Source organism: Burkholderia theae (assembly GCF_048565265.1).
Lineage (GTDB): Bacteria > Pseudomonadota > Gammaproteobacteria > Burkholderiales > Burkholderiaceae > Burkholderia > Burkholderia theae.
Genome location: NZ_CP183463.1, coordinates 922743 through 1038085 on the forward strand (window position 1 = coordinate 922743; position 115343 = coordinate 1038085).

92 protein-coding genes, 3 tRNA genes, 9 pseudogenes and 1 other annotated feature are annotated in these 115343 nt (G+C 62.4%); of the genes and pseudogenes, 49 read left to right on the top strand and 55 right to left on the bottom strand.

Annotated features, from left to right (window positions below; translation table 11 throughout):
• Positions 1–286: 286 nt before the first annotated feature.
• Positions 287–1087 carry a PoNe immunity protein domain-containing protein gene (locus ACN22W_RS36765; protein WP_419690007.1) on the top strand — a complete coding sequence of 267 codons (801 nt, stop codon included), beginning with the start codon at positions 287–289 and terminating at the stop codon, positions 1085–1087.
• A gap of 680 nt (positions 1088–1767) precedes the next feature.
• Here the strand turns inward: ACN22W_RS36765 and ACN22W_RS36770 are convergent.
• Together ACN22W_RS36770 and ACN22W_RS36775 are read right to left on the bottom strand one after the other, a co-directional pair.
• Positions 1768–2765 (bottom strand): annotated as a pseudogene (locus tag ACN22W_RS36770) (MerR family transcriptional regulator).
• Between the two features lie 581 nt (positions 2766–3346).
• Complete coding sequence (locus ACN22W_RS36775) at positions 3347–4405, bottom strand: GTP cyclohydrolase I (protein WP_419690008.1); 1059 nt, start codon at positions 4403–4405, stop codon at positions 3347–3349.
• Between the two features lie 2063 nt (positions 4406–6468).
• On the opposite strand from ACN22W_RS36775, the gene ACN22W_RS36780 reads away from it, so the two are divergent.
• Together ACN22W_RS36780 and ACN22W_RS36785 are read left to right on the top strand one after the other, a co-directional pair.
• Positions 6469–6993, top strand: coding sequence for a sigma-70 family RNA polymerase sigma factor (locus ACN22W_RS36780; protein WP_419690737.1), 525 nt, complete (start codon positions 6469–6471; stop codon positions 6991–6993).
• Entirely contained in the window at positions 6990–7631 is a 642-nt protein-coding gene (locus ACN22W_RS36785; RefSeq protein WP_419690009.1) for a DUF1109 domain-containing protein, read from the top strand. The genes ACN22W_RS36780 and ACN22W_RS36785 overlap by 4 nt, the downstream gene beginning before the upstream one ends.
• A 20-nt stretch (positions 7632–7651) precedes the next feature.
• Here ACN22W_RS36785 and ACN22W_RS36790 read toward each other — a convergent pair whose 3' ends face one another.
• From ACN22W_RS36790 to ACN22W_RS36815, 6 genes are all read right to left on the bottom strand, one after another.
• Positions 7652–8293, bottom strand: coding sequence for a DUF1109 domain-containing protein (locus ACN22W_RS36790; protein WP_419690738.1), 642 nt, complete (start codon positions 8291–8293; stop codon positions 7652–7654).
• 97 nt (positions 8294–8390) lie between these two features.
• Positions 8391–8894 (bottom strand): DoxX family protein, encoded by a 504-nt coding sequence (locus ACN22W_RS36795; RefSeq protein ID WP_419690010.1) that lies wholly within the window; start codon positions 8892–8894, stop codon positions 8391–8393.
• Positions 8895–8899: 5 nt separating this feature from the next.
• Positions 8900–9679: a putative DNA-binding domain-containing protein gene (locus ACN22W_RS36800; RefSeq protein ID WP_419690011.1), complete on the bottom strand. Its 780-nt coding sequence runs from the start codon at positions 9677–9679 to the stop codon at positions 8900–8902.
• Positions 9669–10550 carry a DUF692 domain-containing protein gene (locus ACN22W_RS36805; RefSeq protein WP_419690012.1) on the bottom strand — a complete coding sequence of 294 codons (882 nt, stop codon included), beginning with the start codon at positions 10548–10550 and terminating at the stop codon, positions 9669–9671. The genes ACN22W_RS36800 and ACN22W_RS36805 overlap by 11 nt, the downstream gene beginning before the upstream one ends.
• Before the next feature lie 62 nt (positions 10551–10612).
• Positions 10613–10924 (bottom strand): DUF2282 domain-containing protein, encoded by a 312-nt coding sequence (locus ACN22W_RS36810; protein WP_419690013.1) that lies wholly within the window; start codon positions 10922–10924, stop codon positions 10613–10615.
• A 456-nt stretch (positions 10925–11380) separates the two neighbouring features.
• A complete protein-coding gene (locus tag ACN22W_RS36815) occupies positions 11381–11728 on the bottom strand; it encodes a hypothetical protein (protein WP_419690014.1) in 348 nt (115 codons plus the stop codon).
• A gap of 225 nt (positions 11729–11953) precedes the next feature.
• On the opposite strand from ACN22W_RS36815, the gene ACN22W_RS36820 reads away from it, so the two are divergent.
• Complete coding sequence (locus ACN22W_RS36820; protein ID WP_419690015.1) at positions 11954–12082, top strand: hypothetical protein; 129 nt, start codon at positions 11954–11956, stop codon at positions 12080–12082.
• Positions 12083–12613: 531 nt separating this feature from the next.
• Here ACN22W_RS36820 and ACN22W_RS36825 read toward each other — a convergent pair.
• The 4 genes from ACN22W_RS36825 to ACN22W_RS36840 all read right to left on the bottom strand — a co-directional run bounded on the left by ACN22W_RS36825 (position 12614) and on the right by ACN22W_RS36840 (position 14125).
• Positions 12614–13090, bottom strand: coding sequence for a hypothetical protein (locus ACN22W_RS36825; protein WP_419690016.1), 477 nt, complete (start codon positions 13088–13090; stop codon positions 12614–12616).
• A 448-nt stretch (positions 13091–13538) separates the two neighbouring features.
• Entirely contained in the window at positions 13539–13871 is a 333-nt protein-coding gene (locus ACN22W_RS36830) for a hypothetical protein (RefSeq protein ID WP_419690017.1), read from the bottom strand.
• A gap of 99 nt (positions 13872–13970) precedes the next feature.
• Positions 13971–14049, bottom strand: a tRNA-Ile gene (locus ACN22W_RS36835).
• A 2-nt stretch (positions 14050–14051) separates the two neighbouring features.
• Positions 14052–14125 (bottom strand) — tRNA-Gly (locus tag ACN22W_RS36840).
• A 190-nt stretch (positions 14126–14315) separates the two neighbouring features.
• Between ACN22W_RS36840 and ACN22W_RS36845 the strand changes: the two genes are divergently transcribed.
• The 5 genes from ACN22W_RS36845 to ACN22W_RS36865 all read left to right on the top strand — a co-directional run bounded on the left by ACN22W_RS36845 (position 14316) and on the right by ACN22W_RS36865 (position 18280).
• A complete protein-coding gene (locus ACN22W_RS36845; RefSeq protein ID WP_419690018.1) occupies positions 14316–15176 on the top strand; it encodes a hypothetical protein in 861 nt (286 codons plus the stop codon).
• A 253-nt stretch (positions 15177–15429) separates the two neighbouring features.
• Positions 15430–15600, top strand: coding sequence for a hypothetical protein (locus ACN22W_RS36850; RefSeq protein WP_419690019.1), 171 nt, complete (start codon positions 15430–15432; stop codon positions 15598–15600).
• A 405-nt stretch (positions 15601–16005) separates the two neighbouring features.
• Positions 16006–16542, top strand: coding sequence for a hypothetical protein (locus ACN22W_RS36855; protein ID WP_419690020.1), 537 nt, complete (start codon positions 16006–16008; stop codon positions 16540–16542).
• A gap of 271 nt (positions 16543–16813) precedes the next feature.
• Positions 16814–17155: a DHCW motif cupin fold protein gene (locus ACN22W_RS36860; protein WP_419690021.1), complete on the top strand. Its 342-nt coding sequence runs from the start codon at positions 16814–16816 to the stop codon at positions 17153–17155.
• 246 nt (positions 17156–17401) lie between these two features.
• A complete protein-coding gene (locus ACN22W_RS36865) occupies positions 17402–18280 on the top strand; it encodes a PhzF family phenazine biosynthesis protein (RefSeq protein ID WP_419690022.1) in 879 nt (292 codons plus the stop codon).
• A 339-nt stretch (positions 18281–18619) separates the two neighbouring features.
• Here ACN22W_RS36865 and ACN22W_RS36870 read toward each other — a convergent pair whose 3' ends face one another.
• Together ACN22W_RS36870 and ACN22W_RS36875 are read right to left on the bottom strand one after the other, a co-directional pair.
• Complete coding sequence (locus ACN22W_RS36870) at positions 18620–18763, bottom strand: HHHH-motif protein (protein ID WP_419690023.1); 144 nt, start codon at positions 18761–18763, stop codon at positions 18620–18622.
• A 22-nt stretch (positions 18764–18785) separates the two neighbouring features.
• Positions 18786–19070, bottom strand: coding sequence for a hypothetical protein (locus ACN22W_RS36875; protein WP_419690024.1), 285 nt, complete (start codon positions 19068–19070; stop codon positions 18786–18788).
• Between the two features lie 233 nt (positions 19071–19303).
• Here ACN22W_RS36875 and ACN22W_RS36880 point away from each other — a divergent pair.
• Positions 19304–20672: pseudogene (locus ACN22W_RS36880) on the top strand (IS3 family transposase).
• Positions 19585–19701: a sequence feature (AL1L pseudoknot), on the top strand. (Overlaps the previous pseudogene by 117 nt.)
• 704 nt (positions 20673–21376) lie before the next feature.
• On the opposite strand, the gene ACN22W_RS36885 reads toward ACN22W_RS36880, so the two are convergent.
• Together ACN22W_RS36885 and ACN22W_RS36890 are read right to left on the bottom strand one after the other, a co-directional pair.
• A tRNA-Ile gene (locus ACN22W_RS36885) sits at positions 21377–21455 on the bottom strand.
• A 362-nt stretch (positions 21456–21817) separates the two neighbouring features.
• Positions 21818–22155: pseudogene (locus tag ACN22W_RS36890) on the bottom strand (integrase core domain-containing protein); the annotation flags it as partial.
• A gap of 44 nt (positions 22156–22199) precedes the next feature.
• On the opposite strand from ACN22W_RS36890, the gene ACN22W_RS36895 reads away from it, so the two are divergent.
• The gene (locus ACN22W_RS36895; protein ID WP_419690025.1) at positions 22200–23597 is read left to right on the top strand and encodes an IS30 family transposase; all 1398 of its coding nucleotides are present in this window, start codon (positions 22200–22202) and stop codon (positions 23595–23597) included.
• A 7-nt stretch (positions 23598–23604) separates the two neighbouring features.
• On the opposite strand, the pseudogene ACN22W_RS36900 reads toward ACN22W_RS36895, so the two are convergent.
• The 3 genes and pseudogenes from ACN22W_RS36900 to ACN22W_RS36910 form a co-directional block, all read right to left on the bottom strand.
• Positions 23605–24463, bottom strand: a pseudogene (locus ACN22W_RS36900) (IS3 family transposase); the annotation flags it as partial.
• A 41-nt stretch (positions 24464–24504) separates the two neighbouring features.
• Positions 24505–26035, bottom strand: a pseudogene (locus ACN22W_RS36905) (cryptochrome/photolyase family protein).
• Between the two features lie 74 nt (positions 26036–26109).
• Positions 26110–26670 carry a DUF2878 domain-containing protein gene (locus tag ACN22W_RS36910; protein WP_419690026.1) on the bottom strand — a complete coding sequence of 187 codons (561 nt, stop codon included), beginning with the start codon at positions 26668–26670 and terminating at the stop codon, positions 26110–26112.
• 412 nt (positions 26671–27082) lie between these two features.
• Between ACN22W_RS36910 and ACN22W_RS36915 the strand changes: the two genes are divergently transcribed.
• Positions 27083–28042 (top strand): alpha/beta hydrolase, encoded by a 960-nt coding sequence (locus ACN22W_RS36915; protein WP_419690027.1) that lies wholly within the window; start codon positions 27083–27085, stop codon positions 28040–28042.
• A gap of 85 nt (positions 28043–28127) precedes the next feature.
• On the opposite strand, the gene ACN22W_RS36920 is transcribed toward ACN22W_RS36915, so the two are convergent.
• Entirely contained in the window at positions 28128–29099 is a 972-nt protein-coding gene (locus tag ACN22W_RS36920; RefSeq protein ID WP_419690028.1) for a MerR family transcriptional regulator, read from the bottom strand.
• 280 nt (positions 29100–29379) lie between these two features.
• On the opposite strand from ACN22W_RS36920, the gene ACN22W_RS36925 reads away from it, so the two are divergent.
• Positions 29380–30909, top strand: a complete 1530-nt coding sequence (locus ACN22W_RS36925; protein WP_419690739.1) for a cryptochrome/photolyase family protein — start codon at positions 29380–29382, stop codon at positions 30907–30909.
• Positions 30910–30935: 26 nt separating this feature from the next.
• On the opposite strand, the gene ACN22W_RS36930 is transcribed toward ACN22W_RS36925, so the two are convergent.
• Positions 30936–31949, bottom strand: coding sequence for an NAD(P)/FAD-dependent oxidoreductase (locus tag ACN22W_RS36930; RefSeq protein ID WP_419690029.1), 1014 nt, complete (start codon positions 31947–31949; stop codon positions 30936–30938).
• A gap of 296 nt (positions 31950–32245) precedes the next feature.
• Here ACN22W_RS36930 and ACN22W_RS36935 point away from each other — a divergent pair, with 296 nt between their 5' ends.
• The 3 genes from ACN22W_RS36935 to ACN22W_RS36945 are packed head-to-tail and all read left to right on the top strand — an operon-like array spanning position 32246 to position 33458.
• Positions 32246–32794, top strand: coding sequence for an SDR family NAD(P)-dependent oxidoreductase (locus tag ACN22W_RS36935; RefSeq protein ID WP_419690030.1), 549 nt, complete (start codon positions 32246–32248; stop codon positions 32792–32794).
• Positions 32734–33003, top strand: a complete 270-nt coding sequence (locus tag ACN22W_RS36940) for an SDR family oxidoreductase (protein WP_419690031.1) — start codon at positions 32734–32736, stop codon at positions 33001–33003. Before ACN22W_RS36935 ends, ACN22W_RS36940 begins: the two co-directional genes overlap by 61 nt.
• A gap of 2 nt (positions 33004–33005) precedes the next feature.
• Complete coding sequence (locus ACN22W_RS36945) at positions 33006–33458, top strand: DUF3429 domain-containing protein (protein ID WP_419690032.1); 453 nt, start codon at positions 33006–33008, stop codon at positions 33456–33458.
• Positions 33459–33678: 220 nt separating this feature from the next.
• Here ACN22W_RS36945 and ACN22W_RS36950 read toward each other — a convergent pair whose 3' ends face one another.
• From ACN22W_RS36950 to ACN22W_RS37010, 13 genes are all read right to left on the bottom strand, one after another.
• Positions 33679–34383, bottom strand: coding sequence for a sigma-70 family RNA polymerase sigma factor (locus tag ACN22W_RS36950; RefSeq protein WP_419690740.1), 705 nt, complete (start codon positions 34381–34383; stop codon positions 33679–33681).
• 116 nt (positions 34384–34499) lie between these two features.
• Positions 34500–35231, bottom strand: coding sequence for a GTP cyclohydrolase I (folE, locus tag ACN22W_RS36955; RefSeq protein ID WP_419690033.1), 732 nt, complete (start codon positions 35229–35231; stop codon positions 34500–34502).
• A gap of 99 nt (positions 35232–35330) precedes the next feature.
• Positions 35331–36308, bottom strand: a complete 978-nt coding sequence (locus ACN22W_RS36960; protein WP_419690034.1) for a hypothetical protein — start codon at positions 36306–36308, stop codon at positions 35331–35333.
• A 397-nt stretch (positions 36309–36705) separates the two neighbouring features.
• Complete coding sequence (locus ACN22W_RS36965; RefSeq protein ID WP_009687752.1) at positions 36706–36876, bottom strand: DUF2256 domain-containing protein; 171 nt, start codon at positions 36874–36876, stop codon at positions 36706–36708.
• Between the two features lie 95 nt (positions 36877–36971).
• Positions 36972–37511, bottom strand: coding sequence for a chalcone isomerase family protein (locus ACN22W_RS36970; protein ID WP_419690035.1), 540 nt, complete (start codon positions 37509–37511; stop codon positions 36972–36974).
• Between the two features lies 1 nt (position 37512).
• Positions 37513–38730 (bottom strand): class I SAM-dependent methyltransferase, encoded by a 1218-nt coding sequence (locus tag ACN22W_RS36975; protein WP_419690036.1) that lies wholly within the window; start codon positions 38728–38730, stop codon positions 37513–37515.
• Entirely contained in the window at positions 38727–39581 is an 855-nt protein-coding gene (locus ACN22W_RS36980; RefSeq protein ID WP_419690037.1) for a DUF1365 domain-containing protein, read from the bottom strand. Before ACN22W_RS36980 ends, ACN22W_RS36975 begins: the two co-directional genes overlap by 4 nt.
• Positions 39578–40882, bottom strand: coding sequence for an NAD(P)/FAD-dependent oxidoreductase (locus tag ACN22W_RS36985; RefSeq protein WP_419690038.1), 1305 nt, complete (start codon positions 40880–40882; stop codon positions 39578–39580). Before ACN22W_RS36985 ends, ACN22W_RS36980 begins: the two co-directional genes overlap by 4 nt.
• Positions 40883–40974: 92 nt before the next feature.
• Positions 40975–41595 carry a lipocalin family protein gene (locus ACN22W_RS36990; protein ID WP_419690039.1) on the bottom strand — a complete coding sequence of 207 codons (621 nt, stop codon included), beginning with the start codon at positions 41593–41595 and terminating at the stop codon, positions 40975–40977.
• Complete coding sequence (locus tag ACN22W_RS36995) at positions 41592–42692, bottom strand: SAM-dependent methyltransferase (protein WP_419690040.1); 1101 nt, start codon at positions 42690–42692, stop codon at positions 41592–41594. The genes ACN22W_RS36990 and ACN22W_RS36995 overlap by 4 nt, the downstream gene beginning before the upstream one ends.
• Positions 42689–43522: a DUF1295 domain-containing protein gene (locus ACN22W_RS37000; RefSeq protein WP_419690041.1), complete on the bottom strand. Its 834-nt coding sequence runs from the start codon at positions 43520–43522 to the stop codon at positions 42689–42691. Before ACN22W_RS37000 ends, ACN22W_RS36995 begins: the two co-directional genes overlap by 4 nt.
• A gap of 153 nt (positions 43523–43675) precedes the next feature.
• Positions 43676–44410 (bottom strand): anti-sigma factor, encoded by a 735-nt coding sequence (locus ACN22W_RS37005; protein ID WP_419690042.1) that lies wholly within the window; start codon positions 44408–44410, stop codon positions 43676–43678.
• The gene (locus tag ACN22W_RS37010; RefSeq protein WP_419690043.1) at positions 44407–45018 is read right to left on the bottom strand and encodes a sigma-70 family RNA polymerase sigma factor; all 612 of its coding nucleotides are present in this window, start codon (positions 45016–45018) and stop codon (positions 44407–44409) included. Before ACN22W_RS37010 ends, ACN22W_RS37005 begins: the two co-directional genes overlap by 4 nt.
• A gap of 250 nt (positions 45019–45268) precedes the next feature.
• Between ACN22W_RS37010 and ACN22W_RS37015 the strand changes: the two genes are divergently transcribed.
• Positions 45269–45838 (top strand): lipocalin family protein, encoded by a 570-nt coding sequence (locus ACN22W_RS37015; protein ID WP_419690741.1) that lies wholly within the window; start codon positions 45269–45271, stop codon positions 45836–45838.
• A gap of 284 nt (positions 45839–46122) precedes the next feature.
• Here ACN22W_RS37015 and ACN22W_RS37020 read toward each other — a convergent pair whose 3' ends face one another.
• A complete protein-coding gene (locus tag ACN22W_RS37020) occupies positions 46123–46782 on the bottom strand; it encodes a carbonic anhydrase (protein ID WP_419690044.1) in 660 nt (219 codons plus the stop codon).
• An 801-nt stretch (positions 46783–47583) separates the two neighbouring features.
• Between ACN22W_RS37020 and ACN22W_RS37025 the strand changes: the two genes are divergently transcribed.
• The 4 genes from ACN22W_RS37025 to ACN22W_RS37040 all read left to right on the top strand — a co-directional run bounded on the left by ACN22W_RS37025 (position 47584) and on the right by ACN22W_RS37040 (position 53691).
• On the top strand, positions 47584–49074 hold the full coding sequence (locus ACN22W_RS37025; RefSeq protein ID WP_419690045.1) for an ISNCY family transposase: 1491 nt from the start codon (positions 47584–47586) through the stop codon (positions 49072–49074).
• Between the two features lie 591 nt (positions 49075–49665).
• On the top strand, positions 49666–50079 hold the full coding sequence (locus tag ACN22W_RS37030; protein ID WP_419690046.1) for a hypothetical protein: 414 nt from the start codon (positions 49666–49668) through the stop codon (positions 50077–50079).
• 1462 nt (positions 50080–51541) lie between these two features.
• Positions 51542–52999: an aldehyde dehydrogenase family protein gene (locus tag ACN22W_RS37035; RefSeq protein WP_419690047.1), complete on the top strand. Its 1458-nt coding sequence runs from the start codon at positions 51542–51544 to the stop codon at positions 52997–52999.
• Positions 52996–53691, top strand: a complete 696-nt coding sequence (locus tag ACN22W_RS37040) for an amidohydrolase family protein (protein WP_419690048.1) — start codon at positions 52996–52998, stop codon at positions 53689–53691. Before ACN22W_RS37035 ends, ACN22W_RS37040 begins: the two co-directional genes overlap by 4 nt.
• Positions 53692–53693: 2 nt before the next feature.
• On the opposite strand, the gene ACN22W_RS37045 is transcribed toward ACN22W_RS37040, so the two are convergent.
• From ACN22W_RS37045 to ACN22W_RS37095, 11 genes and pseudogenes are all read right to left on the bottom strand, one after another.
• Positions 53694–54823 (bottom strand): IS3 family transposase gene (locus tag ACN22W_RS37045; RefSeq protein WP_419690049.1). Its coding sequence is split into 2 segments (ribosomal slippage): positions 53694–54574 and positions 54574–54823, totalling 1131 coding nucleotides; the frame shifts between segments, so codons are not numbered across the junction.
• Positions 54824–55027: 204 nt separating this feature from the next.
• Complete coding sequence (locus ACN22W_RS37050) at positions 55028–55300, bottom strand: PAAR domain-containing protein (protein ID WP_419690050.1); 273 nt, start codon at positions 55298–55300, stop codon at positions 55028–55030.
• Positions 55288–56904: a type VI lipase adapter Tla3 domain-containing protein gene (locus tag ACN22W_RS37055; RefSeq protein WP_419690051.1), complete on the bottom strand. Its 1617-nt coding sequence runs from the start codon at positions 56902–56904 to the stop codon at positions 55288–55290. The genes ACN22W_RS37050 and ACN22W_RS37055 overlap by 13 nt, the downstream gene beginning before the upstream one ends.
• 5 nt (positions 56905–56909) lie before the next feature.
• A complete protein-coding gene (locus ACN22W_RS37060; protein WP_419690052.1) occupies positions 56910–59303 on the bottom strand; it encodes an effector protein Tle3 domain-containing protein in 2394 nt (797 codons plus the stop codon).
• 6 nt (positions 59304–59309) lie between these two features.
• Positions 59310–62102 carry a type VI secretion system Vgr family protein gene (locus ACN22W_RS37065; RefSeq protein WP_419690053.1) on the bottom strand — a complete coding sequence of 931 codons (2793 nt, stop codon included), beginning with the start codon at positions 62100–62102 and terminating at the stop codon, positions 59310–59312.
• A gap of 61 nt (positions 62103–62163) precedes the next feature.
• A complete protein-coding gene (locus tag ACN22W_RS37070) occupies positions 62164–62835 on the bottom strand; it encodes a hypothetical protein (protein ID WP_419690054.1) in 672 nt (223 codons plus the stop codon).
• Positions 62836–63185: 350 nt separating this feature from the next.
• Positions 63186–64499 (bottom strand): annotated as a pseudogene (locus ACN22W_RS37075) (phage integrase family protein); the annotation flags it as partial.
• Positions 64499–65998, bottom strand: coding sequence for an amidase (locus ACN22W_RS37080; RefSeq protein ID WP_419690055.1), 1500 nt, complete (start codon positions 65996–65998; stop codon positions 64499–64501). The pseudogene ACN22W_RS37075 and the gene ACN22W_RS37080, both read right to left, overlap by 1 nt.
• Positions 65999–66034: 36 nt before the next feature.
• Positions 66035–67264, bottom strand: a complete 1230-nt coding sequence (locus ACN22W_RS37085) for an MFS transporter (protein WP_419690056.1) — start codon at positions 67262–67264, stop codon at positions 66035–66037.
• A gap of 22 nt (positions 67265–67286) precedes the next feature.
• Complete coding sequence (locus ACN22W_RS37090) at positions 67287–68225, bottom strand: SphA family protein (protein WP_419690057.1); 939 nt, start codon at positions 68223–68225, stop codon at positions 67287–67289.
• Positions 68226–68303: 78 nt separating this feature from the next.
• On the bottom strand, positions 68304–69314 hold the full coding sequence (locus ACN22W_RS37095) for a helix-turn-helix domain-containing protein (RefSeq protein ID WP_419690058.1): 1011 nt from the start codon (positions 69312–69314) through the stop codon (positions 68304–68306).
• Positions 69315–70229: 915 nt separating this feature from the next.
• On the opposite strand from ACN22W_RS37095, the gene ACN22W_RS37100 reads away from it, so the two are divergent.
• The 8 genes from ACN22W_RS37100 (at position 70230) to ACN22W_RS37135 (ending at position 81593) form a co-directional block, all read left to right on the top strand.
• Complete coding sequence (locus ACN22W_RS37100; protein ID WP_419690059.1) at positions 70230–71426, top strand: FAD-dependent oxidoreductase; 1197 nt, start codon at positions 70230–70232, stop codon at positions 71424–71426.
• Between the two features lie 33 nt (positions 71427–71459).
• Positions 71460–73451, top strand: a complete 1992-nt coding sequence (locus ACN22W_RS37105) for a hypothetical protein (protein WP_419690060.1) — start codon at positions 71460–71462, stop codon at positions 73449–73451.
• A 99-nt stretch (positions 73452–73550) separates the two neighbouring features.
• Positions 73551–75080 (top strand): ferritin-like domain-containing protein, encoded by a 1530-nt coding sequence (locus ACN22W_RS37110; protein WP_419690061.1) that lies wholly within the window; start codon positions 73551–73553, stop codon positions 75078–75080.
• Between the two features lie 9 nt (positions 75081–75089).
• Positions 75090–76526, top strand: a complete 1437-nt coding sequence (locus tag ACN22W_RS37115; protein ID WP_419690062.1) for a hypothetical protein — start codon at positions 75090–75092, stop codon at positions 76524–76526.
• Positions 76516–77379 carry a hypothetical protein gene (locus ACN22W_RS37120; RefSeq protein WP_419690063.1) on the top strand — a complete coding sequence of 288 codons (864 nt, stop codon included), beginning with the start codon at positions 76516–76518 and terminating at the stop codon, positions 77377–77379. Before ACN22W_RS37115 ends, ACN22W_RS37120 begins: the two co-directional genes overlap by 11 nt.
• Complete coding sequence (locus tag ACN22W_RS37125; RefSeq protein ID WP_419690064.1) at positions 77369–78781, top strand: radical SAM protein; 1413 nt, start codon at positions 77369–77371, stop codon at positions 78779–78781. The genes ACN22W_RS37120 and ACN22W_RS37125 overlap by 11 nt, the downstream gene beginning before the upstream one ends.
• Entirely contained in the window at positions 78778–80313 is a 1536-nt protein-coding gene (locus ACN22W_RS37130) for an NAD(P)/FAD-dependent oxidoreductase (RefSeq protein WP_419690065.1), read from the top strand. The genes ACN22W_RS37125 and ACN22W_RS37130 overlap by 4 nt, the downstream gene beginning before the upstream one ends.
• Positions 80314–80918: 605 nt before the next feature.
• The gene (locus ACN22W_RS37135; protein WP_129518388.1) at positions 80919–81593 is read left to right on the top strand and encodes a lytic polysaccharide monooxygenase auxiliary activity family 9 protein; all 675 of its coding nucleotides are present in this window, start codon (positions 80919–80921) and stop codon (positions 81591–81593) included.
• A gap of 189 nt (positions 81594–81782) precedes the next feature.
• Here ACN22W_RS37135 and ACN22W_RS37140 read toward each other — a convergent pair whose 3' ends face one another.
• Genes ACN22W_RS37140 through ACN22W_RS37155 form a run of 4 tightly spaced genes read right to left on the bottom strand, consistent with a single transcriptional unit; the run spans position 81783 to position 86489 of the window.
• On the bottom strand, positions 81783–83129 hold the full coding sequence (locus ACN22W_RS37140) for a hypothetical protein (protein ID WP_419690066.1): 1347 nt from the start codon (positions 83127–83129) through the stop codon (positions 81783–81785).
• A gap of 14 nt (positions 83130–83143) precedes the next feature.
• Positions 83144–84778 carry a peroxidase gene (locus ACN22W_RS37145; RefSeq protein ID WP_419690067.1) on the bottom strand — a complete coding sequence of 545 codons (1635 nt, stop codon included), beginning with the start codon at positions 84776–84778 and terminating at the stop codon, positions 83144–83146.
• The gene (locus ACN22W_RS37150; protein ID WP_419690068.1) at positions 84775–85818 is read right to left on the bottom strand and encodes a hypothetical protein; all 1044 of its coding nucleotides are present in this window, start codon (positions 85816–85818) and stop codon (positions 84775–84777) included. The genes ACN22W_RS37145 and ACN22W_RS37150 overlap by 4 nt, the downstream gene beginning before the upstream one ends.
• Positions 85815–86489, bottom strand: coding sequence for a hypothetical protein (locus ACN22W_RS37155; protein ID WP_412025935.1), 675 nt, complete (start codon positions 86487–86489; stop codon positions 85815–85817). The genes ACN22W_RS37150 and ACN22W_RS37155 overlap by 4 nt, the downstream gene beginning before the upstream one ends.
• Before the next feature lie 834 nt (positions 86490–87323).
• On the opposite strand from ACN22W_RS37155, the gene ACN22W_RS37160 reads away from it, so the two are divergent.
• Together ACN22W_RS37160 and ACN22W_RS37165 are read left to right on the top strand one after the other, a co-directional pair.
• Positions 87324–87713: a hypothetical protein gene (locus ACN22W_RS37160; protein ID WP_129517698.1), complete on the top strand. Its 390-nt coding sequence runs from the start codon at positions 87324–87326 to the stop codon at positions 87711–87713.
• Between the two features lie 184 nt (positions 87714–87897).
• Positions 87898–88035: pseudogene (locus ACN22W_RS37165) on the top strand (IS5/IS1182 family transposase); the annotation flags it as partial.
• Positions 88036–88204: 169 nt separating this feature from the next.
• On the opposite strand, the gene ACN22W_RS37170 reads toward ACN22W_RS37165, so the two are convergent.
• Positions 88205–88333, bottom strand: coding sequence for a hypothetical protein (locus ACN22W_RS37170; RefSeq protein ID WP_419690069.1), 129 nt, complete (start codon positions 88331–88333; stop codon positions 88205–88207).
• Between the two features lie 177 nt (positions 88334–88510).
• On the opposite strand from ACN22W_RS37170, the gene ACN22W_RS37175 reads away from it, so the two are divergent.
• Both ACN22W_RS37175 and ACN22W_RS37180 read left to right on the top strand, forming a co-directional pair.
• Positions 88511–89395, top strand: coding sequence for a hypothetical protein (locus ACN22W_RS37175; RefSeq protein WP_419690070.1), 885 nt, complete (start codon positions 88511–88513; stop codon positions 89393–89395).
• Positions 89396–89572: 177 nt separating this feature from the next.
• On the top strand, positions 89573–90682 hold the full coding sequence (locus tag ACN22W_RS37180) for a DNA alkylation repair protein (RefSeq protein WP_419690071.1): 1110 nt from the start codon (positions 89573–89575) through the stop codon (positions 90680–90682).
• An 18-nt stretch (positions 90683–90700) separates the two neighbouring features.
• On the opposite strand, the gene ACN22W_RS37185 is transcribed toward ACN22W_RS37180, so the two are convergent.
• Both ACN22W_RS37185 and ACN22W_RS37190 read right to left on the bottom strand, forming a co-directional pair.
• Entirely contained in the window at positions 90701–90937 is a 237-nt protein-coding gene (locus tag ACN22W_RS37185) for a hypothetical protein (protein ID WP_419690072.1), read from the bottom strand.
• Between the two features lie 306 nt (positions 90938–91243).
• Positions 91244–91418 (bottom strand): annotated as a pseudogene (locus tag ACN22W_RS37190) (universal stress protein); the annotation flags it as partial.
• Between the two features lie 627 nt (positions 91419–92045).
• Here ACN22W_RS37190 and ACN22W_RS37195 point away from each other — a divergent pair.
• The 15 genes and pseudogenes from ACN22W_RS37195 to ACN22W_RS37265 all read left to right on the top strand — a co-directional run bounded on the left by ACN22W_RS37195 (position 92046) and on the right by ACN22W_RS37265 (position 111024).
• The gene (locus ACN22W_RS37195) at positions 92046–93086 is read left to right on the top strand and encodes a zinc-dependent alcohol dehydrogenase family protein (protein WP_419690073.1); all 1041 of its coding nucleotides are present in this window, start codon (positions 92046–92048) and stop codon (positions 93084–93086) included.
• Between the two features lie 531 nt (positions 93087–93617).
• Entirely contained in the window at positions 93618–94757 is a 1140-nt protein-coding gene (locus tag ACN22W_RS37200; protein ID WP_419690074.1) for a radical SAM protein, read from the top strand.
• Positions 94754–95281, top strand: coding sequence for a phosphoribosyltransferase (locus tag ACN22W_RS37205; RefSeq protein ID WP_419690075.1), 528 nt, complete (start codon positions 94754–94756; stop codon positions 95279–95281). Before ACN22W_RS37200 ends, ACN22W_RS37205 begins: the two co-directional genes overlap by 4 nt.
• Positions 95281–96480 (top strand): glycosyltransferase, encoded by a 1200-nt coding sequence (locus ACN22W_RS37210; RefSeq protein WP_419690076.1) that lies wholly within the window; start codon positions 95281–95283, stop codon positions 96478–96480. Before ACN22W_RS37205 ends, ACN22W_RS37210 begins: the two co-directional genes overlap by 1 nt.
• 96 nt (positions 96481–96576) lie before the next feature.
• Positions 96577–97560: a UDP-glucuronic acid decarboxylase family protein gene (locus ACN22W_RS37215; protein WP_419690077.1), complete on the top strand. Its 984-nt coding sequence runs from the start codon at positions 96577–96579 to the stop codon at positions 97558–97560.
• A gap of 939 nt (positions 97561–98499) precedes the next feature.
• Positions 98500–100227, top strand: coding sequence for a S53 family peptidase (locus ACN22W_RS37220; RefSeq protein WP_419690078.1), 1728 nt, complete (start codon positions 98500–98502; stop codon positions 100225–100227).
• A gap of 564 nt (positions 100228–100791) precedes the next feature.
• Entirely contained in the window at positions 100792–101715 is a 924-nt protein-coding gene (locus ACN22W_RS37225; protein ID WP_419690079.1) for a glycosyl hydrolase, read from the top strand.
• Positions 101716–101793: 78 nt separating this feature from the next.
• A complete protein-coding gene (locus ACN22W_RS37230) occupies positions 101794–102078 on the top strand; it encodes a hypothetical protein (protein ID WP_419690080.1) in 285 nt (94 codons plus the stop codon).
• A 226-nt stretch (positions 102079–102304) separates the two neighbouring features.
• The gene (locus tag ACN22W_RS37235; protein ID WP_343495240.1) at positions 102305–103345 is read left to right on the top strand and encodes an LLM class flavin-dependent oxidoreductase; all 1041 of its coding nucleotides are present in this window, start codon (positions 102305–102307) and stop codon (positions 103343–103345) included.
• Between the two features lie 269 nt (positions 103346–103614).
• A complete protein-coding gene (locus ACN22W_RS37240; RefSeq protein WP_419690081.1) occupies positions 103615–104922 on the top strand; it encodes an NtaA/DmoA family FMN-dependent monooxygenase in 1308 nt (435 codons plus the stop codon).
• Positions 104923–104938: 16 nt separating this feature from the next.
• Positions 104939–106449 (top strand): annotated as a pseudogene (locus ACN22W_RS37245) (sugar ABC transporter ATP-binding protein).
• A 13-nt stretch (positions 106450–106462) separates the two neighbouring features.
• Complete coding sequence (locus tag ACN22W_RS37250; RefSeq protein ID WP_419690082.1) at positions 106463–107521, top strand: ABC transporter permease; 1059 nt, start codon at positions 106463–106465, stop codon at positions 107519–107521.
• Positions 107522–107755: 234 nt separating this feature from the next.
• Positions 107756–108832, top strand: a complete 1077-nt coding sequence (locus ACN22W_RS37255; RefSeq protein ID WP_419690083.1) for a substrate-binding domain-containing protein — start codon at positions 107756–107758, stop codon at positions 108830–108832.
• A 76-nt stretch (positions 108833–108908) separates the two neighbouring features.
• Positions 108909–109439 carry an OsmC family protein gene (locus ACN22W_RS37260; protein ID WP_419690084.1) on the top strand — a complete coding sequence of 177 codons (531 nt, stop codon included), beginning with the start codon at positions 108909–108911 and terminating at the stop codon, positions 109437–109439.
• 157 nt (positions 109440–109596) lie between these two features.
• Positions 109597–111024: an MFS transporter gene (locus ACN22W_RS37265; protein ID WP_419690085.1), complete on the top strand. Its 1428-nt coding sequence runs from the start codon at positions 109597–109599 to the stop codon at positions 111022–111024.
• A 126-nt stretch (positions 111025–111150) separates the two neighbouring features.
• Here the strand turns inward: ACN22W_RS37265 and ACN22W_RS37270 are convergent, their stop codons facing one another.
• On the bottom strand, positions 111151–112551 hold the full coding sequence (locus tag ACN22W_RS37270) for an LLM class flavin-dependent oxidoreductase (RefSeq protein ID WP_419690086.1): 1401 nt from the start codon (positions 112549–112551) through the stop codon (positions 111151–111153).
• A complete protein-coding gene (locus ACN22W_RS37275) occupies positions 112548–113807 on the bottom strand; it encodes an acyl-CoA dehydrogenase family protein (protein WP_419690087.1) in 1260 nt (419 codons plus the stop codon). The genes ACN22W_RS37270 and ACN22W_RS37275 overlap by 4 nt, the downstream gene beginning before the upstream one ends.
• A 292-nt stretch (positions 113808–114099) precedes the next feature.
• Between ACN22W_RS37275 and ACN22W_RS37280 the strand changes: the two genes are divergently transcribed.
• The gene (locus ACN22W_RS37280) at positions 114100–115338 is read left to right on the top strand and encodes an SfnB family sulfur acquisition oxidoreductase (RefSeq protein ID WP_419690088.1); all 1239 of its coding nucleotides are present in this window, start codon (positions 114100–114102) and stop codon (positions 115336–115338) included.
• Positions 115339–115343 lie beyond the last annotated feature (5 nt).

The window sequence follows — 115343 nt, forward strand, 5'->3', positions numbered from 1 at the left end:
TAAGCGGGGGGTTTACGTGCTTAAAGGATTGGGGCGGATTGAGTCAGATAATAATATCGATATCCGCGAGTTGACGTTCGCGTGTGGTGAGGCGTCGATTTCGCGCAACTCAATTTCGCCATAATTTAAGCTTTGAAATATTCGTGGTATTGTGAATTTCAGGTGATTAAATTCGAATATATCGAGTCAATTAAATTTATTTCGAGGTGTCAGGATGGAATGGGTGTTTCAATAAATATGGTCGATTGATTGTTTGATTGATATTGCAAAAATTGAGTGGTTTCACATGGATATTTCGATAAAAAAGAGGCAGAAATATATTACTAATAAGTATTATGTTGAATTGGAGGATGTATATAGGGGGGAATTTTCAAGGATCCTTGTAGAGTTAGGGCGCATGGAATCTGGGCGCTGCAATGCGTCTTCGCATTTTCGTTGGAGTTTGGCATCCGGAGGCTTGGAGCTTCTCATTCTTAACTATACAGCGGGGCAACCGATTGCTGAACTAAGGGAGCAGTTTTTTTCTGTAATTAAGAATTATGATGACCTAAGTCAATATCGTATTTCAATGGGAAATGTGATCCATTTGAAAAAAGATGTTGGTTCGCTCGATATTTTTAATATCGATGCATATGTGTGTGTCTTCTGGTTGCTCGCATTGTGCAAGTTGTTTGGCCATGATGAGTACCTCCACAAGGTGGTGGAATGGGTAAATTGCACACTCGAGCAAAATGATAGGCGGGACGGCTTGCTTGACGCCGTTGTGCGGCAATTAACCACCAGCAACATTCAATCGCCGCGACTATTGCTGCACCCGGCCCCTTATTGGCCGCTTGCAAGCGCCACAATATGCGCTCCTGAAAAACGGCCTGGGCTCGTCAAGGCGTTTGTCGACAGTTGGTACAATGGCATGAAAGACGCCTATTGGTACGGCACTCATGTGGACGGTCGATATTTCGGTTACTGGTGTTTTGAAGCTGCATTGGTGACGGTACTGTGGGACATCGACGATAGCAGCTTTCGGGACAACCCCGTATATCCTAGGGATTTGGTGGCTTTCGCACGTCAGCTGCCGACCGCTAGTTAGCCCTGCGTGATTCAAAATTCAGCAGATATTGATCGCGTTGTGGCTGTCCGGGGAAGCACATCGCCGGGAAGATGGAACATTGACCGCAGTACACCTGCGTGCGCCACACTAAGCGAAACGACCCGCTCGATAACACATGCAATCAGAGCCTTTGCTTGGCCTCACCTCGCATCTTAGGAAAACTGGCGCATGATCTGTTCTCGGCAGGCGGTATCCACATCGGAAAGCAAAGTATGGTCGGCACACCGCGTTTGTAGTGGTGCGCATTTGAGCTTAAGGTGCAGCGGTGCCGCAGGATCCAGCTCGAGACTGGAAGCACTGGATCCGCTACGTGTTGCAAAACACTGGCTATGTCGTTGTGGTCATGCGTTACGGGAACGTAAGTCATGCGACGACCGTCGATATATCGGACGTGCCGTTGAGAGGGGTCTCGGTGCTAGACGCGCCCACCGCGTTCGTGGATCGCGTGGCGCCGGCGTCCAAGGCTGACGCCGCGAGCGGGCAGTCGCCGGCGAATGCCGCAATGGCTCGTCCGCCGGTTTTGATTTGGTGGTCGCAGAAAGCACAGCGTTGGGGCTGGAAGCAGGGTGCTCTGGGATCAGCCGCTTGGCGGCCCGTCAGGCTTGCCAGTGGCGGCGGACGACCCTCGAAGTACTCGGAGCGTCTGCCGCGCCGCGACGTCACATTTCGCCGTGAGTAAGCGAAACGGTTGGCGGCACTTGCTGCGCTATAACGCCGCCCAATCCCTCTTCGCGCAGGATGGTGGCGAGCGCCGATTCGAGCAGCTCGGCTGCTCTGTTTGCGGCGTCGCCGAGGTGGCGGTGCAGCAGAGCATCGGCCGGCGAGCGCGACACGCATTCATCACTATATCGCTCGAACGCACTGAGCTGCATGATCAATTCGGAGAGGTGACGCGGGCACTCGCATTTGACGGTAGTGGACAGGTCGCTGAGCGACGCGAGCGTCGTTTCGTCGAAGCGTCGCCGTGTGCGCAGCCAAAGCCCTCGATCGACCTCATGTGACTGGCGTGCATTGATAACGGCCTGCGCCAGTTTCGAAATGATGAATGCGGGATTTGTCTGACCTTCCGTCGACCGGAACAGCTCTAAACCCGACAGCCGCGCCAGCTCGATCGCCTCCGCGGTGCCGAACGCATACACGACGGCCACGGCGCGCGCATTGAACTTTTGAGCCACGACTGCTAGCTGCGAAACGAAATCTTCATGGAGCGACGTGGTCGTCGCAATGAGGGCGTCCACAGTCGTATTCGCGTGATCGCTGGCGTCGTCGATCGAGTCGATTCGTGCGGCGATCTGGATTCCCATCCGCTCAACGGCGGATTCCGAAATGGGCAATGAGCCGATGACCGCGAGGCTCGCCACGTTTTCGCCAAATGCTGGGCTCTGGCTGTTTGCCAGCGACAACGCCTCAAGTTCCTCACGGCTTAGGCTGGCAATCGAGCCGATCGCATGGCCTTGATTAACGAGCCCTTTCAGTAAACGAATACGCTGTACGTCGTCGTCTGAGTACATGCGCTGGCCGGACGGCGTTTTGGGGGGGCAACCACGCCATAGCGCCTCTCCCAGATCCTCAACGTGGCTGCAGGCATGCGCGCGAGGCGTGCAGCTTCACCGCTCCGATAGCGGTGAAGAGACTCGCGATCCTTGCGAGATGCCATAGTTGCTCCCCAGAAGTCGACTTACTGTTGAATTAGAATTGTACGCTGCATGATTGAAATATGAAGCAAGAAGATGACTCAATATGCGGACCTTTGTCTAGAAGGGTAGTTTGCGAAGCGGGGAGCGGCTGGAATGCGTCGAGATCGGCAGCGTCTCGCGTTGCGACGACCGTGATTTCGCCCACGGGCTGGGCGTTGGAAGGCTCCAATGTGTTGTATTGGATGTGCGGCGCTGTTGTGCTTTCACTGAGCACTCTGACAGTTTGTGCCGGGTGTCGCGTTTGCGCATGGCCTGCCGCGAGCTCGGAGCGGAGCTATCATTCTCGCGCGGGGCGTCGCCAACTTGGAGAGGCGGCGCGTAACTTCTCGCATGGGGCGCCTTGGCGTTGTTGCTTGCCTAAAGCGAACCTCGTCGGTTGATTTTGTCTTGAGGGTGGTCCGAATGAATTGTGCTAACAAGTCGTCGGGCGCCCCGCATGGCTTTGAGCTTCCCGCTGTTGCTTACCAAGTCATGTGCGAACGCGTATCGTGCCCAATTGCTGTTCCGGTTCATTATTGGTAAACCACCGGCGAGCGCTTTATTAATTCGTTCCGGACAAGAAAGTGAGAAACCGTCGGCGAAGTGGGTCGTCCGTAAGGAATTTTCCCCTTATCACGCTGGTGATCATTTTTGCCTCTTCGTTCTTTGTGCCACGCCGGTATATGCAAAAGTGCCCGGTTTCGAGCACGACGGCGAGCCCATCGGGAGACATCCGCGATTCGAGAAGGCCGGCGATATGTTTGACCGCTTCCTCTTGAGTTTGGGGGCGCGTTACGACCGAGCTTACCAGCCTTCCATACTCCGACAAGTCGATCAGGATCGACGTAGCGCTTGGCAGCACTCCGATCCAGATCTGGCCAATGATCGAGCAAAGATTATTCGAGCAGGCGCTGCGCACGCGCAGCGGCCCGACGATCAGCAATTCGTCTAGCCGCTCGACCTTCAGAAATTCAGTGGCGGTCGGTGCCGCATCGTAACGGGCTCCGAGCACTTCACGGATGAGCCGTTTCGCAACGCGCTTCGCGGCTTCGCGGCTGTTGCAGTCGTTGTCGACATCGACGGCAAGCGAGTGCAGCACAGTCTCCATTCCCGGCGCGGCTTCGTTTCGCAGCGCGACCAGGTCACCGTCGAGCAGAATGCGATGTATAACGCCTGAGGCAATGCGATGTCTGACTCGTGTTCCGTGGGAAAAAACCGCACGGACGCCGCAGGCATTTCGATGACGCACCCATCGGCTGAAATTCACGTGCGCGTGCGGGCATGCATGTCGACGCGGCAGGGTTACCGAAGATCCGCCTCTAATCGCGCACGACGCGTTGATCGTCTCTTCTGGGGGGAGGCTGTTGGCCTCCCGGTGGGCTTGCAATATCGTTTCGTCGTTCGCCTGGTTCGCCGCTAGAGTGACGGCGACGGATTGTTGCAACTTGGCCAGAACAAACGCTTGGTTGATGCGCCCCCCCACTGAGGGAAACAGGTGGAACCCCGCACGGCGGATCACCGAGAGGGCTTGTTCGCTGCCGTATTCATAGACGATTGCGGCGGCGCGAACACGGCGCGCACATGCCAGCGACATGAACTGATTCGCCAGATGGGTATGCAAGGATGTGACCTCGGAGATCAGGGCGTCGACTGAACGGCGGGGCTGCCGAAGTGCCCGTGATACCGACTCAGCGCGCTCGCCGACGCGCATACCGATTTGCTCGACCGTTGCGTCTGATGCAGTCAGGGCACCCGTGATGAGCAGCGTGGGACGGACGAGAGCGGTGACATCGTTGGATCTCGGTCCCGAGAAGACGCCTGTCGGACCATCACTTGCGCACCTGTTGGTCACCTTTGACAAGCTGCACAGGCGGGGTCGCTGGCGCCGCGGTGCGGCGACCCGCAAGTATGATTCAAACGGTCGCCCCCGTGCCACATGGGAGCGGCGCGATGAGCTGCGTACCGTGGTAATGGTCATACGCGCCATCACCGAAGTCGGACAGGCCAGGAGCCGGCGCGGCTTGATGCTGTGATTGCGTGTTGGCACGGATCCTCCCTCGGGTAATTCGTGTGTCATAGGAATTGTATGTGGGCTTTTCGCGAATTTGAAGCAGAAAAATGATTCACAAAGATATTTTTACTGAAATTGTCTGCGTTAAGCGTTTCATTTCTGTCGAAGGGTGTAGTGGTAAGCGACTGCATGCGTGGACCAAGAACGAGACTTTCACACCGGTAACGCGTTGAAACGCCTTTGGTAGTCGGCCAATGGTCACAGCACTAGCTTCTGGGGAGGGAATGTGAATCGTCAAGCAGGCGGAGCTGTAGGGGCATTGCTCTTGTCGCGGGTTTTCGTTTCGGTGCGACTGGTTCTGATACCATGCCGTACGCGCGAGCAAACTTGACTGGGAATTCTCCTGAGGGTTGTGCAAGATGACACGGCGCACCAAATCATGTGGCGCGCTTTCCGTCCCGGTACAGACGAATCGCTACCCGAGCGTTAGCACAGCTCGTGATCGATTCGTCTGCGCAAATTTAGCCACGTGAAGCGATTGTGTTAAGGGGCGGTTAGGATTGGTGAAATTTTCGCGAGAATGTATCGAAACCGTCGACTCAAGAAAGAAGTTGATGCCGGCAGCAAAAGGTGCTCCCCGCTGCTGGAGATCCAAAAGTACTGACCGAGCTGGTTAATGTGCTAGCGGCGACACCGCAGAGTTCGCGCAAAACTTCGATGTCGATCGGCTGGTCTCGAGTTTGCGCGACATCCATTGCGCGTTGAGGAGGGTCACCATATCTGCGACGAAGAGATTGCACATGTTCAGGTGCGTTGCTCGCGCCGGACGTCTTCTGTGGCGATACCTTCAACGCAGAACATCAGCCATTGGGCGAAATTTTTGGACTGTCCGCTGTTGCTGGTCGCCGTGTGAATCGTGCGGCGCAACTCTAATGCATTTAGCCTTCATAGGAACAACTTGCGCCCCCTCGGAGTTTGGAGTCGAGATCGTTTCGTGCTCTCCGGACCGAATCATCGCGGGCGCTATGATGGCGCCGTGTTGCCTGCCTTGCCAGGTACTGCGCCGCGCATCCCATTGTAGAAACTCCCGCTTGTGATGCACGTCCTACGCGACACCACGGACCGGACCTGAGTCATGGCGATTGACCCAGAAGCAATGGATCTTGGCGGACTCGTGGAATTTACGGGCGCGGGCCGTGGTCGTACGCTTTCTTCTCGGTAGCGCGCAACCCTCCCCACATTGCAATGAGCGTTGCATTGCGATATTTTGGGTCGCTTGATCTAAAATTGCTTCCTGAGACATGGCGGCATACAGGTAGGGCACGTGCTCCCAGCGCCCAAAGTTGCAGTTGGCCGTTACCCGGCGTGAGAATATCCAGAGTGTTGCGCTGCGCGGTTTCGTCATGTCCGGGGTATACCCTAATTCGGCCGATGCATCGGCCCGGAAGTAAAGTCGAATCGAACAAGGAACTGCCGCATGCAAATTGGGTACGGGCGAGTAGTGATCATGGACGGACCGAACGGAGTCGATCGGGGACTCGCGGCTAGGCCGGACGCACTCGTTTCGGCGTTGCCGTGCGTGGGCTTGGGAATTCGGAATGTGCCGCAGCTACGGCAACACAGCCGGGTGCGCTAGATCCGGAGACCCGATCTTGCATCCCGTGGAATCCCGCCTGAAAGCGCTATTCGTTAGTGGCCTCGCCGGCAATGCGGCGGACTACCGTTCATTCCTGTCGGACCTGACCCGTCATTTGCGCGGTTTTCTTCGCAAGCGGATCCCGCAGTTTGACGCAGACATCGAGGATCTCGTGCAGGAGATTCTGCTTGCCGTCCATAATGCACGTCATACGTATCGCGCGGACGAGCCGCTGACTGCGTGGGTGCATGCGATCGCGCGCTACAAGCTGATGGATTTCTTCCGGATGCGTGCCCGCCGCGAAGCGCTGCACGATCCACTTGACGATCATGCGGACATTTTTTCCGGGCCCGATGACAATGCGTCCGACGCGCATCGCGACATCGGCCGGCTGCTCTATCATCTGCCGGACAAGCAGCGGTTGTCGATCCTGCATGTAAAGCTGCAGGGGATGTCGGTTGCCGAGGCGGCGCAACTGATCGGTGCGTCAGAATCCGTCGTGAAGGTAAGCATTCACAGGGGATTGAAGGCGCTCGCGGCGCGCGTGCGAGGAGCGATATGAAAACGGACGATTTCATCGACATGCTGGCGGCGGGCATCACGCCTGTCGAGCGCAGCATCCCGGCCAGGCGCCTGGGCGGCGCGCTTGCCGTCGCTGCGGTGGGCGCCGTACTGCTGATGTCGATCGCGTTTGGTGTGCGCCCCGATCTGTCGGCCGTGATGCGCACGCCGGTCTTTTGGGAGAAGCTAGCATTTCCAGTTTGCGTAGCGGCGGGCGCGATCATGGCGGTCGCGCGACTCGCACGTCCCGGGGCTACCGTCGGCGCGAGCCGGCTGGTGATCGGTGTCGGCATCTCAACGGTCTGGATCTCGGGTCTATACGCGGTCGCGATGGCCGGATCGGGCGACCGGCTCGCGGTCGTACTCGGTCAAACGTGGCGCGTGTGTCCGATTAACATCGTTTTTCTGTCGGTCCCCGGTTTCGTCGCGATGTTTGTCGCGATTCGTGGATTGGCGCCGACTCGGCTGCGTTCTGCGGGCGCCGCGGCGGGACTCGCCACGAGCGCGATAGCGACGATCGCCTACTCCTTTCATTGCCCAGAAATGAGCCCGGCATTCTGGAGCGTCTGGTATCTGCTCGGGATGGCGTTGCCGGCCGCGTTCGGCGCACTCGTCGCACCAGTGTTGCTGCGTTGGTAGGCGCAGCGAGCCCGGTCCCCTCACCAGCGCAGCAACACAGGTGCAAGCGCTGCACCGAGAGCCACTGTCAGCATGAGCGAAAGCACGTACCAGACACCCCAGAATGGTATCGCCATCTCGGAGCAGTAGAGTGAATAGACGATGAGTGCCTGCGCGCCGGCAACGAGGCCGGCGCCCGCGCCGGCGAGCACGAGACGCGTCGGCGCGAGTTGCTTCATCGCATGCAATGTGGCGGCAAGCGGTGGCAGTGCTAGCAGCACGACGTCCGCGACCGTGGTCCGCCATGTCGTTCCGAGCATCAACTGCAGCCGGTAGCCGGACGGCGTCACGATCAGCACGCCGCCTGTGGCGAGCAGCATTACTACAAAAGGCAGCGCGGTCAAGAGCCCGGTGGGGCGCAGTTGCGCGCCGGGGCGACCAAAGCGCTCGGCGAGTCTCGTCGCTGAGAACACGACGGCGAGCGGGAACGCGAGCCGCGCCCAGAACATCGTCGTTTGGATTAGTTGCGGCATGTCGCTGCGGATGCCATACAACACGACGAGGAGCGCGGTGCTACCGGTAAAGCCGACGACCAGCGCACGGTAGAGCCGCTGCGAAATCGCACCGGGTTCAACCGGCGCCAAATCAGTTGCCAGCCGGATAACCAGGTCTCGGGTTCTCATCATGAAAATGTGTAGGACCGCCAGCGTTCCGGGGCAGCGCGGTGCGCTGCCCCGCCGCGGGAATCCGGTCGCTTCCGCTGCATCGGAAGCCACAGGCTTAGGTGCGCGGCGAGCGATCGCCGAGCAGATAGTCGATCGAGAGGCGGCCCGGGCCCCAGGCCGCGATACCGAGAGCCATTGCGGCCCACGTCAGGTGGATCGGCCAGCCGTCCGGCACCGTCAGTTCGACGACACAGGTCATCACGAACAGGCCGGCCGCTGCGAATCGGGTGCCGAGGCCGAGCACAAGAAGCACCGGGAACATCACTTCCCCGCAGCCGGACAGAAAGGCGAATATGGCCGGTGCGGGGAACGGGTATGGGCCGCCGGGCAGATGTAGCTGAAATTCGCTTGTGAACAGATCGATCGCGGTGTCGTTGAGGTGCAGGAAACCATTCCACTTGAGGATGCCCGATTTCCAGAACGGTACCGCGAGCGCCAGCCGCAGTGCGAGTTGCGCGATCCACGGGCGAGCGAGCCACTGGACGACGAGTCGAGTGCGGCCGACGAGCGATGCGAATGCATGCAGCGGCCCGTGTTGGGCAGTGAGTAAATCGGACATGATGGTCAGGCTCCGGAATGGACAGCGGTGAATACGCCGGCTTCGATCATGCCGCGCAATGCGGCCGGTAGATCGAAGGCGGGATTGTCTTCAAGGGCGAGAGCAACAGCGTCGCCGAGCGACGCGCCGTCAGTCAGGCTGATAAGGAACGCAGCGCCGCCCGGCGGGAGCAGGGAGACGATCACGTCGTACGCCGGGCGCGTCACGAGTGCGTCCTCGGGTTCGCCGGAGCGCAGCGGTGTGACAGGGCCGTCGGCCCGGTTCATCGCGAAGATCGAGGCGGCTGGATACGGCGAGCGTACGATGCGGGTGGCCGGATGCCGGACGAGATGCACCGCGGCCAGCGCATCCGGCGCGATTGCCGCGAACGCATCGGCGGTGAGCGTGGGCAGATCAGCCGCGTGATACGCGTCGAGCCATGCGCGCTCGATTCGGGCGGTGTCCGCAAGCCACGGCATCATGCGCGCGTATTCGTAGCTGGCGATGAAGTTCGGAAAGTCGCGCCCGTATTCGAACAGCAGCGGGGAGACGGGAAGAGTTTCGCGCACATGAAAGCGCGCCATCGCGCGGAAGAACTCGACGCCGACAATGCGTTGCACGGACGGATAAATCGATGCGAGCGCGTCGATCAGGCTTACCGTCACGTTGTTGCGGTAGACGTCGTAGCGGCGGTCGACGCGCTTGTGCTCGTACGCGATCACGCCGTACGGCGCGCCGATCGACGGGTTCGTGAGACCCGGCGCGAACGCGCACGCATAATCGGAAGGGGGGGTATCAAAGCGCATGACCGGCTATCTCCTTGGGCGATGTGACGGCAGCTGCCATGATTCGACGGGTTTCGAGCGCCTGCCCGCGCAGCACAGCCCAGTCGGGAAGCTGACTATCCCATTCGACGAGCGTCGGCACCGGCCCGGTGCGGGCGATCACGCCAGCGTACAACGCCCAGACGGGTTCAGCGACCGGACGATCGTGACTATCGATGAGGAGCGGCTCGTCCTCGTCGTCGCGTTGTTCGCTGTGTCCGGCCAGATGGATCTCACCGACCTGCTCAAGTGGGAAATCCGCGAGATAGTCAGCGGGCGAGCAACCGTGATTGATCGCCGACACGAACGCATTGTTGATGTCGAGTAGCAGGCCGCAGCCGGTACGCCGCACGACTGCCGCAATGAATTCGGTTTCGCTCATCGTCGACGACGCGAACTGGACGTAGGTCGACGGATTTTCGAGCAATAACGGGCGAGCAATCGCAGTCTGAACCTGGTCAACATGGGCGCAGACCCGATCCAGCGTCGATTTCGTGTAGGGCAGGGGCAGCAGGTCGTTATAGAAGGCGCCGCCGTGCGACGACCACGCAAGATGCTCGGAGACGAGCACGGGCTCGTAGCGCGCGACGACGTTGCGAAAGCGATCGAGGTGATGCTGATCGAGCGGCGACGGTCCGCCGATTGACAAACATACTCCGTGCACGGAAACCGGATAGGTTTCACGCAGCACGCCAAGCACCCGATGCGGCGGCCCGCCGTCACCCATGTAGTTTTCCGCGTGCACCTCGAAGAAACCGCCCAGAAGTCCGTCGTCGAGTATGTCCGCGAGATGGTGAGGTTTGAAGCTGGTGCCGACGAGCGACGGCGGGCAATGGAGGCGATCACTGTTCATACATTTCGTCATACTTAACAAAGTAGTCATGATCGCCCCCGATTTCATCTTGTCGATGCGCTTTACGACTTCATCGGCGTGAGGGAGCCATGACCGCCGCCCGGCACCTGGATGCTGGAGCACGTGCCGCCCTGAACGAACTTCCACGAGTTGCCCTGGAAGTCAACTGTCGACGTGCCCTGGCACGTGGTGCCGGGACCTGCCGCGCAGTCATTCTGTCCCTTCAGCGCAACACCGAAACACTTCTCCTTGTGGGCGGCGACAGCGGCGTCGCCCTCGGCTTTCGTGAGCGGCCCGGCATGTGCAACCGAAGCGACGAGGCTGGCGACAGCACCGATGAGCAGTGCAGAATTGAGCGAGAGTTTTGCCGACATGGTGTTCTCCGATAATTGATCTGGAAGGTATCCACCGTGGATACGCAGGTTAGTTCGTACGATCCGCACGGTCGGTTACAGCAGCTGAATATTTTTTCGTTGCCGAGTCACATTCGCGTCTACTTCGCGGTGCGCTCAGAATCATCGGCAAGTAGGCAAATTGAACAACACGATTTGGACAAATCTCGACAATCGCCCCGGTATCACGTGAAGTCTTCACATGAATACGCCGGCACCATCGTGCCCACCGACCCGTTCGCAGCGCAGATAGACGCCGGGGATATCCAGACTTTGCTCTGGCGACCGGAACGCATAGGTCGTTGCCGACCCACGTGCCGTCAAGTTCGACGCCCTCAACGACCGAATCGAAGCGCTGACGCATGAATTCTCACCGCCAAACTCGCGGCGGCCGATGTCGGTTTTGGACGCAATGCAGGCCGCCGCCAAATCAAACACCTACGCCTGTTGTGGGACGATTGCCTGTGGGGCAGTCCGGCGCAAGTACCAGCGATGTGGAATGCCTGTCTTCGGCTCGTGCGCGAATCCGCGTTCGGGAAGCGAATCAATCGAATGAAACGCATTCGGATGTTCGACACGCAATCTTTCAGTAACCTGATCGATTCGGTCAATACCTAATTTTGCAGCCTCCATCAACACGTAGCGTGCGCTAACCGGCAAGTGAATGTCGATTGAATCTGGTCTCTTCATATTTTTGTAGCGTGTGGAGTGGGCAGCAAGGCAGGGATCATTTATTGCCAAGCCCGATGGAAAGCGGACAAATGTTGCGTGATCCTCAGTAAACATACAAGAGTCGGGTTACGCGATTTTGCAATGCTTCACAACGCTTACCGTCTGTAATTTTTTCCTCGAGTTCGGTTGTCGGTCGTGTGTCGCCATCCAACCAAGCGACGTGGCGGAGCTGCCGGCGCGTTTACGGTGAGCATGCAATCTGTTCGTCAGCACTCGTTTTGATCAGTGTTGTGGGATGTCTCGTGTTCGCCTACTTGGGGCCATGGCGACGAGGCGACGATGATGCGTGATGTCTCGCGGGACACGGCCATTACGGAGGGCAGCCTCGACAATTCGTTCAGCGATAAGCAAGGCTATTTCGGTGTGCTTCCCTTGCGCTATAACGAGCGCAGGTACGGCGGCCAGTAATCGTGGCTCGAAGTAACGCTGTCACCGCGCGAGATTATCAAGGGAGTTTTTCGCGAGATCATCGACCGTTTCCCCGACGGCGAGGCTCAAAAAGGGGGGGGGCGTCGTTGTCAATCTGGAGCTCCCTGGCCCACCGCACGACCCAAAATTTGCGCTGATGATCGCCGACGTGCCCGATAGGGCCCATGTGTTCTTCTTGAATCAGATCGCCACCGTCCGGGCGACGAAAGATATTGCGATCGTCGGTTCGGCCAATTGTTTGGCGAGCCTGCTGCTCGCTGTTCACCAGCGTCTCCGCGCACGCGGTCGGAATGCTGGCTGGTCGAAGCTCCAGCGCGGTCGGCGCTCGCGGTCGTTGGCCAAGATGCAGATTGACCACACGTCAGCGGTGTCCGCTAAAGAGGATTGTAGGACAAGGGATTTGAGGTGAATGGCTGGCTCAACCCACCAAAGAACCCACCATTAGCCAAACGATCGGTCCGGTGCAGGATGGGCGCGCGCGAAGGTCGCGGCAAGACAGAATCGTCTTCGTCAAGCCGCTGCGGCTTTCGCTACGAACAAATAGACACCAATGAAGCCGGATGCGCCACCGAGAAGGAAGCAAGCGTAAGAGACGATCGCAGCATACACGCCGAAGTCGCGCCTCACATCGGTTCGGGCCCTATCCCGGGTGAGGACGGTTCGCCAGTGCATCGACCCGCCAGCGAACATTTCGCCTGTATCTGTGATCCATCCCTTGACGAGGTTCAGGAAATGGAAATATCGGTAGAAGTAGCAAATGCCTACAGATGCTGCGCCCACGAAAAAGCAGAAGAATGCGCCGATTAGGAAGGGGCCCGTTGTTTTGGTTGCCCCCATGAAGCTCAGCACCCCGCCCATCCCAGCCAGGTGCACGACGGTGAGGTATTTAAGCCCTTCGGTTACCGTTTCCGTGATGACGTCAGTAAGGTGGCGCCAGCGTTTCTCAACGCGCTCTTCGATTTGGGAGAGGCAGTCCGGGTTTGTCATCGTTCGTTTGTCTCGAGAGTGGACTCCGCATTACGTGCCGCGGAGGAGGCATCAGGCGAAACCACGCTGCCATGGTAGCTGCGGTGCTATTCAAGTCGATTAGGAGGGTAATGTCCGGATGAGACGGCTTCAAGAGCAGGCCGCGAGCGCTCGGTTCGGTAGCGCACTGAGTGTCACGCCGTTATGCGGACAATCGAGTTTGGTTGTATGAGCAACAACCGTCCTCTCAGGTACTTTGGCCGCTTTAGCGGCCTTCTTTTTTGTTGTTCCACATCTGAAAAAAAGCCCGCACGAGGCGGGCGAGGACTTTTCGACATGTGCCGGAGGACACATGCGCATTCTAAGGGGCGCCGTAGCCGAGTTGATGTCAAAGAGTGTTAAGCACAAACGGGCGTTACGAAAGGCGTCGATGGTCGCTCAGGTGCATCGCCCGGGGAATGTGGATTCCCTAACCCATTGAGTCATCCTCGGTAAGTCGTACCATCGCAAAAAAAGCATTGGTCACAACTGGATCTGCTTTCGGCCACCAATTAGCTTGCGATCTCGACCGTTCATCGAGCGCCTTCTCGGACAATAGCTTGTAGACCTTTTCGTGCTGCGGGCCGATTGTCCGGTCGACGTAGGCGAGTCCGCCACTCTCCAGCGATCGGACGACGCGCCGCAGCTTGCCAATTGAGGTGTCGAGCTCCGCAAGTAGATGCGTGAGCGTTCTCTCCGCGCCATCTGACATTACTGCAATCACCCAGTCGGCAAGCGTTGTACTTTCGTCAGAGTCTGCCATCAAGTCGTCTCGGATATCGTGCGTACATGAAATCAGCGGCACTTGTCATGGCATCGACGAACGCCCGATCCTGGGTGATCGTCCTAGCTGGGCAGATGCTGGTGGGCCTCCCGTGAGTCGAACACGGCACCAACGGGTTATGAGCCCGCTGCTCTAACCAGGCATGAGCTAGAGGCCCGATGGAGCGGGTGAAGGGAATCGAACCCTCGTCGTAAGCTTGGAAGGCTTCTGCTCTACCATTGAGCTACACCCGCAAAACCGCGCCGATTTTTGCATGATTCAATCTTCTCGGCGATAGCGGAAAACGTGAACCTCGCGCAACCCAAGAAGAACTGACTATTTTTAACGGTCTGCAGGGATGGGACACGTTAGTTTACGCGTACCCAGACGATTCGCTCCCCCTTTGCGACCGGACCAATCAATTTGGATAGCGATCGTTCGTGAATGGAGACGCCGAACGCTACAAATAACAACTTGATCACAATGCGGGGAAAAATGAAGACCGGGATTTGGGGGACCATGCTGTCCATGGCGATGCTTTCTGGATGCGCATCGATCGTAAGTGGCACGAAGCAGATCGTGTCAGTGCAGGCGGTGAAGGACGGTGACCAGCTTGCTGGTGCGTCGTGCAAACTCGAGAATAGCAAAGGTATCTGGTTTGTTAAGACACCGGGCTCGGTGGCCATTCATCGCGCATATGGCGACCTCAGCGTGAAGTGCGAGAAGGATGGCGTTGATCCGGGATTCGCTACGGTGAAATCGCACACGAAAGGAATGGCTTTCGGCAACCTCCTATTCGGCGGAGCAATCGGTGTCGGTGTCGATATGGGTTCGGGTGCCGCTTACGACTACCCTACACTCATTACCTTGAGCATGGGTCACACGTCGGTGATTGATTTGTTTCCGACCACGGCGACTGCCACCGCGTCGCCGCCAACAGCAGCCTCAATCACCACCGCAGTAGTGCCGCGATCGGCCTTCGTGTCAGCTCATATCTCGACGGCTCGCGGCAAGGAGGTGAGACTGTCGTCGCATGCGACGTGGAACAAGCAATGCGTCGGCGGGGAGGCGCCCGATCTCACGTTCCTCCATGAACCGGCGCACGGACGTGTCGAAGTGCGTAGCGAATCGTTCCAACTTGCCAATACGGCATCCATGACCGCCTCGTGCGACGGCGCAACGGTACTCGGCAAAGTGGTCTACTACATCCCGAATCCCGATTATCTCGGGCAAGATGAAGTCGACTATAGAATCGCATCGCGATACCGGACGTATACCCGCGAAGTTTCGATCCAGATTAACTAACGACACGACCGGCCAACATTGCGACGATCAATGTAGGCCGGGAGACTGGCATCGCTACGGAAACGTACGGCGTGAATCTGGTGACCCGAAGGGCAGGTTTGGGTCGGAAGCGGGCCTCCACGTGAGTCTGCTACCGGCCATGAAGAGACACTTGATGTCGCCGGTTAGATCATCAACAATTTCGATGCTTGGGTCTCGTGCAGGGTATGGTAGAAGGTGTTCGAACACCCCAAAAGACGATTTCGGAGTTGGAATGCGACTTACCCTTGAGCCGCTATGGCGCGATTACGATGGCATGCTGCAACTTCGATTTTCGATGCAGGGCTCCGGTTTTGCGGCAGAGATCGATTTTTGCGATTATCCTGAGACGATAGAAACGTTCGGACGCTCCCTGTATGAATTTCCTTGGTCATCGGCGGATTAAGTGGTTTTCGAGAACGGCTCGAACGCTCCGAATTCATACAGCTGGCTGGTTCTGCGCGCGTTCGTTTTCGACAGCGTTGGACATTCGGCACTCGAGGTCGAGTGTCAGAGAAATGGTACGCGTCTTGTAAGCGCCCGATCTCGGTTCGCCGTTGAGCTTGAGCCTGCAACAATCAATCGGCTCGGTTCTGAACTCGCGAACTGGGCGTCGTCGGCTGGCGACCAATCTCTTTTGTTTAGCTCCGAACAGCGGTAGGAATTAGCAGATAGTCCAGCTGTTCGCGTTGGTTTTGCCACAACGAGTCGGCCGTTTGACGGGGCAGACCAACATCCTGCCAGACGACGGTGCACCGAAGACCGGTCGTGGAGTTAGACCGTCGCCAACAAACAATCGTTGATCGCGCGCATGCAAATACACACACAATCTGGCCCGGTGAGAATCGTAAATGAGCCAGCGTACTCGTTCGGATCACAGGACAATGCGCGCACTTATCCGCTTGAAGTACGCCTTTCGGACGGCACGCTGACGTCGGTCCACGCAGTTGAGTTGGACGGACTCGGGATTGTGGTCGTCGGGGCCAGCGGAGGATGCTCCGCGGTGCATGAGCATTCGGCGGTGGCGATCAAGGACAAGCTGTACTTGGCTGTTGGTGATCACGTCGTTTGCTTGTCCTTGGATTTCCCCCATCGGTTGGTCTGGGCAACGCAGGTCGATACCGCGACGTGCTTCGGTATTTTCTGGGAAGGCAAGCGTGCCGCGCTCATTTCGCATGGGGAACTAGAAATTGTGCGCTTAACACCGCAAGGCGACGTGATCTGGTCGGCGTCCGGCGCCGATGTGTTTTCCGAAGGTTTCAGTTTGCTATTCGATTGTATCGAAGTAGTCGATTTCAATCGGACCATTTATCGGATTGACTACACGACCGGCGAATCCATCGTTTAACAATAACGAGCGAACTCAATTGAACGGCCGCTTCGGGGACGATCCACGGTCTCTTGCGGGTCGATCTGCGCCGGTCGTGTGTCACCGGGCGGCGGCCGGCCGCGTTCGGCCAATTGCGGACCTTCGACGTTGCCCCGTGGATCGCTGACAGTCTGCCAGACAATCGCTTAATAATGTCGGATGCCTTAATCCGGCCAGATAAGAAAGGACGAGTGACCGGCGTGGCAAATTGAACGGTGAGCATGAGCCTAACAACACATGGAGCGAAATCATGAAGATGGATGCATTCGCATTTGGCACGACCAACTGGGCGGAAGTCGAAAAGACCGAGTACAAAGGCGAGACGGGCGCAGCTTATTGGCGCACACGATTTTTCGGTGAGAAACCTAATCAAATTCGCGTGCGCATGGTGGAATACACGCCGGGCTACTTGGCGGATCATTGGTGCCAGAAAGGGCATGTTCTATTCTGCATGGAGGGTGAGTTGGAAACGACCCTCGAAGATGGGCGGAAGTTCGTCCTGACAGCAGGCATGAGTTATCAAGTTGGCGACAACGCCGAGCCGCATCAGTCCTTTACTAGGACAGGCGCGAAGCTCTTTATTGTCGACTGACCTGCCAAGTGCCAGTCGCTAGGGCGGTATGCGTCGTTTGAATGTTATTGTGGTTCTCGAAAAACCGGAGTAGCTGCGAGCTGCCGATCGCAGTCAAGTAGTGATCGGTCCACTTAGGCACCGCCGACATCGCCACGCAGATCGCTGACACTCAAGCAAGCAATCGCGCGAAAGCCGAACTTGTCGCAACGAGTCTGGTTGCGGAACCGACGCGTGAAGAAGATAGATTAGCTCACCGGAGAACCGATGCGAATTAATGTGCAGATCGTCAACTCTTTGACGGATGGAGAAGTCGGAGGAAATCCAGCAGGTGTTGTGATTGATGCTGACGCGTTGAACGTACAGCAGAAGTGCGATGTTGCCCGGCAAGTTGGGCTATCTGAAACGGCGTTCGTGTCGAAATCAGATGTGGCAACCGTCAAATTGGAGTTTTTCACGCCAACGCGGCAGATTGCTCATTGTGGGCACGCGACAATCGCTACATTTTCGCTTCTAAGAGAGCTCGGTAGAGTGAATGTTGGAGAGTTGACGAAGGAAACTATTGATGGTTGCAGAACCGTCGTGGTTGGCGACCACGCCGTCATGATGGAACAGAGTGCGCCCACATATAGTTCAATCGCGCCAGGATCGGATCTCGCTCAAAGAGTTGCGCGGTCGATAGGCTTGCGACACGCACAGATTTACAGCGCCGGGAACCCGACAATAGTCAACACTGGGAACAGCTTTCTCATGATCGCGCTTCCGGATCGCCGCTCGGTCGCGGACGTCCGACCGGACAATCCAATGATCGAGGAGATCAGCAACGAACTTGGCCTGATAGGGTATTACCTGTTCTCAACAACGACGATCGTACCGGCGCGCCATGCCGGGGCGCGAATGTTTGCGCCAAGATTTGGCATCAATGAAGAATCAGCGACAGGAACGGCTGCTGGCCCTTTGGCGTGCTTTCTCTACGAACATATGTACATCAAAGATCCGGAGATCGTCATCGAACAGGGACAACTGATGCAACCGCCATCTCCAAGCGTCATCAAGGTCATGCTCAATATTGACGGCGGCAGAATTACGCGGCTGCTGGCCGGCGGCGGAGCTAAAGTCGCGCGGTCGATGAGCCTGGAAGTTTGACGCGTTTGTGCGGCCGCTATCGGGATTGTCGAGTGGCCGCTTCGGGTCGGATTGCGTCGACCGCGTAGGGCGGGCGTCGGTCGGGGGCGGCCGTTCGCGCTAAGCGCCGGTTGGCCTACGCGGTGAGCGCAGCATCTTGAGGAAACCGTGTTGAGAGGCTTATGACAGCACACTTTCCCGAGCATCTCGATACGTCCGCTCGAACACCCGACACCGTGCACTTGATCCCCCGATGTGCAACGAAAAAAGCCGACCTCGTGAGGTCGGCTCTTCGTGCCCGTCTATCCGGGTGGTCAGTTGATGTTGCGCAGACGCTTCACAAACTGCGCGTCGGCCAGATCAGCGGACCCAGTGGCAGGTGCGATGCAGATGATGCCAGTGGCACACCTTGTGGGTATGCGCTTGCGCTGCCTCGGGTACCAGTGACGCAAATGCTGCGGCCAAAACCAAACTTACAAGCAGTAGTGTTTTTGTCTTTTTCATTGCACTTTCCTAGTTAGTGGTCTTAATGATCGTCGTCATGACGCTTGTCGTCGTGGTGGTGGCCGCGATCGTGATGATCATTGCCACCCCGGTCTTCACGCTGACCGTGCCAGCCTCGATCGTTGGGGTGGCCGCGTATCCATTCGTCACGCGCCCAATAGCGGTGCCCGTCGTAATACTGGTCGCCATGCCAACCCACCGTAATGCCAATGGGCGCCGGCCCCGCTACCATCGGCGGCGAGACAACGCATCCGGTAAGGCTGATTCCAAGACCGGTCAGCAACGCAGCCGTGATAAGAGCTTTCATGCAATTTCCTCAGATGATCGAAGACAGACGGTGCTTGCCGTCCATCGGTCAACGTGCAGGGGGCTCCATCGTTGACGGCATCAAAGGCAGATAACACTGTTTAACAGTGGCTTTGGGACCGCGTGATTTGCAAAGCGTCCCGATACAGTTCCGCGCGAACGCCGGACACTCTTCGCTCGAGTTTGAACCGCCCCGAGTTTTGTGGAGGCTCCAACTCTTGAGAGAATGGAGCCATGAACAAGAAGCCAAGCAAGTTTTCCCCGGAAGTCCGAGAGCGCGCAGTGCGCCTGGTACGCGAGCAGCGTAGCGAGCACCCGTCGATGTGGGCGGCCGTCGAATCGATTGCGCCGATGATCGGCTGCACGCCGCAGACGCTGTTGGATTGGGTTAAGCGCGACGAGGTCGACCGTGGAGAGCGCGATGGCGTGAGTACGGCCGAGCGTGAACGCATCAAAGCCTTGGAGCGCGAGGTCAAGGAACTGCGCCGGACCAACGAGATTCTCAAACTGGCGAGCGCATTTTTCGCCCAGGCGGAGCTCGACCGCCGTTTCAAGTCCTGAAGGCCTTCATTGATCAGCATCGCGACACCTTCGGGGTCGAGCCGATCTGCAAGGTCTTGCGGATTGCCCCGTCGGGCTACCGACGCCATGCAGCACAACTTCGCGATCCGTCGAAACGCTGCGCCCGCGCGAAACGCGATGAGCTTTTGCAACCGGAGATCAAGCGTGTCTGGCAGGCCAACATGCAGGTCTATGGCGTGCCGAAGGTCTCGAAGCAGATGAACCGGGAAGGCATTGCGGTGGCACGCTGCACGGTCGGACGGTTGATGAAGCTGCAGGGCTTGCGTGGCGCAGTTCGCGGTAAGCGATGTTCGCACAACGATTGCCGATGTGAGCGCGCCGCGCCTGCTGGACCGAGTCAACCGGCAGTTCAAGGCTGACCGACCGAATCAGCTCTGGGTGTCGGATTTTACGTATGTCTCGACATGGCAAGGCTGGCTGTACGTGGCATTCGTGATCGACGTGTTCGCCCGCCGTATTGTTGGCTGGCGCGTCAGCTCGTCGATGACCACGGACTTCGTTCTGGATGCACTTGAACAAGCGCTGTACGCCCGCCAACCGGGCGGAGGACGGGACTTTGATACACCACGCCGATAGAGGGGCCCAATACGTCAGCATTCGCTACAGCGAACGGCTGGCTGAGGCCGGCATCGAGCCGTCGGTCGGCAGCCGGGGCGACAGCTACGACAATGCGCTGGCCGAAACGATCAACGGCCTGTACAAGACGGAACCGATTCACCGGCGCGTCCCTTGGAAAACAAGGGAATCCGTCGAACTGGCAACGCTGGAATGGGTCGCCTGGTACAACCATCATCGGCTGATGGAACCGCTCGGCTATATCCCGCCTGCTGAAGCTGAGGCAAACTACTGCGGGCAACTCAGAAATGCCGCTGACGTGTCCTGCATTAACTTAAACCAACCAGCCACCACGATTCCCGGTGCGGTTCAGGAAGCTACAATGCTGTGCGCATCGATTAGGGTAATGTCCGGGTTAGACGGCTTCATGTGGAGACCGCCCGCGCTCGGTTTGGTAGCGCACTGAGTGTCACGCCGTTATGCGGACAATCGAGTTTGGTTGTACGAGCAACAACCGTCCTCTCAGGTACTTTGGCCGCGTTAACGGCCTTTTTTTGTTCCACACCTGAAAAAAAGCCCGCACGAGGCGGGCGAGGACTTTTCGACATGTGCCGGAGGGCACATGCGTATTCTATGACGAGCCATTGCCGAGTTGGTGTCAAGGAGTGTTAAGCCCAACCGGGCGTTACGAAAGGCACCGATAGTCGCTCCGGCGCATCACCTGAGGATGTGGATTCCCTAACCTATTGAGTCATCCGCGGTAAGTCGTACCATCGCAAAGAAAGCATTGGTCACAACTGGATCTGCTGTAGGCCACCAATTGGCCTGTGATCTCGACCGTTCGTCGAGCTCCTTCTCGCATAGTAGCTTGTACACTTTTTCGTGCTGGGGGCCAGTCGTCCGGTCAACGTAGACTAGTCCGCTACTCTCCAGCGATCGGACGACGCGCCGTAGCTGGCCAATCGAGGTGTCGAGCTCCGCACGTAGATTCGTGAGCGTTCTTTCTGCGCCATCTGACATCACTGCGATCACGCAGTCGGCAAGCTTTGTACTTTCGTCAGAGTTCGCCATCGGGTTGTCTCCCAATTCGAGCAAAAATGAAATCGGCGGCACTTGTCATGGCTTTGACGAACGCCCGAATCCGGGTGTTCGTCCGAGCGGGGCAGAAGCTGGTGGGCCTCCCGTGAGTCGAACACGGCACCAACGGGTTATGAGCCCGCTGCTCTAACCAGGCATGAGCTAGAGGCCCGATGGAGCGGGTGAAGGGAATCGAACCCTCGTCGTAAGCTTGGAAGGCTTCTGCTCTGCCATTGAGCTACACCCTCAATCCCGGCCGATTTTTGCACGATTCAGTCTTCACGGCGATAGTGAAAAACCGTGAATCTTGTGCGTTCCATGAAAAACTAACCATTTTTGACGATCTGCTGTAATTTAAACATGTAGTTTGCCAATTATTGTGAGTGCCGGTTGGTGTTGGTTAATGACAAATCTCTTGCAAAGTTGAATCGCGATATAATTTATCACTTATTGAAGTAAAAATTTAATGGTTAATTAATTTTTTAATAGATTAAATTATGATAATTTATGTTCATATAGACATAATTTCAGAATTCAACTGAAGGTCAATCGATTTGCCACGTGGGCCGGCCAGAGTTTCGTAGACACTCGCGAGCCGTTTAGCGCGTAGCGCCGCCAAACTCAATCGGTGAAAGATCGCCGGCAGAACCATGCCGACGAACCGGGTTATAAAACATTTTGATGTAGTCGAGCAGGTCCGAGGTTGCGGTCGCCCGACTCGGATCGATGCGCCGCTTGATTTGCTCCATTTTTAGGGCGCTGAAGAAGCTCTCGGCCACGGCATTGTCGTGGCAATTACCGCGCCGACTCATGCTTGGCACCATATGGTGCGCCTTCAGGAATGACTGCCAGTCATCGCTCGTGAATTGGGTGGATTCAACCGGTCGTCGCAACTCCTTAATCCAGGAGGTGTTTCATGGGTCGTCCATCGAAGTGGATACAACAGTTGACGAGGCGAGGAGCGATGCGCTCGCCAGGTGCACTATCGCTTCGGCACGAGGTTGAGCGCCAGTTTTGGGAGCAGGTTGCGACCGGAATCACAAGCGAGAAGGCTGCTGCGGCAGTTGGCGTGTCCCAGGCGGCAGGGACACGCTGGTTTCGCGAGCGTGGCGGTATGCCGTTGTTCATGGCAAGTCCAATATCCGGCAGGTACTTATCGTTTGCTGAGCGTGAAGAGATAGGATTACTCTCAGCCGAAGGCGTCGGCGTACGTGAGATCGCTCGCCGTATTGGCCGCAGCGCGTCAACGGTCTCACGAGAGCTCAAGCGAAATGCTGCAACTCGTAGTGGCCGCCTCGATTATCGTGCATCAGTTGCGCAGTGGAAGGCGGAATTGTTTGCCAGGCGATCGAAACCAGCAAAGCTTGCGACAAACCCGAGGCTGCACCGCTATGTGCAAGAGCGCCTGGAAGGCCAGGTTCACGACGCTAAAGGACGTAAGGTCGCAGGGCCTAGTCAAGCGGCGTTCACCGGGCGGAATAAACCAGAACGCAGTGACCGCAAATGGGTCAATGGCTGGTCGCCGGAACAGATTGCCAATCGATTAAAAGTCGACTTTCCAGATGACGAAACCATGCGCATTTCTCACGAAGCCATCTATCAGGCGCTTTGCATTCAAGGGCGTGGTGCGCTCAAGCGCGAACTGGTGACCTATCTGCGCACCGGACGAGCACTGAGAGTGCCAAGGGCCAGGGCGCAAGCCAAGGCGTGGGGGCATGTCAGCGAAGACGTGATGATCTCCGAACGTCCAGCGGAAGCTCAAGACCGTGCTGTACCGGGACATTGGGAAGGTGATCTGATCATCGGCTTGAACCGGTCTGCGATCGGAACGCTGGTCGAGCGATCAAGCCGATTCACCATGCTCATCCATCTGCCTCGCGAGGAAGGCTATGGGTTGATTCCCAGGACGAAAAACGGTCCCGCGCTGGCCGGCTATGGGGCTGTCACGATGGCAAACGCACTCAAGAAAACCGTGACGAGCATGCCTGCCCAGTTGTGGCGATCATTGACTTGGGATCGGGGAAAGGAACTGTCCGATCATGCTCGCTTCACAATTGAATCTGGTGTGAAGGTCTTCTTCGCCGACCCGAACAGCCCATGGCAACGTGGCACGAACGAAAACACGAACGGCCTTCTACGACAATACTTTCCAAACGGCACGGATCTGTCCCGGTGGAGCGCTCGAGAGATTCAAGCCGTTGCTAATACGTTGAACACCAGGCCCCGGAAAACACTCGGCTGGAAAACGCCTGCTGAAGCTCTGGACGAGTATCTCAGGTCCGTTCAACAATCTAGTGTTGCGACGACCGGTTGATTCCACCTTGACTGCCCTGATCGGAATGCACCATGACACCGGGTCCCGGTTTGCGTTTCCAAACCGCAGTCAACAACGCCTGTCAAACCGGATCGCTGTTCATCGTCGAACGCGTAGCCCAACCGACGATCTGGCGCGAGTACTGATCCATAACAGCCGCCAGATACAGCCAGCCCTCGTAAATCCGGATGTACGTGATGTCCGTTACCCAGACCCAGTTCGGTGCGGTTGGCGCGAACTCACGGTTCAGCACGTTGGCGATTACGCCGACCGCCCCCCCTTAGCGGGGCTTGCTGCCATAGCCCACTTCTGCCCGCAGACCTTCGCCTTTCATGAGGCGATGGACGCGGTGACGGCTGCACGTTTCGCCCGATTCACGCAAATCCACCGTGATCTTGCGGTAGCCATAGCCGCCGCCGCTGGCTAGCCAGGAATGCTTGATCAAACCGAGCAATCGATCCTCCTCGCGCTTGCGGGCTCCAACTGTCTGCCGCTGCCAGACTTAATAACCGCTGCGATGCACGCCAAGGACTCGGCACATCGAGTGCAGGCGGAACTCGCCGAGATGGGCTCGCATGAACGCGTACCTTGCCGCTATCCCTTTGCAAAGTACGCGGCGGCATTTTTAGAATGTCGCGCTCCTCGGTCATGCGCTTGAGCTCGGCCTTCAGTCGCCGAACCTCGGCGCTCTGATCCAGCTCCGCCTGCCGCACGACGTCGGGCCTGCCGAACTTCAGTTTCTAGGCGTAAAGGCTATGGGGCGTGATGCCCAGTCGCTGCGCCGCATCCGCCACCGAATGACCCCGTTCGGTTACCTGTTTGATTGCCTCGATCTTGAACTCATCCGTGTACCGCTTGTCGCTCATCCTGACCTCCTCGGTTGACGTAAATTATGGCTCGAAGATGTCTACGAAAGGCTAGCCGGTCCACTCTGTGTATTCAGGATCTCTACCGAACTTAGGGCCCGAGCGCGTGCAACCTGGTGATCCACGATCGGGAAGGGATAACTTGCGCCGAGAGCGATGGATGCTTCCTGCAGCGCTTCAGCGGAAGCGGTCCATGGGCTGTGGAGTGTTTCGGCGGGGAGTGCAGACAGTTCGGGCACCCACCGGCGCGTGTATTCGCCGCTCGAGTCGAACTTTTCCCCCTGCAAAACAGGATTGAAGATTCGAAAATACGGGGCTGCGTCGGCACCGCTTCCCGACACCCATTGCCACCCGGCGGGATTGCTTGCCTCGTCCGCATCAACCAGCGTATCCCAGAACCATGCTTCGCCCTCGCGCCAGTCGATCAGCAAGTGCTTGGTGAGAAATGACGCTGTCACCATGCGCACGCGGTTGTGCATCCAACCTAGTGTGCCAAAGCTCGCGCATGCCGGCGTCGACCATCGGGTATCCTGTTTTCCCCCTTTGCCACGCGCGAAGCGCCTTGGCGTCGGTACGCCACGGCATGGCGTCAAACTGACGCCGAAAATTGAACTGATGAAGGGGTTCGCAGTGATAGAGAAGGTAATACGAGAACTCTCTCCATCCGAGTTCACTGAAGAACGTGTTCAACGACTCATTTTTGGCATCGTCAATGCGAACAACTCGCCTGCTTCGTAGGGTGTCCACCGCTGATAATGTCGCATACCACACCTGCCGGGCCGAGATATTTCCGAAGCGAAGATACGGAGAAAGCCGGCTCGTCGCTTGAGTGGCCGGAAAATCTCGAGCGCCGGCATAGTCGGAAAACGAGTGTTCAATGAAGGCCTCGAGTTGATGCCCGGCCGCCTCCTCGCCGCATCGCCAGGTCGCACGCAGACCGTCCGCCCAGTCCGGCGTCGAGGGCTGAAGTGCAAGTTCGAGAAGCGTACAGACGTGTGCGCTCACGTTTCTGGAGACGGGAAAGAACGTGACCCGAGCGGGCGCCGAAAGTGGGCATGGTGAAATAAAATTATCGCGGCGAGCGGCTTTCCAGTACGCGCTGAATACCTGGAACGGCAAGCCTTCGCGCGTGGCCACTGTCCAGGGTTCCCGCAAAAGATGGCCATTGAATGTCGACACGTCGATTCCGCGCTCGATCAGGTCTTTCTTGACCGATGCATCAATTTCCGTTTGCGCTTTCGAGTAGCGGCGATTCCAGAAAACCATTGCCGCCCGGGTCTCGACGGCGAGGCTCCTGATGGCTTCGTGTTCGTTACCGCGAAGCACGAGCAGCGAGCCGCCGAGAGCGGAAAGCGAGCCGTCGAGTTTTTTCAAGGACTCGTGCAGCCACCACTTTTGCGCGCCCCCCATGGCGCGCCCGAGCTTCGGGGCAGGGTCGTAGACGTAGACGCAAACAACAGGATGGCCGGTACTGACCGCATGAGAGAGTGCGGGATTGTCGCTAAGTCGTTGGTCATCCCGAAACCATACGATAACGGGGCGGGATTCATAAGGCAGTTCGGAGCTTGTCATGTGTGGTGCCTGGGAAGGTACGTTGGCAATTTGAACGGGATCGGAGATCACGCTGGCTTGCGACGCGTCCGGCTCTATCCGGCGCGGGCGTCATTCATGTCGCCTGCGCCGATTGGCGGAGGAGAAGGGCGCGTTACGCCATCCCAATGGCTTGCAATCGCAAGCGCGGCCGGCAAGATGAACGCCCAGCCGGTTGCGAGAACTACGAGCGCTGCAGCCGGGTCTTTGAAATGAACGGCCCCCAGCGCCGCACCTGCGCGAAAGGATGCGGGGCCTGCGAATGCGCCGACGAGCGCCGAGACGAGTGGTCGCGCCCGAAGCCAGAGCAGCAAGGTGTTGAGTTGAATCGCGAACAGCGCCCACAGCCCCGCGAGCCAGTACGGCGCTGTACCTTTGAGAAGAACGCCGTTCGGGTACACGAGCAGGTCGGAATGTGCAATGGCGCTGTCCCATAGCCATCCGGACACCGTGACCGTGATGACGATCCGCGCCTCGGATGCGGGCCGACGCGCGAAGAGAAGATGGCCTGCTGTCGCGATCAGCGCATAGGTGACGCCCCACGCGGCGTGATGCGCTGCGGCAGTCATCACGCATACCAGCCATCCTGCCTGGGTCGTTGCGAGATAGACGTACACGCGAGCGGCGCCGGACTTTTGCGTGCTCGACGTCAGTTGATTCGGCGCGCTTCTCATGATCGTTCGCGCGGTATCGGTAACGGCATGGTCGCCGTGCCGCCACGTCGACGTTGCATCTCGGGGAAAGTGGCAGGTAGAACGTTCATGGCAGACGGCTCTCACTATCGTCGACGAGCGGACTCGCCACCGGTCGTTTGCTTGGCAGCGAGCGACCGTCGGCATTCCGCGTTGATTCACCTATCCATTCCACATACGACTCTCCGTTGCGGACGGATGCACTTGCGCACGGAAGATCTGGATGCCGTCAAGGGGAGCGGTTGCCATGCGATGCATGCATCCGCTTGCGCGCAAGCACCGTAAACCACAAACCAGGCGGCGGATGCGGCCGGAATCGTCAGGAATGGGGATCTCCATGAACATGAAAGCCGGGCTTGTCGTCCTGTCGGTGCTGCTCGCGGCCGGTCTCCTCTCCGCGTGCAGCCCGGTGCGGCTCCTGAATGCGCTGACGCCGAGCTACACGTTCAGTCTTTTCGCAGGTATCCCGTACGGATCCGGCGAACGCCAGGTGCTCGACGTCTACTTGCCCACGCGCGTCTTGCGTCACTGGCCGGCCGATGCAAGTGCGGGCGCCCCTGTGGTCGTGTTCCTTTACGGCGGAAGCTGGCAGTCCGGCGAGCGCAAGGACTATCTGTTCGTGGGCGAGGCGCTCGCGTCGAGGGGTTTTGTTGCCGTCTTACCCGACTACAGGACGTATCCGGCGACCACCTTTCCCGGTTTCGTCGACGATGCGGCGCAGGCGGTCGCGTGGGCACGCGAGCACGCGGTTGCGTTCGGCGGCGATCCACGTCGCCTGTTTCTGATGGGGCATTCCGCGGGCGCGCAGATTGCCGCATTGCTTGCGACCGACGGCCGCTATCTGGCGGCTCAGGCGATGCGGAAGAGCGATATCGCCGGCGTGATTGGCCTGGCCGGGGCTTATGATTTCCTGCCGCTGCGCGATACAACGCTTGAAAGGATATTCCCGCAGGAAGTGCGTGCCGCGAGCCAGCCAATCCGGTTCATTCAGGGTACGGAGCCGCCGATGTGGCTGGCCACCGCGGAGAACGACACCGTGGTCGCGCCCGGCAACACGACCCGCTTCGCGCGAGCATTGCAAGAGAGGGGCGACACCGTCGTGGTCATGCGTTATAGGAACGTGGGCCATGCGTCGATCGTCGGTGTTCTGGGCGCGCCGTTGAGAGGGATGGCGTCAGTGCTCGACGATCTCTCCGCGTTCGTGAATCGCGTCGCGCATGCGTCGAATGCCGGAACCACGGGCAGGCCGCCGGCATCGCCTGCCGCAGCGGCTCGTTCTTCCGTTTCGGCTCAGTGATCGACGCAAGCACTGCATTGCACGCGAAATGGCATCGCCACCTGCCGTCGTGGGCAGGTCGGAACGGCCGGCGGCGCGTGCCGCGCTACAACGCCTTCAGTTCCGGCGTCGTCCCGCCCAATCCCTCTTCGCGGAGAATGACGGCAAGCGCCGTCTCGAGCAATTCGGCTGCCCGGTTCGCTGCGTCTCCAAGGTGGCGGTGCAGCAGCGCATCGGCCGGCGATCGCGACACGCATTCGTCGCTGTATCGCTCGAACGCACTGAGCTGCATGATCAATTCGGAGAGGTGACGCGGACACTCGCATTTGACGGTGGTGGACAGGCCGCTGAGCGACGCGAGCGTCGCCTCGTCGAAGCGTCGCCGCGTGCGCAGCCAGAGCCCGCGATCCGCGTCATTCGATTGGCGCGACTTGACGACGGCTTGCGCCAGTTTCGAAATGATCGATATCGGGTTGGTCTGGCCTTCCGTCGACCGGAACAACTCGAACCCCGACAGACGCGCCAGCTCGACCGCCTCTGCCGTGCCGAACCCGTACACGACGGCCACGGCGTGCGCGTTGAGCTGTTGCGCCACGACAGCGAGCTGCGAAACGACATCCTCATGGAGCGACGTGGTCGTCGCGATGAGGGCATCGACTGACGTACCTGCATGCGCGCTCGTGTCGTCGAGCGAGTCGATTCGCGCGGCGATCCGGATTCCCATTCGCTCGATCGCGGCTTCCGGAATCGAAAGCGCGCCGACGACCGCGAGGCTCACACTTGCCTCGTGAAACGCCGGGTCACGCGTATTCGTCAACGACAACGCCTCGAGTTCCTCGCGGCTCAGGCTGGCGATCGAGCCGATCGCGTGGCCCTGATTGACGAGCGTTTTCAGCAATCGAATGCGCTGGACGTCGTCGTCCGAGTACAGCCGTTGTCCGGACGGCGTTTTCGGCGGCGCAACCACGCCATAGCGCCTTTCCCAGATTCTCAGCGTGGCTGCCGGCATGCGCGCCAGGCGCGCGGCCTCGCCGCTGCGATAGCGATGGGGCGTATCGCGATCCTTGCGAGGGGGCATCGTTGCTCTCCTGAAGTTGACGTACTGTTGTCTCAGGATTGTACGCAGTTTGCGTGAAATACGAAGCAGGAAAGTGATTCAACGTGCGGATTTTCGTCCGAAAAGGTGGTTCGCGAAGCGCGAGCCGGCTAGCATGCTTCGAAGCGGTGCCGCTCGGTGTCGCGAGGTCGGTCGGGACGCGCGCGGTGCCGGGCGTGCGGTGGGTCAAGGTGTTTCGTCCGACGCGCACGCGCAGGTGTCTCGACAACCCAGGCGGCGATCATCAATCGCGAAGCGTCCCATGAAGACTTTAAGGCTTGTCCTCGGCGATCAGCTGGACCCGAATCATCATTGGTTTTCCGATGTCCGGGCCGAAACGATCTACGTGCTGATGGAAGTTCGGCAGGAAACCGACTACACGCTCCATCACGCTCAGAAGCTGATTGCGATCTTTGCGGCGATGCGTCGCTTCGCGTCGCTGTTGCGCGATGCGGGCCATCGCGTGCACTACATCGAGATCGACGACCCGCTCAATCGTCAGGCCATTCCCGCCAACCTGGACAGTGTCGCCGAGCTTCACGGCGCAGCGTGCATCGAGTATCTGCTACCGGACGAATGGCGTGTCGACCAGCAGCTGAGCGCCTATGCGGCAGCGGCGAACGTGCCGGTTCGCGCGGTCGATACCGGTCATTTCCATACGACGCGCGACGAGGTCGGGCACGTGCTCGGAACCGGCCGATCATGGATCATGGATCGCTTCTACCGGAGCATCCGCGTGCGGCATCGCGTATTGCTCGACGCGGAAGGGCGACCGGCAGGCGGGCAGTGGAGCTACGATGCGGAAAACCGCCAGGCATGGCCCGGCTCGCCCGCGGAACCGGCCGACTGGCGTCCGCATCACGATCATCGCGCGCTGTGGCAACAGATCGTTGCGGCGGGCGTGCGCAGCTTCGGCGAGCCGTCGGCCGGCGACTTCCGCTGGCCCGTCGATCGCGCCGAAGCGCTCGCCTGCCTCGACGCCTTCATCCGGGATGCGCTACCGTTTTTCGCGCAGTTCCAGGACGCGATGCACGGGAGCGCGCGGCGCCTGTTCCACTCGATGCTGTCGTTCGCGCTCAATGTGAAAATGTTGAATCCGCGCGAAGTCGTCGCGCGGGCCGAGCACGCGTATCGCAGCGGCGCGGCGCCGCTTGCCGCGGTCGAAGGGTTCATCCGGCAGATACTGGGCTGGCGCGAGTTCGTGCGCGGCGTGTACTGGGCACGCATGCCGGGCTATGAAAACAGCAATGCGTTCGGTCATCGCCGCCCGTTGCCGCATTGGTTCTGGGATGGCCGCACGCGAATGGCCTGCATGTCGCACGCGCTGCGGCAGTCGCTCGAAGACGCGCATGCGCACCACATCCTGCGGCTGATGGTGATCGGCAACTTTGCGCTGCTGGCCGGACTGGATCCGCACGAGGTGCATGAGTGGTACCTCGGTGTCTACATCGATGCGTTCGAATGGGTCGAGATGCCGAACACGCTCGGCATGAGTCAATACGCCGACGGCGGGGCAATGGCGACCAAGCCGTACGTTTCCAGCGCCGCGTACATCCATCGGATGAGCAATTACTGCAAGGGCTGCGCGTACGACCGCAATGCGCGAACCGGCGCGCGCGCATGCCCGTTCAACGCGCTGTACTGGGACTTTTTCGACCGGCACCGCGGCGTACTGCAGCACAACAACCGGCTCGGGATGGTCTATCGGCAGCTCGCGCGCTTTGATGACGAGGCGCTCGAAGCGATTCGCATGCAGGCGGACAGCGTGGTGCGGAATATCGAATCGCTGTAGGCCGTTCTGCCATCGGCCGCCGCCGTTCAGTGCGTGATCAGGGTGTCGGCCACCGCGCCGCCGAGGCCGGTGCCGCTGAGCCACGCGCCTTCGATCTTGCCGCCGCCCAGCCAGTCGCCGCACAGTCCGATGCGCGGGCCTGCCCGCCACGCAAAGCGGCCGGGAGTCGCGACAGACGACGGCGCCGGCTCGGCATAGCGCCAGCGATGGGCGGTTGCCGTGTCCGCGGTTGCGCCCACGATGTCCCGAAAGGCGTCCAGCAGCGTGCGCGTTATCTGCTGGGGCGGCGCCTCCAGATGGGCCTGGCTCCAGTCGGGTGTCGCGTGCAGCACCCACGTGCTCGCGCCGGTGCGCCCGGGCTTGGACGTGTCGTGGGCGATCCAGCCAAGCGGACCGGAATTGATGAATGCCGCGTCGAATCCCGGGTCCGGCAAATGGCCGCACTGCGCCATCACGGCCCAGGCCGGTCGCATCTCGGTACGCTGGGCAATCACCGCGAGACCCGGTTCGGCGCGCTGCAGAAGCGGGATGGCCTGCGGCGCCGGGACCGCGACGATGACAACGTCGTGACGCGCGTCCAGCGCACGATGCTCGGCCGAGATCAGTCGCCAGCCATGTTCGTCTCGCATCAACCCCGTGATCGTCGTCTCGCGCACCGTTTCGATTCCGGCCGACAGATGGCGCGCCGGTGCAGTCATGCCCGGCACGCCGACGTATCGCTGAGCTGGCGCGAGCAGTGCCCGCGGCCAGAGCGAGCCGATCGATGCGACGCGCGCGGCCCACGGGGTGGCTGCGCCGCCGGCGACCCATCGCGATATTTCGGCGACGAATGCCGGATGTTGGGCGGTGAAATACTGCGCGCCGTGATCGGCCTGCCAGCCGTCCGCGCGGCGCGTGCTCATGCGCCCGCCCACGCCACGGCTTTTCTCGTACACCGTCACTCGGTGGCCCGCATCGGTGAGGACGCGCGCGCAGGCCAGCCCGGCGATTCCCGCGCCGACGATCGCGATGTTGGCGGGTGAATCGTAAAGCGAAGTCATCTGATTCATCATAGAAAATGCAGAATATTGCGCAAATTCGTCGCGATTAAATTGAATTCTACGTCATGAACGGGCATATGAAGCCGATATTTGTGGCATATGACACGTATATTTTGACTCGTTAAGTCATGGTGAGTCGTTATGTCGCTTCATCCTGCCGGGAATTGGCATAGAATAGAAACTGTGATCAAACGGCATGTCGCGGCCCGGCCGCGCATCGTGCGGCGGTCATAGAGCGCCGCGCGCGCACGAGCCGGAGTCGCCGCGCGGGAAGGGTGCTTGCAACAGGAATCGTCATGGCTTTTGTCTGGATTTGCGGGGCAACGGGAGCCGTTGGCAGCGCACTTGCGCGTCGGCTGGACGCCACGGGCGTTTCAATGGTGCTCACCGCCCGACACGCTGATAGTCTCGGCGCCCTTGCCGACACGATGTCGCGCGAGCGTGTGGTCGTTGCGCCCGCCGACGCGACCGATGCGGCGGCGCTCGATCGGGCGCTCGAGGCAGGCGTCGAGCGATTCGGCGTGCCGGACGGGCTTGCGCATTGCGTCGGCTCGATCGTCGTCAAGCCGATGCATTCGACTTCGGATTCCGAACTTCATGACGCGTTCGCGGCGAATTACTTCTCGGCATGGAACGCATTGCGCGCGTTCGTCCGCATGTTGCTCGCCGCCCAGGCCGGGGTGGGGGCAGTGCGGTGCTGCTCGGCAGTGTCGCGTCGAGAACCGGGTTTCCGAACCATTAAGCCATCGCCAGCGCGAAAGCCGCGGTTGGCGCGCTCGCGCAGGTGGCGGCCGCCACCTACGCGGCGCGCGGGATTCGCGTCAACTGCATTCATCCCGGCCTGATTGTCTCGGCGATGTCCGCGCGTCTGACGAGTGCGCCGCAGGTCGCGAAGCGCCTAGCGGACGCCAATCCGCTCGGACGACTCGGCGTCGGCGACGATCCCGCCGCGCTTGCTGCGCTCCTGTTGAGCGCCGATGCGTCATGGGTGACCGGCCAGCAATTCGGCGTCGATGGTGGCCAGGGCGCGCTGATCGTTTCGCCGAGGTCATGATCATGCGTGCGGCGCTGCATCGCTACCGCGTTCCCGCAGCGTTGGCGCTGGCCGGCCTGGCGCCGTTCGTCGCGCTGTCGCGGCTGAGTGTCCACGCGTCGGCTGACAATGACGATTATGTGCACGCGCTGCTGAACTACGCCGCGTGTATCGCGTCGTTCGTCGGGGCCGTGCATTGGGGTGTCGCGCTGCGCGCGTCCGAATCGCCGCCCCGCCAGCACATTCTCTACGGATGGAGCGTGATCCCCGCATTGATGGCGTGGGCCGTGCTCATGATGCCGGGCATTGGCGCGCGGCTCACGGCAATGGCGATCGTGCTCGTCGCCTGCGCGGCCGTCGACGGCGTGCTGTGGAGAAAAGATTTCGTTCCGGCTTGGTGTTTCGCGTTGCGGTGCCTGTTGACGAGTGTGGCAAGTCTCTCGCTGCTGGCCGCCGCGCCTTCGATGAACGGTTGATCCGGATCCTTCCGTGGCGACGCCCTGAACAGCTCGCCGACCCGAGTGCCGGGGCATCGGATTCGGCGGCATCACGATGAAATATCGCGGGCCCTCGGCGGCGATACCGTCACTTCTCCATCGAGTCGGCGGCGCGCTGCCCCCGCCGCGGCAAATGCCGATTCAACGGAGCGCGGTCCGACTCGCGCAGCGCGATCGAACCGCGCGGTGATTCGCGCGCTCATTGCTCGAGATACATCCTGAGTCGCATCAGGCTGCGACGAATCCAACTCTTCATCGTGCCGAGCGGCACCTGCATGCGTTCGGCCAGCTCCGCGTAAGACGCGCCCCCATGAAACGCTTGCCGGAGCACATACGCCTGCCGTTCGCCCAGATGCGCGAGCCCGCGCTCCAGACGCAGGCGCTCCTGGCTCGCCTGCGCGCCGAGATCGGGCGTCGGGTTTTCGTCGGGGATCGACAGCGCCAGTTCGTCGTCGAGCGGAACCTCGCGGTGCTGCCTGATCCGGTCGATGGTCCGATTGCGTGCGAGCGTCATCAGCCATGTCATCGCCGTGCCGCGTCCGGCGTCGAATGAGTCGGCGCGACGCCACGCCGTCGTGAACACGTCCTGAAGCAGGTCTTCCGCTTCGTGGCGGTCGCGGATCATCCGGACGATCACGCCGTACAGCCGCGCCGCCGTCAATCGATACAGCTGCGCGAACGCGTGCTCGTCGCCGGCGGCCACGCGAGACAGCAATTGGTCGAGTTCCGCATGCGCGTCAGGTGCTTCGTCGGGCTGAACCACCGCATCGGCGGTGAATTCGGTTCTGCCGCCCGGGCGCGACCTCGCGCGGGACGCGTCCCGGCGTTGCTGCCTGCCTGAATGCGGCTTTGTCGATCGACCCTGGCCGGACGACGGGCGGAGCGAATCGTGCGAGCAGTTCATCGGAAACTCCGTATGGCTTTGCGCTTCCTGCTGTTGCGCGCCCGCGGTGACGAGCGGGCGCGGCTCATGGCCGGGCACGGTGCCATCGCATTCGTCGCGAATGCCTGTCGCGCGCATTACGCATGCTTTCCGGACAACAAGGCGAGAAACTCTCGGCGAAGCGATGCGTCCGCGAGAAATTTCCCGCGCATCACGCTGCTGGTCATTCTTGCCTGGTCGTCCTTGGTGCCGCGCCAATGCATGCAGAAGTGCTCGGCTTCGAGTACGACGGCAAGCCCGTCGGGCGAGATGCGCGATTCGAGGAGATCGGCGATCTGCTTGACCGCTTCTTCCTGGATCTGCGGGCGCGTCATGGCCCAGTTCACCAGCCTTCCATACTTCGACAGGCCGATCAGATTCGACGCGGCGCTCGGCAGCACGCCGATCCAGATGCGGCCCATGATCGGGCAGAGATGATGCGAGCACGCGCTGCGCACGCGCAGCGGCCCGACGATCAGCAACTCGTCCAGCCGCTCGACGTTCGGAAATTCGGTGACCGACGGCGCAGCGTCGTAGCGGCCCGCGAACACTTCGCGGATGAACATCTTCGCGACGCGCCGCGAGGTTTCGCGGGTGTTGTGGTCGTTGTCGACATCGATCACGAGCGAGCGCAGCACCGCTTCCATTCCCTGCGCAACTTCGTTCTGCAACGCATCCAGTTCGCCGTCGCGCAGGTGCGCAGCGATGTTGTCGTTTGCATGGAAGCGCACGCCCGCGTTCTCGAGCCGACGACGAATGATGTGCGACAGAGGAATGCCCTCGTCGATCGCAGTCAAGGTGTGTTCGGGAGCGTCGATCAGATTGCCCATTTCGGTTCGTTTCTCGAGGTTAGGGGGTCATGCGATGGATCGCGACTGAGGCGATGATTTGCCTGTGTTTCCTGGATAAAAACCGGGCGAACGCCGCCGCTATTTCGATGACGCGCCGACGGGATGGCGCTCACCTGGCGTGCGCGGGCGTGCATGGCGGCCCGGCAGCGTCACCGGAGATCCGGTCCTGATCGCGCACGACGGACCCACTGGCGTTGCCGGGGCCCAGCCGCCGACGTCCCGGTGGAACCGCAACATCGGGTCGTTCGCCGTCGGCTTCGCCGCGAGCATGACGGCGGCGGACTGTTGCAACCTGGCCAGGACGAACGCCTGGTCGACGCGGCCGCCGACCGAGTGAAACAGGTGGAACCCTGCAAGGCGGATCAACGCGAGGGCCTGCACGCTGCCGTACTCATAGATGATCGCGGCCGCGCGGACACGGCGCGCCTGTGCGAGCGACACGAATTGAATCGCCAGAGCCATATGCAACGACGAGACCTCGGCGATCAGGGCGTCGGCAGCCGGGCCCGGCTGTCGTAGCGCCCGCGGCACCGACTCGACGCGCTCGCTGACGTGCAGGCCGGCCTGCTCGATCGTTTCGTCGGCTGCAGTCAGGGCGCCCGTGACGAGTAGCGTCGGACACACGCGAGCCGCGACGTTGTTCGATCGCCGCTCGGGCAGTGCGCCGTGCAGGCTGGCGCTTGCACACCGGTCGGTCACCTGCGGCGAGCGGCGCCGGCAGCTTTGGCCGCGCTGCTGCGCGGCGACCCGCAAACGCGATGCAATCGGCCGGTCGGGTGCCGCACCGGCGTGGTGTGACGGGCTGCGTGCCGGGGCGACGGACACGCGCGCCATCCATGAAGCCGGACACGCCGGAAACCGGCGCGGCTTGATGTCGTGATTGCGTGTTGGCACGGGGCCTCCCTCGGTCGATTCATGCGTCACAGCTGGATTGTATGCAAATTTTCCGGAAAGTGAAGCGTAAAAGTGATTCACATAACAATTTATACCGGATTTTTTTGAGTCATTTTCCGCCTCGGTGCTGTAAGGTTGCGTTGAGAGCACGGGAGTGCTCATTTATGCAAGGGAATTTTGTGTTGGGGTGGCATGTGAAACGATTTCCGGGGTCAATGTGGCGGTGGTTAATTTGTGCCACGACGGCCCAGAAAGTACGCCGGAAGATGTGCGATTTCGATGCATTCATCGACCGTGTCGCACATTTGCGTGTCGATGCGGCGGGATCCGGTCCGCGGCCGTTCCCGCAAGCGTCGTGCAGTTGAAACGGGGCGGAGTGAACCGCCTGTAGGCAACCAGGCGGCCACGGGGAAGGGGGAGGACTGCTCTAACGAGCGCGCCTATGCGCGCACCGGCGCCGATCGATCCGGATTGCCCAAAACAGGCGCGAGCATTCCGTCTCGGATCGAAGCGCTAACCGGCCCCGCGCGCCGCTCGCGACCGGCTCATCAACGCGAAGTCACCAACGTGCAGCGTTTGGCTTCATGCGGGAACGCGGCCGTCGATTCCGACGGCAACGCTCCGAGCAATATCGGACTTCGTCCCAAGCGGCTTTCCATTTCTTTCTCCAGCTGAAAGGCAAGCCGCAGGTCTCGCATGTCTTCTCAGGCAAATGCATCTTGTTGACCATGGCGAATCACGCGTCGAGAAGGATTCCTGGCGAACTGTCCGGTCGAGCGGCGCTGCCGGCGTCGATACACCGGACCATCGCCGCTCACCGTCGAATCAGCGCGCATCGTCGCCCAACAACTGACGGCGCAACGACTTTGCCCGCGTGCGCGGGTCGAGCCAGATCGAGAAGAAGGCGCGCGCGAACGCCGGGTCGGTCACGTCGGCCGTGAGGCGGCCGTTGGTGTAGAAGCGTGCGCCGCGCTCGGGCACATACACTCCGCACAGCACGTCGCCGCGCGATACGTCGGTGAACGCCCGTTCGATATCGCGGCGCCATGCTTCGAGCGTCGCCGCCGGCAACGGCGCGGGTGCGAGTCGCTCGATTTCGTCCATGCCCGTCGAGACGAGCCGCTCGCCTTTCACGTCGTGACGGTAGGCCAGCGACAACGCAAACGGCGTGTCGAACGCGCCGGGGGGCCGGGGCGCCCACAGCTGGGCGTCGTACAGGCAGATGCCCAGTATGCAGAACCGGCCGGATCCGATCAGTCGCGCCGATGCGATGTCGTCGACGCAGCTCGCGCCGGCGAACAAAGGTGCAGCCAGCGCCGCGGCCGCGACCGCGACCGCGGCGAGCATCGCATGCCGGCGCCGCATGTCAGCCGCCCGGCGACACGATGAAATGCATCACGTCGGTCCGCCGCTCGGCAAATCCCGCTTCGCAATAGGCGAGATAGAGGCGCCAGGTGCGAATGAACGTCTCGTCGAACCGTTGCGCGCGCACCGAGTCGATGCGCGCCTCGAACGCGGCCCGCCAGGTGCGCAGCGTGCGCGCGTAGTCGTCGCCGAACGCGAGCACCGGTTCGGCGGCCAGGCCGGCCCGCCGCGCGGCATCGACGAAACGCTCCGGGCTCGGCAGCATCCCGCCGGGAAAGACGAACTCGCGAATGAAGTCGCTTGATGTGCGGTACGCGTCGAATAGCGACTCGATGATCGTGATCGATTGAATCAGCGCGCGAGCACCGGGCTTCAGGCGCTGCCTGAGCGTGTCGAAGTACACCGGCCAGAACGCTTCGCCCACGGCCTCGAACATCTCGATCGACACGATTGCGTCGTACTGGCCGTCGACGTCGCGATAGTCGCGCAATTCGAGCGTGACGCGATCGGACAGCCCGTCGCGCGCAACGCGTTCGGCGGCCAGCGCGTATTGCGCCTGCGAGATGGTGACGCCATGCACGCGGATGCGTTGCCGTGCCGCATGCACGGCGAACCCGCCCCAGCCGCAGCCGATCTCGAGCACGCGCATGCCGGCGCGCAGGCCGAGCGAATCGACGATGCGCTGATACTTCGCCGTTTGCGCGTCGGCGAGCGAACGCTGCGCGTCGTCGTCGAAGCAGGCGCTCGAATACGTCCACGTGTCGTCGAGCCACAATCCGTAAAAGTCGTTGCCGAGATCGTAGTGCGCGTGGATGTTGCGGCGGCTGCCGGCCCGCGTATTCATCCTCAGCCGGTGACGCAGCGCGTAACAGAGGCGTGCCAGGCGGCCGCCGGTCACCGTCGTCGCGATCACCGGCTGGTTGCGGATCGCGAGGCGCAGCAGCGCGACGAGTTCGGGCGTGTCGATCCAGCCGGCCCGATACGCTTCCGCGAATCCAATGTCGCCCGCGCGCAGGATCGCACGGCATGCCCGCCAGTCGCGGACCTGCAGCGTCGCAGCCGGCTGGCAGTGCGGATCGCCGAACACGTGCTGCGCGCCTTCGGGCGTCACGAGCGTCAGGTGCCCGTCGTGGATTTGCCGGAGCAGCGCGAGGAACAACCGGGCCGAGAGCTGCATCGCCGGTTGCGATGCGGGAGACAGCAGGCGCAGCAAGGTCATGGACGGGCCTCGTGATCGGACAGCGCCGAGCGGCCGCGTGGCGACGCGCCCGGCGAACGGGACAATGGCGAATCGGCAGCGGCAGGACGGCCGGGGGGCGTCTTGCCGTAGAACGGCACGCGCGCGAGCCACAGCCGCAGCGCTTGCCAATGAATGCGAATGACGACGTTGATCGTGTTCAGCGGCTGCCGGGCCAGCGCGCGCCACGCGCGTGCCGCCGTCAGCGGCGCGGACTGCATGGCGATTGCCGTGCGCAGCAGCAGACCGTCGTCGTCGCGATAGTCGATCGCCACGCTCAGGTGGTCGCCGCACTGACGCACGCGAAACGCGTAATTCCCGACGATGTCGCAAAACGGCGAGACGTGAAACGTCTTGCGGCAGACGAGCACGGTGTCGGCGTCGATCGGCGTGTGGCGCATCGCACTCAGCAGGTAGCCGTGGTGCGCACCGAACGTGTTGCGCACATCGGCGTACAGCGCGCGCAGCCGGCCCGCGCGGTCGTAGCAGTACCAGAAGCTCACCGGATTGAATGCGTACCCGAAGACGCGCGGGATCGTCTGCAGCCAGATCGGGCCGTCGGCGGGAATGCCGGCGTGCGCGAGGACATCGCGCATCCACGGGCCGAGCGCGCGGCCGTCGCGCGGGCCGTAGTCGCGGGAGGCGAGTGCGAGCGGGGCCCAGCGATCGATGCCGAACCAGCCGGCGTCGATCTCGGCCAGCCGCTCGACGTCGCAGCAGACCTGGAATATCGGGTACGCGAACGCGTGGCGCACCGGCCGCAGCCGTTCATGCATCACGGTGCCGACGAGAAGCCGGGCGGCCATGCCATCGCGGGCAAAGGGCGTGTTCATGGGCGAGCCCAGGCCGGCGCGATGCCGAAGCTGTGGGCGACGCGCAACGCCGATTTCAGTCCGTCCTCATGGAACCCGTAGCCCGTCCACGCTCCCGCAAACCACGTATTGCGCCGCCCTTGCAGCATCGGCAGACGATGCTGCGCATCCACGGCCGCGAGATCGAGCAGCGGGTGCTCGTAATCGTAGCGGCCGAGCTGGGTGTCGGGTGCGGGCTCGTCGACCGGATTCAACGTAACGACGACCGGCGAGCGGAACGGCAGCGGCTGCAACTGGTTGAGCAGGTAGCTCACGCACACGGGCGATTCGCCGCCCGTGCGCCTCGGCCGGCCGCCCAGGTAGTTCCATGCCGACCACACGCGCCGCCGGCGCGGCAGCAACGCGGTATCGGTATGAAGCACCGCGACGTTGTGCTGGTAGCGCACGGCGCCGAGCACGTCGCGCTCGGCCTTGCTCGCATCCGCGAGCAGCCGCAGGCTGGTCGGCGCATGGCACGCGAGCACGACCGCGTCGAAACGCTCGTGACCGGCTGTATCGGTCGCCACCGTCACGCCCGCGTCGTCGCGCCGTATCGCGCGGACTGGCGTATTCACGCGCACGTCGTCGAGCGTTGCGGCGATGCACTCGACATACTGCCGCGCGCCGCCCGCGACGGTGCGCCAGGTCGGCCGGTTGTTGACCTGCAGCAACGCGTGATTCAGGCAGAAGCGCAGGAAGGTCGCCGCCGGAAACCGCAGGATGTCGTTGGCCGCGCTCGACCAGATCGCGGCCGCCATCGGCAGCAGGTAGTGATGCTGGAACGATGCGCCGTAACCGCCGGCCGTGAGCAGTTCCCCGACCGAAAGACGCTGCCGGCTCGCCGATTCGAGGTGATTGTGCGCGGACGCGTTGAAGCGCAGGATGTCGCGCAACATCCCGAGAAAGGTCGGCGAGAACAAGTTGCGGCGTTGCGCGAACACCGTGTTCAGGTTGCTGCCGGCCCATTCGAGCCGGCCGCCGTCGACCGAAACCGAAAACGACATGTCGGTCGAATGGGCTGCCACGCCCAGTTCGTCGAACAGCGCGATCAGGTTCGGATAGGTCCGGTCGTTGAACACGAGGAATCCCGTGTCGACGGGGTGGCGTGCGCCGTCGAGGTCGACGTCGACCGTGTGCGTGTGACCGCCGAGGTAGTCGGCGGCCTCGAACAGCGTCACACGGTGACGGCGGCCCAGCAAGTACGCGCTGGCCAGGCCCGCGATGCCGGCGCCGACGACGGCAATCCGCCGGCCGGGCAGCGACATTGAAAGTTCCGGGTGCATCGCGAATGGTCTCCGTCAGTCACAAGTGCAGGTTCGGGAATCACATGTGCTCATATACGTCGCAACGCACGCGGCGGATGCAGGGGCTGCCGTCATTCGCGATCGCCGGGTGACGCGAAGCCCGGCTTGCCGATCTGGTCCTGTGTTTGCGGCACCCGCCTGAAGCGCGATGTGTCGTAACCCATCGCATCGAGCCGGGCGAGCAGCGAGCGATAGGTGGCCTCGTCCATCGTCGGCTCGCGCGAGAAGATCCAGCCGAGCGTCTTGCCCGGGTAGCCGAGGATCGTGTACCGGTAGTCGGGGTCGACGTAGAGCGTCAGTTGCGCGACATACACGGGCCAGAACAGCCGCACGCGCCATTCGCCACCGCCGCTGCCGGGCTTGACGGCGTCGACGAACCGATAGTGCTTCTCGGGCTGGTCGAAGCCGCCTTTGCGGCCGACGAACGCGTCGTCGATCCGGCCGTCTTCGCGCAGGCGCCACTCTGCCCGGCTGCCGACGAGGTGGCGTTCCGCGAAATACGGGATGTTCGCGATCACGTACCAGCGGCCCATGTAGCGCGGCAAGTCGACGGGTACGGTCGACAGCGGAACGGCGGCGCGAGGATTCGGGTTCGACGGGCTGCCCGAGCACCCGGCGGCGCCGATCGCGAGCGCCGTCACGACCGTGACGGCGGCACGGCGGAGAACCCGGTACGCGATCGCGGCCCTCATGCGAGCACCCGGCGCTTGTCGAAAAGATAGTGGGCGACGCCCCATTCCTGCCCGTCGGCATAGCCGAACAGCTCGGCGACCGCCATGTAGAACATCCGCCAGCGCTGGAACCAGATGCGGGCGTCGGCGCCGTAGACCGTCTCGAAAATCGGCATGATCCGGGGGCGCGCCGCATCGAGCGACACGAGCCACTGATTGGCCGTGCGGGCGTAGTGAGTCCCGTCGAGCCACCATTGGCGGGCGATGCGCACGTCGTCCTGGAACCGCAGCAGCAGGTCGGCCGACGGCATCGTCCCGCCCGTGAAGAAATAGCGCGACATCCAGTCGGTGTCGTCATTCACCGCGAAGTGATAGGCGAGCAGCTTGTGCGCGAAGATGTGCACGAAGAGCTTGCCGTCGTCGTGCATCCAGCGTGCGATTTTGGCGAGCAGTTGCCCGTAGTTCTTCATGTGCTCGAACATCTCGATCGAGAGCACACGGTCGAAACCGGCATCCGCGGGATCGAAGTCGAACTCCACCACGTTGCCGGTCACGATTCGCAGATTCGTCAGCCCGCGCTGCGCTGCGCACCGCTCGATGAAGTGGCGTTGACCGTGCGAATTCGACAGGCCGACGATCTGCGCGGCCGGATACCGTTCGGCGAGCCATAGCGACAGCGAACCCCAGCCGCATCCGAGGTCAAGAATGCGCTGGCTGTCCTCCAGCCTGGCGCGCTGCGCGTACAACGCCAGCATGGCCTCCTCTGCCTGCGACAGCGTTTCGTCGCCATGCGGGTAATAGCCGCACGAATATTTGAGCCGCGGGCCGAGATGGGCCTCGAAGAAGCTGTCGGGCACTTCGTAATGCTGCGTGTTCGCCGCGAGCGTCTCGATTGCGATCGGGCTCGCGCCCAATTCACGCACCAGCGTGTCGTAGCCCGCCGCGCGCCGTTCGCCGTCATACGCGTGTTCGTCGCGCAGGCGTTGCCGCATGAGCGAGCGCATGCCGGCCCGGATCAGCCGGTCCGGCAGCCAGCCGCGCTCGCAGCAGCGAATCAGCCAGGCGTCGTTGGGTGCCGCCGCCGAGGCCGGCGACGGTTGCGAGGTGGTAGCGGTCATGATCGGGTGCTCCGGTCTTCAGGGTGATCGGATTGAGCGGGGGAAGGGCCGGCAGCCGGCCTCGGAGGCCACGGAACGATGGCGCTGGTCGTGCGCATGTACTCGCGATAGCCCAGCCGGCTTTGCACCAGACGCGCTTCGAGCAGCGGCAAGCCGGATACCTTGAGCAGCAGCCATGCCATCAGGAGTGGCGGGAACAGCGTCAGCCAGCCCCACGGCATGCCGATCGCCAGCGCCGTATAGGCGAGCCAGTGCACGCACTCGAAAAAATAGTTGGGGTGCCGCGAATAGCGCCACCAGCCGGCGCGACAGACTTGGCCGCCGTAGTCGGGATTCGCGAGAAACCGCTTGAGTTGCCGGTCGGAGGCAGTCTCTCCGGCGACGGCGGCGATCCAGATCGCCACTGCCGCGGCAATCGCGAACCGGGACGGGGTTGCCGTGCTGTATGCGGGGATGAAGAACGCGATCGACAGCAGCATCGAGATCAGCAGCTGCAACTGGTACAGCCAGAACATGTTGCGCGGCGCGGCGTCGCCCCACTGCAGGCGGAACTGTCGATAGCGCGGGTCCTCCGGCTGCCCGCGATTGCGCCGCCACAGGTGCCGCGCAAGCCGCAGCCCCCAGACGCCGCCGCCGGCGGCGACGAGCGCACGATTCAATTCCGGGCCGGTAGCCAGCACGGCGATCAACACGGCTACGCCGCCGAGCGTCGCGGCCCAGACCGGATCGATCATCCCGGCGTTCCGGGAATGCAATTGGGCAATCCATACCGCCGTGAAGGACAGGATCAGTCCGACGAAGGCGAGGAGGGCAACGACGGCGGCGGGCATACGGGCTCCGAGGGCGCGATACTCTCTATACGGAGCCAGCGACCGATCGGATGCAGACGGATGCGAAGAGATGCGTGATCTCGTCGAGAGAGACGGCAGCGGGCGGCACGCCGCCGCGCTTTACGTTTACGGGTCGAGCGCGCGTTGCGCGCGTCAAGTGGTGTGCATCGCGCCGGTGGCGAGCACCGGCCCGGTCGGTTGGCCGCTCGGCGAGCCGCCGTGAGGCTCGAGCGATACGGCGAGCACCGCGCGTGCATCGAGTCGCGCGACGATCGCTTGCGGCAGCGTCATCGACGCCGGTGCGTTCGACGCGAATACGCCGAGCGAGATCGGCTTCGCATTCGGCGGAATCAGCCAGAGCTCCGTCGAGCGGTCCGCGGCGACCGGCGGCGTGTTCGCGGGAACCACGACCATCCGGGCACGCCGCAAGTCGACCGTGGCGGTCCACCGTGCGACGCCATCCGCTTGTGCCAGCGTGGCCGCCATGTAGTGGCTGTCTTCGGCAGCGGGGCGCGGCGGCGCTTCGCCCACCCGGATCACGTTGACCGTGAGCAGCCCGAGCGCCGCCACGCTCGCGCCCATGCCGACCCAGCGCCACAGTCGCAGGCTGTTCCACCATCCGTCGGATAGCGCAGCGCTGCGCGGGCGCGACGGCGGGATGAAGCCCAGTTGGTGCTGGATCCTCGTCCAGGTTCGCGCGGGCGGGTCGACGGGCATGACGTCGTCCGCGAGCGGGGCGAGGTGGCGCTGCCAGCGCTCGAGTGTGGCTTGCAACGCCGGGTCGCGCGCGGCGGCCTGTTCCAGCTCGCGGCGCGCGTCTGCGTCGAGCACGCCGAGCGCGTATTCCGCGCAGCGCAATTCGGGATTGTGATCGGCCGGCGTATTCATTGCTCCAGGCACACCTTCAGCTGCATCAGGCTGCGCCGGATCCAGCTCTTCATGGTTCCGAGCGGCACACGCATTCGCGCTGCCAGCTCACTGTAGGTCGCGCCGCTGAAGAAGGCCTCGCGCACCGCGCGGCCCTGCTGCGGATCGAGTTGCGCGAGGCATCGCTCGAGGCGCAGGCCCTCCTGCGAGGCCTCCGCCAGCGCGGCGGGCGTCGGATCTTCGGCGGGAAGCTCCAGTGCCTGTTCGTCGTCGAGTTGCGCGTCGCGATGCTGCCGCAAGCGGTCGATCGTCTTGTTGCGCGCCAGCGTGATCAGCCACGTCATCGCGCCGCCGCGCGCCGGGTCGAACGCGTCAATGCGTCGCCATGCGGTCGTGTAGACCTCCTGGAGGAGATCCTCGGCTTCCCCGTGATCGTGAAGCATGCGCACGATTGTCCCGAACACCCGCGACGCGGTCAGCCGGTACAACTCCGCGAAAGCCGCCTGGTCGCCGGTTGCTGCCTGAAGCATCACCCGGTTCAGATGTTCGCGGCGTGCGGCATCCGCATCGGCTTCGCGCGAAGGGGCTGAATGATCGAAGCCGCTGGCACCGCTTGGCGTGTCGCTCATGCGAAGTGGATGGCGCGGATCGCCATGATGTGAATGTCGAGCGAAATATAGCACTCTCGGATGCATGTGATCGAACGATCGGTGGCGCGCCCGCTGCACGTTGTGCGGCGCAACGCCCGCTGTGATTTCTTCGATTGGATACGAGCGACGCGTCCGCGCGGATGCAGGCAGCCGCAACGTGCGGCGAATGCGGCCGACTACCTTCGGTTGAGTGCACAATGACCGTGTTTCGTGTCTGGAGGGTCATTCAATGAAGCGAAGTATCGTGGGCCGGCCGATGTGGGCGGTGGGAGTGATCGTGGCGGGCGCCGCACTGGTGCTGGCGGGATGTGCAGGCTTCGCCGGCGGGCCCAGCGGGAATGCACACGTTCCGCAACCCGCGAAATCAGTCGATCTCAATCGCTACGTCGGCAGATGGTACGAGTTCGCGCGGTATGAAAACCGCTTCGAGCGCGGATGCGACGGCGTGACGGCCGAGTATGCAAAGCGGGAAGACGGTCTCATCAGCGTGCGCAATACCTGCCACGAAGGCGGGCCGGACGGCCGCGCGCGAAGCTCCGACGGGCGCGCAAAGATCGTGGCCGACAGCGGCGGCGCAAAGCTGAAAGTGTCGTTCTTCGGGCCGTTCTTCTTCGGCGATTACTGGGTGCTCGATCGCGCCGACGACTACTCATGGTCGATCGTCGGTGAACCGTCGGGTCGGTTCCTGTGGATCCTGACGCGGGATGCGAAGCCCTCCGCTGAACAGGCTGCGGCGCTTGTCGAACGGGTTCGGACGCTCGGTTACGACACGACGATGTTGCGGCGCACTGCGCATTAGGGCGACCGCACACAACACGCGCGAACGGCGCCATCGGGCCCGAAACAACGCCGAGCTCCGCTTATGCCCGCAGCCGTGGCCGATGGCGACGGCGGAACGCGGGATAACGCCGATGGAGTACACCTGATGGTGTCGATGCCGGTCAACGTGGAAGGCGTCCGCATTGACGCCGTTAGACTCGCGCGTGGGGTGGGGCGATACAAACCGGCGCTCCCGCTCTCGCTCCGAGAGGCGGATCATTGTGCACGCCCAATGCCAGGCATCGGGCGCGAACAGTCGGTGGCCTAGCTCTGAGCGCGGTCGCGCGAGTTCACGGCGACCACCGTGGGCGATTCGCCCAGCGGGACGAAACGTCGGGTGGTGCCGTCCAGCGCATCGATACCGCCCGTCTCGATGTCGTAGACCCAGCCGTGCAGGTTCAGGCGTCCTTGCTCCAGTGCAAGCGCGACTGAAGGGTGGGTGCGCAGGTTCGCCAGTTGCGCGATGACGTTTTCGCGCACGAGCCCGTCGAGTTTTGCGCGCGGCGTGACGTATTCGTGCGCGGCGTTGATGACTCGCGCGGAATCGGCATGACGCAGCCAGTTCGCGACGGCCGGCAGATGGTCGAGGCAGGTGCAGCGCGAAATCGCGCCCATCGCGCCGCAATCGGAGTGGCCGCAGATCACGATATCCCGAACGCCGAGAACGGCTACCGCGTACTCCACGGTGGCGGAAACGCCGCCGGGTTCCGGGCCGTACGACGGCACGATATTGCCCGCATTTCGGATCACGAACAGTTCGCCCGGCTCACGCTGAGTGAGCAGCTCAGGTACGACACGGCTGTCGGAGCACGTGACGAATAGCGCCTTGGGGTTCTGTGACGTGGCGAGTTGCTTGAAAAGTGCCTCACGTTGCGGGTAGATGTCGCGTTGAAAACGCAAAAAACCATCGATGATGTCTCGCATGCTCGCTCCAAAACTTCAGACGTATGATCAGCGCAGTTGCAAGCAGGTGCGCCTGCGCGGCGAGCATGATAATAGAGATATCAGGCGGGCGGGATGGCGCGCTGGGTCGCCCGGTATCTGACCCAGGAGAACGAATATTCCATAAATTTGACATAATTAACACTCACGATTTTTAATTGGAGTCGGAGTGTGAAGTTTCATCGGTCACGTGGGCACACCGTCCATCACGCCTATCAGGCGAGCGAACACGTGTTATCGCCAGGAAAGAGCGCGCGACGTCGAGAGTTTCGCAGACCGTTTCAATCGCCGCCTCCGGCAGCCAAGAAGCGTGTGTGATGTGATCTTCTTCCTTTAGGATTTTGACTTCCACCGTTTTTTTAGAAGTCGTTGCAGTTCCTTGATTTCCCCAATAGTAGCTGCAAGTTTTGATACCGACACAACGGTTTTCCTGCCATCACTGGTGCCAGACTGCCTTCCTGGTACTGCTTACGTCCGACCAACACATGGTTTCGGTTCACGCAGTGCCGCCTGGAAACGGCAAATACCGATGCGTCAGGTACTAGGAGTTTCCTGCATGATGGTGAATTTTCCTATGTCATGCGTCGACGACGGTGCTTCGGTTCACCAGAATTTCGGTTAGCTTCCCGTAATGACTAGACTCAGTGATAGACATAAGGCTAGCTTTCATGTAGGTGAGTTGTAGTGGCTAGATTGAAATGTCCGCTTTTGGCTACATAGAAATGTCCGCTTTCGTGCCACGTAAGCTGTCCGGCCGCCGGGTGTCCGGCGCCGGAGGCTGCGATGGCTGCAACGGAGCGGATCACGATGACGATGCGCGAGCTGGACAGGTTCAAGGTCATTCAAGACGTGGCGGACGGCAAGCTCAAGCCATGGCGTGCAGCGGAACGGCTGGAATTGACGACACGACAGATTCGCCGACTGGTCGCCCGGCTGCGTGAGCACGGTCCGGCGGGTTTGGTGTCGGGACACCGCGCGAAGCCCGGCAACCGCCGTCTGGACCCAGGAGACGCCGACCGGGCGCTGTCGATCATCCGCGATCGCTACGCCGATTTCGGACCGACACTGGCCTGCGAGAAGCTGTGGGAATGTCACGGCATTCGGCTGGCCAAGGAGACGGTCAGGACGCTGATGACGGAGGCAGGTTTATGGGTACCGCGTCGGCAGCGTCCGCCGAAGGTTTATCAGCCGCGAGCGCGCCGGGCCTGCCTGGGTGAATTGATCCAGATCGATGGCAGCGACCATCGGTGGTTCGAGGAACGGGCGCCGGCCTGCACGCTGTTGGTGTACGTCGACGACGCGACGAGCCGGTTGATGATGCTGCACTTCACGCAAACCGAATCGACCTTCAGCTACTTCGAAGCGACGCGCGCGTACATCGAACGGCACGGCAAACCTGGGGCGTTCTACAGCGACAAGGCCAGCGTGTTCCGCAACGTGAAGCCAGGCAGGACCGGTAACCGCGTGACACCGTTCGGCCGCGCGATGTACGAGTTGAACATCGACACGTTCTGCGCGAACAGCAGTTCAGCCAAGGGACGAGTCGAGCGCGCACATCTGACGTTGCAGGACCGATTGGTCAAGGAGATGCGATTGCGCGAAATCAACACGGTGGCCGACGCCAACGCTTACGCGCCCTCCTTCATGGCCGTCTACAACGCGCGCTTCGCGAAACCGCCGAAGAGCGACTTCAACGCGCACCGGCCGCTGCGGCCCGACGAGAGCTTGGATCTGGTGTTGACGTGGCGCGAGCCGCGGAAAGTGACGAAGTCGCTCACGGTGCAGTACGACCGGGTGATGTACTTGTTGGAGGACACGCCGGAGAACCGGAAGCTGATCGACCGACAGATCGAGGTGTGGGAGTACCCGGATGGGCGGATCGAAATCCGGTCTGACGATCGCGTGTTGCGCTGCAGGCAGTACGACCGTTTGGCTGAAATCGATCAGGGTGCCATCGTCGAGCACAAGCGTTTGAGTCATGTGCTGCAGGTCGCGCAAGCCCTTCAGGCACAACGCGATAACAGTCGAATCGGTAAAGCGCCGTCACGCACACATCGCGGCGACTCGACCCGGACCGACCGAAACGAACCCCAAGTGGGCAAGAAGAAGCAACGCAAGATCACGCAGGCCGACGTCGAGCATGTGATCGTGGATCTGGCGCAACGTAAACAGACCGCAAAGCCATCAGACAAACCTGGCCGTCGGTCTGCAAAGGCTGGGGAAACAAACGTGAGCGCCCTGCCCGTTCAGGCGCCGACCTTCGACACTGCGTAACGCTCAAAACGAGGGAAAAACGCAGCAAAACCAACCCTAAAACCGGACATTTTTAAATAGCTGGAAGGTGGACATCTGAATCCGGGTATGACATGAGTCGATGTGTCTTGCGATCCACGGGCATCGCTCCACATACACTAATTTAGTGTTTTTGAATAGAGCGTATGGCGGGTCGAAAAATCGAACGTTAGATTCGATGTTTGGAACCTGAGAAAAAGGAACTGTGCGTCGTATTATGTAAGCGATTCTTGGCTTAAAGTCCACACATCACTCGACGGGCATAACGAAAGATTGAATAGGGCCGGCGCTCGTAGCGTTTGACCCATGCCGTAAGCCGATCCTGAGCATTGACAAGTCACGATAAAAAAGTGATGCGTGAGGTAGTTCGGAAACGAGCAGGGTACGGCAAGGGGCCGTGTTCGACCATCCCTCGGTCGAGGTCGTGTCACGCCTGTGAGGACCACTGACGCCAGTGGCGGTGTGTGTCCGTCGACAACTCGCGTCGTGTGTTGCCGTGCCGATCCGCTGTTGGCCGCACGGAGCATATGGACATGACTGGGTGGTAGCTAGTGCTTTGATCTAGGAGAATTCATGTTTACCAATGTCGACCGAATCATCCAGGTCACGGGCTTCGTACTGTCAATTTTCAAAGAGCGCCATACAGGTAAATATAGCGCCGTGCTCACATCCACTTTGCACGATGCGGTATGTATCGAAGATATGCGGATCGGCTCGAATATTCCCACGGTCGATCTTAAGTTCATATCGAGCGGCAGCTTGGGGGCGGACTTTCCATTTGGCAGTGGGAAATGTCCGGTCGAAGCAATGCAAGCACTTGACGCAATGCTCGCTCGCATAACGAGTGGTGACCGTATCGATGTTTGGTGCCAATTCGTGATCGAAGCGATTGCATCATTTTGCAAGGCCGAACGTCAGCGTGACAGAGGGCGCCTGAATCGAGGCTCGGTGCCGGTTCTTGATCGGCGCGACTGCATCATACCGTGAGGTTAAACGCAGGCATCGTAGCTCATACCATCAAGCAACCATTAGCGAATCGGACGAGTGGATGATCGTGCGGCGAGAATGGTGGTGGATCGACCACCACGGTTCTCGAGTCATACCTCCGCGCCGAATGCCGCCCATGCGTTCGTCAATGGCATCGAGACGGCGAGCGTGCAGTCGAACCCATGGATTGTTCACGTGGGTTCGATCGATTTTTCGTATGCACGAGTGTGAGGCGGTCGGAGATCGTCGGTGCAGTTCGTGAAAAGCTAAAGTCGGATTCGATGATTGTGATCTACGCGGAGATGCAACGCCTGTAAGGGCGAGGCGCGACGAGGTACCTCGACGTGCTCGTCGCGCAGAAGTCGCGTGCCGAGACCGAGCGGTAACTCGTCGATTCGGCCGGTGCGATTGCGTCCGACTAGATCGCGGTGTCGGCTGCGCTCGGCGGTGGCTGGGACGACACCGCGCACAGGCCGCTGCGCCAGCGGCCTTTCGACGCAACGGTGCGATAGCTGCGCTACCGTGATGCGCGGACGCAAGTCTTCAGGTTCCGCGTGAATTCGTCAGCACCTCATCCGGACCCGGCCGAAGATTCGGGGACCAGCGTCCCGGTTCGGTGACCGTCGCGGCTCGACACGCGCTGAAGAGGATGAGCCCGGCCGAGGCGTTCGCTTTGGTCGACCTACTTGCTCGGAGTTCTCTCGGGCATTGCAGGCACCGCAATGGCGGCCGAACTTCCAGCATCGAGAATCAGCCTTTACCCAATCGCTGTCAATCTGCGCACGCGCGCGCGTGTCAGTCATGCGCTGCGTTCTGAAAAAGCGAACGCCGTATTCGCATTTCGCTAGCTGTGCCGGAGCATCCGTCGCTCGTAGACTGGGTAGCAATTCCAGCGAATAGAACGACAACCGTGATGGATGACACGTTGCAGTACTTGGTGAGTCGAACGATGCTCGCGCAAAGCCTCGCATACCCGGCGGCGGAGCCATTGCCGCTTCCGCCGCAATGGTCGCAGACGTGTGGTCGGGGCGGCACGCCGCAGGCAGCAAGCTCACAATCGACGCACTGGTCGGCGAAGGATCGCCCGGCGCGGAAATGGCGGCCCATCCAGGCGAAAGGACGAGTTGCAGCGTACCGCTGGCCGAAGGGGGCACACCGACGCGAAGCGGAATCATCCGTACGTGAATGCGGGCCGGAGGACCGGCCGCGCGTGGGGCCATGGTTTCCGGCTGAGTCGATCATTCGATCAATGTGTTGAGCTAGGCAAGCATCCGCGGAATTTGACGAACTGGAAGTCGATCGACTCGACGACCAACAACGCTCATCACCCAACGTTGATCGCGCCAGTGGGCGCGATCGGCGACCCGCACGCGGTCGTCGACCTTGATGGGCGCGTGCATGACGTACGCAACCTGCGTGGAAACCACCCACCGCTACGCCTGACTCCGACCAAAGGACACTCATGACTTTCACTTCTCACGCATTGAACTGGATCGACGGCGAATGGGTCGATTCGTCCCATCATCGCGATTCGTTTGATCCCGCGACCGGTGTGACGATCGGCCGCTACGCAGACGGTGGCGAGCCTGAAGCGCGCGCTGCGGTCGCCGCAGCCTTGCACGCATTCAACACCACGCAATGGAAACGCGATGCGGAACTTCGAGCGAAGGTGCTCGACGAACTCGCGGACGCATTCGAACGCCGCGCCGACGTGCTGGTTGATCTTCTGTCGTTCGAGAATGGCAAGGTTCAACCCGAAGCCCGACTGGAGGTTTCGATGGTGCCGTCGAAACTGCGCTATTACGCCGCGCTGGCGCGGTCCGAAAGGGGGTACGCCGGCACACCGAAGCCCGGCGTTGTATCGCTCGTGCTGCGCGAGCCGATGGGCGTCGCCGGCATCATCGTGCCGTGGAATTCGCCTGTCGTACTGATGGTGCGATCACTCGCGCCGGCGCTCGCCGCCGGCACAACCACCGTCATCAAGATGCCGGGTCAGACCGCGCAAACCAATGCGCTCATCGCGAAAACGCTGTCCGAAGCACCGTCGCTGCCGCGCGGCGTGATCAACCTGTTTAGCGAATCCGGCTCGGAAGGTGCGAAGTTCCTCATTACGTCCCCCGACGTGCCAGTCATCAGTTACACGGGCTCATCTGCGACCGGTCGGGCGATCTCTGCCGCTGGCGCGCAGCGTCTGAAACGTTTCGGTCTCGAGCTCGGTGGCAAGACGCCGCATGTTGTCTTCGACGACGTGAATCTCGACACGGCGCTGCCCATCCTCGAAAAATCGCTGACCGTGTTCGCCGGCCAATTCTGCGTGACCGGATCTCGCGTGCTGGTCCAGCGCGGCATTGCGGATACGCTGTGCCGGCGCCTTGCCGAACGTCTCGGCGCAGTGCGTGTCGGGCCGTCCGCCGATCCTAGCAGCGACATGGGGCCGCTAATCGACAAAGCCAACGTCGAGCGCGTCAATCGCGCCGTCGAGCAGGCCATCGCGGCCGGTGCAAAGGTAGTGTTGCGCGGTGGCCCCATCACCGAAGGCGATCTGGCACGCGGCGCGTTCTATCGTCCGACGCTGCTCGAGGTCGATGATCCGAAGCTCGACATCGTGCAGCAGGAAACCTTCGGGCCGGTGATGACGATGCAGGTTTTCGACACCGAGGCGCAGGGCATCGCGCTCGCCAACGATAGCGAATACGGGCTTGCCGCAGCGGTGTGGACACGCGACGTGCACCGCGCGATGCGCGTCGCGCAGGAGCTGCAGGCCGGTACCGTGTGGATCAATGACTGGGCGAAGATTTACGACCAGTTCGAGGAGGGCGGCTACCGTCAATCCGGGCTGGGGCGCCTCAACGGTATGGCCGCGATCGACGATTTCATCGAATACAAGCACATTACGCTGAGCACGGGAGTGTCCGAATGAAAGGCAAGATCGTACTTGAAGAACACCTGACCACCGAACAGAACAACAACCTGTGGGATGCGTCCGGTGAAGCCGCCCGCAACGGCGAGGCGTACATGAAGGACGTCGACGCCCGGCTGCTCGATGCAGACCGGCGCATCGAAGAGATGGATCGCAACAGCATCGACATCGCGGTGCTGTCTCTCACGTCGCCCGGTGCGCAATCCATCCTCGATCGCACGAAAGCCGTCGATTTCGCGCGGTGGACCAACGATCACGTCGCCGAGCATTTCACGTCACGGCACCCAGGCCGCCTGTACGCGTTCGCCACCGTCGCGCTGCAGTCGCCGGTGGATGCGGCGGACGAGCTGGAACGCGCCGTCAAGACACTCGGCATGCGGGGCGCACTCATCAACGGCTACACCAATATTGGCGACGCCGATACGGCGCAGTATCTGGATGAGGAGCCGGTATGGGAATTCTGGGAGCGCGTCGACCGTCTTGGCGTTCCCGTGTATCTGCATCCGCGCGAGCCGCTGCCGGGCCAACAGAGGATCTACGCGGGTTATCCGTCGCTCGTCGGCTCGGCGTGGGGGTTTGCGCACGAAACCGCGACTCACTCGATCAGGCTGATGCTGAGCGGGCTGTTCGACCGCTATCCGAACCTGAACGTGATCCTCGGCCATCTCGGGGAAGGATTGCCGCTGATGTGACCTTACCCCGCTGAGTGCACCATTCGTAAGTTAGTGGGCTCGCCGTTTTTTGGTTGATGCAATTGCCGGAATTGGTCCGGCGCCAGTTGCCCCAAGGCACTATGCGGACGCACCGCGTTGTAGTCAGTGCGCCACGCTTCGATTCTCCCGCGTGCATCGTCAAGGCTGACGAACGCATGCTGATTCAAACACTCTTCACGCAGTCGACCGTTGAAGCTCTCGATGTGAGCGTTCTCCACCGGTCTGCCGGGCCGAATGAACTGCAGTTTTACGCCGTGCTCGTGCGCCCAGGCGTCAAGCGCCTTGCTGACGAACTCCGGGCCGTTATCCACCTGAATCAGGTTGGGATGCCGTCCTCGTTGCCGCAACTGCTCGAGTACACGCGCCACGCGAACACCCGTCAGCGAGAAGTCGACCTCGACGTGTGGGCACTCCCGGTTCCACGTGTCGATGATGGCCAACATTCGAATGCGTCGGCCATGCACCAGCGCGTCAGCAACAAAGTCCATCGCCCAGCTTTCGTCCGTGCCGTTGGGTGTCGGCATTACCACGCGTAAATGACTCGGCCGCTTCTTTCGCCGTTTCAGGCGAAGCGACAGGCCTTCTTCGCGGTATAGCCGCTCAGTGCGCTTGTGGTTCTGCACCAGACCTTCTCGGCGTAGCAAGACGTGCAGGCGGGGCGAGCCAAATCGTGGCCGCTGCTGCGCCAGTTCGCGTAGCCGTTGCCGCACTTCGTGGTCGGCGTCTGGCGGGGCCGGCCGCCGGAACGTCCGGCGATTCAGACCAATGAGCACGCACGCCCGGCGCTCCGAATAGTCGTGCCGTTCAATCACCTGCTGCACGACTTCCCGGCGCTGCGCGGGCGAACTCACTTTTTTCCGAGAACGTCCTTCAGAACCTGGATGTCCAGCGCCTGGTCTGCCACCAACCGCTTGAGTCGCTGGTTCTCCTCTTCCAACTGCCGCAATCGTCGTGCTTCCGACACATCCATGCCACCGTAGCGGCTACGCCAGTTATAGAACGTCGCATCCGATATGCCGTGCTTGCGGCACAGGTCTGCGACCTTCATGCCTCCATCGGCTTCCTTCAGCACCCCGATAATCTGCTCTTCACTGAACCGCGACTTCTTCATGACAAGGTTTCTCCTGCGGCCTTGCCACTAACTTTACAGTGGGATACTTCAGTGGGGAAAGGTCAGATCATGATGACCCCCGGAGCCGCAACCAGTACGGTATAGGCTAGGGCGGGTCTCACGGCAAGCAGTCCCGAATGGCTGTTAGACCGAGCGCATCATCGCAGCGTCGTGCCCGGCCCGCTCTTCCGAGCGGGTCTAGCGTTAACCGCCAGTGTTCGATTGACTCGCAATCAGGCGCGCCCCGCAGGCCAGTTCGTCGCCATCGCATGCGGCCGGATGACCATCGAAGCGGCCGCGACCCGATACCTTCGCGATCGTCGTCGGCCCGTGAATCTCGCAGATCGCAGGATCGTGCAAACGCGCGATCGCTCGGCCCTTGATCCGCGAATGCGGTGCGCCCGACAGAACTCGTCCGCCATGGCTATGCCCATCGCCTTCTAGGACGTAAGGTTTTTTGCTCATCAGAAAGCCCAACTGAAATCCTGGGGATGGGCCTGCCGGGCTGCCGCGTCCGGGGGGCTAAGCATCACGATCGTGGCGTGTAGCGGATCGCGTAGGTTCACTAGCGCGCTCGTTTTGCCGTCCTGGTAATTCATCATCAACGCCAACGCTAGCTGGACCCACGTGGAGCTGGTGCCAGTGTCGCCGCCGATGCGACGTTGCATATCGAACGCGTCTTTCGGGTCGTCCAAATCGATATGCTGCGAGTTGTCGTGCAGCGCCTGCACCAGTACCGGGAGCTGGCTGGATGACGCACCCGTGTCGTAAAACATCCGACTGGGCTGACTCTCGGGTGTAACGGTTTGCAGTGCGTCCTGCCAGCCCGTTTTGATCTTCTCGATGCGCTCACCCTTTTTCAGCGGTTCGCCGTGACCGTCGCTCAGGTCGACGCGCACCGGGCGATGCAGATACGCCAGTACCGGCCAATCGTCGTACTCTTTCAGCTGCCAGTTTGTCCACGGCACGGGCACCCATGGATTCGGCTTGAACCCTTCGGGTACTTTCAACTGTGTGGTCTTCCAGAACTCCGGCAGCTTTGATTGCCAGTAGTCCCACGGCATCTCGTTGCGATGGTCTTTTCGATACTGATCCTGCTGGTCCCAGAAGTAGTTCCACAGTTTGATCACGTCGTACTGCGTCTTCGAACTGTCGATCGCAGCCGGCGCATCAGTCACGTATGGCCGGATCAGCCGATCTACCCGATCCTTGCGTGTCACAAGCAACGCCACGAAACTGTCGGGTCGTTTCGGGACGAAATTGCCGTCGGTATCCGACTGCGCGAGATCCTCGCCTGGCGTTCGCATGTACGCGCGAGTGTTGAGCCCATCCTCGACTAACAGGACGACTGCTGGCAGGTCCGGATGACGTTCGAAGACATCAAACGCGCGGGCCACAACGTCGTCGCCGTGCTCGGTCTGGATCTCATCGAGACGAATATAAATTGGATTCCCGATTCCAGCGCCGTTGTCGGCAGTTCCTATATGGGTTGCCATGCGATCGGCACCTGGATTGCTGTCGTCTCTCGGCGGCCCGGCGACAATAACCGGGATTGGCCAGAAACCGAGCCAGCCACGCAGCGCATATCCGAATACGTTGTTTTCGCGCTGACGTCCTTGCGAATCGCGCGTTTCACTCGACCACGGATACTCCTTCGGGTCCTGCAGCAGTAGTGTGCCTTTCTGGCCGACTTCATCGAGGCGCATCAACAGGGCTCGTTGACGGAACCGGTCGACGGTGACGCCGAGGCGCCGCACCTCCAGCGTGAATCGCGGATCGCGTGCCGCCGCGGGTGTCGTCGCGCCGTCGGACACAGTCGCCGCCTGTACTGCGGCTGGGTCGGACTGGCCTGGTGCATGCCGGCGCGTCCAGATGGTGTATCCGGTCGCAATCATGCCGGCGAGCAGCAGGATCGGTAACAGCCACAACAGCGCCCGTTGGTTCATCGATATCGTTTCCCAGGAGATATAGCCGTTCATTGTGGCTAATTTGAGCGCAATACTCCAGACCAGCGCTAGGCACATTACCAACGCGACCACCAGATGTCCGCCCGACAGGCGCTTGGAAGCAGTGGAATTCATCGCATTCAGAATTTATCGATCAGATTCTTGACGGCCTGCTTACCCTGTTCGACGGCCTGATTGACCCCCTGTCGAGCGGCATCGGCTCCTTGTCCAAGGCGTTGCTGAAGTTGGTCCATGTCCTGTTGGATCGTCGACTTGACCTTGTCGGCTTGCGCCTTCAGCTGCTGGTTTCGCTGGTCGATGCGCTCCTTTTCCAGGCGCTGTTCTTCCTGCTTTTTGAAGTCCTGTTGCTGCTTATAGACTTCGCTGACAACCTGCTGTGGCGGCTTTTTGGGTACTAGCCGATCCGAAGGAAACGTCCCGTCCCCGTAGTACCGACAAGTCGCCTCGACGATTTCGCGTGTTGTATGGTCAAGCTGATTGTATCGCTCGAGTGCCGCGCCTTTTGTGAGGCTCGCGAAGGGTATGCGCCAGTCAGCGATCGAACGGAGCAGCTTGGCCAAAATTGGATCGTCGAGAACGCGGCCCTGACCGACAGACACGTCGAACGCGGTTGCGCATCGATGATTGCGTCGACCACTCATCACGCCGGAGTGATAAGAGCTGTCGGGCTGCAGCTGATTCATCAGGCGTACTTTCGCCTCGTTGGGTGTCTCGGTACGCAATACCTGTAGCTTGCCCGCATGCGGTGGGAAAACAGGTTGCACCCGCAAGACCCGACACTGATTGTCGAGATCCTTGCTTGCATTGAGCACGCTTTCAACCTCGCGGCTATCCGGCACCAGGCCGCCGATCGCGAAGGTCGGCCAAGCGACGGTTTGAGACACTTGCTGTAGCGCCCCGGCGCTACTATTCGTGCTCACGGCGACCTCTGCCTCGAGTTGATCGAGCGCCTGCTTACCCGGTTCAGTTTCGCTTGCGCTGCCATCAAGCCGCTTTTTCTCAGTGCCGGGAATCACGTTGCCTTGTAGTTCCGGCGGAAATGGCGGCGGCAGTGCTTCGCCGTTAATGGTTCGGACGGTTCCGACCGGGATTTCAGCACGCTTCCAGTGTGTTTCCACATACCCAGTGGTGCCATGGGCGCTTTCGCCCTTTAGCCGCAATGTGAATGGGCCGGGTGCGTTGCCGACAAGAACCGGCTGCCCATTGCGCAAACGGCGCGTAAAAATGCGCTGTCGAAACGCATTCGATAGCAAAGGAACCGACTCCGCTTTCGCTCCGCTGCGCGAGGGACGCACACTCATCGAATCAGGCAGGCCGGCCGCCCCCATTCCGTTGACCCCATTCAATGCCACGGTGGCATCCTCAGGACAGAAGTAGAGGTAGACCTTGCCTCGATTGTCGCGCTCGGCGAATACGAGTGCCGCATTGCCGACGACATCGTCGTTCGGTTTGCTGGCCAGGCGCACCGCCTTCGTCGGTGTCCATTTGGCTCCGGTGACGCCGAAGTTGTCACGGACCACCTTGCCCTGAGCGTCGACGGCACAAAGCGTATCTAGTGACGGTGCGCTGTGTTTGGCCTGCGCCACTAGCTGGGTCAGGTTGGCGAGGGTTTTGACTCGCGCGTAGGACGTCTGTTGCTCGTCGCCGCTCTGCGTCCAGCGCTCCATGGTTTCCTGTTCGAGCGAATAGGGCGAATCGATCAAAATCAGCGTATCAGCAGGTCGGTCCCCTACGCTGCAAGAGTTCGGATCGAGCCCGTTTATCAGGAACGCCTGGGCGAGCAGGGAAATAAGGGTGCCTTGGCTGTGAGCAATGATGTTGACGGTTTCGTCGGGATTGATGATTCGGATTTGCCGGATCAGAGCTGCGAGTCGAACGGCGGCCAACACCATGTAATGACGATCCGGGGCTTCGAAGAGCGGGTGGGTCGGATCGTTCTGTATCCCGTTCAGGATGGCGGTGGTGCTTCCCCCGAGGAAGTGTGTGCCGAACATGTCAGGGATATCGGTTGTCGCATTGGCGAAAAAGCCACCATTTTTGGCGCGATGTACGTCGAGCCGGTTGCCGAATTTATCGACATACTGACCGTTGATGGTCTGCTTGGCCGGGTCCTGGGGTAGGTCCTTCCCACTTTCGCGCACGCCCCAATAGAAGGGGATCAGCGGGCTGCGGGTATCTTTGTCCTCCTGCCGCCGATAAAGCACGTCGTCGAGGTTCTTCATGAGGTCCGCAGCGGTAACCGGCTTTTTCTTCGGGTCGTCGTTGGCCATGCGGCCGTGCGTATATTCGGCGGCCTTTAGATCGGGTCGATTGAGCCGTTCATTGAGGCCCTCGCAGAGGCCGCCTTCGACCGTGCCGAAGTCGGTACCGAGATCGTTGACACCGTGAATCAGGATTGTGACGCAAGGGAAGCGGCGGGGCACATTGACATCGAGAGCAGCATCAGCGGGCCGGCCCGTCTGGGTGACGGCTTTGCGCTCAGCGACTACATTCGGCGACGAAGAGGTTGGCATGGCGTGTTATTCCACTGCGTCGAAGACCTGAATGTGAGCGATATGCATCGCGTCGCTGTCGGCCAGTTGGGTAAGCCCCTCGTGATCCGAGACGCCCTTGATTACTTTGCCGCTGTTCAGGGTGATCTTATAGGGCCGATTAGGCACGGCGTGCACGGTGGTATCGCCATCGACCGCAGGATGACGTAAGCGGAATTTCTGGTCGGTGCCGGCCTGATTGAAGGTCGGCGGTGTGACGTGGTCTGTGGCAGGGTCAAGGAAATCGTGGCCACCGGTGTGCATAGTGAAAGCGTCGTTCGAGCCGCCCTGAATACCGCCACCAATCTTCATGTAGCTGCCGTCCTCGGCGATGAGTCGTATCGACTTGCCGCTGATCACTACTTCGCCATCGGTCGCAGTGATCTGAACGCCCTGCTTTGCGACAGCCGATAGGTTGTCTTGCTGGGCCTGCAGCGTAACGGGCCCCTCTCCGGCGATCGCGACGACGCCTTTCCCACGTCCGAACAAATGAATGCCCTGGCCGGCCGATGCGCTTAGCCGCTGACCGCTCACGAGCTGCATGTGCTGCTGCGCCACCTGGTCGACGTTCTCGCCGGCGTAGGTGACGTGCGTTCTGGGCGTCAGGTTGACCGAACCGCCTGGTGCGCCAATCGCCAGCAATGCGGGCGTGCCTGATGATGCCGCGACATCGGAGCCAGCGGCGCTTTGGCCACCGTCGCCGGAGGTCCAGTTTTTGAATGCAGCGGAGACGGCTTGCTGACCGGCCGTATCGGCACTTTGGCCACCATGCTGACCGGCGTAGTCTCCGAGCGATTTGAACAGCTCCGAGCATTCGCCGAGCAAGGCAATTAGTTCGTCACGGTCGAGCTGGTCGCCGCTCGCGCGTGTGCGGGCATAAGCGGTGAGAAGAATCCCGCGTGCCGCGCGCACGGCTGCGGCCGCGTCAGTGCGCAATTCTGCGCCTTCACCGCGCGCTTGTCCTTGGCCATTCTCGCGAGGGTGGGTCAGATCTCCGAGATTCAACTGAGTATGAGCGTGCTCACTTGCCAGCTGCGCGCTAATCTCATTCGGAGTGTCGTCGAGGCGGAGCTGGTTGTAGCGTTTCCCCTTTACCTCCTGGGTTTTGATGCCCGACACGTGGCGGTTGCTGGGTAGCGTCCCTGTGTGGGTGAACGCGGCCGGCGGGTTCGCGCCATTCGGGACGACCCCCGTCACAATTAAGCGATCGGGGTCGCCTCCGATATGGTCGATGATGACTTCCATGCCGGCGCGGGGCAGAAAGGTGGCGCCGAATCCCGCTCCCGCGAGCAGGGTCGAGACGCGTATCGGCACGCTGTCGCCAGCGTCACCGTTGGTGCCGACGCCATCGGCATGCGCGTGATCCGCCGGATTGAGCCCCTGGAACTGGACATACACGCGGCCATCCTTGTCACAGACCACGTCTTCGCCATCGTGCGTGACGATGACGCCGGTGATCGGATGAACGTGCGGCAGATCGATCGCGGGATCGTACGCAGGGGTGAGCGGCACGCCGCGGCGCACGGCGGTGAAGGTGTTTTCGTAGCGCGTATCTTCGCCGTCAGCTGGCTCTGTCGACGGGGCCTGCTGAGACAGATGGCGGCTGGCGGCAAACAAGGCTTGGACGCGCTCGTTCAGTCCCTTGGGTAGGTTGTTCCAGATATCGTGCTGAATCGAGGTGACGACGAACTGGCGTTGATCGACGGGTAGCATGTCGAGCTCCAGGTCGCCCGTGACCGTGATGTACGCCCCGACGGCGAGATCGCGGACACTGCTGACGCCGTCGACGCGTTCGGCGGCGAATCGATGGGCGTGGATGCGAGCCTGGGTGAGCCGGTCGAGGTCGGCCCAAGAGTCGCCCGCGTGAGGAATGTCGATAATCACATCGGCGAGCAACTTGGCGAGATCGTTGCCTGCCTCGCCTTGGTCGAGATCCAGGGTTGCGCCCGACTCGTCGATGCGGGTCGTCTTGTAGTCCCACGACAGCCGGCTGGCTTCGCCGGCGACAAGTTGCTGGTGCTGGGCAAACAAGGTGATGGTGTCGCGTTCCTCAGTACCTGCATCGCGCGGATGCAGGCGCACGGTGCCCGCGGTTGCTTCGGGCAGGTGCATCGGATCGTCGCAGAAAACTAGCGTATGGACAGGGGGCTCGTTGGGCGTGCCGTTTGCGCCTTTGACCGGACCGGATCGGGCGAACACGGTGATACCTTCGCGGCGTAGCAAGCGGCGCACGAACTTCGCATCCGATTCGTTGACTTGGCGGGTCAATTCGCGTGCCGGGTAGCTGCTGCGATTGAGGCTGGACAGATCGAACTCGAACGCACGGGCGAGCGCGGGACTGCGCTGTCGCCACTCATTGAGCATGATGGTGAGCACGTCGACGACGCTTTTCTTGCGGAAGAGGCGTGAATTGGTGCGTCTGTCCATGAGCGACAAGGCATCGCATATCGTGAGCTGGTACACGCACAGATCACCGTCGCTTTGGCCCGTCTGAACATCGCGAATGATCGCGTTGATGCAGTGCTGGTGCCCGCGGTCGGTGGCGACCTGGACGGAGACGGGCATGCCGATGAATAGTTTGGGGGCGAGGTGGTGATGGGGCGAGGCGCACGTGAGCGCGCCATGAATGCCCGTCATTAGCCCTTCATGGATGCGCCCATGCTGGAGCGCGAGCAAATGGCCCAGCGCACCTTGTGCCTGACCAAAATTCAGGCTGACCGGGCGCTTATTCCAGTCGACCGCCCCGGTCGCGAAATTGTTGAAAGTGTCTCGAATGCCCACGGAAAGCCCCTTCCGGCGTTATTCACATCCTGTAAATCCGTCCCGGCCTGGGAGGATTCTCTCAGTGTATTAATTTGATCGTGTCACGCGGCACGAAATGCCATTGGCCCGATTCCGGGTCGATCAGAGCCACTTGTTCAGCGCGATCAACGGGCACCACTATCGATTCAATCGCTTCGAGCGCCGCGACGCTCCGCTGCAACGCCGGTTCTGCTGCGGCCGGTTCAGCGAACCACTGATGCACAATTTGTAGCGTATCGCACCAGGCAAATAGGCCGGCGCGTTCATGCAATTGTTCCAACGCTGCCCAAGTCCCGCTGTCGATCCCCATCTTCTCCAAGCATCTCGGCCGCATTCGCCATTGCGGCGCCTGGTCGCGAACTACACGGATCAATTGGCCGTCGGCCTGCGCCACCAACCGTTGGTCGTGTGCAAGCCACCCCAAATGCACAGCGAGCGGCCGTTGCCGGAACCGACTCGAATAAAAGATATTCAACGGCAAAAGACTGGAACGCGCTACGGCTTCGACCGCATTCGGATCTTTCCGCCGCAAGAAGAGCATATCCAACAACGCGTCAAACGGCGAAAGGAAACAGCGGACCCCAGGACCGTATGGGGAAAAGTCAGCGACGACCGACGCGACGTCCGGCCGCATTGGCGACGTCATGGCGAATACGGGCCGTTCCCGATACTGCACTGGTATGTCCTCGAACGGGTGGGCCGCGGAGATCATTTACCCATTGCACAGTTCGTGCATCACATCATATGACGATTCGGTGTCGCTATTCTAGGCCAGGAACTCCAGACAGAGCGTCAAGTTTTGTTACGTCGACGTCGCGCTGCGCCCGGGTCGCCAACAATCATTTATACGGTCGCGCCCTATAAATGATTGTTGGGTATCGTCGTCGCTCGCGACTTGCCAGTTTGCTAACCTGAGGGTCGGCCGGGATTCGTGAAATTTTCGCCAAAAATGACCTAACTCAATGATTCAACGCGAGAATCTGAGCTATCTGTCCGTGGGGCTGGGCAACGTTCGACCGGCAGTCACGATCGTTGTCCCGGCGCAGTCGGTCTGACGGCTGACTAGCGACTGCGGGCCTCGAACGCTTGGTCGAACTGCCGTGCCCGCTGCACCTCGTCGCTATGCAAATAGGTCGACGTTGCCGAGATTGACGCGTGCCTCAGGTTGTCGCGCACCATGATCAACTCAGCGCCCTGCGCCAATGCATGCGACGCGTGTGTGTGACGCATCTAGTGAGGGCTCGCGCGCCGCAGCTTCTCCGCAGTTGCAGGCCGTTCATCCTGTATCGCGTCGGCCGCCAATTCGAAGAACCGACGCAGCACGCGCCAGAGCCGTCTGGGTTCGATGCCTGAGCCCTCCGCCTCGAGACTTGCGACGAGAGGCGTCGCCGGGTTCCAGCGCGCCGGCGTGACGGGTAGCCCGCGCTGCACGAGAGCTTGATCCAGCGCGGTTCGAGCGAGCGACGGCAACGCCACCTTACCGAGCTTGCTGCCATTGCCGAGCGTCGCGCTGACCAGTTCGCTCGCGCGCAGGCCGGTCGCGTAGCCGAAATCAAGCAGAAACCGAAGACGCTGCGCCGCCGGCGCACTCCAGGCATATGACCATTCGAGGCCATCGGCAAGCGTGCGGATCAGCAGCCACTCACCCTCGGTAAAGCCGCGAGACACGTCCAATCCCGCACGCTGCACGTGGCTCTTGATCTTGACGCCGGCAAACGGATTCGCGAGCACGTAGCGCTGCTCGACGAGCCATCGAAACAGCGCCGACAAGACGTTCAGGGCATACGCTGCCGAGCGGCCGGACAGCGGATCGGTGAACGGCCGCCATTCGAGGTTGTGCCGCGGCCGCGATGGGCCAACCCAGCGCTCGTGCGGCGTTGGCCGCCTCAGGAAACTCCGGTAGGCGATCGCATCGTCGGTGGTGAGCGACGACAGTGCGCAACTGCGCTCGACGATCGCCCAAAGGATCAGTCGTTCGGCCTCTTTTCGGTAGGCGCGCTGCGTGGCGGCCGATTCGTGTAGTGACAGCCACGACTGAACCGCCCCATAGTCGCTCGAAGCCTTCAGCAGGCAGGTGCCTTCCGGGGCGCGGAACTGTCCGCGCGAACCGTCGACCTGGTTCGGTACACGCAACTGCTCCCACGGCACGATACTGCCGGACGGCACCGCCACGATCAATGCGCGCGCACGTTCGGTCAGCGCCGGATGCGCGGCGAAGAACATCTCGATGCGGTGTGCGCTGGCAGCACCGAGTCCAGCGATCGCCGACCACCAACGGCGTCGCCGCGGGATCCGCACGGTCAGATCGGCCAGGGTTCGCACACCGTGCGCACGCAGCGCCTCTACAATGCGCGGCGGCAGCCACTGCTCGACTGCTATAGCATCCATTTCGAAGCAGTGTTCGCGCTATGCGTGTGCGCCGCGCTGATCGAGATGGGACCGACTGGCGGAACGCGGCTGGCCCAGGGAGCGGTGCGCTCGAGTTGGGCGGCAAGGGAAAACAGCAGCGACTCCGCACCGAACGCCCCTGCAAAATGGCTGCCAACTGGCAGGCCTTGTTCGTCCCAGTAAAGCGGCACTGACATCGCGGGCTGGCCGGTCGCGTTGAACCATGCGGCGAACGGAGAAAACCGATGTGACCGGTCGATGATTTCGCTCAGTGACTGCGTGTCGTCCACTACCGCGAGTTCGGCCGGCGCGAGCGGCGGCATCGCTAGCGTCGGCGTCAACAGCACGTCGTAGCGCTCCATCAGCCGGCCGAACATGCGGCCCAACGCATGGATCCAGTCGACGGCGCCAGCGTATTCGGCCCCGCTCAGATTGCCCTTCTCGCGCAAGATGATGCGGGTGCGGGCCTCGATTTCATCGTTGTGCACCGGATGGCCACGCTGCGCGCCGATCATGTCGACCAGCGTGCGCGTTTGGGCGCCGATGATCGTGAATACGCGGTCATAGAACGCCTCTGAATCGACGGGGCTCTCGAGTGGCTCGACGTGGTGCCCGAGCGAGCGGAGCAACGCGACAGTATGGGCAAGCGCGGCTCGGCAAGCGGGATGCAGCGGCCACGGCGGCGCTTGCTCGATAACGGCGATTTTCAACGGCTGCGGATCGCGCTGCGTGGCCGCGAGAAAGCTTTCCGTCTGGCACGGCGCCGCATAGGGCGCTCCGGTATCGGCACCCGCGGTCAGGTCGAGGAGAGCGGCGCTGTCGCGAACCGAGCGCGTGATCGCGTGGTTGATGCCCATGCCGGCCCATCCTTCACCGATCATCGGGCCATTCGGCGTTCGCCCGCGCGTGGGTTTCAGTCCGAACACGCCGCAGCATGACGCGGGCACGCGCAGCGAGCCGCCGCCGTCGTTGCCATGCGCGAACGGCAGCACGCGGGCTGCGACGAGCGCCGCCGCCGCTCCGCTCGACCCGCCGGCGCTCACGTTCGGATTCCACGGGTTGCGCGTGACGCCGAAACGCGCCGACGACGTGCAATACGACGTGCCCAACTCCGGCGACAACGACGTTCCCGCGATCGGTATGCCCGCGCGCCGCAGGCGCGCCACCAGTTCGCCGTCGAAGTCGGGCCGGTAGTCGCCGAACAGAAACGATCCGTTCGCCATGCGCGCGCCGCGCACCGGCATGAACAGGTCCTTGATCAGCGTCGGTACGCCGGCGAGTACGCTCTCGCGCCCGGTGACGGACGATGCCGCCTGTCTTGCCGTGTCGTCGAGTCGCTCCGCGACGGCATTCAGCGCAGGGTCGACCGTGTCGAGGCAGGCGAGCACGGCATCCAGCAATTCCGTCGAAGTCACTTCTTTCGCGCGAACGAGCGCCGCGAGTGCGATGCCGTCGTGAGTCGCGATGAGGTTCTGGAAGTCTTTCATGGGTCTATGGTTCGAGGACGAGGAGAGGTAACAGGATCAGTCGTCGCCGCGGCTTCGAAGCGCGGGCAGCAACCACAGCAGTGCCGTGACGGCCGTACCGCATGCGATGGCGATGACAGCGGCACGCAGCCCGCCGAACGTCTGTGCACACGCGAGCACGACCAGCGGGCTGGCGAACTGGCCCAGATAGAGCGCGGCCGTGAAGCCGCCCAGGCCGCGGCCGCGCATCGCGAGCGACAGCCTGCTCATCAGCGGCAGGATTGCATTGGGCACCAGCATGCCGCCGCCGAAGCCGTGAATCACGACTGCCGCGACGATGGCCGGCACCGTATGGGCGCGCGCCAGCAGAATCAGGCCCGTGGCGAGCAGCGCGAGGAGCACGACGTTGACGAAGCGCCGTCCCAGCGCAGCGCGCAACCAGGGCCACGCAATCGAGCCGGCCAGCGTCGACAGCAGGCCGGCACCCGCGACTGCCCCGATCATCGTCGACGAGCGCTGCCCGATGTCGACCATCAACTGCGGCATTTGCACCGGCGCCACGAACGAACTGATCATCCCGATGCAGATCAGCACATAGCCGACCGTGAGCGTCTGCGCGAGCTGTCCGCCGGACAGCGGCGTGCCGCCGTCACCCGGCTCGGCGGGCTGACCGTCGCGCAGCGGCTCCCACAGCACGATCGCGATCGCGGGCACGAGCAGGATCGGCAGCAGATAGAGGTAGAACGGATAGCGCCATGAATGCTCGCCCGCTGCGCCGCCGAGCACGAAAAACACCGTACCGACGACGCCGATCGTGACGACCTGCCGGTTCACGTAACGTACCCGCTGCTCGCCGCGCCAGTAGTCGCCGATCAGTGTCGTGCAGCACGTCATCACGCACGCTTCGGCGGCCCCGAGCGCGAGCCGGCAGACGAGGATCGCGGTGAGATTGTCGAGCCACGCCGGCGCGGCGCCGACCAGCCCGTACGCGAGCGTCGCGAGCAACAGCAGCATCTTGCGTCCGACGCGATCGGCGAGCCAGCCGGCGAGCGGCGCGCACAGTGCGATCGCGAGAGCGGGACCTGTCGCGACGAGCGGCACGAGCGCGGCCAGCCGCGGGTCGGCCGGCACGAACTCCGCCGCGAGTTTCGGCAGGATCGGCGCGATCATGACCGCGCCCATGACGGTGAGGCTGCTGCCGAGCAGCAGCACGGCACCCTGGCTTGCGCCGGCTTGCCTGGCGGCCGGTGTATACGGCGCGGCGTGCGTTGAAGAAAGCGGATTCATCGATAGCTCCCGGATCGGAACATCAGAACGACAGCGCCGCACGCAGCGCGATCTGGTACCCCTGCGCGCGATTTTGCGCACGGAATTCCTTGTAGGCGTGCAGCCATACCGCGGGTTTGCCCGGCTCGGCGTAGCTGATCGCCGGGCCCAGCGCGTTCACGCGTGCGCGATTGCCGTCGACATTGGGGCTGTGGTCGTTGCTCAGTTGGCGCTCGATGTAACCGCCCAGGCCTGCCGTGAACGGGCCGATGTGCTGGCCGACCGCGAATTCCTGCCGGAATCCGGTGCCGCTGCGATAGTTCGTCGCGCGGTTGGTCGTGTTCTGATCGATCTCGATGCTGGTCGAGATTTCGAATCCGCTGCCGGTGATGTACGTCGCGCCGATGATCGGCGAGAAGGTCCAGTGGTTGACGCCGGGATTGAAGAGCCGAGTGGCGCAATAGGCGCCCGTTGGCGCCTGCACCTGCAGTGCGACGTTGACGAACAGATTGGGCAGCGTCCACGCGAGGATCAGCGGCTGGAAGTCCGCATCGCCGATGTTGGTCGGGTTGGCCGACATCGCGAGCGTTCCGGCGGGCGTCGGCATGTTCACGTGTCCGTTCAGATTCAGGAACGGCACGATCGCACCGAAGCCGACGTTCGCGCCGAACAGCTTCGCGTTCGTCATCCGGATGTACGCGAGGCTCCACGACGCGACCGTCAGCGAGAAGTCGGCGTTGCCGCCGTTGCGGATCGCGCGCGTCGAGTAGTACGCGAAGCGTGTGGCAAGCGTGCCGTTCGCCGTGGGCGGCGGCGTCATGCCCGCGCCGAAATCGAACACGCCGAACGGCGTGATGGGGCCGTCGTTTTCGAGCGCCCGGGCGGTATTGCACGCGAGTGTGGCCGCCAATGCGCCGATCGCAACGGTGGTCGTGCGTGTGCGGCGGCGCCGGGCGCCGTGCGCACATCTGAGGATTTTCATCGTGCCGTTCCCCGTACAGTTGAAAGGTGTACGGAGTCTAGGAACGTCAAAATCCGGCGCGTTATCCGCTTTTGGTAATTATCGCGGCGGACGTTTGAGGGTGTCGGACGGCGGTTCTCCGAACAGTTCCCGGTAGTGCGTCGCGAATCGGCTGAGGTGCCAGAAGCCCCAGCGGCATGCGACGTCGCTGACCGACGTGCTGGCGGGAGACTGCTCGCGCAGTTCGCGGCGCACGGCATTGAGCCGCAACACGCGCAAGTACCAGGCCGGATGCGTGCCGAGGATTTCCTCGAAGCAATACTGCAACTTGCGCCGGCTGGCGCCTACTGCGTGGCACACGTCGAGCACGGTCAGTGGAACGCCGGGCTGCGAGACCACGAGGTCGCGTACGCGGTCGACGACGCGACGCCGCGCGGACGGCGTGAGACGAACGGACGGGCCGGCCGCTTGCAGCGCGTCCGCGAGTTCGACCAGAATGGCGTCGCGCAGCGCCTTGCGCGCCTGTCGATGCGAGAGGGGCCGCTCATACGTATCGGCCGCATCGAAGCCGGCCACCAGCAAGGATTTCAACGCGTCATAGCGCGACTCGGGCACCCGCAGGATGCTGGTCGCGGTCGACCACGTTCCGTCGTCGTCTCCGTCGTGATTGCCGAGCCATCCAAGCGTCCGCAGCGTGTCGGTCGGCACCGTCAGCAGCACGACGTCCTGATGGTTAGGTGTGCGCAGTTCGGGCAGCGATGTCCCGCTGGAGATAAGCAATGCCTTGTCGCGCAGCGGCGCACCGTCGCAGTATCCGGCGCCCGCGGTTTCCAGCGGAATGCTGAACGACGTGCTGCCGGCGCACTGGTCGCCGCGCTTGAGCAGCGCGCGATTCACACGTTCGCGCAGCAGCTGCATGTCGTCGAAGCGAATTTCATGCAGCGTCGCACGAAACGGCCCTGGCGACAATTGATCGAGTCGGATCGACCAGCCGTGCGTGCATTCCGCGAGGCTATCGACGTCGTTGCATGCGAAGCGCCGGATGAGCGGCGTCGCGCCTGGCGAGGCGTCGGCAAGGGACGCTGCGGACGGCGGCGGGGTGGGATGCATGGCAGATTGGACGTGGGACGAAGGCGTCTGCCGACAATGCGCACACAATCAATTAGAGGCAATGCGTTTTTACCCGAGGCAGTGTGTGTAGTCAGTCGAGCGAAATGCGCTACGTTCGCCGACAGAGAAAGTTTACATAAATACAATCAGAAATTTTTTCGATTCCAACGGGGCGACTGCCGGTATGTCGGCTGACGAGCATTGACATTTCCGCGGGGTTCCACGCTTCCTGGATGCCAGAATCATTGTCGTATAGGCGTTGTTGGTCATCGGATCGCCCCAACGTTCGGAATTGCCTTACACAGACATCGGCGAACGGCATGAAAGGAGCCTTATCACTATGGCACGATTGCCAACTCAAATTCGGGGGGGCGCACAACGCGTGACCGCGGCGACTGGGCGCAGCAACGCCATCGCGGGGAGTTGACACGGTCTTTGTCGACGTCTATGAAGCGCTGAATTGCCGGCCAACAGGCGAGTATGTCGATCCGGGGTCGGTCTGGCGGTCGCACATCATCGTCTTCGCGTGGGACGACCTGACGAGCCTCAATACCTGACGACCATCGCGGCGGCGTTCGCGTGAGGCGACGTGCGTCATATACCCCATCTACATCGTCCATAAGAACATTGGAGGAAACCCTGACTCGTCCCGACGAACCGGGATTGAGATCTCAACCTCCTGTCAGGATTGCCAGCTTGCTCACATCCGTGGCCAGGCATGTAATTCGACCGCAGCGGATAGCTAAGCGTGATACGGACGACGCATCGCCAAGCATGAAATTGGCCCAATCAATCCCGCTTTTCAAAGCCTCTCTGACGCTCGACTTAGCGACTCGGCCGTTGCTGCATCAATCAGGACCGTGATCTCGCGGATCGCTGAAATCGATGTGCTTCCGGATGCCCTGGAGCCCCAACATGCACGACGCAACGCATCGCTTTGACGTCATCGTTGTCGGTGGAGGGCCCATGGGCCTATCGACCGCCTACCATCTCGGCAAGCGCAAGGCCAGGACGCTGGTGCTCGAGCAGTTCACCTTCGTGAACCAGCTTGGCAGCTCGGCTGGCGTGTCGCGCCAGTTCCGCATTCCCTATCCCGACGCCTACATGGTCAAGCTGGTCAAGCAGTCGATCCCCTATTGGGACGAGTTGCAAGGCTTGACGCCGCAGCCGCTCATGGACACGGTCGGCACCTTGTGGTTCGGCGATCCGACAGTCAAGTCGACAGAGGGCAATATCCCCGCCGCCGAGCAAGCGCTGAAGGCCGAAGGGGTTGCCTATGAAACGCTGGATGCGGGCGAATTGGAGAGGCGTTTTCACTTTCGCAATCTACCGTCGACGTATACGGGACTATTTCAGGCCCAGGGCGCCAGCATCGATCTCGCGGCCACGCAGCGGACGCTGCTCGACTGGAATCAGCGCTCTCCCTTCGTGCAGCTGTTGCAGGAGGCGCCGGTCATCGGCATCGAGCGTCGGCAGGGCCACTTTGAAGTGAAGACTCCGCTTGGGACCTTCAGTGCCGAAAAGCTGGTGCTGACGCCGGGCCCCTATGCCGACGACGTGTTCAAGCTGCTGGGGTTCCGTATCGCGGCGACCTACTGGAATATGGCCTCGGCCTACTACCGCAAGACTCGGCCGGATATCCAGTACCCCACCTGGTTCGTTTTCCAGAACCCGGTGGGCGACAACGGCAATCAGTTCTACGGCTTCCCGGAGGTAGCCTGGAATTACCCGGGCTATATCCGTGTCGCCTCCGATTTCGTCCTCGCGCCGCTGACGTCCCCCGATCAGCGCACGCCCATTCCGAATCCTCAGGAGCTCGCGTTCACGGCTGAGTGGGTCGGCGAGCATATGGAAGGTCTCGAGCCGGTTCCGCGCTTCACGTCGACCTGCCTCGTCGCACTCAGCAAGATTGCGAACAAGGAATTGCTGATCGACTTCGCGCCCGACTATGTGCCGAACCACCGCGACATCGTCATCTATGCGACCGGCTGGGCCGGAAAGTTCGTTCCGCTGCTAGGCGAAATTCTTTGCCAGTTGACCCTGGACGGTCATACCCCATTCGACATCTCGCACTTCTCCACCGGCAACCGCTATTTCAACAAGCTGGCCTGAGCGCAGGCCGGGCATCTACGGGAGCAGGACACCATGGCAAGCAAGACCTATTCGATCTTCGGGTGTGGTGCCGCCGGTCTATACACGGCCTGGCGACTGTTGAATGGCCGGACGCGAGCGGGGGGCGATCCGCATCGGCAGTTGCAGCAGGGCGACGTCCTGGAACTCTTCGACTGGGGCAAGTACGATTTTTCGAAGGAATTTCAGGGCACCCGTGCACCCGGTGCCCGGGTCTGCACCTGGCACTACCAGAACAATCCCGACCATTCGTACCTCGAGTTGGGTGGCATGCGCTATTCGCAATGGAACGGCAACAACGACGGTAAAGCGCAGGGCCACCGGCTGGTCACGACGGTGATCGCCAAGCTCGGGCTCGACCGCCATGCCGTGCCTTTCAACGAATCGAGCAATCCCCTCTACTACCTGCGCGCCAGGAATCTCTATCAAAACGATATTTCTTCGCGCACGCCGGCGCCGTACGCGGCCAACAACTTTGGTGCCGCGACCACGCCCGACCAGGGCTTCGCCGTCGTCGAAGCGTTGTCGGTCACGAGCGCCAGTGGTCCGAGCACACGCAAGCAGTGGGACGCGTTTTATCAGCATGGCCGCATCACGGCCGAACTGCCGTCGAGCTCCATCTTCCAGAAAGGCGATTTGCTCAAGGACATCGGCTATTGGAACCTGATGTACGACCAGCTCGGCTCGGAAGGCTATCAGTACGCCGCGGACGGCAACGGATACTCGTCCAACGTGATCAACTGGAATGCCGCGGTCGCGTTCGAGTCGAACAACGAATTCACGCCGGGCAATCAGTACATGACGCTGACGACCGGCTACTCGGGCATGTTTCACGCATTGTTTGCGGCCATCGAGCAGTTGGCGAGGCAGCGAGGCGTCACGCTTCAGTACTACCCGAACCAGCGGCTGCGCTCCATCCATGTCGAGGACGGCGTCGTCCATTACACGATCGCGAAGCGGGAAGATCCCTACCGGGAGGCTGCCCGTCAGACCACGTCGGCCGCCTGGCTGGCCATGCCGCGCGCGGCGCTCGAACAGGTTGCCCAGGGCTCCCGCTATGACGATCGGGGCGGACTGGACGTCCTGAACGACCAGAAGGTCAAGCTCTATCTCGAGTCGGCCATCATGCAGCCGTCTTACAAGGTCGGCATGTTCTTCGAGAAAGAATGGTGGTTGGACCCGGCTACGCCCTATCCGCCAAAGATCGACGGCTATGAAGTAACGGATGCCGTGATCGCGTCGCTCAAGGCGCAGGACTTTCCGCCCGTGTTCGTGCAGGCGATGTCCGGTTCGGACACGATCCTGAATGTCCAGTTCGCGAGCGCCGACGAGCTGGTCAAGGCTGTGGAACAAGCTGCCGACGAGCGGATGACCGTCAAGCAGGAAACGTTGCTGCTCGCCGTCGCAAAGCGCAACACCATGGGACCGAGCGTGACCGACACGCCGATCCGCATGGTGGTCTATTTCGGCAATAACGCGACTGACAAGCATACAAAGCCGGTCTACGGCCTGCTGGCTTCCTACGACGACGAAACCTTCACGACGTTCTGGCGCGAGCTGGAGCTCGGGCCGAACGAAGAGCGGCATGTGCCGATCGCCGACGATATCCAACCGCTGATCGGGCCGCGCAAGGTGCCCGACAGAATGGTCAAGATGCTGCGAAAGCAGCTGGCGGAATTGCACTTTGGGCCGAACTCGGACTTTGCGGACGTGCCCGAGCCGCTCGAGGCGGCCTATGTCGACTGGTCGCTGCCGCCGTTCCGTGCGGGCTACCACGCGTGGGCTGCGCACTACGACGTTGCCGACGTCCAGCAAAAAATACGCAAGCCGTCGCAGCTGCTCGACGGCAAGGATGCGCCCGTCTTTATCGTAGGGGAGTGCTACTCAAACGATCAGGCCTGGGTGGAAGGCGCCTATTGCACGGCGGAATCGGTGCTCAACGATTTCTTCGACATCGAGCCGTTGATTGACGATTCGGAATACCCGTTCATCTGCCAGCCAACCTGATTGTTCGGCGCATGCGGTCGCAGTTGAACGTGCCGCGGAACGCTACGCCTGTAGTTCCGCACAACCCTCTTTTTCAGACGTCGGTAATAAGGAGCGGCAATGCAATCTCTCAGATTGTGGCGGCATCTCGCGCCCGGCGGTTCATCCCTGGAGCGGCTTGCGCCTGGCGAGCCGGTCGCCGAAGACTATTCCATCAAGCATCTGCTCGAGCATGAGCTCTCGACGCGCGACTACGTCACCTATCTGCTGTCCATCGACGCGGAAATCGAGCATTGCCTGATGGTGCAGTATCTGTACGCCGGCTATTCGCTCGGCGGGCCGCAGGTGCCGGCGGCGTTTCGCGACACGGTCCGCAATTGGCAGGAAACCATCCTCGGCATCGCCAAGGAGGAGATGGGCCACCTGATCACGGTGCAGAACGTGCTGCGTCTGATCGGCTCGCCGTTGCATTTCGAGCGTGACGATTACCCGTGGGATACGCCGTTCTATCCGTTCCCTTTCATGCTCGAACCGCTGACGCTGGATTCGCTCGCGAAATACGTCTATACGGAGGCGCCGCTCCATTGGGACGGCGGCGAGCTGGGCAAGGATATCCGACGACGCATCGGAAAGCAGGTATCCAGGCCTCATAAGGTCGCCGAGCTGTTTCATGCGCTGATTCCGCTCGTCAGGGACCACCTGCCCGATGATGCCTTCCAGGCCGACACCTACCGCTGCCAGGCGGATTTCGCCGAATGGGGACGCGGGTACAAGGGCGGCCACAGGGGCAGCGGCGGCGGTGGCTCTCTCGGCGGAACGCCGGACGTGCTCGTGATGCCCGCCACCTCGCGCGACGACGCGGTGAACGCGCTGGATAAAATCTCCAAGCAAGGGGAGGCGCCCCACGGCAAGGATCCCTCGCATTTCGTGCGCTTTTTGCGGATCTATGTCGAGATGCGTGCGGTCCTCGAAGGCGAGCTGTGCGGCGTCGACAGCTGGCTTGCCGCACGCCCCGACGACTTTCTCGAAGAAGCCTGGACGGAAGCCTATCCGGCAGCGGCGGCCGAGCTGCACGCGGCGAAGGTAGACGACACCTGGCGGCCTTCGCGGCCCGTCGCGGTCAATCCCTATGTGGCGCTCGACCCCGCGCTCGTGCCGGAGCAGGGCGGCGCACCCGTGACGCCCATCACCGAGCCGGTGACCCAGCTGTGGGCGTCGCTGTTCAACCTGCGCTACCGCATGCTGCTGCAGTACCTGATCCACAGCTTCACGCTCTACGGCGGGCTCAATGCGGCCGGGCAGTTCACGCCGCGCGGCACGATCGTCAATGCGGCGTTCGGCGAGATGTACAACCTGCGCGCGCTCTCGGAGATCCTGATGCAGTCGCGCGTGTCGATTGAGCCGGACGCGTCGCTCGCGGGGCCGCCGTTCCAGATGCCCTATACGCTCAACAGCCCGTTCGGCGAGGCAAACCGCTGGCGCGGGCACCTCGATCTGCTCGAGGCCTCGGAGAACCTCGTGGCGGCCTTGCTGGCCAGGACCGATGCCGCGCGCCATCCGTATTTGCTCAGTCTGAGCGAAGCCGACAAGAGCCTGGCCGCTGTCGCCAGGCGCATCCTGTCCGGCGACGTCGACCTGGCGCTACTCTAGGAGCCGCACATGCCGATACTGGAACTCCGGATTTTGCCGCCCATCGCGGTCGGCAGGCTGGGCGCCGCGGCGACGCCGCTGGAAGCGTTCGACCTCGTCGTCGATCCCGACAACCCGCTCGACTTTCGACGCATCGTGCCGTGCACCACGCTGGAGGTGGATCCCGAAAGCGGCGAGATCGTGAAGGCCTACGTGCCCGACACGATTCGCTTCAAGGACGAGAACCGGAAGGTGCGGCCTGTCGCGCCTTTTCTCGAAGTGTTTGCGCGCACGAGCGAGGCGCCCGATACGCTGCAGCCGCTCACGCTGCAATTGCTCGCGATGGAACAACTCGATCTCGACGCGCTGCATTGGGATATCCATCTGGGCAACATCAAGATCTACCGCCGCACCAACGACGCGAACGACAAGATCCACGCGAACCTGACCGGCCTCAAGGATCACAAGCGGCACGCGATGCAAGGCCATTGCGAACACTTTCGCCAGGGGCGGTATCTTCCGCTCGGCCACGTCCAGTTCGTCAAGCCGACGGCGCAGTTCCCCGAGATCCGCCTGCGCTACACCCCTGCCGCCGGTATCGTGTACGGCACGCGGCTGGTGCGCCGCACCTCGGACAAGGAAAGCGAAGACAAGCTGAAGCTCGATCCCGTCATCGATCGCGACGATCTCCTGCTCTACGCCGAGGCGCCCGGCAAGTGGCTCGGCTTCAGGGAGGCGGGCGGCCCCACGAAGGCGCATCCGGCGCCGACCAACCCCGCACAGATTTTTGCCGGATACGCCGACAAGGATGGCAATCAAGTCAGCTGGGGTTATCTCGACGACGAATGCGATGGCCACGTGCAAGTCGTGCTGACGAGGAAGGACGGCTCCACGCTGCGCGCGCACGGCTATATCGGCGCCGGGCCGCCGGCCTATGCGCCCGATACCCTGCCGGTGCGCGTGGTGTCTGACGAGATGGAGCAGATTCTCCACGGCATCCACATCCCGGAAGAGAGCGTATCGATCGACGAAGCCACGGAGATCGTCCTGCGTGCGCTCGAAACGATCCGCCTCATGAACACCGCCGTCATGAACGGCAACCCGGTCAACGGAAGGCTCAACGTCGCGAGCACGATGGTGCGGCAGAACACGGCCGACTTCGAGCGCTATTACGAGCCGATCGCCGCCGAATCGATCGTCGACAATCTTGCGCTGCGTGCGCTGCACGAGCGCGTGTTCAGCACGCTGGCGGCGGGTGGCGCGCCGTGGTTCGCGAAGCTGCTGCGCCAGCCCGAGGAGATCGGCGACCTGACCGCCGAGGGCTTGCGCAAGATGCCGGCCCTGATGCGCGGGGCGGATGGCCGCAGCCTGACGCTCACGCGCCGGCACATCAACCTGGTGATCAAGGCGGCGCGAGACGCGATGTTCGGACAACCTGATCCGAAGGGAGACAAGCATGTCGGCTAACGATCCGAACGCTCCGAAAGACCTCGAACAGCCCGGTAACGGGGAGATCCGCGCGTCCAACCTGACCGCGCAGATTCACCATCGCGGCGTGGGCAACCCGGCCTCGGCGCTGCCGCGCACGGCGATTTCGAATTGCTTCCCGGGCCTGGAGTTCGATTTCCGCAATTTCTGGCGGCGCGCATTCGTCGGCATCACCCTGGTCGAGAACAACAACTACGTCGTCGATACGGAGCCGGGCTACGAGCATCTCAAGACGCGCCGCCTGCTGAGCTTCGACGGCCACAAGGTCGGCACGATGGTCCTCACGAGAGGGCCGGTGCTGCCAGACGGGGATCCTGTCACGCTGGCGAGCGTGCCCAATCCCAATGCGGTGTCGTTCATGGAGTGGTCGAACTCCATCGCCCGCATCGTGCATTTGCAGGGCAAGCCGGTCGAATGCGAATTCACGGCTCACGAGAACGCCCTGGAAGAGGTGTACTACGTCCAAGGCAAAACCGAGACCCTGAAGGCGACGCTCACGCTGAGGCACTTTTTCGAGGGCGACACCGCCAGCTTCAACCCCGAGATGCTGAAACCGGGCGAGCTGACGCAAGGCCTCTGCGCGCCCTGGCAGAACGACTATCGCGAATGCGCGTGCTACTACTGGGCCGCGTCGCGACCCGACTTCGTCAATGTCGAGCCGGGCGACGACGGGCTGGCGCGCGGCGACATGTGGCTTGCCAAGCGCCGCACGGGCACGTACGTGCCGGACAATCGCGTCGACACGCGGTTGTGGTCCTACGACGATCTGTTCCGGTCCTGGCAGGAGGATCTGCAGTTCGTGATCCGCGGCAAGGATGCCGATGAAACCTGATCGCGCCGTCGAGACGCTCGCGCCGCTGGCGTCGGCGATGGCGGCGCGCATCTTCGAGGCGTCGCGCCCGCGGCATCCCGGGATCCACGTGGTCGAGGATGCGGAGGGCGCGCAACTGTTGCTCGTGAACGGAAGCCGCCTGTTTCATGTGCCGCACGATCTGCATGACGCGTTTCAGGCGGCGCTCGAGGACGGGGATGCGCAGGCCGTCGCGTCGCTGGTCGCGAGCCGCGGGCTCGACATGCGCGCGGCGATCGACGACGCGCCTTTGACCGAGATGCCGGTGCACGCGTTGTCGCTTGCCGTCGCGCAGAAATGCAATCTCGGCTGCACCTATTGCTACGCCCAGCAAGGGGAATTCGGCGGCAAGGCGAAGAACATGCCGCTCGAAACCGCGCTTGCGGCAGTCGACCTGCTGATCGAGCAGGCGAGCGAGGGCGGCAAGATCAATCTTGCATTCATGGGCGGTGAGCCGCTCGCCAATCGCGCGGTGCTGCGCGCGGCGACGGTCCACGCGCGGGAGCGTGCCGATGCCCGCGGAATCCGATGCCAATTTTCAGTGACGACGAACGGCAGTCTGCTGCAGGAAGACGACGGGGCGTTCTTCGAAGAGCACGGCTTCGCCGTCACCGTCAGCCTCGACGGCCCCGCGCCCGTGCATGACCGCTTGCGTCCGTTCAAGGGCGGCATGGGCTCGTTCGATCACATCGTCGAGCGCGTGACGCCGTTGCTTGTGCGCCAGCGGCGCATGCAGGTCTCGGCGCGCGTGACCGTCACCCCGTTCAATCTCGACTTGCCGAGCACGCTCGATACTTTCGTCGACATGGGGTTCCACAGCGTCGGCTTCTCGCCGCTGCTGCGCGCTTCGAACGGTCGCGCGGAAATGGGCCCGGACGATATGGCAGACATGCTGCAAGGGATGATCGCCTGCGGGCTCGCGTTCGAGCAAAAGGTCATGCGCGGCGAGCGCTACCCGTTCTCGAACATGCAGAACGCGCTGCGCGAAATCCAGCGCGGCACGCATCGGCCGTATCCGTGCGGCGCAGGGGCGGGGTATTTCGGCGTCTCCGCCGATGGCGAGCTGGCGGCGTGTCACCGCTTCGTCGGCGACGAGGCCGGCGTCATGGGGCATCTCTCCACGGGCGTCGATCAGGCGCGCCAGACGATCTGGCTCGCCGAGCGTCACGTGCACCAGCAACAGCCCTGCAATGCATGCTGGGCGCGCTATCTTTGCGGCGGCGGATGCCATCACGAGGTCCTCGAGCGCGGACGCAGCGCCTGCGATTACATCCGCGGCTGGCTGCACTATGCAATCGGCGCGCACGGCAGGCTCGCGCGCTATGCGCCGGCCTGGTTTGCCGGTTCGTCTGGCGCATCGTCTGGTGGTGCGGGAACGGCGTGAATCGCACGTTCGACATGCTCGTGACCGGCGCCGGTCCCGCTGGCCTGTGCGTGGCGCTTCGCTTGAACCATCTCGGGCATCGCGTGCTGCTCGTCGAGCGAAGCCCGTTATGGCCTCGTCCGCAGATCGGGGAAGCGCTGACGCCGGGTGTCAGAAACATCATCGACTACCTCGACGCGGACGAGGTGCTCGAATCCGTTCCGATCCTCGCAGGCAAGCCCACGAGCGTACGCTGGACGAGCGAATCGATCGAGACGGTGGCGCACGACGGCGCCGTCGTGGAGCGCGCCGCATTCGATGCGGCGCTGCTGCGCCTGGCCGTGGCGCGCGGCGTGGACGTGCTGCGGCCGGCGAGCGTCGCGCAAGTCGACGGAGCGCCCGGTGCCTGGCGCGTGCAAATCGCTACGCCCGACGGGCTGCGCAACGTCGAGGCGCACGTGTTGCTCGACGCCCAGGGCCGGCAGAGCCGACGCGGGCCGCAGCGCTTGCGCGCGCCTCGGCTGTCCACGGTATGGGCCGAAGTCGCGATGGAAACGCCGGCTGCGCATGCCGATGCCGCCACGCGCGTGGACGCGCTCGATGACGGATGGATGTGGGGCGCTGCGCTGCCGGGTGGCCGTTACCGCGTGATGTTCACGTTCGATCCCTCCGCGCGGGACGACGCGCTCGAACGCGAGCCGGAGTCTGTCTTGCGCAACGCCTGCACGCGAAGCGCCTTGTTCAAGGACATCGCAGGTTTGCCTTGGTGCGATTCGCCGCGCATGTGCGTATCGACGCCCTACGTCGACGCGCTCTCCTGGCAGGACGGACGCATCAAGCTCGGCGACGCGGCCTTCGCGCTCGACCCGATCTCGTCCTCGGGCGTCGAGAAGGCGATGCGCTTCTCGCTCCAGGCCGCTATCGCGATCAACACATGGTGCCGGGCAAGCGATGCGTCGGAGCGCGAACTGGCGCAGCGCTTTTACGAATCGCGCCTGATCGAAGGCGCGGCGCGTCACCTCGCATGGACGGCCGGGTACTACCGTCAGGCATGGTGCGGCGAGTCGCCTTTCTGGCGCCTGCGCTCGACGCCCGCATTGACGTCCGATACGGTTGCGATGGCCTCGCTCGGCGACGAAACCGCGGCGCGCGTAGACCTCATGACGCACGCGCTGCAAGACGAATTGGCGCACGTGTCGTCGAACCAGCCCCAGCCCGGCGAGCCCGCGCCTCCGTTGCCCTTGCACAGTCCGATCCGCTTTTCCCGCAATACCGGCATTGTCGTGGTGCCTTGCGCGACCGGCGACCGCGTTACCGCGCATCCCGCCTTGCAGCATCCGAGTCTTGATCGACCCGTCGCGTTCTGGAATGGCGTGGCGCTGTTTCCGCTCCTCGACATGCTGACGCGGGCAACGCATCCGCTCGAGCTGATTGCGTTTCTCGGCAGATCGATGGAAGCGGCCAGGGCGCAACAGCTGCTCGAATGGCTGTGGAGCAAGCAAATGGTCGAGCCCGCTGTCTTTAGCGGCGGGAATACCTATCCAGCCTCATAGGATTCCTGCAGATGTCACAAAGATAAAATCCACTGCAAAAGCTATTTCAAAAATAACCAGGAGGAGGCACCCATGAATACTCGGCGTGCTTTTCTCATCGTGTCCGCCGTGACGCTTTGGCGCAACAATAAATATTAATAGGGTATGCGATTATTGATGATCTCGATCCAATTCAAATAATAAAATTATTGAACAACGAAGGCGATCATGCCGGTTTCCTTCGGACACGAAATGTCGAGATCGATCATTCACGATCGTCAAACACCAGAATCCGCGTTACATCAGGGCTGATGAACGAAGCATCCGGAAAATGGATGTTTCGATGTCGCGAATCAAAAAATTACCAATGAGGGAAGTTTATTTTTCCGATTTTCGCGGATAAGGTTTGACTTGGTGAAAGTGATTTGTCAGAAATGATGGCGATTGATCATCGCTTGCCGCGGTTTCATTCGACCGCCGCTTTTGCCGATCAGCGCGCGCGACGACGCGTCGACAGGAATCTCTGCCCGGGATCTTGCGACAGGCTCGATGTGCGCATATCCGTTTCGACATCAATGCCATGAGGGCTCGTGAACAAGATCATCCGCAGATACGTTGCTTCCGTCATGCCATGCTCGCTGGCCGGCGTGGCACTGCTGGTCGCGGCGGCCGGTGCTCACGCGCACGGCCGTTTGACCGAACCGCCTTCGCGCATCGTGCTGTGCACGCAAGGCCAGAATCCGAACTGCCCTGTCGACGCCTGGCACGCGAACGCGATGGAGAACGGCAAGTTCTTCCCCGCGACGCAAAGCGGCCTGTCGGATCCGTTCGCGCCGGACGACGCGAAGAATGCCGCACCACCGAAGGACGGCGAAATCGCCGGCGCCAGCACGAATGGCCCGCTGCCCGTGCTGAACGAGCAGTCGCCGGGCCGCTGGCAGAAGATCCCGCTACGGCCGGGCGCGGTGCAGAATTTCAAATGGGAATTCAGCGCCGTGCACAAGACGCGTCGCTGGAACTACTTCATTACACGTGCAGACTGGAACCCGTCGGAAAAGCTGACGCGCGCGCAGTTCGAGCCCACGCCGTTCTGCACGATCCAGAATCCCGGCCAGCCATACTGGGACCCGAACGCGAACCTGGTGCCACAGCAGCCGACCATTCACCCATGCCAGCTGCCGATGCGTAGCGGCTACCACGTCATCCTTGCGGTCTGGGAGGTTGCGGATACGGCGATGGCGTTCTATCAGGTCGTCGACGCGGTGTTCACCAATGGCGATACGACACGCAGCCCGTTCTGATAATGCCGCGACATGACGCGCCCGGCGATGCCCGGGGCGTCATGAATTGAAGAGCGCGCTCAGCGCGGCCGGAACGATCGCGGCTTACTCGTTTCGTTATCCGAATCGTTGTCGGTCCGACACCATGCTTCGGCGTTCAACCGCTGCAGCCGCCATCCTGACTTTCCCCGTAGCACCTCAATTGTTGGTTCATCGCATGACCGAGAAATGTTGCGGGAACGGCGTTTCGGTATCCGGCCGCCCCGCAGCGCCGTCGGCGCGCACCAGCGGCGCGCCTGCCAGCAGCGGCGTCATCAGCGCCGGAATGATGGCGCGATTGATCGCATCGCCAAAGCAGCGATGCAGGCCATAGCCCCACAGGATATAGATGTCCCAGGGCCGGTCGATGCGGAACGCGTCCGGATCGTCGACCACGGCCGCATCGAACATCGCGGACAGGTTCGACGCGAACACCATCGCGCCTTTCTTCACCTGGCACGCGCGCGTCGTGCCCGACGCGATCTCGCAGTCACGCGTTGCGCGACGATAGATCACCGGATTGACCGGATTGAACCGCAGCGCCTCGAAAAGGATCGAGCCGACTGCCTGCTCGTCGCCGCGTGCCGCCGCGGCCTGGGCTTGTGCGAGCATGTCCGGATGATCGAGCAGCACGTCGAGCGCCTGCACGCACGCCTTCGAAATGGTCGGAATCGCGCCAATCACGAGGCCGATCATGTTGTTGCGAATACCGGCGCCGCCGAATCCGCCCGCGCCGGCATCGCGCAGTGCCACCGCACGCTTCAGCACGGTGACGGGGCCGCCGGGGTTCGCGTCGAGCCTGGCGATCGCCGCATCGATCGCGCTCAGGCATCGGCCGGCGTAATCGAGCGCCTTGCTTTCCACCACCGGATCGCCTTGCAGATCGGCGAACAGATACCAGAACATCGCGGTCGTCCATTCGACGAGATCGGGAACGGACGCGGTATCGACGCCGAAATACTCCCGCACCATCAGTGCGGGCACGACCGTGGTCAGCACCTGCGGCAGATCGATCTCGTGCGGATGCGCGGCCACGATCCGCCGGGCCGCATCGCGCGCCTTCGGGACGACGATGTCGACCACGTCGCCGCGCTGCGCGGCGAGTCGCATGATCGACGCGTTGAGCTGATACTCGGCGCCATCCTGCATCCCGAGGAAGAAATTCGGGCCGCCCGTGATCTTGCGCATCCTCGGCTCGTAGACGACCTCGAAGTCGTCTTGCCGATCGAGCACCTCGCGCACGTCGGCCGCCAGAGTGACGATGACCGATCCGTCGCACGGATAGGCGGTGACGAACGTCTTGTCCGTGGCGATATTGGGCGCGAACGCGCGCAGCGACGCGAACACCGCGCGCTGGCCGGCAGGATCGGTCAGCACGGCTTTCAGCCGCGCCGCGAGATCGCCGCTGCCGCTCGCGAGCTTCGCCGCGATCTCGTCGCCGGCGAGCACACCCTTGCCCAGCGAGTGGGCTTCGAGCGCGATTGCATGGAACAGGTTCGATGCAAAGGCAAAGGACATCGGCGCGCTCCGCGTCAGGTAGGATCGGTCAGGCCCATGCCGATCAGGCGCAATGCCGTCATGCTGGGCATGAAGAAGTAGTCGCCGCCGCGCGCCTCGACAAAGTTCGGGATGCCGCTCGCGATGAACGGCGGATTGCCCGATTTCGGATCGGCCGCGATCACGTAACGCGCATTCGGCGCATGACTGCCGACGAGCGGGCAGGTGTCGTTGCCGAGATTGAAATCGAGGCCGTAGTTCAGCCATTGCTGCTGAACGAACTCGAACTGGCGCGACAGGTTCGCGCAGACCGCCAGCATGACGATCCCGTGCTCGCCGTGGGCGTCGTCCTTGCTGCCGTATGGAAGACCGCGGCGCAGGATGCGCCGGCGGTTGTTGAGCGCGGACCCGGCACGGTTGGCCGGATTGTTGTCGCCGACGTGCGGATCGAGCAGGTCGCGCGTGTTCATGCGGCGCGTATGCGCGCCCATCGGGCAGCGCAGGCCATCGAGATCGCCGCGATAGACGAAATCGACCAGGCGGCGCGCCCGTTCCGGATTGAGCTCGCCGGGTTTGTCCTTGTCGAAAAGCGGGTATTGGGCGTTGAAGGCCTGCCATTCGGCAAAGGTCGACGCCGCCATCAGCGGCACCCCGTCCTGCCAGCGGCCGGCCATTTTTGCCATCAGTGTCTGCTTCGCTTCGTCTTGCGACCCGAGGCGCCAAAGCCCGTTCAACTGGTCCGCCGTCTTGTCGATCCAGCCGTGAAAACCGCTCACGTCCTGATGCAGCTTGCGATACGCGAAAAACGTTCCGTTGCGGCTGAAATCGAGCGGCATCGCGGCGCCGGGGATTTCCTGCGCTTCATCCGGCCAACCCAGCAGGAACTCGCCGCGCGCGAGCGGCGACCAGTTGCCTTGGCCGTCCACCTTGCCCTGGCCGACGGCCGCTTCCATCGCGACCTTCCTGTTGCCGGGCACCTGCCCGTCGAAGACCGGATCGCTGATCGCGTCGGTAAAGCCGAAATGCTCGTCGGGCGTCGCCACGATCTTGCCGTCGAATTCCCGGGTGATCGCGGACAGATCCTGCCAGCGTTCGTCCGAGCCACGATGACCCACGCACAGGGCAACGCCGCTGTCGGCATGTTTGCACCAGTCGATGATCTCGTCGGTGACCGTCTGCAAACCGGAAACAGCGGTGCCGTCATCCTGCATCCGCGCATTGAGCATCACGAGAATGTGCGGCTGGTTCCGTGGGTCCTTCGTTGCCGACTGGTTCCAGACCGGGTCCCAGTCGGTCGCGTCGTCGCTGAGGATCGATGCGCGTGCCGCCATGCCGTCGATGAAGTCGTCGGGCATTCCGCGCAGCGTGCGCGTCGGCACGCCGAGCGCGACCAGCCCCCAGAACGTGAATGCGAGGTTGATCGTCACGTCCGGCCGCTCCACCGAGACCTTGCCCGTGGGCCTCAACGTGGGATGACGAAGGGAAGGCCATCGCATCGCGGTGGTCGCCTTCCGGCGCATGTGCTCGACGAACGCGCGTCCTCTCGCGGCGTTACGCACGTTGAGCAGCATGAAGCGTCCTTTCGGAAAGCCCTGACGGCCATATGCGGTGAGGATGTTGCCCTGGATATCCGCGAGATCGAGATCGACGTCGTACTGTTGCTCTGTCATGACTGGGTCACCCCTGGTGCCTCGTTCGAGTTGGCCATGGCGGCGGCGGGAACGGTTGCCCTGACGCTCGGGCTGACGCTGTCGGCGGCCGGAACGTCGGTGTCGATGACGCCCGGCGGCTGGGTCGGGCTCTCGATGTCAGTGGGGCGGTGCGTCTTGAGGAAATCGCCGAACGCCGCGTGAAGCCTCGCCGGATCGTCGCCTTGGTGATCGATCGCGAAGCGCGCGAAATTCTGTTGGAGATACAACGACTTCAGCACCGAGCGCAGATCGGAGAACGGCGCGGTATCGAACGGTACCTCACCGCACTTCATCACGTACCGATAAGCGCCGTAGATGCCCAGCGCGAGCGCTACGGGCAGCGCGAGCCATGCCAATTTGCCCGCCACCATCGCGACGATGAGCGTCACCACCAGCGTGAAAATCGCGATCGCCGCGCCAATCATCGGAATCGAAATCGACCGCGACAGGAATGGCGGCGTCGTGATCCAGTAATCGTTGAACGGCATCGTCGTTTCGACTTGGCAGCGCTTGATGTAATGCGCGAATTCGTCGCCGGTGCCGACGGTCTCGAAGCCGTAGCAATGTCGATAGACCGCGCTCAGCTCGTCGCGCATCACGTTCCACAAGCTGACGAGATAATCGTGCAGGCCGCCGTCGTTGTCGCTGGCGTGACTGGGCGCGGGGTCGAAATCCACGCTCAGGAGCAGCCACGACGTCGATAGGTTGTCGACGTGCTGATCCTCGAGAAGATTGGTTTTCCGGATCGCGTCGACGAGCGAGTCGACCGGCACGCGACCGTTGAAGGCCGGCTGATCAATCACCGCGAAGCGGGCGAAGTGCGTGCTGTGGGAGCGCGAGAACGGGCTGTTACGGCCGCCGGCCTCGCATGCCGGACTTTGCATCGCAGTCGGCAGCGTGGCGAGCACCTGGCGCAGCGACGACGTGGGTGACGTCACGTTGCCGTCGTTGTCCTTCCACGGCTCGACCCGAACCGGCGACAGCACGGTAAGGAAATAATGACCACCGTCGAGGTTCATGATTGGGTGCCTCCTGCCTTGCTCTTGGGCCAGGCCCGATCGACGAAGGGCTGGCGGTTGGTATCGGCGTTGGCCGTGTCGTTCGACGCGACGGGTGCGAAGCCGTGCGTGCCGAGATCGTTCTGCACGGCCACGAGCATCGCGCGATAGGCTTGCGCAAAAGCATCGGGGGACAACGTCGCATATTGATTCGCGAGCGTGACCAAATTCGACCGCACACGCAATGCGGCCTTGATGTCGCGTTGAGCGGCGCCGGGCGTTGCGTTGTAGTAGTAGTCGGTATCGATCTGATTCGCGCGAATGTAATTCTTGAACGGCGTGATCGGAATGGAATGCGGATATTTGGTGCTGGCATACCAGAACAGGTCAAGGCCACCCGGAATGCCGTCCGAAAAGGCGTCGATGTACTGATCCCAGGTACCGTTGAAGTTGCTGATGAACAGCATGTAATCGTTTTTCAGATCGGACTTGGGCTGGCCGAGATCGGGCCAGTCTTGTCGGCGGATGATGGCCCAGCGCGCAAAATGGATGATCGACAGACCGATCAGTCCGGTCAGCGTGGCGGGCAGCGCCCGCGCGATCATGAAGATGAATCGGTTGATCCACGTCCGATGCGGCGGCATCGGCGTCACGACGTTCATGCCATAGGCTTTGCCAGCAACATTTGACATGCCCCGTCTCCCGTCAGGCCCTCACCGGCGCGATCGCGGAACGGGGAGGTTGGTCGTTTGCTTTTTCGGCGGACAGGCTTTGGCAGCCGGTCCCGTCATATAACGTGTTTTCTGGTTTTCGGAGCTTGAAGCCGCAGCACTCCTTGGCGGCGAGAATAGCACAGTGAAATTCGCCGGCAACGACTTTTTTATGAGCAATTAAAAATGGTTTTGTCTCATCTGTTTCGGCAAAAAAACGAGGTCATATCCGCGCACAAAAGATAAACACGTTACGGATAACTTACGGAGACCGGTATTAATGGGACTTTTGTGAACATCAATGAAATGGACGAACGTCCACAATCTCAAAATTGTTGAATAATTGGCTCAATAGTGACGAACAGTGACACGGTGGGGTGCCCTGGAAGCGCAAGTTGCGACCTTTGCGAGCAAGGACAATGTAGCCACCCTTGACAATCCACACGGCGCGTCGCCGGACTCAGGCTGTCCAAAGCGAAAATCTCGCTGGGCACCCGACGTGGCGGGAATCGCCGGAACACCGGCCCTAGGCGGGGCCAACAAGCAGAAATGACGTGGGAGGCGTGATTGAGAATGTGAAATTGCGCTGACTTGTTGCACGGGGCGGCGCAGCGCCTGTGGCGCCGTGAGGGGCTGCGAATGCCACAGGCGTTCATCCGTATGGATATCTACACGGAAAAACATGCGTTTTTGATTTTCAGCCCTGTCAGGCTTTACAGGGTGTATCCACGATATCCGACGCCTATATTGCTCTGGCAGGTGCGCGACTGACGCGCTTGACTGCATCCTCCAAATTCATAAGAAATGGAGATTCCCATGGCCAATGTACCTCTCACCGGCACCTATATCTCGTCGGACAAGAATTTCACATTCAAAATCACGTCCGCCGATGCATCCAATGGCGTCATCGCCGGCACCTATACCACCAACTACAGCCCGATCGGCGCGTTCGCTTCCGAAGGCAACGTCGGACACTATGGCTGGGTGTACAGCAAGGCCCAAGGCAAGGACGGCGTCGCGCCATTCAACATTAGCTTCGGCGGCAGCCAGCGCCCCGACCAACGTCCCTACAACATTGTCGATAGCTGGAACGGCGCCTATTTGACCAACAACACGATCGTTGCCGAAGGTACGCGTTCCTTCGTCAATAGCGATGGCGTGGTCGAAGTCGGCAGCCTGGGCACGTTGAAGTTCGTACTCGGCTAAGCCGATTTGTCATGACGTTGGCGGCGGCAAATCATCGCTGCCGCATCGATGGGCGACAACATTAACAGGCCGTAGAAATACCTCTCGCGGACGTCATCCGGGCGGCAGGGGTAATCGTTGAAACAAGGTATCGAACAACACTGAGAGCAAAGCGGTACGCGGAGCGGACGGTTACACCGAGACAATGTTCAGGATGGCGAAGCTAGATGACTTCGTGCCAACCAATCGTCCCTGCGACCGATTCGCATCGGGTTGAACGAAACGCTCAAGCGCATGGACGGCGTGTTCGCGCGGCATGTACGAAAGCGATGCGAAAGGCGGCTTACAACGTCACGCGCATGCGAACGCTCACGGCGAAAGCGGCATGGAAGCGAAAGTCGGCGAGCAAATGAGATCGAATCGGTCCGAATCCGGGTCTTCGATCAGCCCTGTTGGATGATTGACCGAAGTCAGGCCAGCTAATCGGACCGCATGCGCCGCAGCGGCTTCCATCACTGCAGGCAGACGCGACGCAACGTGACCGTTCTCAGATACACGGATTTATCGAGCCACGGCACGAACACATACTCGTCGTATGCGTCACAGCCGACCAGAATCCAATGGGACAGAACGTTGGACATGATGGTCTCCTTGACCCCGTTCGTTTCGGTGTGAAGGGCGTCGACGCGTCGCGGTCGTCATTTGTCGTGCCCACACCCGGTATACCCGGCGAACACGGCGCTTATTCCCGACGCCACGCCACGCACTTCTTGCACGGATGTCGCCCATCGCTGGAATAAACGGGCCTGCTCGGCGGTATGCCGATCAAGCACCGGACGCATTCAGGGGAGGCGCCAATGGACGACAAGGGGAGGCAGACCCGGACCCTTCCGGGTCGATCGCGGCGTGATCTCGACGATGCCGGGAAACCGGCGTCGCCGCATGACCGGATGCGCAACACTGCGCGAAGGCTGCAGCTCGCCTCCGGCATCCTGCTGTGGCTCTATATTTCCATTCACATGGTCAATCACGCGCTCGGCATCTGGTCGATCGATGTCGCAGAGCACGCACTGCACCTGGCGATCGGGCTCTGGCGAAGCGTGCCCGGAACGATCCTGCTGTATGGCGCGGCCGGCCTGCATTTCGCGCTGGCGATCCGCACCATCTACGGCCGTCGGCACTGGGCGCTGCCGCCCGCCGAATGGCTCCGTCTGTGGGCCGGCCTCAGCCTGCCCCTGCTGTTGATCCGCCACGTCGTCGGCACACGGGTTGCGACGTCGTTCTACGGTTTCGAGCCGAACTACGAACGGGTCATCGTGTCGCTCCTCACGAGCGGCACACAGGGCCTGCAGATCGCGCTGCTCGCACCGGGGTGGGTACACGGCAGTCTCGGGCTGTGGTTTCATTTGCGCCGGCATGCGTTTTGGCATCGCGCAAGGTTCGTGCTGCTGGCCGTGCTCGTGCTGCTGCCCGTGCTGTCGGCGGCGGGCTTCGTGCAGATGACGCGCGCGGTCGTGCCGGGAAGTCTCGCGGTACCGGCACCCGACGCGGCGCTGGTTGCACACCGCGCCGCGCTCGACAGCTGGCGGCATCTCCTCGTTGCCGGTTATCTGTCGCTGATTGTGGCTGCGTTCGTTGGCGGTCAATTGCGAAACCGGCTCTCCAGCGGCGCGGCGCGCGAGCCGTCCCGCGGGCAACGGTGAACCGGCGCGTGAACGCGTCCGCGCCCGTTCGTGGTTCGCCTTCCGCGCACGTCGACTGAACCCCGCACGGGCGTGCGCTGGCCGGGCAAAGTCTGCTGACAGGAATTGGCAGGGGCTTCGGCGATACTGTGCGCTTTCGCATCCATCGATCCGCGGCACCCGCCGCATCTCCTTGCAATGACAACCATCCAAGTTCCCGTCCCGCTGAAGGAATCGCTGGGCGAGCAGCAGTTCCACACGTTGTCCGACGTGCTGCATTCGATCGAGCCCGCCTTCGACCGGGCGGCGTTTCTCGCGACGGCGCTCGACGGCTTCGACGATTTGACGCTGATGGAGCGCGTCAGGCGCGCCAGCGTCGCGATCGACACGGGCGCGCGGTCGTTATCCGGCGGATACGAGGCCGTGCTGGCGTTGTTGCAGGAGGCGGCGCCGCGCTTCGGCCGCGGGTTTGTCTCGCTCATCGCGCCCGACTATGTCGGGCAGTACGGTCGACATGCATTCGACCGTTCGATGGACGCGCTGAAATATTTCACGCCGTTCGGCACGTCGGAATTCGCGGTGCGCGAATTCCTGCGCATCGACAGCGCGCGCGCACTCGCCATCATGGAAACGTGGGCGCACGATGCGGACGAAGCAGTCCGCCGGCTGGCAAGCGAAGGCAGTCGCCCGCGCCTGCCATGGTCGTTCCGGCTCCGCGAGATCGAGGCCGACCCGGCGCTGGCCGCGCGGATTCTCGACACGCTTCGCGCGGACTCGAGCGCTTATGTGCGCCGTTCGGTCGCGAATCACCTGAACGACGTGGCGAAGACGCATCCGGCCTGGGTGCTCGATCGAGCCGAACGATGGGGCGACGACCATCCGCATACGCGATGGATCGTCCGTCATGCACTTCGCACCCTCGTGAAGCAGGGCGATGCGCGAGCGCTCGCGATCCTGGGTGCCGAAAGCGCACCTCGCCTGGGAATCGGCCCGTTCGGCGTGACGCCCGCGCAGGTGGTGCTCGGCGAATCGGTCACGCTCGCCTGCGAGCTGCATTCCACGGCCGAGACGGCGCAGCGACTCGTCGTCGATTATCGGATCGGCTACGTGAAGCAAAACGGCGAGGTGTCGCCGAAGGTGTTCAAGCTGAAGGTACTGACGCTCGAGCCCGGCGAGCGCATCACGCTGCAGCACAGCCGGGCGATGCGCGATTTCACGACGCGCCGGCATTATGCGGGCCGGCATGAGGTCGAGCTGATCGTCAACGGTCAGGTCGTTGCACGATCGTTCTTCGAACTCGCGGTGTGAGTGGGCCGTTTGCCGGCCTCACGCCGCCTTGAGCGCCGAAAGCTGCAGCGCCTCTGCGAAACGGGCCAGGGTGGAGATCGATCCCGTCACGCTTTCGTACCGCTCGCGTCCGATCTGTCCGTCGAGTATGACCAGCATGCCGGCGTCGCGGGCGAGCGCGACGAGCGCCAGCGTGTCGAGTGCGGCCGTGTCGGACTTGTCGGCCGGGCTGACGGCCTGGTTGCCCGATTCGGAACGATAGATGGCGTGTGACATGACGTCTCTCCTGGTGGCCTGCAACCGGTGTACCGCGCAGCCGGTATCCGTGAGGTCAGTATCGTTGCCACGCCAGTGCGATTCAATCAGCGTGCCCTGAAGCTGCGGTAGGAATCGTGCAGATAGCGTCAGCAGATTCCTACACGGCACGCGGATTCGGTGAAGCGGTGCGTCGTACCGGCCGCTTTGCGCGACGACGTGCATACCGGCATCCGATTGCGCGCCAGATATCGGCGGCGGATTTGGAGCAGGTGAACAGGTCGAGATCGATGCCGAGCCGGTCGTCGCGCTGTTCGCGATGCTCGCGGAAATGATCGGCGGAACCGGCCATCACGTACAACGAATGCGGCTCCGGCGTGTAGACCGCGAACAGCCCGGTCAGGTGTGCACCGAAGCGCCGGGCGAGACGCAACGCGAACTCGAGGCGCGAATGCGTGCGGACGCTCGTATCGAGGTGCACGACCATGCTCTTGTAGCTCATCGGAATCGCTCCATCGACGGGAGATCCGCCAGTGCAATCCAGTCACGAAGCAGGCTTTCCGCGCGCTTGACTCAGATCAACGGCTGTCGTGCACCGCGGCCGCACAGTATGACGATCGCGATGCCGATCACGGGCAGGCGGCAAGAGACGGATGCCAACCCATCGATCGGATCGACGGCGGGAGCACGATGAACCCCGACGCGTTGACGACACCGAATGACGTTTGCCGCGCGGGAGCGAACGACGTTTCGCCGGTTGCCACCCGGCATCCGGGCGGGGCGAACGTGGCGCGGGAGCACGATCATGTGCGCTGATCGCGTCGCGTTCGTCACGGGCGGAATGGGCGGTCTCGGTGCCGCGATCAGCCGTCGCCTGCACGAGGCATCCACGCGCCGTTTCCGCAGGAATGAATTTTTCCAAACAGGGGAACGTGCGTTGCCGGCCGCATTGCGGCGTCGCGCGTCGCTTGTTGGGCTCGGCGAAACGGCGCGCCTTGCTTCTTGCACGCGCCCCGAAGGAAGCCCCTTGGGGGACAGCCGGCAACGCACGTTCGCAAGCCAGTTATGAGCGTGAACGGGCCCTGGCCCCGATGAACGAACGGGTCACCCATTCGATGGAGGAACACCGATGAAAGCACTCGTCTACAACGGGCCGGGGCGCAAGGCGCTCGAACGGCGGCCCATGCCGGAACTGCAGTCGCCCACCGACGCGATCGTCCGCGTGACGCGCACGACGATCTGCGGAACCGATCTGCATATCCTCAAGGGCGACGTCCCGACGTGCGAACCCGGCCGCGTCCTCGGTCACGAGGGTGTCGGCGTCGTCGAGCAGGTTGGCGCCGCGGTCGACGCGCTGAAGCCGGGCGATCACGTGCTGATTTCGTGCATCTCGTCGTGCGGCCGATGCGAATATTGCCGCCGGGGGCTGTATTCGCACTGTACGACCGGCGGCTGGATCCTCGGGCACCGGATCGACGGCACGCAGGCCGAGTACGTACGCATCCCGCATGCGCAGACCAGCCTGTACCGGATTCCGGCAGGCGCGGACGAGGACGCGCTCGTGATGCTGTCCGACATCCTGCCGACCGGATTCGAGTGCGGTGTGCTGAACGGCAAGGTGCAGCCGGGCTGCACGGTCGCGATCGTCGGCGCCGGCCCGATCGGGCTGGCGGCGTTGCTGACCGCGCAGTTCTACACGCCGGCGCAGGTCATCATGATCGACCCGGACAGCAACCGGCTCGAGATCGCGCGACGCTTCGGCGCGACCGATTGCTTCGACGGCCGCACCGGCGACCCGATCGAGGAGGTGATGAAGCTGACCGACGGCGTCGGCGTCGATTGCGCGATCGAGGCGGTCGGCATTCCGGCGACGTTCGAGATGTGCACGTCGCTCGTCGCGCCAGGCGGCGTGGTCGCGAACGTCGGCGTGCATGGGGTCAAGGCTGACCTGCACCTCGAGAAACTGTGGGATCGCAACATCTCGATCACGACGCGGCTCGTCGACACGGTCAGCACGCCGATGCTGCTGAAGACCGTGCGCGCCGGGCGCCTCGACCCGAATCGCCTGATCACGCACCGATTCTCGCTCGACGACGTCGAGCGTGCGTACGACACGTTCGGCCGCGCGGCGCAAACCCATGCGCTGAAAGTCATCATCGAAGTCGGTTGATGGAAATCAGGGATTGCCGTATCCGTTGCCGGAGCGACTACCGGCTACCGGCTGTGCTTCGTCCGCGCGCCGTGGGCGTGGTTTACATGCTTGCCGCTCGATCGGCAATGCGGTGAGAGCTGGGCGGAAGTGCCACCATGGCAGCGGCCCGACATCGTGACGCAAACGGGCTGAATGCCCGCGCCACGGCCCTTCAGCCCGCTTCCCCCCCAACCGCCGCCATGCGCGACGTAGAACGCGACTGTGTCCTGCAGCCGCTGCGCGACTGCCTGCAACCATGCAATCCGCGCCTGATATGCGCCTTTGCATCAACCAACAATTCTCCCATGCCTGAATCGATGCCTGTAACTGTCAGATTTCGCAGATTGCGAAATTCAAGCGTTCGACTATCGTGCCCTCATATGAGACGAGGTTGGCGGCAGTTCGGGGTAGCTGGTGCACCCATGCGGCGCCGCATCATATCCGGGCGTTTTCAAGTGTTGCAGTAACAGGCTCTACGATCGATCACACATCGACAATGGAGTAAAAAAAATGCGACCGTCCCTGAGAACAAAAATTGCCCTGATTTCCAATGGCATCGACTTCGACATCGACTTGTTTGCCGCGACCAGCAGGCGATATTACGAAAATACCTACGGTTCCTGTGTCACTAACCGAAATGTAAAACGCGAACATCGCATTCCACAGGTGCTGCTGCTGGGGGACGGCCTGGTGGTTTCCGTCTTGCGTCGCGAAGGTTCACCTTGGCACCTTCGCTTTGACGACGACCGGCTTGCTCTCTATCGTGAGAGTGAGTTTCACCAGGAGGTCGATTTACCCGAAGCGCTGCCATTCTTCGGGAAAACGCTCAAGGATGGCGCACGAACCGACGATGTGATTTCAGCATATGGGGCCGTGACGCCGGGGTTCTTTCTCTACCCGGATTGCCACTACTTCGACAAGGGGAAGCCCTGCGGTTTCTGCTCGCTGCGCAAGGCACGCCGCACGGTTGGGAAACCGCTCGTCACTGAATTCGGCCGTGAGAGAGTGATGGAGACGACGCACATTATCCAGAACTCCGGCTGGAAAATCCCGATGATCACCAATACGTGCGGCACGCCGCCCGATGACGAAGGTACACGGCGCGCGATTATCGAGCCGCTACAGGCAATTCGCGATGCTCGCGAGCCCGGTGTACGCATGCACGTCCTCGCTCATCCACCGCACGATTTCCGGCTGATCGACGAATACAAGGCGGCAGGCGTTACTTCGATTGCGTTCAACCTGGAAGTGTACAGCCGCGAGGACTTCGCCCGGATCTGCCCGGGAAAGGACCAGCACTATGGCTATGATCGCTGGTGGGAAGCGTTGGACTATGCGAAAGAGGTTTTTGGGGAATACGAAGTTTATTGCGGGTTGGTGTGGGGCGTAGAACCGCTTGCAAGCAGCATGGAGGGCATGGAAGCGATTCTGTCTCGCGGCATTGGCCTTGCAACCAACGTGTTTCATGCAGACCCGGGTTCAGTGATGGCGAAGTCTCCGCAGCCATCGGAGGACGACATCATCGCGCTCGCAGAATGGGAAGCAAAGCTGTACGCGAAGTACCCGAAGGCGCACACGATTTACGATGTCAGTATGCGCAACACGATCGACTGGGAAGTGCATAACCACTACATGGAGCCGGTGGCATGAAGCAGATCGATCGCTACAGCTGGGAAACGGTCGACATTCTGGCGAGACGGCTTGCGTCGCGTATTCAGGAGCCGTTCGACGCGATGGTATGCGTGCTCCGCGGTGGTGCGGTGCCGGGTGCGATTCTCGCCAACGAACTGGGCATCGACCTGATGATGGGGATGAAAATTGTCCAGAACGGACAGACCAGCGGCGCCGCCAAAGTCGGGGTGGCTTATGAGGCAGAGAAGGCCGAGATCAGGGTGCCGTTGAATGATGTGAGCCTTATCGGCAAGCGCGTACTTGTCGTCGATGACGTGTTGGACTCGGGCGAGACCGCGGCATTGGTGCTCGACGAAGTGCGGCGGCGCGGTGCTGCGGTAGTCAAGCTCGCGACACTGCAGATCAAGACCTATTCCCGCTTCAAACCTGATTATTTCGTTGAAGAAACAACCAACTGGATCTTTTATCCATGGATGTCCGAGCGTGAGTTCGGCGAGATGGAAGCACGATTGCTGGCGCTTGCCCCGATGAGCGAGGAGTGATGACGCTCTCCTTTTCAGTGTTGCTCCTGGCCATTCTGGTCATCGGATTCTTCCAGGCATTCTATTTGGTGCACTCGATTTGCCTGCCGCCGCCGCGTTCCGATCGCGCTATCGATGCCACGGCAGCCGGCAGGGATCGGTCACTGTCGATTCTGATTCCGTTGTTCAACGCCGCGTCGACGATAGAGCGCTGCCTGGAAGGCATTCTCTCGAACGATCTCGGTCAGGTTGTGCACGTCGTGCTCGTGCTGGATCGTTGCACGGACGACAGCGAACAACGGGTGCGCAGCTTCGCGTCCCGGTTCGCATCATATGGCACACGCCTATGTGTCGTGTCACTGCCCACGCCCCAGGCCGGAAAGGTTGCCGCGATCCTGCATGGAGGCCAATATTTGGCTTCCCGCACGGTACTGCTGCTGGATGCCGACATCGTGCTTGCTCCAACCGCGTTATCGGAGCTTGTCGAATTTCATTCACGATCGGCGCAGCCTTACAGTGCCTGCCTGATTTACCCCCTTCAGGAACCGGGTAAAAAGAAGACGATTTCATCGCATATCGTCTGCAACAATCGGCTATACCGGCAAAGTGTTCTGCAACTGGTCAAGAACGAGTTCTCAGTCGCGAATTTTCCGGGCGGTGTGCAACTGGTTGATTTCGCCAGCTATCGCGAACTACTTGTGGATGGTTTTCTCGAAGATCTGAGTGCGACCTATCAAGTGCTCGGCACGGGCGGAACCGTGCAGATTTTGCCGCGGGTGTTGGCCTGGGAGATCGAGCGACAGACGATCCGGGGACTGTTTCTGCAACGTCTGCGCTGGACCATCGGGGCTATCCAGCATATGCCGGTGCAAATTCGGACCGCACGCACGCAACCCACACTCAAACGCAAGATTCTCGTGAATTCCTATCACGTGATGTGGGAGTTCCAGCACTACATGATATCGGTTGCCACACTGATTGCACCGTTTGCTGGCCGCGTATGGCCCATCTTTATGATGCCGCTGACGTTGTACGTCTTGCAGATTTCACGATCGGCATATCTAACTCGCCGCGATTACAAAAATTCAATCATCGGCATTGTGCTGCATTGTCTCGTATTTCCAATGATCATCTCAATGGCCTTGATCGGGTCGATAATCCTGCTAATTAAACAACGCCGTTTTTTCTTCGGCACATCACTGCTGTTCCGGCGCGATTGAACGTCGGTGATTCATCGCTATGTCCGGCTTGCGGAGAGCAGGGCAGAAACCGTAGCTGCAACGCCTGAAGCATCCATAGCGCAATCGGGGGCGATAATGAGCGAGAAGAAAATTATCGTAACGGGCGGCGCCGGATTTCTCGGCTCGCACCTCTGCGAACGTCTGGTGGCGCGCGGCGATCATGTGCTATGCGTTGACAACCTTTCGACGGGCAAGCGGAGCAATATCGCGCACCTCCTTGCCGGAAGGAACTTTGAGTTGGTGCACCATGACGTGAGTACGGCATTTTCGTGCGACGTCGACGAAATCTATAATCTTGCTTGTCCGGCGAGCCCCGCTCATTATCAGCAGGATCCGGTACAGACGTTGCGCACGAGCGTCTTTGGGGCGATGAACCTGTTGGAACTGGCGCGCCGCTGTGGCGCGAAGATTCTGCTTGCGTCGACATCCGAGGTGTACGGCGACCCGATCGCGCATCCGCAGTCGGAGCAGTACTGGGGCAACGTGAATCCAGTGGGCCTGCGCAGTTGCTATGACGAGGGAAAGCGCTGCGCCGAAACCCTGTTTTCCGACTTCCGGCGTCAGTATGAAGTGGTCACGAGAATTGTGCGAATTTTCAACGTCTACGGTCCGCGGATGCGTGCCGACGATGGTCGTGTCGTGAGCAATTTCGTTACCCAAGCGCTGAGGGGCCGAAATATTACGGTCTACGGAGACGGTACACAGACGCGCAGCTTTTGTTTCGTCGATGACATGATCGACGGTTTGATCCGTGCAATGGAAGCTCACGATAGCTTCGGCGGCCCGGTGAACCTTGGAACCCGCCACGAAATATCAATGCTCGACCTTGCCGCCGAGGTGCTTCGACAAACAGGCTCGTCAAGCCGGCTGACATATCATCCTCTGCCTGTCGATGATCCAAAACAGCGGCAACCGGACCTTACGCTCGCGAATGAGGTACTTGGCTGGCTGCCGACCACAACGCTTGCTGCTGGATTGGCGAAGACCATCCAATACTTTCTTTCGTCTGAATCATCGTCGGAATCGTACAGAAGAAGTAGGGATTGGGCGAAAGCGTAATTGTGGAATAGTGGGCCGACCTGCGTATGTACCGCTACCGGCGTGCGTGGGCGCCGCTGACGCGAAATCGGGACGCGCGGGGCCAACCGCGTGTCAACGCAAGGCGGGCGTATTGCGTCATGCATCGCCACGGCTTGCTGCACGAACAAGCGCGTTTGGCAGGTCAACATGCAGGTCCGGGGCGCGCCGGACACGATTCCCGAGGCGGTTCGCGTACGATTTTCCGATATCTGAAGCTTGTTATAAAAAAAGTCTCGTCTACCTCGTCAATTGAACCGACCCGGCGTGGCTCGATCGGTCACGATGCAGTCGAGTGCGGCCAGTCAAAATAGAACTTGACGTTCCAATTTTGCCTTATATGCTTTTCACGGGGCGCAAGTAATCCATCTGGAAACAAGCAATCGGATTGGCGGAGATTTATCGTATTGTTTCAGTTTTTTGTTGGATATCCATGATTTGGTGTCTGCCTGGTTTTCTTGAGTGTTCCGGGTTTGATGAGTAAATCCGTGTCGCGAACGTTGCATTATTTCGTCGTGGTGCGTGCCTTGATTTACTATCCGATGGAAATATTTCGATATGTAATTTTCAGGGGCATTGCCCGATGACCGGCTACGGGTCGCGCTTGCCTCGGCGACTTTAGTCGTATCACAAGGCAACTACCGTCTCGCATCAGTACGGGCGACACGCCCCATATCTACAAGCGCGATATACCCGGTCGATTCAAACAGGTGCGCGCTGATTCATATCATGCCGACGTTGGCTCATCCTGAATGCGTTCGATGCGCATGGATCATTGATTTCCGCATATTGATTTGACGGGATTGTTGATGATTGATGGATGTAGTCGGGTGGTAATTTAAAGATATACAAAAAAATCGATTTCCGATTTCTCGTGGTGCAACGCTGGCAGAGCCTTGTCCATTAAAGGAGTAACCGGTCATGAATCGAATCAAACACGATCAAAGTCGAGGTTTCGAAAGCACAACTGGGCGCATTCCACGTACGTGTTCACTTGCTCTGGCCTTGCTGCTCACGTTCGGCACGGCGGCGACGGGCCATGCAGCGCAGGTGCTGACCCGCCACGTTCGCGCAGGCGCCGATGTCGGCGTGGCCGCGCCGGTGATCGATGTTCTCGCCGACCGGCGGATGGTGCTCGACGTGGTGTTGCCGCTGCGCGATCAGAAAGGGCTCGACGCGTTCGTCGCGGACGTGACCAATCCGCTCAGTCCCGACTTCCGTCACTACTTGACGCCTGCCGAATTCAGCGCACGATTCGGACCGACACGAACGGACTACGATACGACCGTGCAATATCTCGTCGCACACGGCCTGACCGTGACCGGCGGGAGCCTGGACGGCATGGACGTGCAGGTGGCGGGGCCTGCGTCAGCCGTCGAAGCCGCCTTCAACCTTCGTCTGCACTATTATCGGCATCCGACCGAGCACCGGTTGTTCGTCGGTCCCGACCGTGAACCGACAACCTCGATGGCCGTTCCGCTTTGGCACGTCTCCGGGCTCGACAACTATTCGATTCCGCATCCGCTGTTCGTCAGGAAGGGCAACGACGCGAAAGCACAGGGCGCTCGCCCCGATACGGCCGTCGCCCGCGCCACCACGGGATCGGGTCCGTCAGCTTCGTTCCTGGGGAGCGACATGCGAGCGGCCTACTATGGCGGCACCAGCCTGACGGGCGCGGGGCAACACCTGGGCCTGCTTGAATACGCCGGAACCGAGCTGGCCGACCTCGGCACCTATTTCACCAACAGCGGCCAGACCAACCGGGTCCCGGTTACGCTGCTTTCGACCGACGGAACCAGTACGTCCTGCGATCCGAGCACGTGCGACGACAGCGAACAGACGCTCGACCTGACCCAGGCGCTCGGCATGGCGCCTGGACTTGCGAGCCTGACGATGTATGTCGGCTCCACGGATACGGCCATCCTCAGCGCAATGACGACCCACCAGCCGCTGCCGATGACGATCGGCTGCTCTTGGGGTTGGACGCCTGCCGATCCGTCGACCCTGGACCCGTACTTCAAGAAGATGGCCGCCCAGGGGCAATCGTTCTTTGCGGCGTCCGGTGACAACTCGACCTGGTCGACGTCCAACGAGGCATGGCCTGCCGACAGTGCATATGTCATTTCCGTTGGCGGGACCGATCTGACGACTGGCTCCGCAGGCGGCGCGTGGAAGTCGGAAACGGCCTGGAGTGATAGCGGCGGCGGCATCTCGCCCGATCGGGTCGCGATTCCGTCCTGGCAGAAGATCAGCGGCGTGATCAATGCCGTCAACCGTGGCTCCCGGACCTATCGCAATGGGCCGGACGTGTCCGCCAACGCCGATTTCACCTTTTATGTGTGCGCCAATCAAAGCGGCTGCACCGCGAACGAGTATGGCGGGACCAGCTTTGCCGCGCCGATGTGGGCCGGCTTCGCCGCGCTGGCCAATCAGCATGCCGCCGCTCTGGGGCAAGCGCCCGTTGGCTATTTCAACCCGGTGATCTACGCGCAGAACGAGATCAATGGCGCGTTGACACCCGCATATACCGCGAACTTCCACGATATTGCGAGTGGCACGTCAGGGAGTTACCCGGCGGTGAAGGGCTACGATCTGGTCACCGGGTGGGGCAGTCCCAAGGCGGATCTGATCATGTCATTAGTTAAGTAATCCTGCTCATATGCGCTCTTCGAAAAGTGCATGGATGGAAAAACCTGGGCTGTCCCCGGTTGTAGCGTCGATGACATCGACAAGCTGATTGATCAGCGTTTACCTGACGTACCGATGTGCACGTGTCCGATATAAACCCGTCACCGTAGAGAGGGCAAGGAAATGTATAAAAAGCGATATGGAGTGATGTTGCGATCGGCTTTGGGCGTCGCGTGGGCCGCCCTGCTGGCAGGGTCATCTCTCGGCACGAGTGCCGTCATGGCCGCGCCGTCTTCGGCTTCGTCGTCGAATAGCTGTCAGGCAGCGTGGAAGGCCGGTCAAGTCTATACGCGAGGGAACGTCGCATCAGTCTGCACAACCAACTATCAGGCTAACTGGTGGACCCAGAGCCAGAATCCTGTGTCGAATAGCGGTGCGGCCGATAGTGGCCAGCCGTGGACCATTGCAGGTTCCTGTACCGGAACGGGGAGTGGCGGTGGCGGTGGAAGCGGGGGTGGGAGCAATTCCGGGACCGGTACGGCTCCGGCTTTCGTTTATAGCCCGTACAAGGACGCGACGATTTCGATGGACTGGAACACGAGCGTCATTTCATCGGCCGTCACGGGCCAGTTGAACCCTGTTCTGTCGGTGTTGCCAGCCGGTGTTCATGCAATGACCCTCGCTTTTGCGACCGGCGAATGTGGCAGCGAGAACTGGGCGGGCGTCGATGGTGGTGCGCTGGCTGCCGCCAATATTCAACGGTTCACCGCGGCCAATGTGAATTACGTGATCTCCACGGGCGGCGCCGCGGGGTCATTCACGTGCAGCTCCGATGCGGGCATGGCAACTTTCATCAATCGTTACGCATCGAATAACCTCATCGGGATCGATTTCGATATCGAGGCGGGGCAGACGCAGCAGGTGATCAACGATCTGGTGCAACGCGTCGTGGTGGCGCAGCGGAATTATCCGAATCTGCGTTTCAGTTTTACCCTGGCGACACTTGCTCCTTCCCAGCCGGGCGCGACCACGGCAAGCTCCTGGGGAGCAAGCGCACCGGACAGTTTCAACATTTATGGTGACTGGGTCATGCAGGCGATCCAGACATACGGACTGAAAAACTACACCATCAATCTGATGACGATGGATTACGGTTCGGCCGGGGCGGGAAACTGCGTTGTCGCGGGCGGACTCTGCCAGATGGGGCAATCGGCCATTCAGGCGGCCATGAACCTGCACGATCACTGGGGCGTACCGTACAGTCAGATCGAACTGACGCCGATGATCGGCGGTAACGATGTGGCCGGCGAAACCTTCACGCCAGCGGACGCACAGACCGTCGCCGCGTATGCGAAACAGAACGGGCTCGCGGGCATCCACTTCTGGTCGTTCGATCGTGACGTCGATTGTCCGCCCGGTGCCGCGTCGTCAACGTGCAATTCGATCGGCGGCGTCGGCACGCTGGGTTATTCGAACCTGTTTGCCACTAGTCTCCCCGCTGGCAAATGATGCCTGGCAACACGCTGAAGGCGACCGGCTCGCCCGGTCGCTGATCTCTCTCGCCTTCACACGTCGCGACGAAGGTTCTTGCTCGCCGGCGCGCCAAGCGTGCCGCGTCCGACGACGCAGCGGCTCGTCGTCGATGATCGTATCGGCTACGTGAAGCAAGACGGCGACGCGTTGCCGAAGGTGTTCAAGCTGAAGGTACTGACACTCGAACCCGGCGAGCGCATCACGCTGCGGCACAGTCCGGCGAGCACGGCGCCTGTTCCTGGCGCCGCACGATGCGCGACGAACACGGGAATCGATATCTGCGCACCGCAGCGAAGCATCGCAGCAATTGATATTTTGCACGCGGTCCCGGGTGGCTAAGATCGAATCCCCGGGCGGACGCCCGTCTCGTCAACCCGCACGCCCGCCCCCGAATCATGGACAACCGCACGGATTTCCCTCCGCTCATATGGCTGCCGGAAAGCAGGCATCGCCGGCTCCCGGTGCGCGCGCAGGTGCGCGCGTTTGCCGATCCGGCGGCGTGCGCCGTGCTGCGCGACGCAGGCCCCGGGAAGGCCGCGCCCGTCTCCAGGTCGCCGCGGCAACGATGACACAAGCGGCCGAAGGCGTGTGCATCACGCGGATCAGCTTCCTGACGCCGGGCAACTATGCGGCGGACGATCCGTTGCCGGGCCTCGAGCAGACGCTCGACCTGTTCCGGATCGGCGAGGCGCTCGGCTACGACTGTGCATGGGTGCGTCAACGCCATCTCGAGCGGGCCGTGTCGTCGGCGGCGACGTTTCTCGCGGCGGCGAGCCAGCACACGACCCGGATCGGGCTGGGCGCGGCCGTGATCCAGATGGGTTACGAGAATCCGTTCCGGCTGGCCGAGGATCTGGCGACCGTCGACATCCTCTCGCGCGGCCGCCTGAACGTCGGGCTCAGCGCGGGCGCGCCGCCGCATGGCGCACTGCTCGGCGACCGGTTGTTCGATGGCGCGCCGGAGCAGATCGACTTTTCGCACACACGCGTCGCACGGCTGCGCGCGAACCTGACGGGAGAGCTGCTCGGCGACGAACAGTGCTTCGTCGAATCGCCGGCCGGGCGCGAACGGCCGCGCGTGATGCCGTACGCGCCCGGGCTGACGCAGCGGCTCTGGTACGGCGGCGGTTCGCTGCGCTCGGCCGAATGGGCCGGTCGCAACGGCTTCAACCTGCTGATCGGCAATCTGAACGTCGGCGAGCGCACGGACGACTTCTTCGACACGCAGCGTAGCCACCTCGACGCGTTTCGTGCGAACTGGCGCGGCGCGCATCCACCGCGCATCGCGCTCGGGCGCGTGATCGTGCCGATCGACAGCGCGGATCAGGTCAGCCGCCGGCGCTATCGCGCGTTCGCCACGCAACGCGTCGAGCGCACGCGCGGCCCGCAAGGCCCGCGTCGCACGCTGTATGCGCAAGACCTGGTCGGCAGCGCCGCGGAAATCACCGAGCGCCTGCTCGCGGATCCGGTCGTACGGCAGATCGGCGAGTTACGCCTGGAATTGCCGTACGATTTCGCGCCCGACGAGTACGAGCAGATCCTCACCGATTTCGTGCTGCATGTCGCGCCGCGTCTCGGCGGACAGGCGAGCAGGACCGCGGCGTAGCCGGGGCCCGGGAGCACGGAGAAGAATATGGAAAGCCGAAAATATTCGTTCCGGCCGACCAGGGGGGCTGCGTTATGGTCGCTGGCATGCGCGCCATGCGGCGCGTGCCAGCGGGCCATGCCGGACGACCCGACGCGAGCGCCGTCGGTTGCGCGATGCCGGCATGCGTCCTCCGGTCGAACCGAATCACGAGGAACGCGGATGAACGACAGAAGCGGACGAGGCGCGGCGCGCGCCGCAAGCGACGATGGGTTGGCTGGAGTGGCGTCATGAGCCGCGGACGCAGACGCCTGAAAACGCTCGTCGGCGCGGCGAGCGTGCTGTACGCGCCCGGCGATCCGGACTCGGTCCAGGGCATGCGACGCGCGGCGTCGCTCGCGCGCAAGGCGGAAGCCGAGAAGATCACCGGCCTCTTCACGGCCGACCTGCTGCAGGCCGATCCGGCCGGCCTCGCCGGCGCCACCGGCAGCCAGGAGCCGATCGTCGCACTGGCGGCGCTGAGCCAGGCGACGTCGGCCATCGGGCTCGTCGCGACGGTGTCGACGACGTATCACCACCCGTACAACCTCGCGCGGCTGATCGGCACGCTCGATCACGTGAGCGGCGGGCGCGCCGCATGGAACGCGGTTACGTCGTCGGTCGGCGAGGAAAACTTCGGCAATGCCGCGTTGCCCGACCCGGAACAACGCTACGCGCGTGCGAGCGAATTCGTCGAGGTCGTCAACGCGTTGTTCGACGCGAACGATCCGGCCGCGACGCGGCGCACGCCGGCCGGCGGCATCTCGATCGACCCGCTCAAGCTCGGGGCGATCGACTACCGCGGCGCGTACTTCCAGGTGCAGGGGCCGCTGAACGTGCCGCCGTCGCCGCAACGGCGGCCCGTGCTGTTCCAGGCCGGGCAGTCGGCCAGCGGCGTGGCGCTCGGCGCGCGTTACGCGGAAGTCGTCTACACGTCGCAGCCGACGCTCGACGATGCGCGCGCGTTCGTCGCCGACCTGCACCGGCAGGCCGCCGCGTTCGGTCGCGGCGACCGCTTGCCGTTCGTGATGAACTCGTTTCACTCGGTGATCGGCGAATCCGATGCCGACGTCGCGCGGCGGCTGCACGAGAAGCACGAACGCATCGATGACGAACAAGGCCGGCTGAAACTCGCCGACATGCTCGGCGGCGGCGTCGACCTGCGCGGCCTGCCGCTCGACCAGCCGCTGCCGGAAGCGCTGCTGCCGACGATCGACAGCGTGCATCGCCGGCGCGGCCGCGTGGCGATTTTCGTCAGCTACGCGCGACAGCGGTTGACGCTGCGCGAGCTGATCATCCGCGCGCAGGAGACCGGTCACTGGTTCGCCGCCGGCACGCCGGAGCAACTCGCCGATGCGATCGAAACGCGCTATCGGGCGGGGCTCGTCGACGTGCTGTCGCTGCACGGGCTCGGCCAGCCGGACCAGGAAGATCTGCTGCTGAACGGGTTGCTGCCCGAGTTGCGCCGGCGCGATCTGCTCGATACCGATTATGTCGGCGGGGATTTCCGCGCGAATCTCGAACTGCCCGCGTGGCAGCGCGAGTTCGCGCCGGTGTGAACGGGCGGACGCAATCATGAGCGCAGTACGCGTACATCGAGCACATCGAGTGTCGTCGCAGCCCGTCCTGAGCGCTGCCGGCATCGCGAAACGGTTCGACGCAACCGTCGCGCTGGCGTCGCTCGACCTGTCGATCGCCGCCGGTGAAGTCGTCGCGCTGATGGGCGCGAACGGCGCGGGCAAATCGACCTTCGTGAAGATCCTGAGCGGTGTGATCCGGCCCGACGGCGGCACGCTGACGCTGCGCGGCGAACCCTATCGGCCGGCTTCGCCGCACGCGGCGAAGCGGCTCGGCGTCGCCACCGTGCACCAGTCGGTCGCCGACGCCGTCGTGCCGACGCTGTCGATCGCCGACAACCTGTTGCTCGACCGGCTGTGCGATCCGGCCTCGCCGTGGCGCGTGCCGCCGGCTGCGCGGCGCGCCGCGGCGCAACCGCTCGCCGGGCGCGTCGGGCTCGACGCCGACCTGTCGGCGCCGCTTGCGTCGCTGTCGCTGGCCGACCAGCAGCGCGTGACCCTGGCGCGCGCGCTCGCCGGGCAGCCCGGCCTGCTGATTCTCGATGAGCCGACCGCGAGCCTGTCCGCGCAGGAAGCGGAGCGGCTCTTCGCGCTGCTGGACGCGTTGCGCGACGACGGCGTCGCGATCCTGCTGGTGTCGCACCGGCTCGGCGACTTGCGCCGCATCGCCGATCGCGTCGCGATCGTCCGCGACGGCCGGATCGTCGCCGACCTGGCCGCGCCGGTCGATTTCGATGCCGCGGTGGAAACGATGATCGGGCGGCCGTTGCCGAAAGCGCACGCGGCGGACGCGGGCGGTGCCGCGCCGTCGTCCGAAGCCGGCCTCGGCCTGCGGAACCTCAGGCTCATGCCGACCAGCGTCCCGTTCGACCTCGACGTCCGGCGCGGCGAGATCGTCGCGATCGCGGGCCCGGTCGGCGGCGCCGAAGATCGCGCCTGGCCAGCGCGATCTTCGGCGCCGCGCGCCCGGCCGCCGGCGAGATGACGCTCGACGGCCGGCCGTGGCGGCCGCGCTCGCCGGCCGACGCCATTCGCGCCGGCGTGTTCCTGGCCGGCGAGGATCGCTGGCGCTCATCGCTGTTTCCGGACAGCGTGGCGTTCGCGTCGATCGCCGGCACGATCAGCTTTCCGTTCCTGTCGCGCTGGTTTGCGGGCGGCGCGGTGCGGCCGGCCCGCGAACGCGCTGCCGCCGCGGCCGCGATCGCGGCCTTCGGCATCCGCTGCACGGGCCCGGACGATCGGCTCGTGCGCCTGTCCGGCGGCAACCAGCAGAAAGTCGTGCTCGCGCGCTGGCACGCGGAGCGCGCAACGCTGCTGCTGCTCGACGAGCCGTTTCAGGGCATCGATGCCGGCGCGCGCGCCGATATCGTCGATACGCTGCGGCGCCACGCGCACGCGCGCGCGACGCTCGTGTTCGTCAGCGATCTCGAAGAGGCGGCCGAAATCGCGGATCGCATCGTGCGGTTCGATCGCGCCACGCTCGACCGTCCGTTTTCGTCTTCCTCCTGAGTGACCGTGCCCCATGAAACCCGTTTCTTCTGCCCTGCCGCACGATGCATTGTCTGGCCAGCCGGCACGCCGCCCCGCGCCAGCCCGCATTCGCGCGGCGCTCGAACGCACGGGCATCCTGCTCGTGCTGGCCGTGCTCGTCGCCGTGTTCGCGCTCAGGGAGCCGGCGTTCCTGAACCTCGACAACCTGTTCAGCATTCTTCAGGCGGTGTCGATCGTCGCGCTGCTCGGCATCGGCGTGACGATCACGCTCGCGGCCGGCGGTTTCGACCTGTCGGTGGGCAGCGTGGCTGCGTCCGCGCAGATGGCCGCCAGCTACGTGCTGGTCGTCTGGCACGGCGGCACGCTTGCGGCGGTGGCCGCCTGCATCGCGCTCGGTGTGGCTGCCGGGCTGTTGAACGGCTTGCTGATTACGCGACTGCGCGTGCCGGACCAGCTCGCGACGCTCGGCACGTTGTTCCTGCTGGCGGGCCTGCAACTGATCCCGACCGGCGGCCGGTCGCTCGCGACCGGTTCGGTGCTGCCCGACGGCACGGACGCAACGGGCGTGTTCCCCGCCGCATTTCTCGCGCTCGGGCGCTTGCGCGTGTTCGACGTCGTGCCGTTGCCGGTGCTGCTGCTCGCGGCGGTGACGGTACTCGCCTGCGTCGCGATGGAAGCGACGCGCTGGGGCCGCGTGATTTACGCGATCGGCGGCAACGAAACGGCCGCGCGACTCGCCGGCGCGCCGGCCGCGCGCTACCGGGTCGCCGCGTATGTCGTGTCGGGCACGATCGCGTCGCTGGGCGGCGTGCTGATCGCCGCGCGGGTCGGACGCGGCGACGTGAGCGCCGGACACTCGCTGCTGCTCGACGCGGTGGCCGCCGCGCTGGTGGGTTACGCGGTGTGGGGCGCCAAGCGGCCGAACGTGTTCGGCACGGTCGTGGGCGCGGTATTCGTCGGCGTGCTGCTCAACGGGCTCACGATGCTGAACGCGCCGTACTACATGCAGGACTTCATCAAGGGCGTGTTGCTGGTGCTCGCGCTGGCGTTCACGTTCGGCATCGGCCGCCGTGCCGACGCGCGTGCGTGACGGAGCAGGGCGCACGGTGCGGCGTCCGCAGTCAATCCGGGGCGTAATTCCGGACCATCGATTCCCGCGGCGGTTATCACGCGTGCGCTCGATTGCGGGTTCCCGCATCGAAGCGCCGCCGCTGCAATCGGTTTGATGTCCGAAGGAATATCCATTTCAGAATCGCTCGGTTTGAGCGTGCCGGTCGCGCTGATAGATTGTGCGGATATCGTCCCCCACGGAGACACGCAGACCATGCGATCGTCGCTTCGCCGCAAGTCACGCATCGACCGGACGGTCGGCGCGCTCACGCTGTTTTTCGCCGCTGCATCGGCCGCGCTCGCACCCGCGGCGCACGCCGGCCCGCTGACCGGCGCGCCCGCGCCGTTCGACAAGGGCGGCGTGAAGATCGCGCTCGTCAACTATCTGTCGACCGGCGACTTCTTCCAGGCCTACGAGGCCGGCGCGCAGAAGCAGGCGAAGGCGCTCGGCGTCGATTTGCGCATCTACGAGGGTCGGCAGGATGCGGCCGAGCAGCGCGAGCAGATCCAGCAGGCGGTCAGCATCGGCGTGTCCGCGATCATCGTCAATCACGGGTTGCCCGAATCGTTGAAGGACGTCGTCCAGCGCGCGCTGGACAAGGGGATCAAGGTCGTCGCATTCGACGTCGATCTCGGCAATCCGAAGGTGCCGCAAATCGAGCAGAGCGATCGCGACCTGGCCAACCTGTTGTTCGGCCAGGCGGTCAAGGACAACGGCGACGCATTCGCGGCCGGTTATGTGTATGTCGCCGGCTTTGCGCCGCTCGACCGGCGTGATGCCGCATGGCGCGACTTCAAGCGCGTGCACCCGAAGGTGCGGGAAAAGGCGCGCTGGGGCACCGTCGACAATCCGATCGCGCAATCGGTCGCGAATCAGGCGGCGGCGGCTTATCGCGCGAATCCCGACATCCGCGTCGTGTTCGCGCCTTACGACGAGTTCGCGCGCGGCGCGAAGCTCGCCGCGGACGAAGCGAAGCTGTCGTCGAAGATCCGCATCTACAGCGCGGATATCTCGACCTCCGACATCGAGGCGATTCGCGCGCCGAACAGCGCGTGGGTGGCGACGGCCGCGACCAATCCCGCGGTGGTCGGCGCCGTGTCGGTGCGGGCCGCCGCGCTGCTCGTCGCCGGCCAGGACCCGGGCGCGCGCATCGTCGTCAAGCCGACGCTGATCACGCGCGACGATCTCGTGAAACACGATATCCGGACCGTGGCCGAACTCGGCGCGAAATTCCCGGCGTTCCGCGCGAGCGACGCGGCGAGCGCCGCATGGATCCCGAAGGCGGACTGAGCGCCGCCGACAGCGGGCGGCAGACGCCGCCCTGTACGAAGCACAACCGACCGACTGACGTACCGACGACCCGGCCATGACGACCCTGAACGACTATCTCGCCCAAAAACGCGCCGCCTGGCGCACGAAGCAGGAGGCGGCGCGCAACGATCCCGATTTCAAGGCGACGCCGCTGAGGGCGACCGTGCGTGCGCTCGGCCGCAGCGGCGTGCGCGAGATCCGCATTCGCGACTTCCAGGTGATCAGCGACAGTCCGCCCGATTTCGCGGGCTACAACCTCGGGCCTGCGTCGCCGGAGCTGCAGCTCGGCGTGCTGGGCAGCTGCCTCACGCACATCACGCTGATCCAGGCCGCCGAGCGCGGCCTGAAGATCGATGCGATCGAGGTGGAGGTGACCGGCGATCAGCATCCGCTTGCGCAGCAGCCGGGTTTCGAGCATGTGCCGGTGTTTCCGCACAACCTGCGCTATACGCTCGATATCGTGTCGCCCGAGCCGCCCGACGCGATTCGCGCGCTGCATCAGGCGGTCGAAGCGGTCTGCCCGATCTTCAACCTGCTGAGGTTGCCGCAGACCATCGACGGCGAACTGCGACACACCCGTGTGTGACGTGCCGGGGCACACGCTCCGCAAGATTTGCCGGAACGCGGCGACAGCGCATGCCGGGAGTTGACCATCCGCGCCGCGCGGTGACGATGGCCGATGCGCGTGCCGCGTTCCGCGTTCCCTGGATATCGCCGGGCATTCGGCGCAACGAAGGAATCCGATGAGTTCGATCGATCTGAACGCGGTTACGCCGGTATCGGCGCCCATCCGCTCCGCAAGCGACGTGGCGCGCCTGATCAATACGACGGACAGTTCCGTCAGCCATGCGCGGATGATCGTGTTGCTGGCGCTGGGCGGCGTGTTTCTCGATGCATACGACCTGACGACGTTGTCCTACGGCATCGACGACGTGGCGCGCGAATTCGGCCTGACGCCCGCACTGACCGGGCTGGTCGGTTCCGCGATCATGATCGGCACGATCTTCGGCAGCCTGATCGGCGGATGGCTGACCGACCGGATCGGCCGCTACCAGGTGTTCATGGCCGACATGCTGTTTTTCGTGATCGCGGCGATCGCGGCCGGGCTTGCGCCGAACGTGTGGGTGCTGATCGGCGCGCGCTTCGTGATGGGGCTCGGGGTCGGCATCGATCTGCCCGTCGCGATGGCGTTTCTCGCGGAATTCTCCCGGTTCGACGGCCGCGGCAACAAGGCGTCGCGGCTCGCCGCGTGGTGCCCGATGTGGTACGTGGCGTCGTCGGTCTGCTTCCTGCTGATCTTCGGCCTGTATTTCCTGCTGCCGGCCGAGCATGCGGGATGGCTGTGGCGCGCGTCGCTGATCTTCGGTGCCGTGCCCGCGCTCGTCATCATCCTGTTCCGGAATCGCTTCATGAACGAATCGCCGCTGTGGGCGGCGAACCAGGGCGACCTCGCCAATGCCGCGCGCATCCTTCGCGAGTCGTACGGCATTCACGCACACGAAGCGGAGGATGCGCCGCGTGAACCGGGCCAGCCGCCCGTGCGGATAAGCATGCTGTTCCAGCGTCCGTATCTCGGGCGCACGATCGTCGCCAGCGTGATGAACCTGTGCATCCCGTTCGAATACACGGCGATTGCGTTCTTCCTGCCGTCGATCCTGTCGCAGTTTCTCGGCGCGGGCGTGTTCGAGACGATCGCGGCGTCGCTCGCGCTGAACGTCTTGTTCGCGTTGACCGGCGGCTTGCTGGGCATGCGCCTCGCGTATCGATATCCGTCGCGTCATGTGGCGATCGCGGGCTTCGCGCTGCAGTTCGTCGCGCTCGTCGCGCTTGCGCTGGCGGGGCATCCGCACGGCGCGCTCGCGATCGGTGTCGTGCTGCTGATGCTCGGCACCTGGCTGTTCGCCGAGGGTTTCGGACCGGGCGCGCAGATGATGATCTACCCCGCCTTGTCCTATCCGGCGGCGATCCGCGGCACCGGCGTCGGGTTCGGGCGTTCGCTGTGCGGCATCGGCCAGGCGCTTGCGCTGTTCGTGCTGCCGATCCTGCAGGCCCGTCTCGGCACGGACATGTTCTGGGTCGTCGCGATCAGCGCGGCCACGCCGATCGTGTTCCTGTTGATCGTGCGTTACGAGCCGACGGCGCGCGACGTCGACGACGAGGGCGGTGCGTGAACGCTGTCGGGATCGGTAATCCTTCGAAAGATGCGTGCCGCATGGTCCGGTCGCATGCCGCCGTTCCTGCAAGGATCGGCGACGCGCCGCACCGGCCCGCCGAGGCGGCTGGCCGCCGCATGGCGGTCACGCGCAGGCTGTCACCTGCCCGGCATCGCGCTTGACCTGCTCGATATCGCGAAACCGTGCGGCCGGATGTTCGTCCGGTAAGCGCGCCGCGCCGCCGAACAGCTTCTCGCGCAGCGTGCCCGGCGCATACTGCGTCGGATAGACGCCGCGGCGCTGCAGTTCGGGAACGAGGTGGCGCACGACGTCTTCGAACGTTTCGTGGGCCACCGCGTACGCGAGATTGAAACCGTCCACGTCGGTCTCGGCAACCCATTCCTGGAGGATGTCTGCCACGGTCGCCGCCGACCCGACGAACACCGGGCCCAGTCCGCCGATGCCGCCCCATGCCGCCAGCGCCTCGATCGTCCATGCGGTGTCGCCGCCCGACAGGTGCTCGACTGCCGAAACGATCGCGTTCGTTTCGACGCGCCTGACGGGATCGGTCGGCGCATACTCGCCGAAGTCGATGCCGGTCCAGCCGGACATGAACACCAGCGAGCCGTCGTACGACACATAGCGGCGGTACTCGTCGAACTTGGCCTGCGCCTTCTCGTCGGTTTCGTCGACGATCACCGTGACGAGGTTGTAGATCAGCACCTTGCGCGGATCGCGTCCCGCGGCGGCGGCCTGCGCGCGCACGTCGGCGACGTAGCGCGCGAGCTGCTCGCGGGACGGCGCGGCGACGAACACGCATTCCGCGTGCTGCGCGGCGAACGTCTTGCCGGGGCCGGACGCACCGGCCTGGAACAGCACCGGCGTGCGCTGCGGCGAGGGTTCGCACAGATGGTAGCCGGGGACGTCGAAGAAGCGGCCCTTGTGACCGATCTCGTGCACCTTCCCGGGATGCGTGAACACGCGGCCGTCACGATCGCGCACCACCGCGCCGTCTTCCCAGCTGCCTTCGAACAGCTTGTACAGCACCTCGACGTATTCGGCCGCGACCGCATAACGATCGTCGTGCGTGCGCAAGCCGTGATCGCCGACGTTCTTCGCGCCGCTTTCCAGGTAGGACGTGACGATGTTCCAGGCGAGCCGGCCCTTGGTGTGATGGTCGGCGGTCGACAGCCGGCGCGCGAACGTGTACGGGTGCTCGAACGTCGTCGACGCGGTGATGCCGATGCCGAGATGCTCGGTCGCCATCGCGATCGGCGCGGCGAGCTGCAGCGGATCGTTGACCGGGATCTGCGCGGCCTGGTGCAGTGCGTGGTAGTTGCTGCCCTGGTAGACGTCGTAATAGCCGATCACGTCCGCGATGAAGATCGCGTCGAAGATGCCGCGCTCGAGCACGCGGGCGAGGTCGGTCCAGTAGTCGAGATCCTTGTACTGCCACGAACGGTCGCGCGGGTGCGCCCACAGGCCGGGCGACTGGTGGCCGACGCAGTTCATCTCGAACGCGTTGAAGCGGATGGCCTTGCTCATTGCGCGACTCCCGGTTCCGTGCTCGCGTGTGCGCCGCTGCCGACGCGCCAGACGAACGGCGGCGTGCGGCCGTTGATGATCCAGTCGCCGACGATCCGGGCCTTGTAGACCAGCGGATTGTGCGACGACACCGTACGCGCGTTGCGCCAGTGGCGATCGAGCGCGGTCGTGCTGCGCGTGGCGGATGCGCCGAGTGCGTCGAACAGGCGCGTCGCGGCGCGCAACACGAGTTCGGACACGACGAGCTGGCTCTGCGCGGATTCGATTTCCGCGGCGACGTTCGCCGTCTGCTCGGCCGCCTCGTCGCCGCCGAAGCGCGCTGCGTAGGCCAGCTGCAGCGGCTGTGCGGCGCGCAGCGCGAGCGCGTCGGCCGCATAGGCCCACGACGCGATCTCGCCGATCACTTGCTGGAGCTGCGCGTCGTCGCCCGCGCGCGACGCGTTGCCGTGGCTGTACACGCGGGTGCGCGTGCGCACGAGTTCGCCCGCGTCGCGCACGATCGCGTGGCCGATGCCGGCCAGCGTCGCGACGTGGAACAGTTGGTAGAACGCGGTCTGGTACTTGAAGCGGCGTGAGAAATCGATCACGTTGTCGGCGTCGATCGCGGCATTCTCGAAGCGCGTCGTGCCGCTACCGGTGGTTGTCTGGCCGAAGCCGTCCCAGTCGTCTTCGCGGATCACGCCGGGTTGCGCGGTCGCGACGGCGACGATCACGTCGCTGCCGTCGTACGCGCGCTGCGCGAACACGTCGATCCAGTCGGCGAACAGGCTGCCGGTGCTGTAGAACTTCCGCCCGTTCAGCACAAGGCGGCCGTCTTGCTCCGACACCTTCGTGACGGTCTGGCCGAGTGGCACGTCGCCGGCCTCCGACCATGCGTTGCCGACGAGCTGGCCGCTTGCGAAGCGGTCGAACCAGGTCGTGCGTTGCGGGCCGGACGGTGCGTTCAGCCAGTCCTCGACGAACGCGAAGTGCCCGCGCAGCGCCTGCGGCAGATTGGAATCGGCGGCGGCGAGCTCGATCAGCAACTGGAACAGCTGCGGCAGCGATGCGCCGGCGCCGCCGTCCCGTACCGGCAGCCGTACCGCGCCGAAGCCGGCTGCCTTCAGCCAGCCGATCGCTTCGTGCGGCAGTTCGCGGCGGCGTTCACGTTCGGCGGTGCCTGCGGCGATGCGGTCGAATATCGGCCGGAACCGGCTTGCGAGTGCGTCGTAGTCGGTGCCGGTGGAAAGGTCGGGGTCTGCGTGCGACGAAGTCATGCGGTTTTCCTCGAAGGGCGGGGCCGTTTGCCGGGCAGGCCAGTATAGGAAGCGCGGCGCGGGCGTTCCAATAACCGATTCGCAGATCGTTATCGTCGATCGGCATTACGCGAGCAGGCCGGGGACGCATCGGCGCCCGGGCATCGATTGCGACGCCGAAGCGTGCTGTTGCCAGGCGGGCATCGCGATGTCATTTGTCATCCGAAGGAATATCGTTACGAGAATCGCTCGGTTTGCCGGCCCGCGACGCGCTGCTAGATTGAACGCTTTCGCCATTCGACAGGAGAGTTCGATGTCAGAGACGAGCACCACGATTCAGGCGCGGCCGGCCGATGCGAAACCGCAGGTGACCCGGGTGATCGCCGACGACGCGCAGGCGATCGACGCCGCGCAAGCGCTTGCGCAGCGGCTCGCGGAGGGCGCGGCCGAGCGGGATCGGGAGCGCCGGTTGCCGCGTGACGAGATCGAATGGTTTTCGCAGTCGGGGCTCTGGGCGATCACGGTGCCGAAGGCATACGGCGGCGCGGGCGTCTCGCACGTGACGCTCACCGAGGTGATCAGGATCGTCGCGGCCGCCGATGCGTCGCTCGGACAGCTGCCGCAGAATCATTTCGGGCTGGTCGACGTGATCGCGCTGACCGGCACCGATGCGCAGAAGCGCCATTTCTTCGCGGAAGTGCTGAGCGGCAAGCGGTTCGGCAACGGCTTCTCGGAGAAGGGCACGAAGCACGTGCTCGATCTGAAGACGCGCGTGCGCCGCGACGGCGGCGACTATGTCGTCGACGGCACGAAGTTCTACTCGACGGGCGCGCTGTTCGCGCATTACGTACCGGTGCTCGGCCTCGACGATGCGCAACAGGCGTGGCTTGCCTACGTGCCGCAACCGACGCCGGGGCTGACCGTGATCGACGACTGGTCGGGGTTCGGCCAGCGCACGACCGCGAGCGGCACGGTGGTGCTCGACGGCGTGCGCGTGCCCGCATCGCACGTGTTGTCCGCGCAGCGCGTGTCGGACGAGCCGACGCTCAACGGCCCGCTGTCGCAGATCATCCAGGCGGCGATCGATGCCGGCATTGCCGAGGCGGCCATCGACGATACGCTGGCGTTCGTGCGTACCCGCACGCGGCCGTGGGTCGACAGCGGCGTCGAGCGGGCGGCCGACGATCCGCTGATCCTTCGCGAGATCGGCCGTCTGCACGTCCGGCTTCACGCGGCGCAAGCGCTGCTCGAACGGGCGGCGCGCACGCTCGACGAGATCGGCGCGCGCGGCACGGTGACCGAGGACGATGTTGCGCGCGCATCCGTCGCGGTCGGCGAAGCGAAGGTGCTGACGACCGAGATCGCACTGCTCGCGGGCGAAAAGCTGTTCGAGCTGGCCGGCACGCAATCGACGCTCGCCGAGCACAACCTTGACCGGCACTGGCGCAACGCGCGCACGCATACGCTGCACGATCCGGTGCGCTGGAAATATCACCTGGTCGGTAACTACTACCTGAACGGCGTGCGTCCGGCGCGCCATGCGTGGAATTGAGCCGC

What these genes read in the sequence shown, in the direction of transcription:
- ACN22W_RS36765 (WP_419690007.1), top strand. Translation starts at nt 287, where the DNA reads ATGGATATTTCGATAAAAAAGAGGCAGAAATATATTACTAATAAGTAT.
- ACN22W_RS36785 (WP_419690009.1), top strand. Translation starts at nt 6,990, where the DNA reads ATGAAAACGGACGATTTCATCGACATGCTGGCGGCGGGCATCACGCCT.
- ACN22W_RS36790 (WP_419690738.1), bottom strand. Translation starts at nt 8,293, where the DNA reads ATGAGAACCCGAGACCTGGTTATCCGGCTGGCAACTGATTTGGCGCCG.
- ACN22W_RS36795 (WP_419690010.1), bottom strand. Translation starts at nt 8,894, where the DNA reads ATGTCCGATTTACTCACTGCCCAACACGGGCCGCTGCATGCATTCGCA.
- ACN22W_RS36800 (WP_419690011.1), bottom strand. Translation starts at nt 9,679, where the DNA reads ATGCGCTTTGATACCCCCCCTTCCGATTATGCGTGCGCGTTCGCGCCG.
- ACN22W_RS36805 (WP_419690012.1), bottom strand. Translation starts at nt 10,550, where the DNA reads ATGAACAGTGATCGCCTCCATTGCCCGCCGTCGCTCGTCGGCACCAGC.
- ACN22W_RS36810 (WP_419690013.1), bottom strand. Translation starts at nt 10,924, where the DNA reads ATGTCGGCAAAACTCTCGCTCAATTCTGCACTGCTCATCGGTGCTGTC.
- ACN22W_RS36815 (WP_419690014.1), bottom strand. Translation starts at nt 11,728, where the DNA reads ATGTTTACTGAGGATCACGCAACATTTGTCCGCTTTCCATCGGGCTTG.
- ACN22W_RS36820 (WP_419690015.1), top strand. Translation starts at nt 11,954, where the DNA reads ATGATGCGTGATGTCTCGCGGGACACGGCCATTACGGAGGGCAGCCTC.
- ACN22W_RS36825 (WP_419690016.1), bottom strand. Translation starts at nt 13,090, where the DNA reads ATGACAAACCCGGACTGCCTCTCCCAAATCGAAGAGCGCGTTGAGAAA.
- ACN22W_RS36830 (WP_419690017.1), bottom strand. Translation starts at nt 13,871, where the DNA reads ATGGCAGACTCTGACGAAAGTACAACGCTTGCCGACTGGGTGATTGCA.
- ACN22W_RS36845 (WP_419690018.1), top strand. Translation starts at nt 14,316, where the DNA reads ATGGAGACGCCGAACGCTACAAATAACAACTTGATCACAATGCGGGGA.
- ACN22W_RS36850 (WP_419690019.1), top strand. Translation starts at nt 15,430, where the DNA reads ATGCGACTTACCCTTGAGCCGCTATGGCGCGATTACGATGGCATGCTG.
- ACN22W_RS36855 (WP_419690020.1), top strand. Translation starts at nt 16,006, where the DNA reads ATGCAAATACACACACAATCTGGCCCGGTGAGAATCGTAAATGAGCCA.
- ACN22W_RS36860 (WP_419690021.1), top strand. Translation starts at nt 16,814, where the DNA reads ATGAAGATGGATGCATTCGCATTTGGCACGACCAACTGGGCGGAAGTC.
- ACN22W_RS36865 (WP_419690022.1), top strand. Translation starts at nt 17,402, where the DNA reads ATGCGAATTAATGTGCAGATCGTCAACTCTTTGACGGATGGAGAAGTC.
- ACN22W_RS36870 (WP_419690023.1), bottom strand. Translation starts at nt 18,763, where the DNA reads ATGAAAAAGACAAAAACACTACTGCTTGTAAGTTTGGTTTTGGCCGCA.
- ACN22W_RS36875 (WP_419690024.1), bottom strand. Translation starts at nt 19,070, where the DNA reads ATGAAAGCTCTTATCACGGCTGCGTTGCTGACCGGTCTTGGAATCAGC.
- ACN22W_RS36895 (WP_419690025.1), top strand. Translation starts at nt 22,200, where the DNA reads ATGGGTCGTCCATCGAAGTGGATACAACAGTTGACGAGGCGAGGAGCG.
- ACN22W_RS36915 (WP_419690027.1), top strand. Translation starts at nt 27,083, where the DNA reads ATGAACATGAAAGCCGGGCTTGTCGTCCTGTCGGTGCTGCTCGCGGCC.
- ACN22W_RS36920 (WP_419690028.1), bottom strand. Translation starts at nt 29,099, where the DNA reads ATGCCCCCTCGCAAGGATCGCGATACGCCCCATCGCTATCGCAGCGGC.
- ACN22W_RS36925 (WP_419690739.1), top strand. Translation starts at nt 29,380, where the DNA reads ATGAAGACTTTAAGGCTTGTCCTCGGCGATCAGCTGGACCCGAATCAT.
- ACN22W_RS36930 (WP_419690029.1), bottom strand. Translation starts at nt 31,949, where the DNA reads ATGACTTCGCTTTACGATTCACCCGCCAACATCGCGATCGTCGGCGCG.
- ACN22W_RS36935 (WP_419690030.1), top strand. Translation starts at nt 32,246, where the DNA reads ATGGCTTTTGTCTGGATTTGCGGGGCAACGGGAGCCGTTGGCAGCGCA.
- ACN22W_RS36945 (WP_419690032.1), top strand. Translation starts at nt 33,006, where the DNA reads ATGCGTGCGGCGCTGCATCGCTACCGCGTTCCCGCAGCGTTGGCGCTG.
- ACN22W_RS36950 (WP_419690740.1), bottom strand. Translation starts at nt 34,383, where the DNA reads ATGAACTGCTCGCACGATTCGCTCCGCCCGTCGTCCGGCCAGGGTCGA.
- folE (WP_419690033.1), bottom strand. Translation starts at nt 35,231, where the DNA reads ATGGGCAATCTGATCGACGCTCCCGAACACACCTTGACTGCGATCGAC.
- ACN22W_RS36960 (WP_419690034.1), bottom strand. Translation starts at nt 36,308, where the DNA reads ATGAGCACTCCCGTGCTCTCAACGCAACCTTACAGCACCGAGGCGGAA.
- ACN22W_RS36965 (WP_009687752.1), bottom strand. Translation starts at nt 36,876, where the DNA reads ATGGTCAACAAGATGCATTTGCCTGAGAAGACATGCGAGACCTGCGGC.
- ACN22W_RS36970 (WP_419690035.1), bottom strand. Translation starts at nt 37,511, where the DNA reads ATGCGGCGCCGGCATGCGATGCTCGCCGCGGTCGCGGTCGCGGCCGCG.
- ACN22W_RS36975 (WP_419690036.1), bottom strand. Translation starts at nt 38,730, where the DNA reads ATGACCTTGCTGCGCCTGCTGTCTCCCGCATCGCAACCGGCGATGCAG.
- ACN22W_RS36980 (WP_419690037.1), bottom strand. Translation starts at nt 39,581, where the DNA reads ATGAACACGCCCTTTGCCCGCGATGGCATGGCCGCCCGGCTTCTCGTC.
- ACN22W_RS36985 (WP_419690038.1), bottom strand. Translation starts at nt 40,882, where the DNA reads ATGCACCCGGAACTTTCAATGTCGCTGCCCGGCCGGCGGATTGCCGTC.
- ACN22W_RS36990 (WP_419690039.1), bottom strand. Translation starts at nt 41,595, where the DNA reads ATGAGGGCCGCGATCGCGTACCGGGTTCTCCGCCGTGCCGCCGTCACG.
- ACN22W_RS36995 (WP_419690040.1), bottom strand. Translation starts at nt 42,692, where the DNA reads ATGACCGCTACCACCTCGCAACCGTCGCCGGCCTCGGCGGCGGCACCC.
- ACN22W_RS37000 (WP_419690041.1), bottom strand. Translation starts at nt 43,522, where the DNA reads ATGCCCGCCGCCGTCGTTGCCCTCCTCGCCTTCGTCGGACTGATCCTG.
- ACN22W_RS37005 (WP_419690042.1), bottom strand. Translation starts at nt 44,410, where the DNA reads ATGAATACGCCGGCCGATCACAATCCCGAATTGCGCTGCGCGGAATAC.
- ACN22W_RS37010 (WP_419690043.1), bottom strand. Translation starts at nt 45,018, where the DNA reads ATGAGCGACACGCCAAGCGGTGCCAGCGGCTTCGATCATTCAGCCCCT.
- ACN22W_RS37015 (WP_419690741.1), top strand. Translation starts at nt 45,269, where the DNA reads ATGAAGCGAAGTATCGTGGGCCGGCCGATGTGGGCGGTGGGAGTGATC.
- ACN22W_RS37020 (WP_419690044.1), bottom strand. Translation starts at nt 46,782, where the DNA reads ATGCGAGACATCATCGATGGTTTTTTGCGTTTTCAACGCGACATCTAC.
- ACN22W_RS37025 (WP_419690045.1), top strand. Translation starts at nt 47,584, where the DNA reads ATGGCTGCAACGGAGCGGATCACGATGACGATGCGCGAGCTGGACAGG.
- ACN22W_RS37030 (WP_419690046.1), top strand. Translation starts at nt 49,666, where the DNA reads ATGTTTACCAATGTCGACCGAATCATCCAGGTCACGGGCTTCGTACTG.
- ACN22W_RS37035 (WP_419690047.1), top strand. Translation starts at nt 51,542, where the DNA reads ATGACTTTCACTTCTCACGCATTGAACTGGATCGACGGCGAATGGGTC.
- ACN22W_RS37040 (WP_419690048.1), top strand. Translation starts at nt 52,996, where the DNA reads ATGAAAGGCAAGATCGTACTTGAAGAACACCTGACCACCGAACAGAAC.
- ACN22W_RS37055 (WP_419690051.1), bottom strand. Translation starts at nt 56,904, where the DNA reads ATGAATTCCACTGCTTCCAAGCGCCTGTCGGGCGGACATCTGGTGGTC.
- ACN22W_RS37060 (WP_419690052.1), bottom strand. Translation starts at nt 59,303, where the DNA reads ATGCCAACCTCTTCGTCGCCGAATGTAGTCGCTGAGCGCAAAGCCGTC.
- ACN22W_RS37070 (WP_419690054.1), bottom strand. Translation starts at nt 62,835, where the DNA reads ATGATCTCCGCGGCCCACCCGTTCGAGGACATACCAGTGCAGTATCGG.
- ACN22W_RS37080 (WP_419690055.1), bottom strand. Translation starts at nt 65,998, where the DNA reads ATGAAAGACTTCCAGAACCTCATCGCGACTCACGACGGCATCGCACTC.
- ACN22W_RS37085 (WP_419690056.1), bottom strand. Translation starts at nt 67,264, where the DNA reads ATGAATCCGCTTTCTTCAACGCACGCCGCGCCGTATACACCGGCCGCC.
- ACN22W_RS37090 (WP_419690057.1), bottom strand. Translation starts at nt 68,225, where the DNA reads ATGAAAATCCTCAGATGTGCGCACGGCGCCCGGCGCCGCCGCACACGC.
- ACN22W_RS37095 (WP_419690058.1), bottom strand. Translation starts at nt 69,314, where the DNA reads ATGCATCCCACCCCGCCGCCGTCCGCAGCGTCCCTTGCCGACGCCTCG.
- ACN22W_RS37100 (WP_419690059.1), top strand. Translation starts at nt 70,230, where the DNA reads ATGCACGACGCAACGCATCGCTTTGACGTCATCGTTGTCGGTGGAGGG.
- ACN22W_RS37105 (WP_419690060.1), top strand. Translation starts at nt 71,460, where the DNA reads ATGGCAAGCAAGACCTATTCGATCTTCGGGTGTGGTGCCGCCGGTCTA.
- ACN22W_RS37110 (WP_419690061.1), top strand. Translation starts at nt 73,551, where the DNA reads ATGCAATCTCTCAGATTGTGGCGGCATCTCGCGCCCGGCGGTTCATCC.
- ACN22W_RS37115 (WP_419690062.1), top strand. Translation starts at nt 75,090, where the DNA reads ATGCCGATACTGGAACTCCGGATTTTGCCGCCCATCGCGGTCGGCAGG.
- ACN22W_RS37120 (WP_419690063.1), top strand. Translation starts at nt 76,516, where the DNA reads ATGTCGGCTAACGATCCGAACGCTCCGAAAGACCTCGAACAGCCCGGT.
- ACN22W_RS37125 (WP_419690064.1), top strand. Translation starts at nt 77,369, where the DNA reads ATGAAACCTGATCGCGCCGTCGAGACGCTCGCGCCGCTGGCGTCGGCG.
- ACN22W_RS37135 (WP_129518388.1), top strand. Translation starts at nt 80,919, where the DNA reads ATGCCATGCTCGCTGGCCGGCGTGGCACTGCTGGTCGCGGCGGCCGGT.
- ACN22W_RS37140 (WP_419690066.1), bottom strand. Translation starts at nt 83,129, where the DNA reads ATGTCCTTTGCCTTTGCATCGAACCTGTTCCATGCAATCGCGCTCGAA.
- ACN22W_RS37145 (WP_419690067.1), bottom strand. Translation starts at nt 84,778, where the DNA reads ATGACAGAGCAACAGTACGACGTCGATCTCGATCTCGCGGATATCCAG.
- ACN22W_RS37150 (WP_419690068.1), bottom strand. Translation starts at nt 85,818, where the DNA reads ATGAACCTCGACGGTGGTCATTATTTCCTTACCGTGCTGTCGCCGGTT.
- ACN22W_RS37155 (WP_412025935.1), bottom strand. Translation starts at nt 86,489, where the DNA reads ATGTCAAATGTTGCTGGCAAAGCCTATGGCATGAACGTCGTGACGCCG.
- ACN22W_RS37160 (WP_129517698.1), top strand. Translation starts at nt 87,324, where the DNA reads ATGGCCAATGTACCTCTCACCGGCACCTATATCTCGTCGGACAAGAAT.
- ACN22W_RS37170 (WP_419690069.1), bottom strand. Translation starts at nt 88,333, where the DNA reads ATGTCCAACGTTCTGTCCCATTGGATTCTGGTCGGCTGTGACGCATAC.
- ACN22W_RS37175 (WP_419690070.1), top strand. Translation starts at nt 88,511, where the DNA reads ATGCCGATCAAGCACCGGACGCATTCAGGGGAGGCGCCAATGGACGAC.
- ACN22W_RS37180 (WP_419690071.1), top strand. Translation starts at nt 89,573, where the DNA reads ATGACAACCATCCAAGTTCCCGTCCCGCTGAAGGAATCGCTGGGCGAG.
- ACN22W_RS37185 (WP_419690072.1), bottom strand. Translation starts at nt 90,937, where the DNA reads ATGTCACACGCCATCTATCGTTCCGAATCGGGCAACCAGGCCGTCAGC.
- ACN22W_RS37195 (WP_419690073.1), top strand. Translation starts at nt 92,046, where the DNA reads ATGAAAGCACTCGTCTACAACGGGCCGGGGCGCAAGGCGCTCGAACGG.
- ACN22W_RS37200 (WP_419690074.1), top strand. Translation starts at nt 93,618, where the DNA reads ATGCGACCGTCCCTGAGAACAAAAATTGCCCTGATTTCCAATGGCATC.
- ACN22W_RS37205 (WP_419690075.1), top strand. Translation starts at nt 94,754, where the DNA reads ATGAAGCAGATCGATCGCTACAGCTGGGAAACGGTCGACATTCTGGCG.
- ACN22W_RS37210 (WP_419690076.1), top strand. Translation starts at nt 95,281, where the DNA reads ATGACGCTCTCCTTTTCAGTGTTGCTCCTGGCCATTCTGGTCATCGGA.
- ACN22W_RS37215 (WP_419690077.1), top strand. Translation starts at nt 96,577, where the DNA reads ATGAGCGAGAAGAAAATTATCGTAACGGGCGGCGCCGGATTTCTCGGC.
- ACN22W_RS37220 (WP_419690078.1), top strand. Translation starts at nt 98,500, where the DNA reads ATGAATCGAATCAAACACGATCAAAGTCGAGGTTTCGAAAGCACAACT.
- ACN22W_RS37225 (WP_419690079.1), top strand. Translation starts at nt 100,792, where the DNA reads ATGGACTGGAACACGAGCGTCATTTCATCGGCCGTCACGGGCCAGTTG.
- ACN22W_RS37235 (WP_343495240.1), top strand. Translation starts at nt 102,305, where the DNA reads ATGACACAAGCGGCCGAAGGCGTGTGCATCACGCGGATCAGCTTCCTG.
- ACN22W_RS37240 (WP_419690081.1), top strand. Translation starts at nt 103,615, where the DNA reads ATGAGCCGCGGACGCAGACGCCTGAAAACGCTCGTCGGCGCGGCGAGC.
- ACN22W_RS37250 (WP_419690082.1), top strand. Translation starts at nt 106,463, where the DNA reads ATGAAACCCGTTTCTTCTGCCCTGCCGCACGATGCATTGTCTGGCCAG.
- ACN22W_RS37255 (WP_419690083.1), top strand. Translation starts at nt 107,756, where the DNA reads ATGCGATCGTCGCTTCGCCGCAAGTCACGCATCGACCGGACGGTCGGC.
- ACN22W_RS37260 (WP_419690084.1), top strand. Translation starts at nt 108,909, where the DNA reads ATGACGACCCTGAACGACTATCTCGCCCAAAAACGCGCCGCCTGGCGC.
- ACN22W_RS37265 (WP_419690085.1), top strand. Translation starts at nt 109,597, where the DNA reads ATGAGTTCGATCGATCTGAACGCGGTTACGCCGGTATCGGCGCCCATC.
- ACN22W_RS37270 (WP_419690086.1), bottom strand. Translation starts at nt 112,551, where the DNA reads ATGAGCAAGGCCATCCGCTTCAACGCGTTCGAGATGAACTGCGTCGGC.
- ACN22W_RS37275 (WP_419690087.1), bottom strand. Translation starts at nt 113,807, where the DNA reads ATGACTTCGTCGCACGCAGACCCCGACCTTTCCACCGGCACCGACTAC.
- ACN22W_RS37280 (WP_419690088.1), top strand. Translation starts at nt 114,100, where the DNA reads ATGTCAGAGACGAGCACCACGATTCAGGCGCGGCCGGCCGATGCGAAA.